The following is an 84,498-nucleotide window of genomic DNA, read 5'->3' on the forward strand; positions in this document are numbered from 1 at the left end:
CCCCTCCCAACACATGGTGTCCAGAGTAAACTATAGGATGCCCAGGCCGAAAAGGTAACGCCTCTTCCTCCACCGCGGCGGAAGAAGAGGCGTCCTACCTCACCTCACCACGGCAGCGAGTCATGCGCCGCCAGGGCTGCGGCGGTGACGATGTCGTTGACCGAGGCGCCCATGGTGACGATCTGCGCCGGCTTGTCCAGGCCGATCAGCAGCGGGCCGATCATCTGGCCGCCGGCCATCTTGTTCAGCAGCTTGGCCGAGATGTTGGCCGAATGCAGGCCGGGCATGATCAGCACGTTGGCCGGACCGGACAGCCGGCAGAACGGGTAGACCCGCTTCATCAGCTGGTAATCCAGCGCCACGTCGGCCGACATCTCGCCGTCATACTCGAAATCGACCCGGCGGCTGTCGAGGATCGACAAGGCTTCCCGCAGCGGATCGGTGTTCGGGTGCGGCGTCTGGCCGAAGTTGGAGAAGGACAGCATCGCGATCCGCGGCTCGTGCCCCATCTGCCGCGCCTTGGCCGCGGCCCCGATGGCGATGTCGGCCAGCGTCTTGCCGTCGGGACGGACATGAACGGTGGTGTCGGCGATGAAGACGGTGCGGTTGCGGGTGATCGAGAGATGCAGGCCGAACACCGGCTCGCTCGCCTTGGGATCGATGACCCGGCGGATTTCCTCGTAGGCGACGCCGAAGCTGCGGGTCAGGCCGGTCACCATGGCATGGGCGTCGCCCTGCGCCACCATGCAGGCGGCGAAGACGTTGCGGTCCTGGTTGACCATCCGCTGGCAGTCGCGCAGCAGCGCGCCCTTGCGCTGCAGGCGGCGGTAAAGGTGGTCGGCATAGCGGCGGTTGGCGTCCGACAGGCGGGCGTTGTGGATCTCGAACTGGACGTTGGGCTGCCCCATCGCCGTCAGCTGTTCCCGGATGACCTCCTCCCGGCCGATCAGCACCGGCGTGCCGTAGCCGTGGGCGCGGAAGGCCATGGCGGCGCGGATCGTCCGCTCCTCCTCGCCCTCGGCGAAGACGACGCGGCGCGGGTTGGTCCGCACCTTCTCCAGGATCAGCTCCAGGCTGTCGGCGGTCGGGTCCAGGCGGGTGCGCAGGCTGTGCTTGTAGCTGGTCAGGTCGAGGATCGGCTTGCGCGCCACCCCGCTTTCCATCGCCGCCTGGGCGACGGCGGCCGGAACCGTGACGATCAGGCGCGGGTCGAACGGCACCGGGATGATGTAGTCCGGGCCGTAGCGCAGCCGGCGACCGGAATAGGCGGCATCGACCTCGTCCGGCACATCCTCGCGCGCCAGTGCGGCCAGCGCCTTGGCGGCGGCGACCTTCATCGCCTCGTTGATGGTGGTGGCGCGGACGTCCAGCGCGCCGCGGAACAGATAGGGGAAGCCCAGGACGTTGTTGACCTGGTTCGGATAGTCGGAGCGGCCGGTCGCCACGATGGCGTCGCCGCGCACCGCCTTGACCTCCTCCGGCGTGATCTCCGGATCAGGGTTGGCCAGCGCGAAGATGATCGGCTTGGCCGCCATCGACTTGACCATCTCCGGCGTCATCGCCCCCTTGGCCGACAGGCCGACGAACACGTCGGAGCCGGCAACCGCCTCCTCCAGCGTGCGCTTGTCGGTGTCGACGGCGAAGGACGACTTCCACTGGTTCATGCCGTTGGTGCGGCCGCGGTAGACCACGCCCTTGGTGTCGCACAGGATGATGTTTTCACGTGAAACACCCATCGTGCAGAACAGCTCGGCGCAGGCGATGCCCGCCGCGCCGGCGCCGTTCACCACCATCTTCACGTCCTCGACCTTGCGGCCGGTGATGTCGCAGGCGTTGATCAGGCCCGCGGCGGCAATGATCGCGGTGCCGTGCTGGTCGTCGTGGAAGACCGGGATGTCGAGCAGCTCGCGCAGCCGCTCCTCAATGATGAAGCAGTCGGGCGCCTTGATGTCTTCCAGGTTGATGCCGCCGAAGCTGGGGCCGAGGAAGCGCACGCAGTTGACGAACTCGTCCACGTCGCGGGTGTCGACCTCCAGGTCGATGCCGTCGACGTCGGCGAAGCGCTTGAACAGCACCGCCTTGCCTTCCATCACCGGCTTGCCGGCCAAGGCACCCAGGTCGCCCAGCCCCAGCACCGCGGTGCCGTTGGAGATGATGGCGACGATGTTGCCCTTGGCCGTGTAGTCGTAGGCGAGCGACGGGTCTTCAGCGATGCGCAGGCAGGGCGCGGCGACGCCGGGGGAATAGGCCAGCGCCAGATCGCGCTGGGTGGTCAGCGGCTTGGTCGGGGTGATTTCCAGCTTGCCGGGCCGGCCGCTCGAATGCAGCAGCAGGGCCTCTTCGTCGGTGACGCGCTTGGTGTCGGACATGGATGTCGTGTTCCTCAACGGAGTGCATAGCCCGTCGGTCTTCATTGATGCCCTTCTGGGCGGTGCGCTGCCGACGGTGGGGCCGCGATGGTACACGCGGCACGCGCAACTCGCCAAGCCTCCAAAGCCCGCTTTTTGTACGAATCATGCATTTTTTTGACGATTGAAGACACATTCAGTTGGTATTGCGTCCTATCTGCTGCGCTCGCCTTGCATGACCATGGCGTTTGGGATGGCCGGGCGGTGGCTGTTACCATCGAGGGCGGTCCCGCGATCCGCGCTTTTCCGCCTCTGCCGGAGCCTCCATCTTGTCCCAGGCCACACGCCCTGCGGCGCCCACCGCTTTGACGCCCGACGAACGCCGCATCACGCTGGTCATCGCGGCGGTGCAGTTCATCAACATCCTGGATTTCATGATGGTGATGCCGCTCGGCCCCGACTTCGCGCGGGCGCTTGGCATTCCGGCGGCACACATCGGCTATATCGGCGGCAGCTACACCGCCGCCGCCGCGGTGGCCGGGCTGATCGGCTCGATGCTGCTCGACCGCTTCGACCGCCGCAGGGCGCTTGCCGTGGCGATGGCCGGGCTGATCGTTTCCACCGCACTCGGCGGCTTGGCCTGGGACTTCCCGTCGCTGCTGGCGGCCCGCGTGCTGGCCGGGCTGTTCGGCGGCCCGGCCGTCGCGGTCGCCATCGCCACGCTGACCGACCAGGTGGCGCCGCAGCGGCGCGGACAGGCGATGGGGGCCGTGATGTCGGCCTTCTCGCTGTCGGCCATCGCCGGGGTGCCGGTGGGGTTGGAGCTGGCGCTCTATGGCGGCTGGCGCCTGCCGTTCTTCGCGGTGGCCGCCGCCGGGCTGGTCGTCGCCGTCGCCGCCATCGCCATCCTGCCGCCGCAGCGCGGCCATCTGGCCGCCGGGGCAGGGGCGGGGGTGAAGACCGGCGCGTGGGTGCGGATGACGGCGCTGCTGTCCCGCCGCAAGGTCTGGCTGGCCTACGCCACCGTGGCACTGGTGCAGGTCCAGCAATTCATGATCGTCCCCAACATCGCCGCCTATGTGCAGGGCAATCTGGGCTTCCCGCGCGACCATCTGAGCCTGGTCTACATGACCGGCGGCGCGCTGAGCTTCTTCGCCTCGCGCTGGGCCGGCCGTCTGGTCGACCGCCACGGCTCCAGCGCCATCACTTTCGCGGCGACCGTGGGGTTGAGCGTCGTGATCTTCACCGCCTTCATCGGCTACCGTCCCTGGATGCCGGTGCTGGGGCTGTTCCCCTTCTTCATGACCTTCGTCGGCGTCCGCATGGTCGCCAACGGCGCCGCCTTCTCCCGCGTGCCCGACCCGCAGGAGCGCGCCGGCTTCATGGCGCTGGTGTCGGCGGTCCAGCATCTCAGCTCGGCCTTCGGCGCCTTCCTGTCGGCGGAGATCCTGACCAACGCGCCCGACGGCCGGCTGGAGCATGTCTCGACCATGGCCATGGTCTCCATCGCCATCGGGCTTGCCATTCCCATGCTGACCCTGTGGCTGGAGCGGGCGACGCGCGCCCCGGCGCCGACAGCCGCCGTCATGCCGGCACCTGTACCGGTGGCGGCGGACGCCGTACTGGACGGGGCGGGGCGGAGCCGTTAGCTTGCCGCCGATCTGCAAACGACCTTCGGAATGATGCCCATGCGCCCCTCCGGCCGCGCCTTCGACCAACTGCGCACCGTCTCCCTCGAACCCGGCTTCAGCCGTTATGCCGAGGGGTCCTGCATGGTGCGTTTCGGCAACACGCATGTGCTGTGCACCGCCAGCGTCGACGAGACGGTGCCGCGCTTCCTGAAGAACACCGGGCTGGGCTGGGTCACCGCCGAATACGGCATGCTGCCGCGCTCCACCCACAGCCGCAGCGACCGTGAGGCGGCGAAGGGCAAGCAATCCGGCCGCACCCAGGAAATCCAGCGTCTGATCGGCCGCGCGCTGCGCGCCGTCACCGACCGCTCGGCGATGGGCGAGAAGCAGATCAAGATCGACTGCGACGTGATCCAGGCCGACGGCGGCACCCGCACCGCCGCCATCACCGGCAGCTATGTCGCCCTGCATCTGGCCTTCCAGCACCTGATGCAGATCGGTGCCTTGAAGACCATGCCGCTGACCGATCAGGTCGCCGCCGTCTCCTGCGGCCTCTACCAGGGCAACGCCGTGCTCGACCTCGATTACGACGAGGATTCCAAGGCGCAGGCCGATGCCAACTTCGTCCTGACCGGCAAGGCCGGCATCGTCGAAATCCAGGGCACCGCCGAGGAAACCCCCTTCTCCGAGCCGCAGTTCATGGAACTGCTGACGCTCGCCCGCAAGGGTGTCACCGAGCTGGTGGCGTTGCAGAAGCAGGTTCTCGGCATCAAGTAAGGCCGTTTCAGCCAGAGGTTCAGACCATGTCCGCTCCCCGCCGCTTCACTGGCGACACGCTCGTCATCGCCAGCCACAACAAGGGCAAGGTGCGCGAGATCGCCGACCTGCTCGGCCCCTATGTCGCCACCTTCACCGCGGCCGGGGAGCTGGGCCTGCCCGAGCCTGAGGAAACCGGCACGACCTTCATCGCCAATGCGGAACTGAAGGCCAAGGCCGCGGCTGCCGCCGGCCATGTGGCGCTCGCCGACGACAGCGGGCTGGTGGTGCCGGCGCTGAACGGCGACCCCGGCATCTACTCCGCCCGCTGGGCCGGCCCGTCCAAGGACTTCGCCATGGCGATGCAAAAGGTCGAGGACGGTCTGGCCGGCAAGGCCGACCGCAGCGCCTATTTCGTCTGTGCCCTGTCGCTCGCCTGGCCGGACGGCCATGTCGAGAGTGTGGAGGGCCGCTGCTATGGCACGCTGGTGTGGCCGCCGCGCGGGCCGCATGGCTTCGGCTATGACCCGATGTTCCTGCCCGACGGCCATGGGCTGACCTTCGGCGAGATGGACCCGGCGAAGAAGCATGAGATGAGCCACCGCGCCGACGCCTTCCGGCAGCTGGTGGAGCGGTGCTTCCGGTGAGCGGTTCTGATCCCGGTTTTGCCGTCTACGTCCATTGGCCCTTCTGCAAGTCGAAGTGCCCCTACTGCGATTTCAACAGCCATGTCCGCGAGCGGGTCGACCATGACCGCTGGCGGGCCGGGCTGCTGCGTGAACTGGACCATTACGCCGACCTGACCGCGGGGCGCACCGTCACCTCGATCTTCTTCGGCGGCGGCACCCCGTCGCTGATGGAGCCCGCCACCGTCGCCGCCATCGTCGACCGCGTCGCCCAGCGCTGGACGGTCGCCGAGCGGCTGGAGGTGACGCTGGAGGCCAACCCGACCTCGGTCGAGGCCGACAAGTTCCGCGCCTTCCGCAGCGCCGGGATCGACCGCGTCTCGCTGGGCATCCAGGCGCTGGACGACGCCAGCCTGAAGTTCCTCGGCCGCGAGCACAACGCGGCGGAGGCGACCGGCGCCATAGACCTGGCGGCGCGGATTTTCGACCGCTTCTCCTTCGACCTGATCTATGCCCGTCCCGGCCAGACGGTGGCGGCCTGGCAGGCTGAGCTGGCGCGGGCACTGGACTACGCGGTCGGCCACCTGTCGGTCTATCAGCTGACCATCGAGCAGGGCACGGCCTTCTATCCGCTCCATGCCCGCGGCGATCTGGTGCTGCCCGACGAGGATCTGGCCGGCGATCTCTATGAGGCGACGCAGAGCCAGCTGGCGGCGGCCGGGTTGCCGGCCTACGAGATCTCCAACCACGCCCGTCCGGGCGAGGAAAGCCGCCACAATCTGACCTACTGGCGCTATGGCGACTATGTCGGCATCGGTCCCGGTGCCCATGGCCGGCTGACGCTGGACGGCGGGAAATTCGCCACCCGCGCCCACCGCGCCCCGGAGATTTGGCTGGAGCGGGTGGAGCGCGACGGCCATGGCGCTGCCGCTCCCGATCCCATCGACCGCGACGCCCGCGGGACCGAGCTGCTGATGATGGGGCTGCGCCTGACCGAAGGCGTGCGACTTGCCCGCCTGACGGAGGAGACCGGACGGACTTTGAACGATTTCGTCGATCCGGCGGCCCTGTCCCGCCTGATCGACGGCGGTTTCCTCGCCCGCGATGCCGACCGTCTGGTTGCCACACCGGAGGGGCTACAGCGTCTGAACGCGGTGCTCGGCGCAATTCTGGCGTAAAATCGCTCACCTCCACCGGGGAAAGGGCTTGGCATGCTCATCACTCTGATCGTCGCCGCCGCAACGAACGACGTGATCGGCCGCGACGGCCGGCTTCCCTGGACCCTACCCAGCGACCTGCGCCGGTTCAAGGACTTGACGATGGGCAAGCCGATCCTGATGGGCCGGAAGACCTGGGAGTCGCTGCCGCGCCGTCCGCTTCCCGGCCGGGACAATCTGGTGATCAGCCGCCAGGCCGAAGTCGGCGAAAAGGACGGCGCCCGCTGGTTCAACGGGCTGGGTGCGGCGGTGTCGTGGGCGCAGGAGTCCGGCGCCGCCGAACTCTGCGTCATTGGCGGCGCCGCCCTGTTCCGCGAGACGATGCCGATCGCCGACAGCCTGCACCTGACCCGCATCGAAAGCGCCATCGAGGGCGACACGCTGATGCCGCCGATCGGAACGGACTGGGCCGAGGTGTGGTCGAGCGCGCCCATGGAAGAGAACGGGCTGATCTACCGCTACATCGATTTCGCGAAGGAGAGGGGGTAGGGGGCGCGAACACCCCCGACAAAGCCCCGTTACTCTTCCCCGCCCAGCCGGTGCAGCACATCGTCCAACTGGTCGAGCGTCTGGTAGTGGATGGTGATCGTCCCGCGCTGTCCCTGCGGGTTGATGGCGACCTTCAAGCCGATGCGGGCGGAGATCTCCTCCTCCAGATTGATCAGGTCGACGTCCTTCATCGCAGGCGCCGATCCGGCTCCGCCGGCCGCGGCCTTGCCCTTCTTCGCCTTGGGCTGGTCGCCGCGCATCAGGTCTTCGGTCTGGCGCACGTTCAGGCCGCGGGTGACCACCTCGCGGGCGACAGCGGCCGGATCCGGGGCGGTCAGCAGGGCACGGGCATGGCCGGCGGTCAGCGCGCCGTCCTGCACCATCGACTTGACCGGCTCCGGCAGGGCCAGCAGGCGCATCATGTTGGCGACATGGCTGCGGCTCTTGCCGACGGCGCGGGCCAGATCCTCCTGCGTGTGCTCGAACTCCTCCATCAGACGGCGATAGCCTTCCGCCTCTTCCAGAGGGGTCAGATCCTGGCGCTGGATGTTCTCGATCAGCGCGATTTCCAGCGCCTCGCGGTCGCTGAGATCGCGGATGATGACCGGCACCTCGTGCAGGCCGGCGATCTGCGCCGCGCGCCAGCGGCGTTCGCCGGCGATCAGCTCATAGGAATTGGCGTCCTCGGCGTCGCGGCGGACCAGCAGCGGCTGGAGGATGCCCTTGTCGCGGATGGACTCGACGAGGCCCTGGATCGCCTCGTCGTCGAACTTCCGCCGCGGCTGGTACTTGCCGGGATGGACGAACTCGATCGGCACTTGCTTGGACTGCCGCACCTTGTCGAGCGCCGAGTAATCCTCGGTCGCTTCGCCGAACAGCGCGGACAGGCCGCGGCCCAGGCTGGCGCGGCGGGCGCCGCCTTGTTTGGTGTCGTCGATCATGCGGTCAGTCTCTTCTCACGGCGAAGCACCTCGCCCGCCAGATGGATGTAGGCCTGCGATCCGGGGCAGCGCATGTCGTAGATCAGCACCGGCTTGCCGTGGGACGGCGCCTCCGAGACCTTGACGTTGCGCGGGATCACGGTGTCGTACACCTTCTCCCCGAAGAAGCCGCGGACATCCGCCGCGACCATGTCCGACAGGTTGTTCCGCTTGTCGAACATGGTCAGCACGACGCCGTGGATGTCGAGGTTGGGGTTGAAGGCGCGCTTCACCCGCTCGATGGTGCGGACCAGATGGCTGAGACCTTCCAGCGCATAGAACTCGCACTGGAGCGGGACCATCACCGCATGCGACGCGACCAGCGCGTTCAGCGTCAGCAGGCCCAGTGCAGGCGGGCAGTCGATCAGGACGTAATCGTATTCCAGCGCGCTGTTGGCGACGGCCTCGCGCAGGCGGAACTCGCGGCGCTCGGCGCCGACCAGCTCGATCTCGGCACCCGACAGATCGACCGACGAGGTGATGATCGACAGGTTAGGCACGGAGGAGGGAGTGGCGGCCTCCTCCAGCGACACGTCGTCGAACAGCACGTCGTAGATGCCGACGCGGCGGTCGGAGCGGGGGATGCCGAGACCGGTGGACGCGTTGCCCTGCGGGTCGAGGTCGATCACCAGCACCCGCTTGCCGATGACGGCAAGCGCGGTGGCGAGGTTGATCGTCGTCGTGGTCTTGCCCACGCCGCCCTTCTGGTTGGCAATCGCAACCACGCGGGCAAGGGGACGGGTGACGGCAGACATGGCAGCCTCTCGGGAGTCCGGTTGGCGGGAAGAGGGCGGGGGAACGGTGTCAGGCACGGTCTTCACGCACGCTCAAGATGGCTCACACGCAGGATGGTCCCGCTCGGATCGGTGCGGCTGTCGAATCGCTCAGGAACCAGTGTCCAATATTGCGTTGCAGCGGTCAATTCGTCGTCCAGTGCCGCGCCCTTCAGGAACAGGCACTTGCCGCGCGATCCGATGAAGGGATGGGCCCAGCCGAACAGGTCGGCCAACGGCGCCAGGGCGCGGGCAGTGACGACATCGGCCTCGATGCCGGTGACGGTTTCGATCCGCTTGGTGTGGACGGTGACCGGAGCTTCGCAGACCCGGGCGACCTCGCGCAGGAAGGCGCATTTGCGCACGTCGCTCTCGATCAGATGCACCTGCGGCACGCCGAGAATGGCGAGCACCAGACCCGGGAAGCCGGCACCGCTGCCGAGATCGACCAGCACCCGTACACCGTCCGGCAGCAAAGGGTAGAGCTGGGCGGAGTCGAGGAAATGGCGCTTCCAGGTGTCCGGCAGGGTGGAGGGGCCGACGAGATTGATCTTCGGCTGCCACTTGCGTAGCAGACCGTCATACGCGATCAGGCGGTCGAGCGTTTCACGTGAAACACCGGTGGCCTCCTGAAATGCAACCGCATCGAACCCGCTCATTCCGCGGCCACCCCGGAGGCGTCAATTTCGGACGACCTCGCATCGCGGCGCTTCACATGGCGGAGCAGGGCGACCAGCGCCGCCGGGGTCATGCCGGGGATGCGCGCGGCAGCGCCCAGCGTCGCCGGACGCGACTGGCGCAGCTTCTGCCGGATTTCCGCCGACAGGCTGCCGATGCCATCGACATCGAGATCGTCGGGCAGGGCGAGGGACTCGTCCTTGCGGAAGGCGCGGATATCCGCCTCCTGCCGGCCGAGATAGCCGGCATATTTGCCGTCGATCTCCAGCTGCTCGGCGATCTCGGGCGCGATCCCGCCAAGCTCCGGCCACAGGCGGGCGAGAGCGGCGAGGTCGATGTCGGGATAGCGCAGCAGGTCGGCGGCGCTGCGGCGCACGCCATCCTGATTGACCGCGACGCCCTGGCGGGACAGCTCGACCGGCGTCGCCTGCAGCGACGCGACCAGGGCACGCCCGGCGGACAGGGCGGCGCTCTTGGCGGCAAAGACATCGCGGCGCTCGGAGCCGACGCAGCCGATGGCGACGCCCTTGGCGGTCAGACGCTGGTCGGCATTGTCGGCGCGCAGCAGCAGCCGGTATTCGGCACGCGAGGTGAACATGCGGTAGGGCTCGTTGGTGCCCCGGCCGATCAGGTCGTCGATCAGCACGCCGATATAGGCGTCGGCCCGGTCGAGCACGAAGCCGTCCGCATTGCCGCCCGCCGCCAGCGCCGCGTTGATGCCGGCCATCAGCCCCTGGGCCGCCGCTTCCTCATAGCCGGTGGTGCCGTTGATCTGTCCGGCTAGGAACAGGCGCGGCGCCCGGCGGGTCTCCAGAGTCGGCTTCAGCTCGCGCGGATCGACATAGTCGTATTCGATGGCGTAGCCGGGGCGGATCATCACCACCTTCTCCAGCCCCGGCATGCTGGCGAGGATGCCGAGCTGCACGTCGCGGGGCAGGGAGGTCGAAATGCCGTTCGGGTAGACGGTGGGATCGTCCAGCCCTTCCGGTTCGAGGAAGATCTGGTGCTTCTCCTTCTCGGCGAAGCGGACGACCTTGTCCTCGATGGAGGGGCAATAACGCGGACCGGTGCCGGTGATCTGGCCGGAATACATCGGGGCGCGGTGCAGGTTGGCGCGGATCAGCGCATGGGCCTCATGCGTCGTCCAGGTGATCGCGCAATCGATCTGCGGCGTGTCGATCCGCTCGGTCATGTAGGAGAAGGGCGGCGGCGGCATGTCGCCGGGCTGCTTCTCCAGCGCGTCCCAATCGATGGTGCGCCCGTCGAGCCGCGGCGGGGTGCCGGTCTTCAGACGGCCGAGCGGGAAGCCGAGACGGGCCAGCGTGTCGGACAGGCCGATGGACGGCGCCTCGTCGACACGGCCGGCGGGGGTGCGCTCCTCACCGATGTGGATCAGGCCGCGCAGGAAGGTGCCAGTGGTCAGCACCACGGCGCCGGCGCGGATGGACTCGCCGGCACCGGTGACGACGCCGACGATGCGCTTCTCCTCGTCGACGATCAGGTCCTCGGCGCCGCCGGCCTCGATGAACAGGTTTTCCTGCTCGGCCAGCAAAGCCTGCATCGCCTGCCGGTAAAGCTTGCGGTCGGCCTGGGCGCGCGGGCCGCGGACGGCGGGGCCCTTGCTACGGTTCAGGATGCGGAACTGGATGCCTCCGCGGTCGATGGCCTTCGCCATCACCCCGTCCAGCGCATCGATCTCCCGCACCAGATGGCCCTTGGCCAAGCCGCCGATGGCGGGATTGCAGGACATCTCGCCGATGGTTTCGACCTTGTGGGTCAGCAGGAGCGTGCGCGCACCCATGCGCGCTGCCGCCGCGGCAGCCTCACAGCCGGCGTGACCGCCGCCGACAACGATGACATCATAGCTTCGCATGTGCGGGACCATAGCGGAACGGCGGCACGGATCCAAGAGGAAGGCGGGGAGGCAGGCAGGGAGGCGGACAGGGACAAGTGCCGCAGGTCAGCCCTGTTTCACGTGAAACACGCGGCCGTTGGCCATCCTCATTTGCCGATGCAGAAGTCCCGGAAGATCACGTCCAGCAAATCCTCGACATCGACGCGCCCGGTGATGCGCCCCAGCGCCCGGCTGGCGAGACGCACATCCTCCGCCGCCAGTTCGGGCAGCGGCGCGTCCAACGCCCGCAGCAAAGACTCCCGGCACTCGGTCAGCGCGGCACGATGACGGGCACGGGTCAGCGACGGCGCGCTGCCGATGGCAAGCCGGTCGGCGCTGAACTCCGTCAACTTCTCTTCCAACGACTTCAGCCCGGCACCGGTCTGGGCGGAGACCAGGATCGGCGACAGATCCGGGCGCAGATCGGTGACGGCAGCAAGATCCGTCTTGTTGAAGACCACCACCGTATCGCGGTCGATCAGGTCCAGCGTCGCCGGGTCGAGATCGGGCAGGGTGGCGGCATCGAACACCGCGACCTTCACGTCAGCGCGGGCGGCGCGGTCCCGGGCACGGCGGATGCCTTCCTCCTCGACCTCGTCGGCGGCGGCCTCCCGCAGCCCGGCGGTGTCGGCCAGCACGACGGGATAACCGCCGAGGTCGAGATGCACCTCGATGATGTCGCGGGTGGTGCCGGCGCGGGCGGAGACGATGGCGGCGTCCCGGCGGGCCAGCGCGTTCAGCAGGCTCGACTTGCCGGCATTGGGCGCGCCGACGATGGCGATGTGCAGCCCTTCGCGCAGACGCTCGCCACGGCCGCCGTCATCGAGATGGCTGGCGATCTCCCCGGCCAGACCGGCGATCACCGGACGGACGGCGTCGGCGACGCCGCCGGGCAGGTCGTCCTCGGCGAAGTCGATGTCGGCCTCGATGTGGGCGAGGGCACGGGTCAACCGCTCCCGCCAGCCGTCATAGAGCTTGCCGAGCGCGCCCTCCATCTGCCGCAAGGCCTGCCGGCGCTGCGCGGTGGTCTCGGCGTCGATCAGGTCGGCGACCGCCTCGGCCTCCGTCAGGTCGAGCTTGCCGTTCTCGAAGGCGCGGCGGGTGAACTCGCCGGGCTCGGCCAGCCGCAGGCCGGGCAGGGTGGCCAGCGCCTCGGTCACGCCGGTGACGACGGCGCGGCCGCCATGCAGATGCAGTTCAACCACATCCTCGCCGGTGAAGCTGGCGGGAGCGCTGAAGCGCAGGACCAGTGCGTCGTCGAGCGCATCGCCGCTCTTCGGATCGCGCAGCTTGGTCAGCACGGCGCGGCGCGGCGCGGGCAGGGAGCGGCCGGTCAGGACGGCGAGGGCGGATCCGGCCCCGGGCCCCGAAATGCGAACCACCGCCACACCGGATCGTCCGGGGGCGGTGGCGAGCGCGTAGATGGTGTCGGTGGACATCGGCGGAGGATCAGCCCTGCTGCTCGGGCCGCAGTTCGCGCTGCTCCGGCGTCAGCATCAGCCGCTCGACCCGGCGGCCTTCGACCAGATGGGTCTGGAGGATTTCGTCGACGTCACCGGTGCTGCGGTAGGTGTACCAGACGCCGTCCGGATAGATCACCAGCGTCGGTCCCAGCTCGCAGCGGTCGAGACAGCCGGCGGAATTGATCCGCACCTTGCCGTCGAAGCCGAGTTCGCGGGCGCGGGCCTTCATATAGTCGCGCAGCTTCTCCGACCCGTGGGCGGCGCAGGATCCGCGCCGGTGGCCGTCGGGCCGGCGGTTGGTGCAGCAGAAGACATGGGCTTCGAAGTAAGGCTTCTGGGACTCAATGGGACGGTCGGTCACTTTCTTCCTTCCTGGCCCAGGGCCGAGGCCATCTGGGACCAAAACATCTTCTGCATCTGCTCCATGCCCTGGATGCCGGCGGGCAGCCAGGTCTTGAGCATGGTCTCCGGGTCCATCGCCTGGAGGTTGGCACGCATCCGTTCCTGGATCTCGTGCATCATGGCATCCTGCATCGGCTTCACGTCGGGCAGGCCGAGGAAGTGCCGGGCCTCGTCCGGGGTGCAGTCGATGTCGACGGTGATTTTCATGGGGACCCCCTCCAGAGCCGGAGCCGGCACCCGTGGAGGGAGCTGTCCGGCCAATGGCCCTTGTTGATTTTGGGGTTGAGCGCCGCGGCGGCTCATGCCCCACTATACAGATAGGATGCACTGGCGCAACGCCACCCCGGCGCCACCTATTGTCCAACGACACACCAACAGATCGGACACCGCCATGCCCGCCACTCCGTTGGGCGCGAACCTGCTAGGCCGGGAGACCAGCCCCTATCTGCTGCAGCACAAGGACAACCCGGTGCACTGGATGCCCTGGGGCCCGGAGGCCTTCGCCCGTGCCAAGGCGGAGAACAAGCCGGTGCTGCTGTCGGTCGGCTATGCCGCCTGCCACTGGTGCCACGTGATGGCGCATGAAAGCTTCGAGAATCCCGAGATCGCCGGGTTGATGAACGTGCTGTTCGTCAACATCAAGGTCGACCGCGAAGAACGTCCGGACCTCGACACCATCTACCAGTCGGCCCTGGCGCTGCTGGGACAGCAGGGCGGCTGGCCGCTGACCATGTTCCTGACGCCGGATGCCGAGCCCTTCTGGGGCGGCACCTATTTCCCGCCGGCGGCACGCTATGGCCGCGCCGGCTTCCCCGACGTGCTGCACGGCATCGCCGACACCTACGCCAACGAACAGGACAAGGTCGTCAAGAATGTCGACGCGCTGAAATCGGCGCTCGCCGGCATGGGGGAGAACCGCTCGGCCGGTGCAGTCGATGCCGCGGTGCTGGACCAGGTGGCGCAACGGCTGCTGCGCGAGGTCGACCCCATCCATGGCGGCATTGGCAGCGCGCCGAAATTCCCGCAGGTGCCGCTGTTCGAGTTGCTGTGGCGGGCTTGGCAGCGGACCGGGCGCGATCCCTTCCGCGAGGCGGTGACCCACACGCTGGCCAACATGGCGCAGGGCGGCATCTACGACCATCTCGGCGGCGGCTTCGCCCGCTATTCGGTCGACGAACGCTGGCTGGTCCCGCATTTCGAGAAGATGCTCTACGACAACGCCGAGCTGCTCGACCTGATGACCCTGGTCTGGCAGGAGACGCGCGACCCGCTGCTGGAGACCCGCATCCGCGAGACGGTCGGCTGGCTGCTGCGCGAGATGATCGCCGACGGCGGCGGCTTCGCCGCGACGCTGGACGCCGACAGCGAGGGCGAGGAGGGGCTCTTCTATATCTGGCAGGAGCATGAGGTCGACCGGCTGCTCGGTCCTGTCCTCGGCGACAACGGGCTGGCGACGTTTAAACGCGTTTACGAGGTGCTGCCCCAGGGCAATTGGGAAGGCGTCACCATCCTGAACCGGCTGGGCGGCCTGACGCTCGCCGACGACGCCACCGAGGCGATGCTCGCCAAGGGCCGGGACATCCTGCTGCGGGCGCGGGCCAAGCGGGTGCGGCCGGGCTGGGACGACAAGGTGCTGGCCGACTGGAACGGCCTGATGATCGCCGCCCTGACCCATGCCGCCCTGGCGCTCGACGAGCCGGAGTGGCTGGACGCCGCCGGGCGCGCCTTCGCCTTCGTCCGTGACCGCATGGATACGGGCGGGCGGCTCTGCCACAGCTGGCGGAACGGGCAGGGCAAGCACACCGGCATGCTGGACGACTATGCCCACATGGCACGCGCCGCCCTGGCGCTGCACGAGGCGACCGGGGATCCGGCGGCGCTCGACCAGGCCAGGGTCTGGGTGGCGACGCTCGACGCCCATTTCTGGGACGGCGCCAACGGCGGCTATTTCTTCACCGCCGACGATGCCGAAGGGCTGATCGTCCGCACCAAGAGCCCGCATGACAACGCCACCCCCAGCGGCAACGGCACCATGCTGGCGGTGCTGACAACTCTGTTCCAGCGCACCGGCGAGGATGCCTACCGCGAGCGGGCGGAAGCGCTCGCCGCCGCCTTCTCCGGCGAGCTGGCGCGCAACTTCTTCCCGCTGCCGACCTTCCTGAACGCGGTGGAGCTGATGACGGCGCCGATGCAGATCGTCATCGTCGGCCCACCCAAAACTGCGGAGACCGAGGCGCTGCGGCGGACGGTGCTGGAGCGCTCGCTGCCCAACCGCATCCTGAGCGTGCTGGCACCGGGGATGGATCTGCCCGCCAACCACCCGGCGCAGGGCAAGGGAATGCGCGACGGGATGGCAACCGCCTATGTCTGCCGCGGCATGACCTGTTCGGCCCCGGTGACGGCGCCGGCGGATCTGGCCGCACTTCTGACGACGAACAGCTGACTTACCGCGGGAGGACCCCATGGCGCGCCTTTCCATCGACAGCCCGCTCGGGCCCCTGATGCTGGCCGGGGACGGATCCGCCCTGACCTCGGTCGGATGGGGCCGTTTCGACCGGGACGAGCCGGACGCCGTGCTGGTCGAGACGGCGCGCCAGCTGGAGGCCTATTTCGCTGGACGGCTCCAGCGCTTCGATCTGCCGCTGAAGCCGGCGGGCACCGCCTTCCGCCAAAGCGTCTGGGAGGCGATGCTGGCGATCCCCTATGGCGGCACCGCCACCTATGGCGGGATGGCGAGGATGCTTGGCAGCGGGCCGCGCGCGGTCGGCGGCGCCTGCGGCGCCAACCCGATCCCCATCGTCATCCCCTGCCACCGGGTGCTGGCCAGCGGCGGCGCTCCCGGCGGCTATTCCGGCCTTGGCGGGCTCGACACCAAGGCTTGGCTGCTGGCGCTGGAGCGCCGGCATGCCGGTGTCGGCCAGGGCAACGGTGCTGCGGCGGAGCAGTTCGCGCTGCTCTGAGCCACGCGGAAATCTCAACGAGCAACGAACGACCAACGACAAGGGAAACCAACCACCATGGTTCACGCGATCCGCATCCATGAGCACGGCGGGCCGGAGGTTCTGCGCTGGGACGAGATCGAGGTGGGAGAGCCCGGTCCGGGACAGGTGCGCATCCGCCAGACCGCGGTCGGGCTGAACTACATCGACACCTATCACCGCTCCGGCGCCTACAAGCTGCCGGATCTGCCGACGGTGATCGGCATGGCGGGGACCGGCGTGGTCGAGGCGCTGGGTCCAAACGTCACCACCTTGAAGGTCGGCGACCGCGTCGGCTACGCCATGTCGATCGGCGCCTATGCCGAGAGCCGGCTGATCGCCGCCGACCGGCTGGTGCCGCTGCCGAGCTGGCTAGACGAGCAGGCGACCGCCGCCACGCTGCTGCAAGGCTTGACCGCACAGTATCTGCTGCGCAGCACCTATGCGGTCCAGCCCGGCGACACCATCCTGGTGCAGGCCGCCGCCGGCGGGGTGGGGCTGCTGCTGTGCTCCTGGGCCCGGCATCTCGGCGCCACGGTGATCGGCACCGTCGGCTCGGCGGAGAAGGCCGAGCTGGCGAAGGCCCATGGCTGCCATCACACCATCGACTACACCCGCGAGGATTTCGTCGTCCGGGTGAAGGAGCTGACGGACGGGCAGGGCGTGCCGGTCGTCTATGACGGCGTCGGCCGGACGACCTTCCTCAAGGGGCTGGATTGCTTGCGGCCACGCGGGCTGATGGTGCTGTTCGGTGCTGCGTCGGGCGCGCCGGAGCCGCTGGATCTCGGGCTGCTGGCGGCGAAGGGGTCGCTGTATGTGACGCGGCCGACGCTGGCGACCTACACCGCCAAGCGGGAGGATCTGATGGCCTCGGCCGCCGATCTGTTCGAAGCGGTGAAAAACGGTGGGGTGACCTTCACCGTCAACCAGCGCTTCGCGCTGAAGGACACCGCCGACGCCCACCGGGCACTGGAATCGCGGGCGACCACGGGCTCGACGGTGCTGGTGCCCTAAGAGCCGGAGCCGGGGGGCGGAGACCCGGATCTGCCTCCTTACTCCACCGCCCAGAGCGGGTTCTTGATCTTCTTCAACATCTCCGCATGGGCCGCGGTCTCCTCCTCGCTGATGGCGAAGACGCGGGCTTCGCGGAAGGGGCGGTCGATGCGGACCGGGCTGGCAACGCCGCCTTTCCCTGCCGGACCACCGGCGAAGGACAGGCCGGTCTGCCGGCCGCCCAGCAGCTCCAGATAGACCTCGGCCAGCAGCTGCGCGTCGAGCAGCGCGCCGTGCAGGGTGCGGTTGGAGTTGTCGACGCCGAAGCGCTTGCACAGCGCATCCAGGGTGGCGGGCGAGCCGGGGAACTTCTGCCGGGCCATCAGCAGGGTGTCGACGGCACGATCCTTCGGCATCACCGGATAGCCGGCGATCTTCAGCTCCCAGTTCAGGAAATGCATGTCGAAGGCGGCGTTGTGGATCACCAGCGGCGCGTCGCCGATGAACTTGACGAAGTCGGCGGCGACGTCGTTGAACAGCGGCTTGTCGGCCAGGAACTCCGTGCTCAGCCCATGGACGGCGAAGGCCTCCGGCGGCATGTCGCGCTCGGGGTTCAGATAGACGTGGAAGCGCTCGCCGGTGGCGAGGTGGTTGACCAGCTCGATGCAGCCGATCTCGACCAGCCGATGGCCTTCCTCCGGCTTGAAGCCCGTGGTTTCGGTGTCGAGAACGATTTCACGCATGATGGATCTGCCCTGGTTGATAACCGCGCGGCGGCCAATGCCTGCCCGGCCGCCGCACCACGTCGCGCACAATGCCCTGAAGCGCCCGCCGCGTCACCAGCCGACCGGCCCCGGTCGGCACGACATAGTCCGCGCGGCGGCGCTTTTCCACGTCCGGCATCTGGCGGGCGAGGATGCCGGCGAACTTCTCCGCCGTCATGCCCGGCCGGGCGAGCACACGGGCGCGCTGGACGGCGAAGGGGGCCGAGACGACGACGGTCGCATCGACCCGCCGCTCGCCCCGGGTCTCGAACAGCAGCGGGATGTCGAGCACGGCGATACCGGCACCGCCACGGGCGGCACGGGCGAGGAAATCGCGCTGCGCCGCCTGGACCATCGGGTGCAGGATCGCCTCCAGCCGCTTCAAAGCGTCCGGGTCGCGGAACACCGCAGCCCCCAGCGCCGGCCGGCTGACCGCCCCATCGATCACCACGCCGGGGAAGGCAGCCTCGATCACCGGCACCGCCCGGCCGCCGCGGCCGAGCAGCCCATGCACCACCGCGTCGGAATCGCAGACCGGGGCGCCCATCGCCTTCAGCATGCGGGCGGCGGTGCTCTTGCCCATGCCGATGGAACCGGTCAGGCCCAGCACGATCATGGCCGTCGCCTCAGCCTTCCAGGACGAAACGGACCAGATCCGGGGTCACCTGCGGCTCGGCGCCGAACCAGGCCTTGAAGCCGGGACGCGCCTGATGCAGCAGCATGCCGATGCCGCCGGCCACCCGGTTGCCGCGCGCCTTGGCCTCGGCCAGCAGCGGGGTTTCCAGCGGCACATAGACGATGTCGTTGACGACAGCCGAGACGGGCAGGGCGCGCAAGCTGAGGTCCAGCGCCGGATGGCCGGCCATGCCCTGGGTCGTGGTGTTGACCAGCAGCGACGCACCGTCGAGCGCGGTTTCACGTGAAACCCAATCGACCGCCGTCACGCCACCAAGCCCGACCGCGGCCAGATCCGCCGCCAGCTCTTCGGCGCGGGCGCGGGTGCGGTTGACCAGACGGACCTCCGGCGCACCGGCGTCGAGCAGGGCGACCACCACGGCGCGGGCGGCCCCGCCGGCACCGATCACCACCGCAGGACCCTGCTCCGCCGTCCAGTCCGGCTGTTCGGCGCGCAGATTCTCGATGAAGCCGAAGCCGTCGGTGTTGCCGCCTTCCAGCGCGCCGTCATCGGCCACCACGATGGTGTTGACGGCTCCCATCCGCCGCGCCGTCCCGTCCAGCCGGTCGACGGTGCGGAAGGCGATCTCCTTCAACGGGACGGTGACGTTGCAGCCGCGGAAGCCCAAAGCGGGCAGGGCGCGGATCGCCTGTTCGGCGCGCTCCGGCGCCACCGCCAGCGGCACATAGGCGCCGTCGATGCCATATTGCCGCAGCCAGAATCCATGCAGCCGGGGAGAGCGCGAATGGCCGATGGGCCAGCCCATCACGCCGGCGATCTTCGCCTTGCCGCTGATCGCTCCAGCATTGCTTGCAGAACCCGCCGTCATTCCCCGCCCACTCCATGCACGCGCAGAAAGCCGAGCAGCGGCAGAAGCGGCAGCCCGAGGATGGTGAAGAAGTCGCCCTCGACCCGGTGGAACAGCTGCGCCCCCAGCCCTTCCAGCTGATAGGCGCCGACCGAGTGCAGCACGTCGTCGCCGACGCGATCGAGATAGTCGTCGAGGAAGGCTTCGCTGAAGTTGCGCATGGTCAGGCGGGCGCTGTCGGTCTTGTGCCACATCCGCTCGCCGTCGCGCACCACCACGGCGCAGCTGACCAGCCGATGGGTCTTGCCGCGCAGGTCGAGCAGCTGGGCGCGTGCCGCGGCGCGGTCGGCCGGCTTGTCGAACCAGCGCCCCTCGCATTCCAGCATCTGGTCGGCGCCGACCACCAGCGCGCCCGGATGGCGGCGGGCGATGCGCTGGGCCTTCAATTCGGCCAGGGCCTCGGCGACGGCGTCGGCGGGAACGCCCTCGGCCCGGCCGGCGGCCTTCACCTCGTCCTCGTCGACCAGCGGCTCGTCGAGGATGGCGGGCACGCCGGCCTGTTCCAGCATCGCCGCCCGCGTGCGCGAGCCGGACGCCAGGACGAGCTTGGGAGCCGCGCTCAATTCTTCTTCCCTTCCGGGCTGAAATTGCCGCTCTGGCGGCGGGCCAGCAGCATCATGATCTCGGCCGCGGTCTCTTCGATGGAGCGGCGCGACACGTCGATCACCGGCCAGCCGCGCCGGCTGAACAGGCGGCGTGCCTCCTGCACCTCGGCACGGACCAGTTCGGGATCGGCATAGCTGGAGCCCTCGCCCTGATTCAGCAGCTTCAGCCGGTTGCGGCGAATCTGCACCAGACGGTCGGGATCCTTGGTCAGGCCGACGATCAGCGGCCGGGTCAGCAGGTCCAGCTCGGCCGGCAGCGGGCTGCCCGGCACCAGCGGGATGTTGGCCGCCTTGATTCCGCGGTTGGCCAGATAGATGCAGGTCGGCGTCTTGGAGCTGCGCGACACGCCGATCAGCACGACGTCGGCCTCGTGCAGGTCCCAGTTCGACTGGCCGTCGTCATGGGACAGGGCGAAATCGACGGCGTCGATGCGGCTGAAATATTCGGCGTCGAGGACGTGCTGGCGGCCGGGCTGGCGTTGCGATTCAACGCCCAGGAAGGCGGCGAGCGCGTTGATCAGCGGATCGAGCACGGGGATGCAGGGCACCTGCATCTCGCGGCAGAAATCCTGGAGCCGGCGGCGCAACGTCTCGTCGACCAGCGTGAACATCACCAGCCCGTGGTTGTCCCGGATTCCCTCCAGAACGAGGTCGAGCTGGCGGTCGGTCCGCACCAGATTCCAGAAATGTTCGATCGGCCGCACGTCGTCGAACTGGATGACGCAGGCGCGCGCCACGCTGTTGATCGTCTCGCCCGTCGCATCGGATACGAGATGTAGGTGGAACTCTTTCATCCGTCCCCAACATTCTGTGGAGAATCCGGCCCAGATCTGTGGACAACCGGATTCACCGTCGTTTCGTCCCGGCTGGGGGACTCCTCCTCCCCGATACGGCCAAGCGCGGAACAACTCCGCCGACCGCTTCGGAAGCTGGGAAGATCCGGCCCCGTCCGCCCGGTTATCCACGGGACTCCCGCTCGTCCAGCTATAGCATTTCCGCCGTTTCCTGCGGTAGTGCTCCGAATCGTCCACAGATCCGCACACATGCCCGCACAAGCCCCCGGATCTGTGGACAGATTCTCCGGAATCGGGGATCACCGTTATCCACAGCCATCCACCTCATCCTCTTCCTTTCTCCCTTTAAAAAATATAGTGAAGAAGAGGGGATAAACCCGTCCCGGATTCTGGCGCGGAATCGGCGCCGGAATCGCGCGGGGCTTTTCGGATTCGCATGTCAGGGGAACGCACCGTCTTGTCCGCCACCAGCTCCGACGTCCAGAATCAGGCTTCCAAGCCTGCCCTGAAGCCGATGCTCGCCGCCCTGGCGGGAGAGGTGCGGCAGCAACCGCCCTTCTGGCTGATGCGTCAGGCCGGACGCTATCTGCCGGAGTATCGCGAACTGCGGGCCAAGGCCGGCAGCTTCCTCGACCTCTGCTACAATCCCGACTTCGCGGTCGAGGTCACCTTGCAGCCGCTCCGCCGCTACGGCATGGACGCGGCGATTCTGTTCTCCGACATCCTGGTGGTGCCGCATGCCCTGGGGCAGCCGCTGGCCTATCTGGAAGGGGAGGGGCCGAAGCTGGATCCGGTCCGCAGCGTCGAGGATTTGAAGCGCCTGTCGCGCGACCGCTTCCACGAGATGCTGGCGCCGGTCTACGAGACGGTGCGCCGGCTCTCCACCGCGATCCCCGCCGGCACGACGCTGATCGGCTTTGCGGGCGCTCCCTGGACCATCGCCTGCTACATGGTCGAAGGGGCGGGCTCCAAGGAGTATGCGCACGTCAAGCGCTGGGCCTACGGCGATCCGGTCGGCTTCGGCCAGCTGATCGACCTGATCGTCGAAGTGACCGCCGACTACCTCTGCCGCCAGATCGAGGCCGGGGCCGAGACGGTGCAGCTGTTCGACAGCTGGGCCGGCGTGCTGCCGGTGGCGGAGTTCCGCCGCTGGGTGATCGAGCCGACGCGGCGGATCGTCGCACTGGTGAAGGCGAAGCACCCGGACACGCCGGTCATCGGCTTCCCACGCGGCGCCGGCCACGCCTATGAGGAGTATGTCGCCGGGTCCGGGGTGGACGCCGTGGGGCTCGACACCACCGTTCCGCCGGTGTGGGCCGCACAGACCCTCCAGCCGCGGCTGCCGGTGCAGGGAAACCTCGATCCGATCATGCTGGCGGCCGGCGGCAAGGCGCTGGAGACGGCGACCCACGACATCCTGACGGCTCTGTCCGGTGGACCCTTCGTGTTCAACCTGGGCCATGGCGTCATCCAGTCGACCCCGCCGGCCCATGTGGAGGCGCTGACGCGCATCCTGCGCGACTGGCAGGGCTGAGGGCCTTTCCGCCAGGCCGCGCCTCAAGGGACTGAAAAAGCGACGGCGGGGGTCTGGACAGAGCGGCAGCAACGCTCCAGTTTAGCGGGCACCATGAGCCAGCCATTCCCCCAGACCTCCGCCTCGAATAACACAGCTTCCAATGCCGGCCCCGGCGGTTCGCCGCGCCGCGTCGCCGTCGTGCTGTTCAACCTCGGCGGTCCGGACGCGCCGGAGTCGGTGCGGCCCTTCCTGTTCAACCTGTTCGCGGATCCGGCCATCATCCGGCTGCCGAACCCGTTCCGCTTCCTGATCGCCAGCCTGATCAGCGGGCGGCGGGCGAAGCCGGCGGCGGCGATCTATGCCCAGCTCGGCGGCAAGTCGCCGCTGCTGGAGAACACGGAGGCCCAGGCGGCGGCGCTGGAAGGGGTGCTGGGGGCGGATCCGGCCGTCGCTGGGGCGGAGACCAAGGTCTTCATCGCCATGCGCTACTGGCACCCGATGAGCGCCGAGACGGCTGCCAAGGTGAAGGCCTACGACCCGGATCTGGTCGTGCTGCTGCCGCTCTATCCGCAATTCTCCACCACCACCACGGCGTCGAGCGCCAAGGCGTGGCATGAGGCGGCGCGCACCGTCGGGCTGACGGCTCCGACGAAGCTGCTGTGCTGCTACCCGACCCAGGCCGGCTTCATCGACGGTGCCGCGGACCTGATCCGCCCGCTCTACGAGGCCGCCAAGGCCCATGGCAAGCCGCGCGTCCTGTTCTCCGCCCACGGGCTGCCGAAGAAGGTGGTGGCTGGGGGCGACCCCTATCAGTGGCAGTGCGAGCGGACGGCCGAATCCATCGCCGCGGCGCTGGGCATCGACGATCTGGACTGGATCAACTGCTACCAGAGCCGCGTCGGCCCGATGGAGTGGATCGGCCCCAGCACCGACGCCGAGATCCGCCGCGCCGGCCAGGACGGCGTGCCGATCCTGGTGGTGCCGATGGCCTTCGTGTCGGAGCATTCGGAGACGCTGGTGGAGATCGAGGTCGAATACCGCCATCTCGCCAAGGAGGCGGGGGTGCCGCACTTCACCCGCGTGCCGACGGTCGGGGTGCATCCCGGCTTCATCGACGGGCTGGCCAAACTGGTGCGGCAGACGGTCGCGGGCAGGGCGGCGATCTGCTCGCAGAAGGGCGACCGGATCTGCCCGTCCAACTTCTCCGGCTGCCCGCAGGCGCGGCGCTGAACCGAAACGAAAAAAGGGGACACGCCCGGTGCTGTACGAATGGATCAAGGCGCTGCACGTCATCAGCATCATCGCCTGGATGGCGGGGCTGCTCTACCTGCCGCGCCTGTTCGTCTACCATTGCCAGGTGCAGGCCGGATCGGAGGCGTCGGAGACCTTCAAGGTGATGGAACGCCGCCTGCTGCGCGCCATCATGAACCCGGCGATGATCGCGGCGTACGTGTTCGGCATCGCCATGATCGTGCTGACGCCGGAATGGATGAAGCAGGGCTGGCTGCATGCCAAGCTGCTGTTCGTCCTGCTGCTGACCGCCAGCCACATGATGATGGCCCGCTGGCGCCGGGACTTCGCCGAGGACCGCAACACGCGGCCGCAGCGCTTCTTCCGCATCGCCAACGAGGTGCCGACGCTGCTGATGATCGGCATCGTCATCTTCGTCATCGTGAAGCCCTTCTGACCGGCCCCTTCCGAACCAGGGGGCAGGTGAATCGCCGGCCTTCCATCCCCCGGAAAAAGCGGAATCCGCGACCTTTGCCGGTTCCGCTTTCGTTTGACTTGCGTCCACCGATCCGATAACCATGTCAGGACCACGGGGTTTTCGCCCCGCGGCCTCCCACGCCCACATCTGCCGATCCGACGCTCTGATCTTGAGCCGGGCCTGGTGGCTGGCGAGTTGCTCCCGTGCGGCCATTTTCCGGACGCCCTGGTGCGCACCCGCCAAAGCGCCACCCGCTGCCCACCCGACGCGACCGCGTTGCGGCGTCCGCCGCCCCCAGCCGCCGTCGGCCGGACCCTCCGGCACTCCCCACCTCCAAGGCCACTCCCCCGCATGACGATTTCACAGGCAATCCGATGCATCTCCAAGAGCTGAAGTGCAAAAGCCCCGCCGAACTGCTGGCGTTCGCGGAGGAGCTGCAGATCGAGAACGCGAGCACGCTGCGCAAGCAGGACATGATGTTCGCGATCCTGAAGCAGCTGGCGGAAAACGACATTCCGATCTTCGGCGACGGCGTGTTGGAGGTGCTGCAGGACGGGTTCGGTTTCCTGCGTTCGCCGGAAGCCAATTATCTGCCGGGTCCCGACGACATTTACGTCAGCCCCAGCCAGGTGCGCCGCTTCGGCCTGCGCACCGGCGACACGGTGGAAGGGCAGATCCGCTCGCCCAAGGACGGTGAGCGCTATTTCGCCCTGCTGAAGGTCAACACCATCAATTTCGACGCGCCCGACAAGGTCCGTCACCGCATCAACTTCGACAACCTGACGCCGCTCTATCCGGAAGAACGCATCCGGATGGAGGTCGAGGATCCCACCAAGAAGAACCTCACTGGCCGCATCGTCGACCTGGTGGCGCCGCTCGGCAAGGGGCAGCGCGGGCTGATCGTGGCGCCGCCGCGCACCGGCAAGACGGTGATGCTGCAGAACATCGCCCACTCGATCGCCACCAACCACCCCGAAGCTTACCTGATCGTCCTCCTGATCGACGAGCGTCCGGAAGAAGTGACGGACATGGCCCGCTCGGTCCGCGGCGAGGTCATCAGCTCCACCTTCGACGAACCGGCGACCCGCCACGTCCAGGTCGCTGAAATGGTGATCGAGAAGGCCAAGCGGCTGGTCGAGCACAAGCGCGACGTGGTCATCCTGCTGGACAGCATCACCCGCCTGGCCCGCGCCTACAACACCGTGGTGCCGTCATCGGGCAAGGTGCTGACCGGCGGTGTCGACGCCAACGCCCTGCAGCGGCCCAAGCGCTTCTTCGGTGCCGCCCGCAACGTGGAAGAGGGCGGGTCGCTGACCATCATCGCCACCGCGCTGATCGACACCGGCAGCCGCATGGACGAGGTGATCTTCGAAGAGTTCAAGGGCACCGGCAACTCGGAAATCGTGCTGGACCGCAAGCTCTCCGACAAGCGCACCTTCCCGGCCATCGACATCTCCAAGTCGGGCACCCGCAAGGAGGAGCTGCTGGTCGACAAGGGCACCATGTCGAAGATGTGGATCCTGCGCCGCATCCTGATGCCGATGGGCGTGACCGACGCGGTGGACTTCCTGGTCGACAAGCTGAAGCACACCAAGTCGAACAACGAGTTCTTCGAAAGCATGAACCAGTAAGGTCGCGCCGGATCCGCCCTCTCCTCTGCGGAGGGGGCGGCCTGCCGTCGCGGTACAGAAAAAGGGCGGGGACCTTCCGGTCACCCGCCCTTTTCCTTGTTCGGCTCAACTCGATCCCTTCGGCCGATCCCGCTTGGGATCAGAAGGGCGGCTGCTGCGGCTGTTCGGCCTGCTGGGCCGACTGGCGGTGGTACAGCTCGGCGAAGTCGATCGGGTTGATCATCAGCGGCGGGAAGCCGCCTTCGCGGGTCGCGCTGGAGACGATGGCGCGGGCGAACGGGAAGATCATCCGGGCGCCTTCGATCATCAGGACCGGGCGGTGATGCTCTTCCGGCAGGCCGGGGAACTGGAACAGCGCGCCATAGGCCAGCTCGACCAGGAAGGCGACGGACTCGCCCTGGCGGGCTTCGCAGCGCAGGTTCAGCGTCAGCTCGTAAATGTCGTCGCCGACCTTCTGGCCCTGGACGTCGACGCCGATGTTGACCTGAGGCTGCGGCTGGTTCGGCAGCAGGCTCTGCGGGGCGTTGGGGTTCTCGAAGGAGAAGTCCTTCACATACTGCGCGAGGACATGCATCGGCAGCGAAGACGTCTGCTGCTGCTCGGCGCCGTTGCTCATCTGATCGGACATAACGGACTCCTAATCGCCGGCCCGCTTTCCATCCCCGATCCCGGTAGGGACGGAGGGCAGGGGTCGCAGGCCGACCCGGATGTGAGGTGACAGGGTTTGGTTCGCGACGGTTGTGCCTTCGCCCAACGGGCTGGCTATCATGGATCGGCCGTCCTGCCAACGGAAACCGCCGACGGGAAACCGGCCGCCGGGCAGCGGCTCAGCGCCGCTCGTCCGGACGCTGCCTGCCCCATTGGGAATCGGTCAGCCGCGGCGCGTCGCGATCCTCGCCGGTCCTGTCCTCCGGGGTAACGTCGCGGAAATCCCCATCGATGACGCCGGGCACGCCGGGAGTGGGGCGGAAGGGATCGTCACCGCGGCGCGGACCGCCGGTGCCGAATTCCGCACTGCCGAAACCCTGGTCGCCGCTGGTGGGGCCGCCGGCCGCGCCTCCGAAACCGGGACCGAAGCCCCCGGCTCCGAATCCACCCCGGCCCGTGGTGGTGAAGACCGGCATGCCGGCGCCGATCCGGCTGAACAACCAGCGGCCGATGCCGCGTCGCAGCGGCCGGATCAGCAGCAGGATGCCGAGGATGTCGGTCAGGAAGCCGGGGATGATCAGCAGGACGCCGGCCAGCACCGCGCAGAAGCCGTCGAGCACGGTGCCGATGGGTGCTTCGCCGCGCGCCGCCGCCGCCTGGGCCTTGCTCAGCGAGGCCAGCCCCTGGTGACGCACCAGCAGCACGCCCACCACCGCCGACAGGGCCAGCAGCCCGATGGTCGGCCCGGCGCCGATCCAATCGCCGACCTGGATGAATCCGACGATCTCCAGGATCGGCAGAAGAAGGATCAACAACAGGGGATTCATGGTGTCCTTGCTCTTCGGGCTCGCTGCCCCTATCTAGGTTTGGATAGGTCGACCGGTCGAAAGACTGCCGGCCTCACCCAATTGGCGGTTCAATCGGCAATTACCGGCGGGCAAGCAACACGTAATGCCGAGCGGCCGCAAGGTCCAGAGGCGGGCCGGATCCGCCGGCGATTTCGCCGCAGCCAGACGTTCACGACAAATCGTATCGGAAGGAACAGATGATGGGAGACGGGTTCGTGTTCATCGAGATCGTGATCTTCGCGATGATCGCGGCCTTCCTCGTCTATCGGCTGCGCAGCGTGCTGGGCCGCCGCACGGGGGAGGAGCGGCAGCGGTCCAACCCCTTCACCCCGGCTCCGGGGGCGGCGAAGCCCGACAACGTCGTGAATTTGCCGGAGCGCAACCGGACGCGACCGGATGTCGCACCCGGCGCCGACGTGGTGGTTTCGGACGAGCCGCTGTCGCTTGCCGCCTCCATCGACCAGATCCGGGCCGCCGATCCGACCTTCGACGAGAAGCATTTCCTGGAAGGCTCCAAGGCCGCCTTCGCCATGATCGTCGATGCCTTCGCCCGCGGCGACACCGCGACGCTGCGCCCGCTGCTGGCCGACGACGTCTATGACAGCTTCGCCCAGGTCATCCGCGACCGCCAAGCCGCCGGCGAGCAGCACGAGGCCCGCATCGAGCAGGTCCGCGAGGCCGAGGTGGTGGAGGCGAAGCTGGATGCCGGCCGCACCGCCCGCGTCACCGTGCGTCTGGTCTCCGATCAGGTGAATGTGGTGCGCGACCGCAACGGCGCCATCGTCGATGGCGACCCCAAGGCGCTGGTGGAGAACACCGACGTCTGGACCTTCGCCCGCAACCTCCGCTCCCGCGATCCGAACTGGGCGCTGGTCGAGGTGCGTCCTGTCCAGTGAGGAACGACCGCCAGCAATGACGCATCGTCACCGTACCGGTTTCAGCGCCATCGCCCTCTTCGGGGCGGTGGCGTTGCTGTTTTCGGCCTGCGCGCCCAAGGAGGAGGCCAAGCCGCCGCCCGACGCCCTGACCCTGGCGCCGCTGTCCTTTGCCGATCTGGCCGGCTGGCGCAGCGACCCGGTGGCGCAGGCGGTGCCGGCGCTCGCCCGCTCCTGCGCCCGCTTCAAAAGCCTGCCGGCCGACCGGATCGTCGGGCCGAACGGGGTGGCCGGGACCATCGCCGACTGGCAGGGCCCCTGCGCCCGGCTGGCGGATCTGCCCGCCGGTGACGATGCCGCCGCCCGTGCCTTCTTCGAGCAGAACTTTACCCCCTACGCCGCCGGCAACAACGGTACCCGCGAGGGTCTGTTCACCGGCTATTACGAGGCCGAGCTGGAGGGCAGCCTGCGCCCGGATCCGGCCTATCCGGTGCCGCTCTACCGCCGGCCGCCCGATCTGGTGATGGTCGATCTCGGCGACTTCTCCGACCGTTGGAAGGGCGAGCGCACCGCCGGCCGCGTGGTCGACGGCAAGCTGAAGCCTTACGAGGATCGCGCCGCCATTGTCGCCGGATCGCTGAAGGGCAAGGGGCTGGAGCTGGTGTGGGTGAAGGACCCGATCGGCGCCTTCTTCCTGCAAATCCAGGGGTCGGGCCGGATCCGGCTGGCCGACGGCAGCGAGACGCGCATCGGCTACGCCGCCCAGAACGGCCACAAATACGTCGCCATCGGCAAGGAACTGATCGACCGCGGTGCCTTGAAACGGGAGGAGGTCTCGCTCCAGACCATCCGCGCCTGGCTGCTGGCGCATCCCGACCAGGCGGCGGCGGTGATGAACGTCAACCCGTCCTACGTCTTCTTCCAGACGCTGACCGGCGACGGCCCGAACGGCGCCCAGGGCGTGGCGCTGACGCCCGGCCGCAGTCTGGCGGTCGACTCGAAGTTCATGCCCTATGGCGTTCCGGTGTGGCTGGATGCCGAGGACCCGGTCGATGCCGGGCAGCGGCTGCAACGGCTGCTGGTCGCCCAGGACACCGGCGGAGCGATCCGTGGACCGGTGCGCGGCGATGTCTTCTGGGGCCATGGTGCAGACGCGGAGCACAGGGCCGGCCTGATGAAGAGCCGCGGGAGCTATGTGCTGCTGCTGCCGAAAAGCGTGAAGGTGGCGGCAGGAAGCTAAGGGGCGGGCAGGGCAATCGCCGGGCAATGTTTCACGTGAAGCAGAGGGGCGCCCGACCGGGCGCCCCTCTCGCATTTACAGGATGAACTTCGACAAATCCGCGTTCTTCGCCAGCCCGCCGACCCGCTCGCGCACCAGGGCGGCGTCGATGGTGACGGTCTCGCCGGCGCGGTCGCTGGCGGCGAAGCTGATCTCCTCCAGCAGCCGCTCCAGCACCGTGTGCAGGCGGCGCGCGCCGATGTTCTCCACCGAGCCGTTGATCTCCGCCGCCAGCCGGGCCAGCTCGTCGATGCTGTCGTCGGTGAAGACCAGATCGACCTCCTCCGTCTTCATCAGCGCCTTGTACTGGCGGATCAGGCTGGTTTCCGGCTCGGTCAGGATGCGCTTGAAGTCGTCCTGGCTCAGCGCCTTCAGCTCGACGCGGATCGGCAGGCGGCCCTGCAGCTCCGGCAGCAGGTCCGACGGCTTGGCGACGTGGAAGGCGCCCGACGCGATGAACAGGACATGGTCGGTCTTCACCGGCCCATGCTTGGTCGACACCGTCGTACCTTCGATCAGCGGCAGCAGGTCGCGCTGGACGCCTTCACGGCTGACATCGGCGCCGCGGGCGTCGGAGCGGGCAGAGATCTTGTCGATCTCGTCCAGGAAGACGATGCCGTTCTGCTCGACCGCGCGGATCGCCTCCGCCACCACCTTTTCCTGGTCCAGCAGCTTGTCCGACTCCTCGGCCATCAGCACGGTGTGGCTCTCGGCCACCGTCATGCGGCGGGTCTTGGTGCGGCCGCCCATCATCTTGCCGAACATGTCGTTCAGGTTCAGCATGCCCATTTGGGAGCCCGGCATGCCGGGGATGTCGAAGGTCGGCATGCCGGCCGGCGCCCCGGTGTCGGCGACCTGGATTTCGATCTCCTTGTCGTTCAGCGTGCCCTCGCGCAGCATCTTGCGGAACTTGGCGCGCGTCTCGGCACTGGCGTTGTCGCCGCACAGCGCGTCGAGCACCCGCTCCTCCGCCCGCAGTTCGGCCTTGGCGGCGACCTCCTTGCGCAGCCGCTCGCGGGTCAGGCCGATGGCGGCCTCGACCAGATCGCGGACGATCTGTTCCACGTCGCGGCCGACATAGCCGACCTCGGTGAACTTGGTGGCCTCGACCTTCAGGAACGGGGCCTGGGCCAGCCGGGCGAGGCGCCGCGCGATCTCGGTCTTGCCGACGCCAGTCGGGCCGATCATCAGGATGTTCTTCGGCAACACCTCTTCCCGCAGCCCCTCGGGCAGCTGCTGCCGGCGCCAGCGGTTGCGCAGCGCGATGGCGACGGCGCGCTTGGCCTCGTTCTGGCCGACGATGTAGCGGTCGAGTTCGGAGACGATCTCGCGCGGGCTGAAGGCGGCGGTGTCGGCGGAAACGGATGCGGTCTGGCTCATGGCGATCACAGCTTTTCCAGGGTGACGTTTTCGTTGGTGTAGACGCAGATGCCGGCGGCGATCTTCATCGCCTTGCGCGCCACGGCCTCCGCATCCATCCCGTCGATGTCGATCAGCGCACGCGCCGCCGACAGGGCGTAGGAGCCGCCGGAGCCGATGCCGATCAGCCCGTCCTCCGGCTCCAGCACGTCGCCGTTGCCGGTCAGCACCAGGCTGACGCTCTTGTCGGCCACCGCCATCATCGCCTCCAGGCGGCGCAGGTAACGGTCGGTGCGCCAGTCCTTGGCCATCTCGACGCAGGCGCGGGTCAGCTGGCCGGGATACTGCTCCAGCTTGCCTTCCAGCCGCTCGAACAGGGTCATCGCGTCGGCAGTGGCGCCGGCAAAGCCCGCCATCACCGTGCCGCCGGCCAGCCAGCGGACCTTGCGCGCATTGGCCTTCATCACCGTCGGGCCGACCGAGACCTGCCCGTCGCCGGCGATCACCACCTGACCGTTCTTGCGCACCGACAGGATCGTCGTGCCGTGCCACTGGATGGGATCATGAGGATTGGACGCTGGATAGGTCATGCGGGAACCACGCTGGAGAATGGGAAACGGTCCCGCCGCCCCGGATCCGGGGCGCCGTCGCAGGCGCGTGGACCTTGCAAGTCGTGGCGGCAGGGCATCCGGTCTATGTGGGAGGGGCGCTGTCCCCGTCAAGCATATCGCCGTTTGGCTCATCCTCCTCCCATAGGGACTCGACCGGGCCGTTCCTGCGCGTTTTGCCCGGTTTGGCCGGAGCGGCGGACGGCATGGGGCCGGCCGGATCCGCCCCCAGCCGGTCGAGCAGCGGGCCGAGTGCCAGGAACTCGACCAGACCGGCCGGAGTGGAGATGGAACGGCCGGCGGAGGGCGCGACGCCGACCAGCGCGCCGCTGCCGTCCAGCAGCGGATCGCCCGCCTCGGTCACCGCGGTCAGCAGGGCGGCCGAGCCCAGATCCGCCTGGATCCTGGAGGCACCGAACCCATCGTCGGCCGGCAGCCCGCCGACGATGCCGGCGATCTCCCGTCCCCGTCCGCCGGGGATCGCCCGCACCGGCTCGCTGACGTGCAGGGCCGCGGTGCGGACGGGCAGGGCGGGCAGCCGGGCCGGTACCCGCACCAGGGCGAAGCCGCTGGCCGGGTCGCGCCCGACCACCCAGCCGGTCAGCTCCACCCCGCGGGCGGGCCGGACGGTGACGGTGGGGTCGGATCCGGGCAGCGGGGCCAGCAGCACCGCCTGGACCTCGCCGGCCGCATCGGTCTCGCCGATCACCAGCCCATGCGACCCGCCGACCGGCAGTCTGGCCGATGCGGGCCGGCCGGATCCGGCCCCGGTCCGCAGCAGCAGGCGGCCCGGACGGTACGCCGCCGACCCGGCGGCCAGGGCAGGGGGTGCGGCGTCCGGCGTCAGCGGCGTGGGACCGGATCCGGCCGGCGCCGCCACGGGAAACACGGCCGGCGGAGCCGCCGATGGAGACGGAGACTGGAACTGAGGCTGGGACCGGGGCAGGGCGCCGCCCGACAGCAGGGCGCGGAAGCCGTTGTCGGCGGCGAGCGCCTCGACCGCCGCGGCGAAGGCCTCCTCGACCAGCAGGGTGTCGCCTTGCGGCACGCCGCTCTCCTGCGCGATGGCGCCGGTGGTGACCACACGGTGCACCATCCCGCCGCCGCGGGCGTCGTAGACCGTCCATTCCACCTTGACGCTGCCGGTGCCGGAACTGCCCTTGCTGCTGCCTGTCAGCCAGTTGGTGCGGTGGCACAGCTCCAGCTGCACGTCGCGCAGGTCGCCCTGCACGGTGAAGCGGGCGCGGCTGCGGTTGCCGTCGGGGTTGTCGGGACCGCCGGGCCGGCCGACCACGTCGAAGCCGGCGGCGGTCATCGCCTCGGCGAAGCGCTCGTCGAAGGTGGAGCCGCGCCGCATGTTGACGCCGCTGGTCCAATAGACGTCGTCATAGGGCGGGGCGCAGTCGATGCCCCAGACATAGCGGCCGATCTGCATCCCGCGCCGCATCGACCCGATGGTCAGCTCGCCGAAGCGGAACGGCGCGGTGGTCCCGGCGGCCACCGGCGGCGCCGTCCGGGCGACCGGCGGCGGCGGGGACAGGCTGGCGCATCCGGCCGGCAGCAGGCCGAGAAGCACGGTCAGAACTGCGGCGAAAAAGCGCGGATGGTCGGTCATAAGCGGATATGCACGCAGGAAGTGTAAACAACTCTATCCTGCACACGTTCGTAGGACAATCGTCGGAATGGACAGGCCGCGCATCAATCGTGCCGGATGCTGGCGTGCAGGGATGCTTCCTGCTACAAAACCGCCATGGACCAGACCCCCATCAATGGCGGCCGCCGCGCCTCGATCGAGCGGAACACCACGGAGACCCGGATCCGGGTCGCGCTGAACCTTGACGGCACCGGCGTCTACGACGTCAAGACGGGGGTCGGCTTCCTCGACCATATGCTGGAACAGCTGTCGCGCCACAGCCTGATGGACCTGACGGTCCTGGCCGATGGCGACCTGCACATCGACTACCACCACACGACCGAGGACACCGGCATCGCCATCGGCATGGCGGTGGCGAAGGCGCTGGGCGACCGCAAGGGCATCCAGCGCTACGGCCATTCCTATGTCCCGATGGACGAGACGCTGACGCGGGTGGCGCTGGACTTCTCCAACCGGCCCTACCTGATCTGGAAGGTGAACTTCACCCGCGACAAGATCGGCGATTTCGACACCGAACTGTTCCGCGAGTGGTTCCAGGCCTTCGCCATGGCCGCGGGCGTGACGCTGCACGTCGAGAACCTGTATGGCGAGAACAACCACCACATCGTGGAAAGCTGCTACAAGGCGCTTGCCCGCGCGCTGCGCGCCGGGGTGGAGATCGACCCGCGCAAGCGCGATGCGGTGCCCTCCACCAAGGGCACGCTCGGCGGATCGCTCTGACGGCGGGGACCACGGTCCAGTCCTCCCCCTCTGCCGTCCTATCGGAAGGTTTGTCACGTTCATGGAAACGGTCGCGCTGATCGATTACGGCTCCGGCAACCTGCGCTCCGCCGCCAAGGCGATCGAGCGCGCGGCCGGCGAAGCCGATGCGTCCTACACCGTCCTCGTCACCTCCGACGCCGATGCGGTCCGCCGGGCCGACCGGGTGGTCCTGCCCGGCGTCGGCGCCTTCGCCGACTGCAAGCGCGGCCTGTCGGAGGTGCCGGGCATGCTGGAGGCACTGGAGGAGGTGGTCCACCGCCGCGGCCGGCCCTTCCTCGGCATCTGCGTCGGCATGCAGCTGATGGCGGAGCGCGGCCGCGAATATGGCGTGACCGAGGGGCTGGGCTGGATCCCGGGCGAGGTGGTGAAGCTGGAGCCGTCCGATCCGGCCCTGAAGATTCCGCACATGGGCTGGAACGAGCTGAACATCCGCCACCCGCACCCGGTGCTGGCCGGCCTGCCGGAAGGCAGCCATGCCTATTTCGTCCATTCCTACCAGTTCAGGCTCGCCGATCCCGCCACGCTGGTCGCGTCGGCGGACTATGGCGGGCCCTTCGCCGCGGTGGTCGGGCGCGACAATCTGGTCGGCACCCAGTTCCATCCGGAAAAGAGCCAGGCGACCGGCCTGGCGCTGATCGCCAATTTCCTGCGCTGGAAGGTCTGACGAGATGGCCGAGATCGCCATCGACAAGGTCGATGCGCTGAAGACCGCCGACCTGCACGACCTCTGCGACGCCGCCGACGACGCCATCCGTGCCGGCGGCGGTTTCGGCTGGGTCGAGCCGCCGCCGCGCGACGTGATGGAGCGCTATTGGAAGGGCGTTCTGGTGGTGCCGGAACGGGTGATGTTCGTCGCCCGGCTGGACGGGGTGGTGGCCGGATCGGCCCAGCTGGTCAAGCCGCCGCGCAACAACGAGGCGCAGGCCCACGCCGCCCAGCTGACCACCAGCTTCGTCGCCCCCTGGGCGCGCGGCCACGGCCTTGCCCGCCGCCTGACCGTGGCGGTGCTGGAAGAGGCGCGCGCCGTCGGCTTCAAGGTGCTGAACCTCGATGTCCGCGTGACGCAGGATGCGGCCATCGCGCTCTATGAATCGCTCGGCTTCAAGCGCTGGGGCACCCATCCCTTCTACGCGCTGGTGCAGGGAAAGCCGCTCGCCGGACATTACTACTGCAAGGATCTCGAGCCTGCGCAACAGCCGCCGGCCCCATGAGCGCCAGCCCGACACCGCCAGCCTGACACCGCCTGCCCGACAACCGCCAGCCACGCCATAGGAAGACGCCCGCGATGATCATCTACCCCGCCATCGACCTCAAGGACGGTGCCTGCGTCCGCCTGCTGCGCGGCGAGATGAGCCAGGCCACGGTCTTCAACACCGATCCCGGCGAACAGGCCCGCCTGTTCCAGAGCCAGGGCTTTGAATGGCTGCATCTGGTCGACCTCAACGGTGCCTTCGAAGGCAAGCCGGTGAACGGTGCGGCGGTCGAGAGCATCCTGAAGTCGGTCACCATCCCGGTGCAGCTCGGCGGCGGCATCCGCGACCTCAACACCATCGGCATGTGGCTGGAGAAGGGCATCAGCCGCGTCATCCTGGGCACGGTGGCGCTGCGCGATCCCGAACTGGTGAAGGCGGCCTGCCGCGAGTTCCCCGGCAGGGTCGCCGTCGGCATCGATGCGCGCGAAGGCTATGTCGCGGTGGCCGGCTGGGCCGAGACCTCCGACATCAAGGCGCTGGATCTGGCGCTGAAGTTCGAGGATTGCGGCGTCGCCGCCATCATCTACACCGACATCAACCGCGACGGCGCGATGGGCGGCGTCAACGTCGAATCCACCTCCGATCTCGCCTTCCACCTCACCACCCCGGTCATCGCGTCCGGCGGCGTTTCCTCCATCGAGGATTTGAAGGCGCTGAAGGTCGAGGAGGACACCGGGATCGAGGGCGTGATCTGCGGCCGGGCGCTGTACGATGGCCGGATCGATCCCAAGGAGGCACTGGCCCTGCTGTCCGCCCCCGCCGTCGAGGACGCCGACTGATGCTGAAGATGCGTGTCATCCCCTGCCTGGACGTCAAGGACGGCCGGGTGGTGAAGGGGGTCAATTTCGTCGATCTGGTCGATGCCGGCGATCCGGTGGAGCAGGCCCGCGTCTATGACCGCGAAGGCGCCGACGAGCTGACCTTCCTCGACATCACCGCCAGTCACGAGAACCGCGACACCATCTTCGACGTGGTGCGGCGGACGGCGGAGCAGGTCTTCATGCCGCTGACCGTCGGCGGCGGCGTGCGCACGGTCGACGACATCCGCAAGCTGCTGCTGGCCGGCGCCGACAAGGTGTCGATCAACACCGCGGCGATCCACCGGCCGGAGTTCGTGCGCGAAGGCGCCGAGAAGTTCGGCGCCCAGTGCATCGTCGTCGCCATCGACGCCAAGAAGGTCGGGCCGGCCAAATGGGAGGTCTTCACCCATGGCGGCCGCAACGCCACCGGTATCGACGCGGTGGAGTGGGCCAAGCGGATGGAATCGCTGGGGGCGGGCGAAATCCTGCTGACCTCGATGGACCGCGACGGCACCAAGAGCGGCTTCGACCTGGAACTGACACGCACGGTGGCGGACTCGATCCGCGTCCCGGTGATCGCGTCGGGCGGCGTCGGCACGCTCGACCATCTGGTCGAGGGCATCCGCGAGGGGCACGCCACCGCGGTGCTCGCCGCCTCGATTTTCCATTTCGGCACCTACACCATCGGCCAGGCCAAGGCCGCGCTCGCCACCGCCGGCATCCCGGTGCGCCCGGCCAAGGCGCTGGAGACGACCAATGGGTGATAAGAAGGCCGCTGAGAAGGCTGCGGAAAAAGCCGGCGAGAAGTCTGCCGAGAAGGTTCAGGCCATCCCGTCGGCCACCCCGTCCGCCGAGGTGCTCGACCGCCTGTTCGTCACCGTGCAGGCCCGCAAGGGCGCGGATCCGGAAAGCTCCTACACCGCGAAGCTCTACAGCCGCGGCACCGCCAAGATCGCCCAGAAGGTGGGCGAGGAAGCGGTGGAGGCGATCCTGGAGGCGGTGCGCGGCGACAAGGCGGCGCTGGCCGCGGAATCCGCCGACCTGCTCTATCACCTGCTGGTTCTGTGGGCCGACACCGGGCTGGATCCGGTGGAGGTCTGGAGCAAGCTCGCCCAGCGCGAGGGCACCAGCGGCATCGACGAGAAGAAGTCCCGCAAGACCTGACCGGGACTTCCCAGCAAGAGGACGCATGCGATGGCCAAGAGCTATGACGCCAACAACGTGTTCGCCCGCATCCTGCGCGGCGAAATCCCGTGCAAGAAGGTGCACGAGACCGAACACGCGCTGGCATTCCACGACATCGAGCCGCAGACGCCGACCCATGTGCTGGTGATCCCGAAGGGCGCCTACACCGACATGGACGACTTCACCGCCAAGGCGTCGGAGGCGGAGATCGCCGGCCTGTTCCGCGCGGTGGGCGAGGTCGCCCGCATGGTCGGCGCCGACGGCCCCGGCTACCGCATCCTGTCCAATTGCGGCGAGGCCGCACACCAGGAAGTGCCCCACCTGCACATCCACCTGTTCGCCGGCCGCGACCTGGGCCGGATGATCGGCAAGGCCTGAGCCGCCCGGCGCCGGCGGCATCTGCCGCCGGTAGCGTCTACCGCCGCCGCATCCCCGCCCGGCGCCGTGTCCCCTTCTTCGGTGGCACGGCGTCCAGGATCGCCAGGATCGCCGCGATCCCGTCCTCGTCCAGATCGCCGATCCGTTCCGACAGAAGGTTGGCGAGTTCCGTCGCCCGTGCGCTCAGGCCGGAGGTGTCCACCGTCACGCGCGGGTGGGACAGATCCGCCAGCCGTTCCAGCTCCTCCGCCTCGTCCCAGATGATGCCGAAATAGGCGCAGATCTGCCGGACCAGCTGGGGGGAGGGCTGGCCGCGCTTGCCATGCTCCAGCGCCGACAGATAGGCGGACGAGATGGACAGGTCGGTCGCCATCTGCTTCAGCGTCACGCCCCTGGCGTCGCGCAGCGACCGGACCCGTTCGCCGAACGGGGTCATGTGGAGTCCCTGGTTTAAGTCGCTGACTGTTTGGGACTTAGTCCTTACGGTCGCGCCGCCGTTTGATCAAGACATACAGCGCGCCGTCGCCGCCATGCTTGGGCTGGGCCGGCTGGATCGCCAGCACCATCGGGCGCAGGGCCGGGTCCGCCAGCCAGCGGGGGGTCGCCTGCCGCAGCACGCCCAGGCTGCCGAAACTGCCCTTGCCGGTGATGACCAGAACGCAGCGCCGCCCCTCGTTCCAGGCGCGGTGGACGAAGCCGGCGAGCGCGTGGTGCGCCTGCGCCTGGGTCATGCCGTGCAGGTCGATGCGGCCGTCGATCTCCAGCTCGCCGCGGCGGAACCGGTCGCCGGTGCGGCGGTCGATGTTGGCGGTCGAACCGGGCGTCAGCGGCGGATGGGCCGCGTGCGACGGCCGGGCCGGGGAGGGGAATTGCCTGGCGGTCGGCGGCGGGGCGAGGCTGGTCGCCACCGGTTCCTCCACCAGTTCCGCCATGGTCGCCAGCGGTTCCGGCTCGGCCTCGACGGCGCGGCCGGGCATCGGTTCGGCGTCGCGCATGGCGATCCGCCACAGGCGCCGCTCGTCGGGCGTGGGCAGTCGTCTGCGGGTCATCGGCGCGGAACCTTCTGCGGCAAGGAAAAGGGCGGTGCCAACGGATAAAGCCCGTCGGCCCGCCCCTGTCAATGTGTGTTGCCGCGCTGCAAAGAAAAAGAGCGCGCGGGAAATGATGGCTCGGAAACGATGTGCCGGCTCAGGCCTGCGACCAGGCGGCGGCCGCGGCGATCTGCTCGTCGGTCGGACGGACGCCGGTGTAGAGCACGAACTGTTCGAGCGCCTGCAGGGCGATCACTTCCGCGCCGGTGATCACCGGCTTGCCGGCGTCCCGCGCGGCACGGATCAGCGGGGTTTCGGCCGGCATGGCGACGACATCGAACACCTGCGCCGCCGCCTCGATCAATGCCGGCTCGAAGGCCAGGGTGTCGGCCTCCGGTCCGCCGGCCATGCCGAGCGGCGTCACGTTGACCAGCAGCCACCCCTCGGCGATGCCGGTTGTGTCCGGCTGCCAGGGCAGGCTGTACTCGTCGGCCAGCCGGCGGCCGGTCGTCTCGTTGCGGGCGATCAGCGTGCCGTTGGTGAAGCCGGAATCGCGCAACGCGCACAGCACCGCGCGGGCCATGCCGCCGCTGCCGCGCAGCGCGAAGGGCAGGCCGGGCGAAACATCGTGGCGGTCCAGCAGCGTGCGCACCGCGAGATAGTCGGTGTTGTAGCCGCGCAGCCGGCTGCCGCCGTCCTCGGCGGTGTCGTTGACGATGGTGTTGACCGACTGCAAGCCCGCGGCCGACGGGTCCAGCTCGTCGAGGAAGGGGATGCAGGCTTCCTTGAAGGGCATCGACACGCCGCAGCCGCGGATGTTCAGCGCCCGGATGCCGGTGATGGCGCCCGGCAGATCGTTGGTGGTGAACGCCTTGTAGACGTAATTCAGCGAGAGGGCTTCATAGAGGTGATTGTGGAAGCGCGTGCCGATGTTGCTCGGGCGGCCCGAAAGCGAAATGCACAGGCGCGTGTCTCTGTCGATCTTGTGGGGCAACCAAGCCTCTCCTTGCCGCTTTCTGGTTGGACGTTGTCCGGCGGGTCAGCCGCCGGCCTTCAACGCGTCCAAACGTCCTTTCAACAGAGTGTATTCCGGATCGCTCGGCTTGAACTGGGCGATCAGCTTACCCCAATGGGCGGCGGCCTCGTCCTTGTGCCCCGACATCATGGCGTCGAGGCCGAGCAGCCACAGCGCATCCTTGTTGTCGGGCTCCGCCTTCAGCGCCAGCCGCAGGGCGGACGTGGCTTCTTCCGGCAGCGGCTTCGGCGTCTCGTTGCGCGGCTGGCTCTGCAAGACGGCGTTGGCGTAGGCGACCTGCACGTCGGCGCGGTCCGGCGCCCGCTCGCGCGCCTTGCGGGCGGCGTCCAGCGCCTTGGCGGTGTCGCCCAGCACGCCGTAGGAGCGGGCGAGCTTCAACCAGCCATCGACATCCGTTGGGTCGGCGTCCAGCCGGGCGGCGAGGTTGGCGACCATGCCGCGGATCATCTCGTCCTGGCCCGCCGCGTTGCCCTGCGCGTTGCCCTGGGCCTGCGCGTTCGGGGCCGCCTGCTGGCCGCCCTGCTGCCCTTGCGCCGTCTGCTGCTCCTTCCCCTCCGGCGGCAGCGGCTGCGGCGTGACCTTGGCGGGGTCGAGGTTCAGCGCCACCGCGGCCTCGCGGATCTGGTCGCGCACCACCGGCACCCACGGCGCATCGGCGGGGGACTCCGCCATCAGCGCGCTCCAGCGGTCCAGCGCCCCCTGCTGGTCGCCGGCCTGGAAGCGGGCGAGGGCGGCGAAGAAGCGGGCGCGCGGGTCCTTGGGTTCCTTCGCCAGCACGGCGTCGAAGGCGGCCACCGCCTCCTCCGGCACCATGCCGTCGTTGGCCGAGACCAGCGTCTCGGCGAACAGCCCCTGCACCTCGACATCGTCCCGGTTCAGGGCGACGGCATGGCGCAGCGCGTCGGCGGCATCGCCGTTGCGGCCCATCTTGGCATAGGCCTGCCCCAGGATCAGCCAGCCCTGGATGTCGCTGGGATTCTCGGCTAGCTGGGCCTTCAGCTTGTCCATCGCCGCCAGAACGCTCTTCGGCGGGCCGCCGCGCTCCTGCTCGATGTTGCGCGAGGCCAGCGGTTGCGCCGGCAGATCCGGACGGCCGACCGATCCATAGACGGCAAGCGCGCCGACCGGCAGCACCAGCGCCAGCAGCACGGCCAGGACGCGGGCGCTGCGCGGGGTGACGGCGCCGCCGCCGGTCGCCGCGCCCGTCTCGGCGGTCGCCAGCATGCGCCGGGCGATCTCCGCCCTGGCCGCTTCCGCCTGGGCGTCGTTGATCAGGCCGCGCGCGCGGTCGCGCTCCAGCTCGTCCAGCTGGTCGCGGTAGACCTCGCGGTCGAACTCCTCGCGGCCAGGGACAAGGTCATGGCCGGATCCGGCCGTGCGCAGAAGCGGCGGCACGAGCAGCAGCAGCACGGCCGCGGTCAGGACGGCGGCGAAAATCCAGAACAGCATCAGTCGCCTTTCCGCAGCAGGGCGTCCAGCCGCCGCCGCTCATCCGCGCTCAGCGGCGCGGTGTCGGCACCGGCGGCCACGCCGCGCCGCCCGCGCAGGAACAGGAAGGTGCCGGCCGCCCCCAGCAGCAGCACGGCGAAGGGACCGATCCACAGCACCAGCGTCGTCGCCTTGAAGGGCGGCCGCAGCAGCACATAGTCGCCGTAGCGGTCGGTGACGTACTCCATCACCTTGTCGTCGCTGTCGCCGGCCTTCAGCCGGTCGCGCACCAGAACGCGCAGGTCGCGGGCCAGCGGCGCGTTGCTGTCGTCGATGGACTGGTTCTGGCAGACGAGGCAGCGCAGCTCCTGGCTGATGGTGCGGGCGCGGGTCTCCAGCGCCGGATCCGGCAGCACCTCGTCCGGCTGGACGGCCAGGGCGGGGGAAGACAGCGCGGACAGCGCCAGCAGGGCGGCGAGGAGGAGGCGCGTCATCAGCCCTGCCTCAGATGCTTGACCATCGGGAGGATCTGCTCCTCCACCACCTGCGGGGTCAGCGGGCCGACATGCTTGAAGCGGATGCGGCCCTTGCGGTCGATCAGGTAGCTCTCCGGAACGCCGTAGACGCCCCAGTCGATCGACACCCGGCCATCCTGGTCGGCGCCGATGGCGGCATAGGGGTTGCCGTTGCGCGACAGCCAGGTCAGCGCATCCTCCGGCTTGTCCTTGTAGTTGATGCCGTAGACCGTCACCCCCTGCTCGCGCGACAGGCGGGTGATGACGGGATGCTCCGCCTTGCAGGGGATGCACCAGGAGGCGAAGACGTTCACCAGCGTCACGTCGCCGGCCAGCTTGGCCGAAGACAGGCCGCTGGCCGCCGGCTGGCCCTGGACCATCTGGCCCGGAATGGCGGGCAGGTCGAAGGTCGGGGCCGGCTTGTCGATCAGGGCCGACGGGATGTCGCGCGGGTCGCGCTCGAACCCCAGGTAGAAAGCGATGCCCACCCCGATGAAGAGCAGGAAGGGCAGCAGGTACAGAAGGCGGCGCATGGTGTCTTGTGTCCTCATTCGGCCGGCAGCGGAGCCGACTTGCCACCGGTCTTTCCGGCCGCGCGGCGGCGTTCCGGCGCGCCGATGCGGAAACGGCGGTCGGTCAGGCTGACCAGCCCGCCCAGCATCATGCCGACGCCGCCGATCCAGATCCACGGCACCAGCGGGTGGTGGTAGATGCGGACGATCCAGGCGGTGCCGTTCTGCGTCGGGTCGCCCAGCGCCACATACAGGTCGGAGAAGACCGTGGTGTGGATGGCCGATTCCGTGGTGGTCATGCGGGTGGTGCTGTAGCTGCGGCGTTCCGGCTCCAGCGTGGCGATGCGCTGGCCGTCCTTCGTCACCGTGAAGGTGCCGCGCTCCGCCTTGAAGTTCGGGCCGTCGACCAGCCCGACGCCGTCGAACTGGAACTCGTAGCCGGCGACGCTGGCCCGGTCGCCCGGTCTCATCGCCGTGATCGATTCCGTCTGCCAGGCCGAGGTTCCGGTCATGCCGAGGATCGACAGGCCGATGCTGGCATGGGCGATGGTCATGCCCCAGGCGCTGCGCGGCAGATGCACGGCGCGGTTCCAGCTGTTCTTGAACGAGGTGCGGAACAGGGCGATGCGGTCGGCGAACTCGACCAGCGAGCCGACGAAGGCCCAGGCGGCAAGCCCGATGCCGACCAGCGCCAGCAGCGGGCCGCTGCCCGCCTTGACATAGGCGGTGACGGCGACGGCGGCCACCACGGCGACGCCGGCCACCCACAGCCGGGTCAGTGCGGCTCCCAGATCCGCCCGCTTCCAGGACAGATAGGGGCCGACAACCATGGCGATCACCATCGGGATGGCGACCGGCACGAAGGTGGCGTTGAAGAAGGGGGCGCCGACCGACACCTTGCCCAGCTTCAGGATGTCGAGGAACAGCGGATAGAGCGTGCCGATGAACACCGTCGCCGTCGCGGTCGACAGCAGCAGGTTGTTCAACACCAGCGCGCCTTCGCGGCTGATCGGCGCGAACAGCCCGCCCGCCTTCAGCGTCGGCGCCCGCAGGCTGTAGAGCAGCAAGGAGCCGCCGGTTGCGATCGCCAGCAGAACCAGGATGAAGATGCCGCGCTTGGGATCGACGGCGAAGGCATGGACCGAGGTCAGGATGCCGGAGCGCACCAGGAAGGTGCCCATCAGCGACAGCGAGAAGGTGACGATGGCCAGCAGGATGGTCCAGCTCTTCAGCGCGTCGCGCTTCTCCACCACGATTGCCGAATGCAGCAGGGCGGTGCCGGCCAGCCAGGGCATGAAGGAGGCGTTCTCGACCGGGTCCCAGTACCACCAGCCGCCCCAGCCCAGCTCGTAATAGGCCCACCAGGAGCCCATGGCGATGCCCATGGTCAGGGTCGACCAGGCCGCCAGCGTCCAGGGCCGCACCCAGCGCGCCCAGGCGGGATCGACCCGCCCCTCGATCAATGCTGCGACGGCGAAGGAGAAGGCCATCGAGAAGCCGACATAGCCCGCATAGAGGAAGGGCGGGTGGAAGGCGAGGCCGGGGTCCTGCAACAGCGGGTTCAAATCGTTGCCGTCGATGGGCGCCGGAATCACGCGGATGAAGGGGTTCGACGTGATCAGGATGAACAGCAGGAAGCCGACCCCGATCAGCCCCTGGACCGCCAGCACGCGTGCCTTCAGCGTCGGCGGCAAATTGCGCCCGAACAGGGCGACGGCGGCGCCGAAGATCGTCAGCATGACGATCCACAGCATCATCGAGCCCTCGTGGTTGCCCCAGACGCCCGACACCTTGTAGAGCATCGGCTTGGCCGAGTGGCTGTTCTGCACCACGTTCAGCACGCTGAAATCGGACACCACATGCGCCCAGGTCAGCGCCGCGTAGGACAGCAGCACCAGCAGCATCTGGGCGATGGCCGCCGGCACCGCGACGTTCATCCAGGCGCCGTTGCGGGTGGCGGCGCCGACCAGCGGCGGCACCGACTGCACCAGCGCGACGAACAGCGCCAGCACCAGCGCGTAATGGCCGAGTTCGGGGATCACGGGTCCGCTACTCCTTCTTCGCGGTCTTCGTCGCGGACTCCGCCGGGTTCTTGTAGACGCCGGCCTGCTTCAGGGCCTCCGACACCTCGGGCGGCATGTAGTTCTCGTCATGCTTGGCCAGCACCTCGCGCGCGACGAAGACGCCGCCGGTCATCCGGCCCTCCGCCACCACGCCCTGGCCCTCGCGGAACAGGTCGGGCAGCTGGCCGCGATAGCGGACATCCACGGTGTGGGCGGTGTCGGTGACGCGGAAGGCGGTGGTGACGCCGTCCGGCTGCTTCTGGACGCTGCCTTCCTCGACCAGCCCGCCCAGGCGGAAATTGCGGTCGCCGACCTGCTGCGTCTGCAGCTGGCTCGGGCTGTAGAAGAAGACGATGTTGTCCTGGAAGGCGGTCAGCGCCAGGGCGGTCGCCGAACCCAGCCCGAGAAGGGCGAGGCCCAGCATATAAAGGCGGCGTTTCTTGCGGGTCATCCTTCGCTCGCTTCCGCCGGTCTTCCGGCGCTCTGATCGGCCATCTTGCGACCGGCATTGCGGGTGCGGCGGCGGGCGGGCCGGGCGCTTTCCAGCGCCTTCAGCGTCGCCTCGGCGTTGCGCAGCCCCTTCCAGGTGGCGACCAGCAGCCCCAGCAGGACGAGGGTGGCGATGCCGTAGGCCGGCCAGATATAGGCGGCATACCCGCCCATATGGAGGAATTCGCTCATCGTCCTTACCCCCGCATCCCGTCATGGACGGTACCATCGCCAGCAACCCCGCCGGCGACTGCCAGCCGCAGCGTCTGGATCTTGCGCTGGGCGATCTCGGTGCGCACGCGCAGCAGCACCACCGACAGGAAATAGGCGGTGAAGGCGCCGGCCATCACCAGCAGCGGTGTCAGCATGCTGGGGTCGATGCTGGGACCGCCCATCCGCACGACGCTGGCCGGCTGGTGCAGCGTGTTCCACCAGTCGACCGAGAACTTGATGATCGGCACGTTGACGATGCCGACCAGCAGCAGGACGTTGCCCGCCTTCATGCCGCGCTGCGGATCGTCGAAGGCGTTCACCAGGGCCATGTAGCCGAGATAGAGGAAGAACAGGATCAGCACGCTGGTCAGCCGGGCGTCCCACACCCACCAGGTTCCCCACATCGGCGCCCCCCACAGCGACCCGGTCACCAGGCAGACGAAGGTGAAGCCGGCGCCGATGGGGGCGGCGGCCTTGGCGAACAGGTCGGCCAGCGGGTGCTTCCACACCAGGCCGCAAGCCGCGGCGATGGCCATGTTGGTGTAGACGAACAGGCTCATCCAGGCGGCGGGGACATGGATGTACATGATCCGCACCGTCTCGCCCTGCTGATAGTCGGGCGGCGAGCTGAACAGGCTGAACCACAGACCGAGGATCGTCAGGATCACGGTCGCCCCGGCGCACCACGGCAACAGCAGGGCCGACAGGCGCAGGAAGCGGGCGGGGTTGGCGAAACGATGCATGGAACGATGGCCCCGGTACAGGTGACCTTGGTCAGGCTTGCGGACGATATAAGCGCATGTATGACGGACTGCGAGGGGTTTCGCCTTGATCTCGGTCAGGCCGATCCACCATTCGTTCGTACTCTGACACCAAGGTATCAGGCGCCCCGGACCTCCGGCGGCGCCCCTATTCCCCGGTGTGGGACGCCGGAGGCGGGGCGTTTCATCCGCCGCGCCCCGGTGATTTTTTCCCGATCAGGCCGCCATCGCCTTCTGCGCCGCCACCCCCATCGCCTCCGCGATCATGTCGAAGTCGCGCAGGCTGACCGGCAGCAGGCCGAAGCGGAAGGGATAGCCCCAGTTCCGCACCCCGGCGGTCAGCTCCAGCCGGTCCAGCAGCGGTTGGATCGGCGCCTCCTCCGCCGGCCACCAGGACACGTCGCGACGGAAGGGGATGAAGCCGCCGCCCATGTCGAAGCGGTAGGGCTCGCCCGGCAGGATGGCGCCGATGGCGGTGAAGGACTTCAGCCCGTCGGCCGCCCCGAACCGGTCGGTGGGGGAGTAGTACGCCACCCGGTCGCCCGCCCGGATCCGCCGCAGCGGGGCCGCCTTGCCGTGGCAGACCTGCATGAAGCCGCCGGCCCGTCCGCGCCGGACATGCTCGGCGCTGGCCACGGCGATCCAGGCACCGGTGTCTGTGCCGCCGCTCACGACCGCACCTGCACCGTCTGAGCTTCTTCCTGATTGGGTGCGAACACACGCAGGCGATGGCCGTCCGGGTCCTGTGCAACGAAGGTATGACCGAAATCCATCGCGGTCGGGGGTTGCAGGATGGTCAGGCCGCGGGCGCTCCAGTCGGCGTGCAGGTCGCGCACGGCGGCCTCGTCGGCGACGGTGAAGGCGATCTCCCCGCCGCCGGGCGCGGTCGCCGCCGGCTCCACCGTGTGGCGCGACCACAGGCCCAGCATCAGCCCGTTGCCCGCCTTGAACATGGCGAAGGTGGGGGAGGCTTCCACCGGCTTGCGGCCCAGCAGGTCGGCGTAGAAGGCGGCGCTGGCGGCCGGGCTGTCGACATAGAGCAGGACGAAATCGAGGGCGAGGGCGGCGGCTTTGCTGACGGTCTGGGTGGCGGGCATGGTCGGCTCCGGTCTTGAAGGATTGGGGTGGGGCGGTTTCGTTCGGCGCCCTCACCGGCAAAGCCAAGACTAGGCCGGCATGCTGACAGTTTCCGTCAGCATCCTGTCATCGTTGCGGGATACCCTCCGCCGCGCGCCATTCCTTCAGCATCGCCTGACGGCGGCGGGGATAGCGGGTCTCGCTGGCGGTCAGCGCCAGGATGCGGTCGGTGCGGAAATGGCGGAAGGACTGGCGCAGTTCGCACCACGCCACCATCACCCGCACCCGGTCGAAGAAGCCCAGCGCGAAGGGCCAGACGGTGCGCCGGCTCTCCGACCCGTCGCGGTCGCGATAGGCGATCTCCAGCTTGCGCTCCCCGCGGATCGCGCCGCGGATGGTCGCCAGCTCGGCATCTCCCGCCGAAACATTGTTATCGCCTCCGGCGATGGGCTCGCCCGGACCGACCAGCAGGGCCGAGCCGTCCAGCCCCTCGCGCTTGTCCGGCGGCAGCACCGCGGCGATCTTGGCGAGCGCGTTGCGCGCCGCCCCGCCCAGCCGGCTGTCGCCGCGCTCCACCACCCAGCGCGAGCCCAGCACCAGCGCCTCGACCTCCTCCTCGGTGAACATCAGCGGCGGCAGCAGGAAGCCGGCGCGCAGCAGATATCCGACCCCCGGCTCCCCCTCGATCATCGCGCCCTGCGCCTGCAGCGTGGCGATGTCGCGGTAGAGCGTGCGCAGACTGACCCCCAGCTCGCCGGCAAGCGACTTGCCGCTGACCGGCTGGCGATGCCGCCGCAGAAGCTGCATCAGATCGAGGAGACGTTCGGCGCGGGACATGGGGAACTGCGGAAGAGGGAAGGGTGCCCATAATGACACCTAAAATGACAAGAGGCGCTCCCCGATGGGAAGCGCCCCTGTTCATGGCAGGTCCCGCCGGGCGGTTGCCCGGCGTTCCCGAACCTTACCGGCGGATCACTCCGCCTTCTTGGTCAGGTCCTCGCCGGTGGCCTGGTCGACCTGCTTCATCGACAGCTTGACCTTGCCGCGGTCGTCGAAGCCGATGACCTTGACCTTCACCGAGTCACCCTGCGACACGACGTCCGACACTTTGCCGACGCGCTGCTGCGCCAGTTCGGAGATGTGGACGAGGCCGTCGCGCGAACCCAGGAAGTTCACGAAGGCGCCGAAATCGACGACCTTCACCACCTTGCCGGTGTAGACGACGTTCATCTCCGGCTCGGCGACGATGCCCTTGATCCACTCGATGGCGGCGTCCGACTTCTTCTGGTCGACGGCCGAGACCTTGACGGTGCCGTCGTCCTCGATGTCGATCTTGGCGCCGGTCTGCTCGACGATCTCGCGGATCACCTTGCCGCCGGAGCCGATCACGTCGCGGATCTTCTCCTTCGGGATGTTGATGACGGTGATGCGCGGGGCGTTCTCGTTGACGCCTTCGCGGGCGCCGGTCAGCGCCTTCGACATCTCGCCGAGGATGTGCAGGCGGCCGTCCTTGGCCTGGCCCAGCGCGATCTTCATGATCTCCTCGGTGATCGAGGTGATCTTGATGTCCATCTGCAGCGCGGTGACGCCGACCTCGGTGCCGGCGACCTTGAAGTCCATGTCGCCCAGGTGGTCTTCGTCACCCAGGATGTCCGACAGGACGGCGAAGCCGTGGTCTTCCTTGATCAGGCCCATGGCGATGCCGGCGACCGGACGGATCAGCGGCGCGCCGGCGTCCATCAGCGACAGCGAGGTGCCGCAGACAGTGGCCATCGAGGAGGAGCCGTTGGACTCCGTGACTTCCGACACGACGCGCAGCGTGTAGGGGAAGTCTTCCTTCTTCGGCAGCAGCGGGTGGATGGCGCGCCACGCCAGCTTGCCGTGGCCGATCTCGCGGCGGCCCGGGCTGCCCATGCGGCCGGCTTCACCCACCGAGTACGGGGGGAAGTTGTAGTGCAGCATGAAGTGCTCGCGGTACTCGCCCTCGAGCGCGTCGATGATCTGCTCGTCCTGGCTGGTGCCCAGCGTGGTGACGACCAGCGCCTGGGTCTCGCCGCGGGTGAACAGGGCCGAGCCGTGGGCGCGCGGCAGCACGCCGACTTCCGACACGATCGGGCGCACGGTCTTGGTGTCGCGGCCGTCGATGCGGCGGCCGGTCTTGAGCACGGCGCCGCGCAGGATGTCGGCTTCCAGCTCCTTGAACTCGAACCCGATGGACTGGGCGTCGAATTCCTCGGCCAGCGTCTCGAGCGCCTTCGCCTTGGCGGCGCCGACCTTCTCGTAGCGGCTCTGCTTCACCGTCTCGGTGTAGGCGGCCTCGACGGCGGCGCCGACGGTCTCGCGCAGGCGGGCCTTCAGGGCCTTGCGGTCATAGGCCGGCTCCGGCAGGTCCCACGGCTCCTTGGCGGCTTCCTCGGCCAGGTCGATGATCAGGTTGATCACCGGCTGGAAGTTGGTGTGGCCGAACATGACGGCGCCCAGCATGACCTCCTCGGTCAGCTCCTTGGCTTCCGATTCGACCATCAGCACGCCTTCGACGGTGCCGGCGACGACCAGATCCAGATCGCTGTCGCCGACCTCGTCCCGGGTCGGGTTCAGGATGTACTGGCCGTTCTTGTAGCCGACGCGGGCGGCGGCGATCGGACCCAGGAACGGGATGCCGGAGATCGTCAGCGCGGCGGACGCGCCGACCATCGCGACGATGTCCGGATCGTTCTCCAGATCGTGGCTCAGCACGGTGCAGACGACCTGGGTCTCGTTGCGGAAGCCGTCGGCGAACAGCGGACGGATCGGACGGTCGATCAGGCGGCTGACCAGCGTTTCCTTCTCGGTCGGACGGCCTTCGCGCTTGAAGAAGCCGCCGGGGATCTTACCGGCCGCGAACGCCTTTTCCTGGTAATTGACGGTCAGCGGGAAGAAATCGACGCCCGGCTTCGGCGCCTTGGCGGCGACGGCGGTGCACAGGACGGTGGTGTCACCATAGGTGACCAGAACCGCGCCGTTGGCCTGGCGGGCGATCTTGCCCGTTTCCAGGACCAGCTTGCGGCCGCCCCACTCGATTTCCTTGCGATGAACAGTGAACATGGATTCTTTCCTTCCATCCGACACCCTGCAACGGCCGGATTGCCGCCCAAGGCCGGGGCCATCGGTCGTAGGACCCCGCGAGAAAACTGAAATGACGGTGTTCGACAACAGCACCAAACGAATCGAGATAGAAGTGGCGTGAATGCAAAAAAGGCCGGTCCCCGAATGATCGGGCCGGCCTGTCCATCACGAAACGCTCAAGATCCAGTTTCTATTGCCAATAACCAATGAGGTGTTCCGGAACGGTACAGGTGAACGAGGACTTCGATGTTCGACGCCCATATCCGACGTCCGTGGTCCCGCCGGCTTCCGGGGGAAGCCCCCGGCCGGGGTGGCCGGCCGGGGGAACCCGAACCCGTCAGCGGGACGGCGCAGCCGTTAGCGGCGCAGGCCCAGACGCTCGATCAGAGCGGCGTAGCGCGAGTGATCCTTCTTCTTCAGATAGTCGAGCAGACGGCGGCGCTGACCGACCATCACCAGCAGACCACGGCGGGAGTGGAAGTCCTTCTTGTGGCCCTTCAGGTGATCCGTCAGGTTGCTGATGCGCTCCGTCAGGATCGACACCTGGACCTCGGGCGAACCGGTGTCGTTGGTGCCGCGGGAAAATTCCTTGATCAGCTCTTGCTTGCGCTCGGGCGTAATCGACATCGGGGTCTCCTAAATCACGTGAGGTTGAGCACGCGCACCGGACGGACCTCCGCCCCCTCGACACGGGCCAACGCCACCGGCGTTCCGCCGAAAAGCGCAATGACGGTGCCATCCCCACCGTCAGCACCCTGAAGCGCCATCAGGCGTTCACGATCCTGCCGGGTGAGGAGAGCGACCGTCTGGCCGTGCCTCAGTCGGTGCGCTTCCGCTTCCGTCAGGGCCAGCGCCGGGATGTCGTCCAGCGCGGTCTCGATCGGCAACAGAAGTCGTTCGACGGCCGCACCTTGCTCCATGGCGGCCAGTTCGTCCAGGGAAATCGCGCGCTCCAGCGTGAAGGAGCCGACGCGCAGGCGGCGCAGAAGCCCGACATGGCCGACCGTGCCGAGCGCTTCCGACAGGTCGCGCGCCAGCGAGCGGACATAGGTGCCCTTGCCGCAATCGACCTCAAACACCGCATGGTCGGCGTCCGGTTCCTCGACCAGCTCGAAGCGGTCGATGCGCACGGTGCGGGCGGCCAGATCGACCGCATCGCCTTCGCGCGCGATGTCGTAGGCGCGCTCGCCGTCGATCTTGATGGCGCAGAACTGCGGCGGCACCTGCTGGATCTCGCCCAGGAAGGCGGGCAGGGCGGCGCGGATCGCCTCGGTCGCCGGACGGTGGTCCGAGCGGGCGATCACCTCGCCCTCGCGGTCGTCGGTGCTGGTGCGCTCGCCCCAGCGGATGGAGAAGCGGTAGGTCTTGGCACCGTCCATGGCGTAGGACACGGTCTTGGTCGCCTCGCCCAGCGCGATCGGCAGGATGCCGGTCGCCAGCGGGTCCAGCGTGCCGCCATGCCCGGCCTTCTCGGCGTTCAGCAGGCGGCGCACCTTCGACAGCGCCTGGGTGGAGGTCATGCCTTCCGGCTTGTCCAGCACCACCCAGCCATGGATCGGCGTGCCCTTGCGCTTACGAGCCACGACGGCCGCCCCGGCTCTCGTCCTTGTCCCCGCTCTTGTCCTCGTCGTCGAGCATGGCGCGGTCGTCGTCGAGATCGTCGTCCTCGTCCGTCTCGTCGGGGCCGAGGTCGTCGCCGTCCTCATCCCCCTCTTCGTCGCCCTCCTCGTCCCAGGAGTCGTCCTCGTCCTCGTCGTGGTCGTCGTCGCCATTGACGCGGCCCAGCGGATGGCCGCTCAGGTCGCGGGCGACCTCCGGGCTGTGCAGGATGCTGTCGATGCGGTGGGCGTAGTCGAAGGAGGTGTCGCCCTCGAAGCTCAGCGTCGGGGCGTGGCGCAGGTTGACCATGCGCGCGACCTGCCCGCGCAGGAAGGCGGCGGCCCGCTTCAGGGCGACCTGCGCCTCCTCCATCCGCTCGCCGCCCAGCGTCGCATAGAAGACGGTGGCGTTGGACAGGTCGGGGCTGATCCGCACCTCGGTGACCGTGACGTTCAGCGAGGCCAGTTCCGGATCGTGGAAGTCCCCGCGGCGGAACAGGTCGGCAAGGGCGTGGCGCACCTCCTCGCCGACGCGCAGTTGCCGTTGGGACGGGGGCTTGCCGGCGATGAACGCGCCGCGCTTCTTGCTGGCCATGGTACGTGTCTTTCGTCGATGTCTGGCGCCCGCGGCGGCCTGACCGGTGTCAGGACCAGAGAACGGGCACGTCGTAAAGTCTGATGGTTCGGTCGGCGCTGACCAAAGTCAGGCCATCGGCCTGGGCCTGGGCGATCAGCATCCGGTCGAAGGGGTCGCCATGATGCCGGGGCAGATGGTCCAGCCGGTCGATGCGACGGACGTCGATTGCATGGATCGTCAGACCGTTTTCGACCAGAAGGCGATGGAACCCGGCGGGCAAGGTCAGTTTTCCGAAGCTGGACTTGATGGTGAGTTCCCAGAGCGACGCGATGCTCGCCAGCACGGTGTTGGAACCGTCGGCGATCACGGTCAGGACGGCGGAACCGAGCTTCGGGTCATCGGTCGCCAGCCACAGCAGCACATGACTGTCGAGCAGCAGCCTCACCCCGGCATCCCTTTCCACTGATCCGGCCACTCCTCGTTCGGAGCGAGACCGTAGAAGCTCTTCAGCAGGTCGTCGGGCAGCGGAGCGTCGAAATCGTCGGCGATCCGGATTTGTCCCTTGGCGAAGCCGAACCGCACCGGCCGCTTGCCGGACGGCGTCGGCGCGGACACTCCGTCTTCCGCGAGGGGGCCTTCCGCGACGGGCACCAGCCTGACCGCAGGTTTCCCATCGCGAAGAATGACGATCTCCTCGTCATTCTCCACCCGGTCGATCAGTTCGGCCATATGCCCGTCGGCTTCGGATAGCGGAATGCGATCCATAGCGTCACCTCCAGGTGGCATCACCTCTCGTCCGAAAAACGAACCGCCCGGCCCCGTCCGGTAAAACACCGGGAGGGGCCGGGCGGACCGTCGGTCTCAAAGCTCGCGAGCGATTTCGTCGATCTCGAAGGCTTCGATCTGATCGCCGGCCTGGATGTTGTCGTAATTCTCGAAGGCCATGCCGCACTCGTAACCCTCGCGGACGTCCTTGACCTCGTCCTTGAAGCGCTTGAGCGTCTTGAGCGTGCCTTCGTGAATGACGACGTTGTCGCGCAGCAGGCGGACGCCGGCGCCGCGCTTGACGGTGCCCTGCGTGACCATACAACCGGCGACCTTGCCGACCTTCGTGATGTTGAACACCTCGCGGATGGTCGCGTAGCCGATGAAGCGTTCCCGCAGCGTCGGAGACAACAGACCGGTCAGCGCCGCCTTCACGTCGTCGATCACGTTGTAGATGATCGAGTAGTAGCGGATTTCGACGCCGTCGCGCTTGGCGAGGTCGCGGGCCTGCGGGTTGGCGCGGACGTTGAAGCCGATGATCATCGCGTTGGACGCATTGGCCAGCGTGATGTCGGACTCGTTGATCGCACCGACCGAGTTGTGCAGGACGCGGACCTTGACCTCGGTGTTCTCGGCCGTGAGCTTCTCCAGCGAGCTGGCGATGGCTTCGATCGAGCCCTGCACGTCGCCCTTGATGACGACCGGCAGTTCCTTGGCCTCGCCGGCCTGGATGCGGCTGAACATGTCCTGCAGCGAACCGCGGGCCGAGGCCGCCACCGCCGCTTCGCGCTTCTTGCGCTGGCGGAACTCGGCGATCTCACGGGCACGGGCCTCGGACTCGACGACGGAGAAGTCGTCGCCGGCCATCGGCGTGCCGTTGAGGCCCAGGACCTCGACGGGCACGGCCGGGGCCGCCTCGTTGACGTTCTGGCCGCGGTCGTTGATCAGGGCGCGGACGCGGCCCCACTCGGCACCGGTGACGAACACGTCGCCGACCTTCAGCGTGCCGCGCTGGACCAGCACGGTGGCGACCGAACCGCGGCCACGCTCCAGCTTCGCCTCGATGACGACGCCTTCGGCGGCCCGCTCGGGGTTGGCCCGCAGCTCCAGGATTTCGGCCTGGAGCAGGATGGCCTCTTCCAGCTTGGACAGGTTGCGCTTGGCCTTGGCCGACACCTCGACGTCGAGCACGTCGCCGCCCATCTCCTCGACCACCAGCTCGTGCTGGAGCAGTTCCTGGCGGACGCGCTCCGGCTTGGCATCGGGCAGGTCGCACTTGTTGATGGCGACGATGATCGGAACCTTGGCCGCCTTGGCGTGGCGGATGGCCTCGATCGTCTGCGGCATGACGCCGTCGTTGGCGGCGACCACCAGCACGACCACGTCGGTGACGTTGGCGCCGCGGGCACGCATCTCGGTGAAGGCGGCGTGGCCCGGCGTGTCGATGAAGGTGATCTTCGCACCCGACTCCAGCTGCACCTGATAGGCGCCGATGTGCTGGGTGATGCCGCCGGCCTCGCCCGACACCACGTCGGTCTGGCGCAGCGCGTCGAGCAGCGAGGTCTTGCCGTGGTCGACGTGGCCCATGATGGTGACGACCGGGGGACGGGACACCAGGATGGCGCCCTCTTCCTCGGTGGCACGCAGGCCGATCTCGACGTCGGACTCCGACACGCGGCGGACGCGGTGGCCGAACTCGGTGATCAGCAGCTCGGCGGTGTCGGCGTCGATGGTCTGGTTGATGGTCGCCATCACGCCCATGCGCATCAGCGCCTTGATGACGTCGGCGCCACGCTCGGCCATGCGGTTGGCCAGCTCCTGGACCGTGATGACCTCCGGCAGGACGACGTCGCGGGTGACCTTGGCGGTCTCCTGGCGGCTCATCTGGCGCAGGCGTTCACGTTCGCGGGCACGGCGCACCGCGGCCAGCGACCGGGTGCGGTCGCTGCCGTCGTCGCTGAGCGCCTGCGAGACGGTCAGCTTGGTGCCCTTGCGGCGGTCGGCGCCGGCGGGAGCCTTGGCGGCCGGACGGGCCGGCGCGGCCTTGGCGGGAGCGCCGCCGCGGCCACCCTTGCGGCGGTTGTCGTCCTCTTCCTCGGCGCGGGCCGGCGGGGCGCCGACGCCCGGCAGGGTGCGGCCGGGAGCGGCGTCGGCGGCGGGACGGGCGGCGGCACCGCCGGGGCGCTGGTCGGCACCCGGGCGGGCACCGGCCGGACGCGCACCGTCGCGGGGTGCTGCACCGTCACGGCCGCCATCGCGGGCACCGTCACGGCGGGGCGCCGGTTCGGCGTCGCGGCGCTTGGCGTCCTCGGCTTCCTTGCGCTTGGCCTCTTCCTCCTTGCGGCGGCGTTCGGCCTCGGCGGCGATCTTGCGATCCTCCTCCTGGATGGCGCGCATCTCGTCCAGCTCGCGCTGGCGCAGGGTGTCGGCATCCAGAATGATCGGCGGCATGTCCGGCGTGGCCGATGCCGGAGCATCGGACGCGGCGGGAGCGGCAGCCGGGGCGGCGGCTTCGGCGGTGTCGGCTGGGGCGGATGCCGCCTCTTCGGCGGCACGGGCGGCGGCTTCGGCGGCGCGGGCTTCAGCGCGGGCCGCGTCTTCCTCGGCGTCGATCCGGCGCTGTTCCTCGAACGCCGCGGCGCCACGAAGCGCACGCAGGCGGGATTCCAGCTCCTCGCGGGTCAGCTGGCGCCCGGCAGGGGCACCGCCGCCACGGGGGCGCTGGCCCTGCGCACCGCGCATCGGCAGGCCCTGGGCAGCTTGACGCGCGGCGGCGCCGCCGTCGGCAACGCCGGGCACGGCGCCCTTTTCAACATGACGCTTGCGCTTGACCTCTACGGTCACCGCTTTTGACCGGCCATGGGAGAAGCTCTGCCGGACCTGGGTCTCGACCGGCTTCTTCGACTCCAGCTTTCCTTTGCTGGCGCCGGTTAGGTGCAAGACTTTCTTCTGGTCCTGGTCGTTGCTGTCGGTCATCGGTTCCCGAATGGTCAGACGTTACATCGCAGGCCGGCCGGCCGTATTGCCGACTCCCAAGCCCTTATCAGAATCCTGGTGCGCATCCTGGTCCCCTTGGGAACCTTTCAGCCCTCTCAGGCGTGCCGCATCGCGGGCCAGCCCTGCGGCCAGCCTGCCCCGCGCCACCACGGCGTGCACCGCGTGATCGCGTCCCAGCGCCGCGGCCAAGGCCGGGGACTGGAAGAGGTCGATCACCGGCAGCGACGGCGCGAGCGCCGTCACCTTGCCGCGCTGGTCCAGCGAGCCGTCCGCGGCTTCCACCAGCAGGGCCGGCGGGGGACCCGCACGGCCGACCTGGTTGGCCCTCAACGCCTCGCGCACCTTCTCGTATCCCGCCAGGACGTGGCCGGCACGGCGGGCAAGGCCCAACGCGTGCAGACACCGACGTTCCAGCAGCCGTTCCAGCCTCAGGGCCAGATCGGGCGGTACTTTCACCGCCCGGCGGGCCGCTTTGGCGAAAACGGATTTACCCATGGCCTTCGCCAGGGCATCCCGGTCGGCCGTGACCCAAAGGCCGCGGCCGGGCAGACGTTCCTCCAGGTCCGGAACCACCTCGCCGTCGGGGCCGATCACGAAGCGGATCATGCTCTCCTTCGGCCCCACCGTGCCCGACGCGATGCAGCGGCGCAGAGGCCCCTTCTCGTCGTCGGCCGGCAGGCGGTCCGTACCGGCACCGTCGTCCTGTGCCAAATCCTGTTCCGGCACCGCATCCGCGGCGGCGGTCGGTGTCCGTTCGTCGTTCCGTTCGGTCATCCGATCGTCATCCGCTCGCGCGGTCCCGAATAATCGTTCCTCTCGGGCGCAGTTCCAACCGGCATTGCTGCCGGTCAGGCCTGCGCGCCCTGGCCATCGGCCGAGCCCCCGGCGGCGGGAGCCGCGGCGGCGTCCTCGCCCTCACCCTCGAACCAGTGGGCGCGCGCGGCCATGATGATCGCGTTCGCCTCCTCTTCCGAGGGGGCGTCCTTGGCGCCGTCCTTGCCCAGGATCTCGACCAGCTCGTCGCCGGCCAGGTCGGCCAGGTCGTCCAGCGTCTTGACGCCGTTCTCGCCCAGCTTCACCAGCTGCGTGGCGCTGAAGCCGGTCAGCTCGGCGATGATGTCCTCGACGCCCAGCTCCAGCCGGCGCTCGTTGGCCTGCTCGTCCCGGACTTCCAGGAAGGCGAGCGCGCGCTGCTTCAGCTCGTCGGCGACCGACTCGTCGAACCCTTCGATCTCGGCCAGCTCCTCGGTCTCGACATAGGCGATCTCCTCGACCGAGGTGAAGCCTTCGGCGACCAGCAGGTGGGCGATCACGTCGTCGACGTCCAGCGCCTGCATGAACAGGGCGGAACGGTTGTGGATTTCCTCCGACCGGCGCTCCGACTCTTCCTGTTCGGTCAGGATGTCGATGTCCCAGCCGGTCAGCATCGAGGCGAGGCGCACGTTCTGGCCGCGGCGGCCGATGGCCAGCGACAGCTGGTCGTCGGGCACCACCACCTCGATGCGGTGGTTGTCGTCGTCGAGCACGACCTTGGCGACCTCGGCCGGGGCGAGCGCGTTGACGACGAAGGTCGGCGCCTCGCCGTTCCACGGGATGATGTCGATCTTCTCGCCCTGCAGCTCGCCGACGACCGCCTGAACGCGGCTGCCGCGCATGCCGACGCAGGCGCCGACCGGGTCGATGGAGCTGTCGTGGCTCAGCACCGCGATCTTGGCGCGCGACCCCGGGTCACGGGCGACCGCCTTGATCTCGATGATGCCGTCGTAGATTTCCGGCACTTCCTGGGCGAACAGCTTCGCCATGAACATGGGATGCGTGCGCGACAGGAAGATCTGCGGCCCGCGCGGTTCCTCGCGGACGTCGAAGATGTAGGCGCGCACGCGGTCGCCGTTCTTGAAATGCTCGCGCGGCAGCAGCTCGTCGCGGCGCAGGATCGCTTCGGCGCGGCCCAGGTCGACGGTGACGTTGCCGTATTCGACGCGCTTGACCAGACCGTTGACGATCTCGCCGTTGCGGTCCTTGTACTCGTTGAACTGGCGCTTGCGCTCGGCATCGCGCACCTTCTGCACGATCACCTGCTTGGCGGTCTGGGCGGCGATGCGGCCGAAATCGATCGGCGGCAGCGGGTCGACCAGGAAATCGCCGAGCTTGGCGCCGGCCTTGCGCTTCTGGGCGTAGGGCAGGGTGACCTGCGTCGCCTCGTTCTCCACCGTCTCGACCACCTCCAGGTGGCGGGTCAGATGGATGTCGCCGGTCTTGCGGTCGATGCGGGCGCGGATGTCGTGCTCATGGCCGTACTTGGAGCGGCCGGCCTTCTGAATCGCCTGCTCCATCGCCTCCAGGACTTCGTCCCGGTCGATGTTCTTTTCGCGGGCGACCGCGTCAGCGACTTGCAGCAGTTCCATCCGTTACACTTCCTGAATCGGTCTTGTGTGGTGCCGGTCTTGCGTGATGTCCGGTCGGGTCGGCGGGGTCGGGGCGGGGGTTCTGGCGGCTATCGTCCTGTCGGACCGTGCCGTCAGTGCTCCAGGCCCTCCTGCTGCTCCTGGCTGGCACGGATCAGCTCGTCCGTCAGCACCAGCTTGGCGCGCAGGATGGTGTCGAACTCCAGCCGGGCGGGTCCCTGTTCGGTGTCGATGCACACCAGGCCGTCCTCGACGCCCTTCAGCATGCCCTTGAAACGCTTGCGGCCGTCGATGGCCATGCGGCTTTCCAGCCGGGCTTCGAAGCCGGCGAAGCGCTCGAAATCCTTGAGCCGGGTCAGCGGCCGGTCGATGCCGGGCGAGCTGACTTCCAGCGTGTAGGCCTCGCGGATCGGGTCTTCCACATCCAGCAGGGCCGAAACGGAGCGGCTGATGTCGGCGCAATCCTCGACAGTCATGGGCGCGCCGTCGGCGCGCTCCGCCATGATCTGGAGAATTGCCCGCTGGCCGCCGGAGATCTGAACGCGCACGACCTCATAGCCCATGGCTTCGACCGACGGCGTGATGATCTGTTCGATGCGGCCTGTAGCGTCCATTCCACCTAACCCAAAGCCTGCGGCCGGGATCGAACCGGACGAGGTTTCCACAACAGAAGGTTCAACAAGCGCGTGTCTCCACACGCTCATAAAAAAATAAGTGGGCAAAAGCCCACCCGCAAAGCGTCTCGCCGGCCCGGTTGCCCGGGCCGCCAATCCGTATGGGTTCTCAGAGGGTGAATATAGTCATTCCGGCCGATGCCGCAAGCCTTTTCGGGATCGCCCCGTTCCTTTACAAGCGGAACTGGTGGGGGCGGCATCAGGGAAGGACCGGAATGATCCTCGAAGCGGCGATTTTAAACGTGCGTCCGGGTGAGCAGGGCGCCTTCGAACAGGCCATGGCCGAAGCCCGTCCGCTCATCGCGGCATCGGCCGGTTTCCGTGGGATGGAGGTCCGGCCCTGCCTGGAGGACGGCTGTCGTTACCTGCTGCTGGTCTGGTGGGAGCGTCTGGACGACCATACCGTGGGATTCCGTGGTTCGGACCGGTATGTCGAGTGGAAGAGACGTCTCCATCGCTTCTACGATCCGTTCCCGGTGGTGGAGCATTTCGCCGCTCCACTCATCGCCGAACCGGATCCGCTCCGGCCGGCCGCAAGCGTCTGACGCCGGCGGCTCACCCCCGCGGGCGGCGGACGAACCGCAGGAAGACCGGCTTGCGCCCGGCGGCGATGGCCTTCTCCTCATAGCGCGTCGCCGGCCAGTCGTCGGGGCGGATGCGCCAGTCGGACGGACGGCGCGCCGTCCATTCGAAATCGGGATGCTTGACCGTGTGTTCAAGCATCCAGCGCACCAGGCCCATGTCGTCGCTGGCCAGACGCAGCTCGGCGCCGTCCTTCAGCACTCGGGCCAGCCGCGGCAGGTTCTCCGGCCCGATGAAGCGGCGGTCGGCATGGCGCTTCTTCGGCCAGGGGTCGGCGAACAGCACGAAGGCGCGGCCGATGGAGGCGTCAGGCAGGGCGTCCAGCAGCGGCCGGGCGTCGTCGGGATGGATGCGCACGTTGCCGAGATCGTCGTCGTCGATCATCCCCAAGAGGCCGGCGATGCCGTTGAGGAAGGGTTCGGCGCCGACGATGCCGACATCCGGGTTGTGCTTGGCCTGCCAGGCGAGGTGATGGCCCATGCCGAAGCCGACTTCCAGCCAGACCTCGCGCTTCGGCGTGTCGAACAGGCCGGCGGGGTCCCAAAATGCCGGCGCCTGGCCGGCGTCGGATTTCGGCTCCCCGGATTTCGGCCCCCCGGATTTCGGCACCGTGATCTGGAGCTGCGGCAGCAGGTCCTCGATCAGGCTTGTCCGGCGCTTGCGCAGGGGACGGCCCTTGCGCCGGCCGAACAGCCGGTTTCCGGTTTCGCTCTGCGGAGCGTCGTCAGTCGGTCGGTCGGTTTTGCTGTCGGTCATGGCGGCTGATGCGGTTCAAAGAGCGGTGTGGCAGGAAAAGAGCTTACAAAAAAGGGCGGCGGAGGCCGTTTCCAGCCTCCGCCGCCTTTTTCATCTCCGGTAATCCGCCGGTCGGGACGGTCAGAAGGCGCCGCGCAGGGCCTCGACCAGATCGGTCTTCTCCCACGAGAAGCCGCCGTCCACCTCGGGCTCGCGGCCGAAATGGCCGTAGGCGGCGGTGCGGGCGTAGATCGGCTTGTTCAGGCCCAGATGCGTGCGGATGCCGCGCGGGCTGAGGTCGACCAGCTGCTGGAGGATGTCGGACAGCCGGTCCTCGTCGACGTTGCCGGTGCCGTGGGTGTCGACATAGACCGACAGCGGCTTCGACACGCCGATGGCGTAGGAGACCTGGATCGTGCACTTGTCCGCCAGTTCCGCCGCGACGACGTTCTTGGCGAGGTAGCGGGCGGCGTAGGCGGCCGAGCGGTCGACCTTGGTCGGGTCCTTGCCGGAGAAGGCGCCGCCGCCGTGCGGGGCGGCACCGCCGTAGGTGTCGACGATGATCTTGCGGCCGGTCAGGCCGGCGTCACCGTCCGGGCCGCCGATGACGAAGCGGCCGGTCGGGTTGACGTACAGGTTCTTGTCGTCGCACATCCAGCCTTCCGGCAGGCAGTTGACGATGTGCGGCAGGACGATCTCGCGCACGGCGTCCTGGTCCAGCCCCTCGGCATGCTGGGTCGACAGCACGATGGCGGTGGCGCGGGTCGGGCGGCCGTCGATGTACTGCAGGGTGACCTGGCTCTTGGCGTCCGGGCCCAGCTGCGGGGCGGCACCGGAATGGCGCGCCTCGGCCAGCGACTTCAGGATGGCGTGGCTGTAGTAGATCGGCGCCGGCATCAGGGCCGGGGTTTCGCGGCAGGCATAGCCGAACATGATGCCCTGGTCGCCGGCACCCTCGTCCTTGTTGCCCGCGGCGTCGACGCCGACCGCGATGTCGGCGGACTGGGAATGGACGAAGCACTTGACGTCCATTTTCTCCCAGTGGAAGCCGTCCTGCTCGTAGCCGATGTCCTTCACCGCGGCACGGGCGGCTGCGACCAGCTGGTCGGCCTTGATGCTGTCGGGGCCGCGAACCTCGCCGGCCAGCACCACTTGGTTGGTGGTCGCCAGCGTCTCCACGGCCACGCGGGCCTGCGGGTCGTGCGAGAGGTAGAGATCGACGATGGCGTCGGAAATGCGGTCGCAGACCTTGTCGGGATGACCTTCCGACACGGACTCGCTGGTGAAGACGTAGTTCAACTTTGCCACGGGAAACCTCGGCATTCGGCGGCACGCTATTTCATGAGCCGAAACGGCAGACCGGTACAGCGGCCGCAGACACCGATCCAAATCCGGTTTTGACAAGGTTTCAGGCCGGGGTCAAGAAGCCTACCGGCGGTAAGGCCTTGGTCCTATCATCGCAGGCACCACACGAAGGGGGTGGATACGGTCGCGCCGCATCTTCCCCGTTCGGTGGGTATCTCAGGCCGCGGACAACCGGCGGGAGGCACCGCCGGGTGCTCAAGGCTGCAAAGCGCCGCCGTGAGTCACCGCCGCAAGCCCTTGCCGCAAGCCCTTGCAGCAAATCGCCGCCGCAACTTACTCCGCGGCTTCCGCCACGGCGGCGCTGGCCACGGCCTTGGTCAGCTCGAACAGGCGCTTGCGCACCGACGGATCGCTGATCTTGTAATAGGCGCGGACCAGTTCCAGCGTCTCGCGCTTGGCCATCGGATCGGGCTCGTAGGTGCTGGCCGACCGCTCTTCCGAGCCACCCGCCTCGTCGTCGTCCTCGACGCGGGCCGAGGCCGCGTCGGCCGGCATGTCGTCGAAGAAGAAGGAAACCGGCACGTCCAGCACGCGGCTGAGATCGAACAGACGCGATGCGCCGATGCGGTTGGCGCCGCGCTCGTACTTCTGCACCTGCTGGAAGGTCAGACCGATGGCCTCGCCCAACTTTTCCTGGCTCATGCCGAGAAGGGTGCGGCGGAGACGGACGCGGGATCCGACGTGGACATCGATGGGATTCGGCTTTCCGGTCTTCGGACGGCCCGCACCCGCACGGCGCCCGCGCGGCGCTCCAGTTTCAGTCTGCATCTCGTTTATCCCTGTAACGGTTGTGCAACCTAGTTACGACATATCCACGTATGCAGTCAAGCCCGCTCCGGTCATGCCGGTTACACGAATTTGTTCTGCCTGTGGCGGGCAGAATGCCCGTATTGCAGCATCAGCGGTGATATCGCGTGGTCAGGGCCGCCATGAAACAGCCCAGAAGCACTATGCCGAAAATCCAGTCTCCCATACGGGCATAGGCTGTAACGCCAGACGGAGCTTTCGGTAACGTGGTATCGATGAAGCCACGCTCACCCAGACCGAGCAATTGTCGCACACGACCGTAGGAATCCACCACCCCGGATATTCCCGTATTCGCCACCCGGACCAGCGGCAGCCCTTCCTCGACGGCCCGCACTTGGTTGATGGCGAAATGCTGGTGCGGACCGGCGGTGCGGCCGTACCAGGCGTCGTTGGTCAGGTTCAGCAGCCATTGCGGCCGGTCGGCGCTGTCGACCACCGCGCCGGGGAAGATGCTCTCGTAGCAGATCAGCGGGCTGAAGGGCGGCAGGCCCGCCACGCGGTCGCCCAGGTGCAGGGTGCGCGGGCCGGGACCGGCGGAGAACTCCGCCCCGTTGCCGGCGATGGCGCCGACCGGCAGCCATTGCCGCAGCGGCATGTATTCGCCGAAGGGGACGAGATGGAACTTGTCGTAGTCGGCGACCGCGGCACCGCTGCCGTCCACCGCCACCATGCCGTTGAAATAGCGGCGCTCGCCATCGGCATCGACCGTCGTGCGCGGGGCTCCGGTGATCAGCAGCCCGCCGGAAGGCGTGACCGAGGCCAGGGCCTGCCGCACCCGCGCATCGTCCTCGATGAAGAAGGGCACGGCGGTTTCCGGCCAGATGATGACGTTGGGCGGCGGGGCGGCGGGATCGGCCGGGGCGGCGGCGGACAAGGCGAGATGGCTCTGGAAATTCTGCACCCGCTCGCCGGGCGCCCATTTCAGCCGCTGGTCGATCGCCGCCTGGACCAGCCGCAGCCGCACCCCCGGCACCGGCTCGTCGACAGCACCGGCGAGCCGCCAGGCTCCCCAGCCGCCGAGGACCGCCAGCAGCGCCAGACCGGCGGCGACGGCGGCACCGGCCCGGCCGGGCGTGGTGTCGCGGTCGGGCAGGGCGGCCGGCAGCGACGCCACCAGCACCGTCACCAGCGTCAGGCCATAGATGCCGACCAGCGAGGCGGTCTGCAGAACCGGCAGCACCCCGACCCAGCCATAGCCGATCAGGTTCCAGGGAAAGCCGGTGAAGAGATGGCCGCGCAGCCATTCCCACAGGCACCAGCAGGCGGCGAACAGCAGCGGGCGGCCGAGCCCGGCGCCGAAGCCGCGCCGGCGCAGCAGCTGGAAGGTCAGGGTGGCGCCGCCGCTGAACATCGCCAGCACGACCGGCAGCCCGACCGCCGACAGCGGCAGCGCCCACCAGAAGCGGTCGATGTCGGTGAACAGCGCGGCGCTGATCCAGTAGAGCCCCAGCAAATGATGGCCGAAGCCGAAGAACCAGCCGACGGCGAAGGCGGCCTTTTTGGTCTCCGCCCCCTCAAGCAGCCAGATCATGCCGGGGAAGGCGACCAGCACGACCGGCATCAGGTCGGCCGGCGGCAGCGCCAGCGTGGCGAACCCGCCCAGCAGCATCGCGGCGGCCAGCCGGCGCCAGCCGGTCAGCGCGGCCAGCCGCGCGGAAACGCGGCCCAGCTTGGCCGGGACGGGCAGGGTGTCGGTGGCGGTCAAGGCAAAACTCCGGCAGCGGCAGGGGGCGGCGCCACAGGCAAAGGGCGGGCGGCGCCATAGGTAATGCGGCCGTGCAGGGGTGCCAAGGTCCTTGTGGGCGGGGCTGTGTTGTGGGGGTGGGGAGACCGTCCCCACCCCGTTCCTCAGGCCGTCTCCGCCAGCTCCACGCTGTTCGCCGGGACATTGTGGACGCGCAGGCGCTTCAGGCGGCGGGAGTCCGCATCGACGATCTCGAACTCCAGGCCCGACGGATGGACCAGCCGTTCGCCCAGCCCCGGCACCCGGCCGGCGATGGAGACGACCAGACCGCCGAGCGTGTCGATGTCCTCGCGCTCCTCCTCGGTCAGCACCGGACCGACCCGGACCTCGAAATCCTCGATGGGCAGGCGGGCGTCGGCGATCAGGCTGCCGTCGGGACGTTCGACCAGCCGCGGCGCCGCGGCCTCGTCATGCTCGTCCTCGATCTCGCCGACGATCTCCTCCACCAGATCCTCGATGGTGACGAGGCCGTCGATGCCGCCGAACTCGTCCACCACCAGCGCCATGTGCTGGCGGGTCTGGCGCATCTGCACCAGCAGGTCGAGCACATGCATGGAGGGGGCGACGATCTTCGCCTCGCGGATGATGCCGCTCAGGTCCGGCTTCTGGCGCAGGCCTTCGGCGGAGATGGCCTGCTTGGCCATCAGGGTCATCACATCCTTGATGTGGATGATGCCGACCACGTCGTCCAGCGTCTCGCGGAACACCGGCAGGCGGGAATGGCCTTCCTCGGCGACGCGCTGGACCAGTGAAGGGAAGGGCGTGTCGATGTCGACGGCGATGATGTCGGCGCGCGGCACCATGACGTCGGCGACGGTGCGGTCGCGCAGCTTCAGGATGTTGGTCAGCAGCGCCCGCTCGCCGGTGCCCAGCGAATCCTCGCCGTCCTCGCTGGCTGCATCGTCCAGGCCGGAGATCAGCTCTTCGATGGTGCCGCGCAGGGAATTGTCCTCGCGGCCGCCCCAGACGGTGCGGAGCCACCCCTTGAACAGGTGGCCCAGGGAATGGTCTTCGGCCCCGTTGTCATCACGGGGCGTGCGACTGTCGGATATATCGCTCATCGGTCCGGCGGTTGGTGGTTGGCGGCGTAAGGATCGGCGATTCCGAGCGTGGCGAGCAACCGGGTTTCCAGCGCCTCCATCTCCTCGGCCTCGTCGTCCGTCTCGTGATCATACCCCAGCAGATGCAGAACACCATGCATCACAAGGTGAGTCATGTGGTCCTGGAAGCTTTTCCGCTGTTCGGCGGCTTCGCGTGCAACCGTTTCATAGGCGAGGATGACGTCGCCCAGCATCACCGGCATGCCGTCCTGCGCGTCGGGCTCCTCCGCCTCGGTCAGGGCGAAGGACAGCACGTTGGTCGGCTTGTCCTTGCCGCGATACTCGCGGTTCAGCCGGTGGACCAGCTCGTTGTCGGCCAGCACGACCGACAGCTCGGCCGGGCCTTCCTCGTCGTCATAGGCGGCGCCGAGCGCAGCGAGGGCGGCGCGCTCCGCCAGCCACTCGGCATCCTCGGCCCAGTCGCCGGCTTCACGTGAAACAGCGATGTCGACCGCGGTGGTCATTCCGGCTCTCCAACGGTCCCAGGTCCATTGCTGGTCGTTTCGGGTGCGGAACCAGCCGGCACGGTGTTGGTGCGGCGGGCCTGCTTGCGCTCCGCCTCGCGGGCATCGGCCTGGTCATAGGCGCGGATGATGCGGGCCACCATCGGGTGGCGGACCACATCGGCGTCGGTGAAGCGGACGAAGCGCACGCCCTCCACCCCGCGCAGGATGTCGAGCGCGTCGCGCAGGCCCGACCGGGTGCCGGTCGGCAGGTCGATCTGCGAGATGTCGCCGGTGACGACCATCCGCCCGCCCTCGCCGAGACGGGTGAGGAACATCTTCATCTGCATCGGCGTGGTGTTCTGCGCCTCGTCGAGGATGACGAAGGCGTTGCCCAGCGTCCGGCCGCGCATGAAGGCCAGCGGTGCGATCTCGATCTCGCCGGACTCCAGCCGCTTCTTGACCTGTTCCGCCGGCAGCATGTCGTGCAGCGCGTCGTAGAGCGGGCGCAGGTAAGGATCGACCTTTTCCTTCAGGTCGCCGGGCAGGAAGCCCAGCCGCTCGCCGGCCTCGACCGCCGGGCGCGACAGCACGATGCGGTCGACCTGTCCGGTTGTCAGCAGCGCCACCGCCTGGGCCACCGCCAGATAGGTCTTGCCGGTGCCGGCCGGGCCGAGCCCGAAGACCAGCTCGCTCTCCGCCAGGGCCTGGAGATAGGCGGCCTGGGTCGGGGTGCGCGGGGTGATCGGGCCACGGCGGCGGGTGCGCAGCGCGATCTCGGCGCGGGTGATGGTGGCCTGCGGGCCGGGCGCGCGCGGCTCCTCGCCAGCAGCGACGCCGGCAAAGCCGGCCTCGGCGGTCGCCATGCGGACGGCGCCGTCGACTTCGCCGCCGTCGATGGTCTGGCCGCGGCTCAGCCGGCCATACAGGCCGTTCAGCGCCGTCCGCGCCGTTTCGGCGGCGTCCGATGGGCCGGAGATGGTCAGGGTGTTGCCGCGGGAGATCAGCGACACGCCGAGAAGCGATTCGATGCGGGCGAGGTGGCGGTCATGCTCGCCATACAGCATCGGCAGAAGACGGTTGTCATCGAATTGAACGTCGATGCGCCGTTCGGGCAGACCGTTCAAGCGCTGGCCTCCAAGGTTACGGCAGGCTGGAAGGGAGAGGCGGTGACGTATTCACCGGTCACCACGGTGCCGGCGAGGCTGTTGGCCCGCGCCGCGTCGACCCGCACCTCGACGATGCGGCCGAGCAGCCGTGCGTCCGCCTCGGCATGGACCGACTGCATCCACGGGCTGCGGCCCAGCAGCTGGCCGTCGCGGCGGCCGACGCGGTCGAACAGGACCGGCACGCTGCGGCCGACGAAGCCATGGTTGAAGGCGATCTGCTGGGCGTCCAGCAGCTGGCGCAGCGCCTCCAGCCGTGCCTCCTTCACTGCGTCCGGCAGCTGGGCGCCCTCGACCGCGGCCGGGGTGCCGGGACGCGAGCTGTATTTGAAGGAATAGGCCTGCGCATAGCCGATCTCGGTGACCAGCTTCAGCGTCTGGGCGAAATCGGCGTCCGTCTCGCCGGGGAAGCCGACGATGAAGTCGCCGGACATCGCCAGGTCGGGCTTGGCGTCGCGCAGCCGGCCGACCAGCCGGCGGTAATCGTCGGCGCTGTGCTTGCGGTTCATCGCCGCCAGGACGCGGTCGGAGCCGGCCTGCACCGGCAGATGCAGATAGGGCATCAGCTGCGGCACCTCGGCATGGGCGCGGATCAGGTCGTCGGCCATGTCGCGCGGGTGCGAGGTGGTGTAGCGGATGCGCGCCAGCCCGTCGATCTCCGCCAGCTCGCGGATCAGCCGGCCGAGGCCCCAGGTGGCGCCGTCCGGCCCGTCGCCGTGCCAGGCGTTGACGTTCTGACCCAGCAGGGTGATCTCGCGCGTGCCGCCGGCGACCAGCCGCTTCGCCTCGGCCAGGATCTGGCCGGCGGGGCGGGAGAACTCGGCACCGCGGGTGTAGGGCACCACGCAGAAGGTGCAGAACTTGTCGCAACCCTCCTGCACCGCCAGGAAGGCGGCGACGCCTTGGGCGCCGGCTTCCTCCGGCAACAGGTCGAACTTGGACTCGGCCGGGAAGTCGGTGTTCAGCACGCTGCCGGCGGCGCGGCTGGCCTTCGCCACCATCTCCGGCAGGGTGTGGTAGGTCTGCGGGCCGAAGACCATGTCGACGAAGGGGGCGCGGGCGACGATCTCCTCGCCCTCGGCCTGGGCGACGCAGCCGGCGACCGCCAGGATCATCCGGCCGTCCTCGGCCTCCGCCTTGCGGTCCTTCATCTGGCGCAGCCGGCCCAGCTCGGAGAAGACCTTCTCGGCCGCCTTCTCGCGGATGTGGCAGGTGTTCAGGATCACCATGTCGGCGCCGTCCGGCTCATCGACCGGTTGGTAGCCCAGCGGTGCCAGGACGTCCACCATGCGGGCGGAGTCGTACACGTTCATCTGGCAGCCCCAGGTCTTGATGAACAGCTTCTTGGTCAACCCGCACCCTTCCGCTTGGAACAAAAACGAATAGCGCGCTCACGGTTTTGCGTGGCGCGCGGCACGCCGTCGGTCCGGCGTCGCTCCTGAAAAGATGGTATCGCGTGCGGGGCGAATCGAGTCAATCCCGCTTCGCCCCGCCCACATTTCGCAAACAGGCCCAATTCGCAAAACAAGCCGTTTCCGGGCTGCGGAACCGTCACGCCGCCCCGGCCTGGAGGCCGTCGCGCCAGAACCAGTCGGTCCGGCGCACCCGGTCAGTCCAAAGTCGCTCCGCCGCCGTCCGGCTGAACAGGGCGCTGAAAGGGACGGGGGTGTCTCCCGCCGGCAGGTCGATGGAGGTCGCCAGCACCGGGCCGAGAACAGGGGTGGCGCCGATGGCGATATCCTGCGTATCCGCCAGTTCCGGCTTGCCGATCATGCCGGCGGCGCCGGCCAGCGAGCCTTCGACCAGCTCCAGCCCCAACAGCCGGCTCATGTCGACCGGACCCGGCATCTCCATGCCCAGCGTCAGGGCGCGGGAGAAGCCGAACCGCTCGTAATAGGGGGCGTCGCCGACCAGGATCACCGACTTGTGGCCCAGCGCCACCGCCTTGTTCAGGCTCATCCGGATCATCTTGCTGCCCAGCCCGCTGCCCTGGAGATGGGCGGCGACGGCGATTGGGCCGAGCAGGATGGACGGGGTAGTGCCGCCGACCAGGATCGGCCAGTAGCGGATGGTGCCCACCACCACCTCGCGGCCATGCTCGTCATGCTCGATGGCGACGAGGTTCAGGGCGGGGATGGAGTCGACGCCGTCGCGCAGCCGGTAGGCGGTCTTGTTGAAGCGGTCCGGACCGAAGGAGGCGTCCAGCAGGGCTTCGATGGCGGCGGCGTGCTTCGGCTCTTCGACGGTGATGATCATCAGGTGGGGCTCCCGGCGGGAAGAAGGTCTTCTCAGAAGGCTTCTGAAGGGCGGATCGCGCCGCCGCCGGAAGGCCGGGGGTGTCAGGTCCCCGATGTGCCTTTGGCGTTCGCACGCGACCCAAGGACGGCCGCAACCGCAAAGCGCGGTGCGAGGCTCCGTCGTCGGATGCGAAGGGCGTGCGAACGAGACATGGACAAGGCTCTTCGGCCGTTGCTGGGACTTGCGCATATATCATCGTCGCCCCCCCGTCGCAAGACCGCGGAGACCCCGATGGAGTGCATAACTGTATCCATCTGGATGCGGGCCCCATACGGCCATGTCCCACGATTGTCCGGGGCGCTTCTGGACAGTGCGGAGGGGGGACCTTATTCTGTGGCCGACAGCCGCCCGGCCAGCCGGATTCCCCGGCCGCCGGCACGTTTTTCGGCCGGCGCCGTTCACTTGGCTGTCCGCCCGGATTGCCTGCCAGGATCCTCGACCATGTACACCGCCGTCACCCACGACATCCGCGTCACCGTCCAGCCCGTGTTCCTGGAGGACCAGTCGTCCCCGGCGGAGGGGCGCTTCGTCTGGGCCTATCATGTCCGCATCGAGAATGAGGGCGAGGAGACGGTGCAGCTGCGCACCCGCCACTGGCGCATCACCGACGCCATGGGCCGCGTGCAGGAGGTGCGTGGCCCCGGCGTCGTCGGCGAACAGCCGGTGCTGGAGCCGGGCGACCATTTCGAATACACCAGCGGCACCCCGCTCGGCACGCCGTCCGGCATCATGGCCGGAACCTACGGCATGGAGGGCGAGGACGGCCGCGCCTTCGACGTGACGATCCCGGCCTTCTCGCTGGACAGCCCGCACCAGCCGATGCAGCTGAACTGACCGGAAAACCCGGACCCGGAAATCCGGCTGCAGGCAAATAATACAATAGAATGTGTGTGGTTATTGGAAGAATTCAACACGCGGCTTTGACAAGCCGCATGGCTGCCCGTAGTTTGTCCACCGCTTGACGGTCATAGGCCTGACCCTATCTAGGGTCTTCCGACTGGCGTCCGGCGACAGAAACCGGGCGGAAACGGGAAGGCAGGCGCCGCCACTCCGGTCTAGATATCTCCTTTTCGTCTTGCGGGCCGTTCGGTTGATCCGCCGAGGCATCGGCTCCGTACTGACGGCAAACCCGAGCGACGCCAGCCCGAGTAACGCCAGACAGGATGGCCAGACAGGATGGGCGTGTTGCGCGACAGCCGTCGGCTCACGGCCGGCGGTCCATGCAAGGCGTGTTATCAGTTATGGAAAGGATGTTCCCGTGACGGCTACCAAGACCCCGCACGCCAAGCCTCCGGCGGTCGACAACGTGCTCCGCGGCCCCGGCCTGTCCCGGCCGGACGCCCTCGACCGTCCGTCCCGCGCCGAGGCGGAGGAGGCGGTGCGCACCCTGATCCGCTGGGCCGGCGACGATCCGGCGCGCGAGGGGCTGGTCGGCACGCCGGACCGCGTCGTCCGCTCCTACGAGGAATTCTTCGCCGGCTACGGCATCGACCCGGTCGAGATCCTGTCGCGCACCTTCGAGGAGACCGACGGCTACGACGAGATGGTCGTGCTGCGCGACATCCGGGTCGAGTCCTATTGCGAGCACCACATGGTGCCGATCATCGGCAAGGCCCATGTCGCCTATCTGCCGCGCCGCCGCGTCGTCGGCATCTCCAAGCTGGCGCGGCTGGTCGAGGCCTACGGCAAGCGCCTGCAAATCCAGGAGAAGATGACGGCGCAGATCGCGAACACCATCGACGAGGTCCTCCAGCCCGAGGGTGTCGCCGTGGTGGTCGAGGCGCAGCACCAGTGCATGACGACCCGCGGCATCCACAAGACCGGCGTGACCATGGTGACCAGCCGCATGCTGGGCGCCTTCCGCACCGACCCGTCGACCCGCCGCGAATTCCTGACGATGATCGGCAACCCGTCGTCGCGCGGGATGGAGTGAGGATCCTGCCCCTTCCCTCCGGGGGAGAGGGCTTTACACCCAAACCGCTGCCTGCCAAGCTCCCGCCGCTATTTCCCAGTAAGCGGTGTGGAGCATGGCGGCGAAGGTGACCCCGGCGGTCAATGCGGCGAAGGCGGCGGGCGTCGCCTTCCGGCTGATGGAATACGAGTACGACCCGTCGGCCGACGCCATCGGCCTGCATGCGGCCGAATCGCTCGGCCTCGACCCCGCCATCGTCTACAAGACCCTGATCGTCCAGCTGGAGCCCAAGGCGCTGGCCTGCGCCGTCATCCCGGTCGCGGCCAAGCTGGATTTGAAGGCCATCGCCGCTGCGGCCAAGGCGAAGAAGGCCGATCTGGCCGACCCGGCGCTGGCGGAAAAGACCACCGGCTTCCTGGTCGGCGGCATCAGCCCGCTCGGCCAGAAGAAGGCGTTGCCGACCTTCATCGACGCGAGCGCCGAGGCGCTGTCGGAAATGGTGGTGAATGGCGGCCGGCGCGGTCTGCAGATCGTGCTGGCGCCCGCCGATCTGGCGAAGGCGACGAAGGCGGCGGTCTGCGCCATCGTCGCGCACTGAACCGCGATTTTTTAAGGTGGTGGTGACCCCGGCAGGACTCGAACCTGCTGCCTCAAGTTTAGGAAACTCGCGCTCTATCCTGATGAGCTACGGGGCCACTTGCGCCGCACCTTAACGGTTTCGCCGGGAAGGGGAAAGTGGCTTTTGGTGATTGTGCCGCTTCGTCGGAGCGCTTGCCTGACGGCGGGCGTCACGCCGTTGGAAGCACCATAGAACACGGATTACACGGATTTCGACACGGATTGCACGGATCAGGCCATATCCGGGACGTCAATCCATAGGAATGGCGACCGGGATGGACCGTGCTGAACCGGGCGGTTCCGTGAAATCCGTGTCAAAATCCGTGAAATCCGTGTCGATTATTGCCTGCGTCTCCAGCACCTCGTGTTCAGGCGAGTGACTTGGCGCCGCCGCCCCCCTCAGTCCGAATAGCGCTCCTCCAGCCACGGGTCGGCGTGGTTGTTGTAGCCGCGAACCTCCCAATAGCCCTTGCGGTCGCCGGCCAGCAGCTCGATCCGCTTCACCCACTTGGCGCTCTTCCACAGATACAGCTTGGGCAGGATGATCCGCACCGGGCCGCCATGCTCGCGGCTGATCGGCTGGCCTTCCCAATTGGTGGCGAGCAGCACGCCGTCGTCGTCGAAGTCCGACAGGGCGACGTTGGTGGTGTAGCCGTCGAAGGAATGGAAGACGACGAAGCGGGCCTCCGGCTTCGGCCGGGCCAGCTCCAGCAGGCGGCGGGCGCTGACCCCCTCCCACCGGTTGTCGTAGCGCGACCAGGTGGTGACGCAATGGATGTCGGAGACGAAGCTCTCCTGCGGCTGGGACTGGAAATCGTCCCAGCTCCAGGACAGCCGGTTCTCCACCAGCCCGTCCACCGCGAGCGACCAGTTCGCCGTCGTCACCTTCGGCGTGATGCCGAGGTCCAGCACCGGCCAGTCGGTCACCAGCCGCTGGCCGGGCGGCAGCCGGTCGCGCGCCGGGTCGGCGGCATGTCCCGTCAGGGCACGGCCATCGCGCGCCCATTGCTCCTTGGTGGCGACCAGCTTGTCGCGGACGGCGCCTTCGCGCTCGACCTCCCGGCCCACCTCCTGCCCGGGCTCCGGCCGGTCGGTCCTGTCCGCTCCGCTGGGTGTGTCGTTCATCGCTCGTCCTCCGTTTCCGCCGTTTCCGGCAGGGGTCCCGCTAAAAAAAGGAACAGACAGTCGGGTTGGCAAGCGCAAGCGGGAGAACTAACTTCCCGAAGCCCGGCATAATGGAGCCCCGGCATATTGGAGCCACAGTTCCACGCCAGGGTGCCGGCCGGCTGTTTTTTGCCGCCCACCCGCATCGCCGCCCCGTCAAAGACCACCCGAGTGAATTGCCGATGATCCGGTCCGCAACGCCCGCCGCAAACCCTCTGCCAAGCGCTTGGCGTCGGCTCCTGTCCGGCGGCCTCGCCGTCCTGCTTCTCGCGGGCCTGCTCGCCGGGGCGGGGACGCCGGTGCTCGCCGCCTCGGCAGCGCCCGCCGCCGCCGTTGCGGCTCCCGCCGCCGGTGGCGCCGCTCCCGCCGCTGCCCCGGTGGTGGTGGACGAGGCGACCGTGCAGCAGCTGGAGGCGCTGGTCGGCACGCTGGAGAACCAGGATGCGCGCACCCAGCTGGTCACCCAGCTGCGCAACCTGATCACCGCCCAGCGCGGCCTTGCCCAGGCCAAGGAGGCGGAAGGCGAGTCGGCGCTGCCGCAGACCCTGGGCGCCCGCGCGCTGGCCTTCCTGGCGGCGCGGATGGACGTGGTCAGTCGCCAGCTGGTGCAGGTCGCCAACGTCTTCTCCGACCTGCCGGGGGCGCTGTCCTGGGTGCAGCGGCAGGCGCAGGACGACACCGCCCGCGACCGCTGGGTCCAGATCGCCATCCAGCTGGCGATGATCCTCGGCATCGGCGCGGTGGCTGCGCGCGGCATCGCCTGGCTGCTCAGCCGGCCGCGCCATGCCATGGCCGCCCGCCGTGTCGACTCCACCCTGCTGCGCATCCCGATGCTGCTCGGCCGGGCGGTGCTGGAGCTGGCGCCGATCCTGGGCTTCATCGTCGTCGCCTACACCATCCTGTCGGTGACCGAACCGGCGCCGCGGGTGCGGCTGGTGGCGCTGGCGGTGGTCAACGCCACCGTCATCACCCAGGCGCTGCTGATCCTGGTGCGGATGATGTTCGCGCCCGACGCGCCCAACCTGCGCATGGTCCACACCAGCGAGGCCGGGGCGAAGCGCTGCTACATCTGGTCGCGCCGGCTGATCGCCGTGGCGGTCTACGGCTATTTCCTGGCGGAGGGGGCCTATGTGCTGGGCCTGCCGCTGGGCGCCTACGGCGCGCTGCTGAAGCTGCTGGGCGTGGTGATCGCCGCCATGCTGATCGCGCTGATCCTGCAGAATCGGGTCGGCGTCGCCGACTGGATGCGCGGCAACCCGCTGTCGGGCGACGGCGACCCGCTGGCGACCGCCCGGCGCGAGGCGGAAGGGCAGGGGGCGGTGCTGCGCACCGCGCGCCGCCGCTTCGCCGAGATCTGGCATGTGCTGGCGATCCTCTATGTCGTGGTGACGCTGGGCGTCTGGGTGCTCAACGTCTATGGCGGCTTTGAATTCCTGGCCCGCGGCACCGCCGTGACCGTGGTGGCGGTGGTGGTGGCCCGGCTGCTGGTGGGCGGGCTGAACCGGACGCTGCGCCGCGGCCTGACCATGAACCGCGAGCTGGCCGGCAACCTGCCGCAGCTCCACACCCGCGCCTTCCACTATCTCCCCATCGTCCAGCGCATCGGCAAGATCATCATCTGGCTGGTGGCGCTCGGCGCCGCGCTGAACGGCTGGGGCATCGACACGCTGGGGATGGTCGAAACGAACGCCGGCCGCCGCATCGTCGGCAGCGCCATCTCCATCGGCCTGCTGCTGGCCGGCGCCATCGTCGCCTGGGAGGTGGTCAGCGCGCTGATCGAGCATTTCCTGCGCGCCACCGACCGCAACGGCACCCGCATCGAACGCAGCGCCCGCATGCGCACGCTGCTGCCGCTGCTGCGCAACGCCTTCCTGATCCTGCTGGTGACGATGGTGTCGCTGATCACCCTGTCGGAGCTGGGCGTCAACATCGCGCCGCTGCTGGCCGGTGCCGGTGTCGTCGGTCTGGCCATCGGTTTCGGATCGCAGACTCTGGTCAAGGACATCATCACCGGCCTGTTCATCCTGTTCGAGGACACGGTGTCGGTCGGCGACGCGGTGGACGTCGGCGGCGGCCATTCCGGCACGGTGGAGGCGATCTCCATCCGCTCGATCCGCCTGCGCGACGGGTCGGGCGCCGTGCATTCCGTGCCGTTCAGCGCCGTCACCACCGTGAAGAACATGAGCAAGGACTTCTCGGTCACCCTGTTCAACATCACGGTGTCCAACCGCGAGGATCCCGACCGCATCATCGCCGCGCTGAAGGAGACCGGCGCCGAGGTGCAGGCCCAGCCGCAGTTCGCCGCCGACATCCTGAACCCGCTGGAGGTGCTGGGCGTCGACAAGCTGTCCGACACCGGCATCAACATCCTGGCCCAGTTCAAGACCCGCCCGACCCGCCAGTGGGGCGTGACGCGCGAGTTCAACCGCCTGCTCAAGAAGAAGTTCGACGAGCTGGGCATCTCCATGCCGACCCAGTCGATGCAGCTGGTCGTCGGCCAGAACCCGCATGACCGCGCGCTGGCAGAAGCGCTCAGCCAGGGCTCCTGACCGCCGGGGGTATCGCCCGCCAGGGGTACTGCCCGTAAGCACAGGCTCAGACCTTACGCACAGGGAACGCCCGGCTCTGCCGGGCGTTTTCCTTATGTACGTCCTGTACGTCCGATCGGCGGGAGCCAGCCGCAACCATGCTCAGCGATGCCTTTTCCCGGTTCGCCCGCTGGATGGAGCGCCAGTCCGGCCGTCCGGCTGCCTTCGTCACCGCCTTCGCCGTCGTGCTGGTCTGGGGGCTGACCGGGCCGCTGTTCCATTTTTCCGACACCTGGCAGCTGGTGATCAACACCGGCACCACCATCGTCACCTTCCTGATGGTGTTCATCATCCAGAACGCCCAGAACCGCGACACCCAGGCCATCCACCTGAAGCTGGACGAGCTGATCCGCGCCACCCACTCCGCCCGCAACGGCATGATCGATGTGGAGGAGATGCCGGAAAACGAACTGGCAAAGGTGAAGCGCAGCTTTGAAAAGCTCGCCAGGACCGCCGAATGCCTGGACCACCGCATCGACGAGAAGGTCGAGCGCGCGGTAGAACGCGAAGTGGAGCGCGAGGTCGACGAGGAGCTGGAGGAGCGCGGCCTGCCCGACCCGGCGGAGAAGCGGTGAGTGTGCCGTTTAGGCTGCCCTATCCGGCCGGCGCCGGCGGGCAGGGGGGGCGGCGCCAGGCGCGCAGCGCGTCGCCCAGCGCGCGGGCGAAGCTGGACCGCTCGTCCGGCGACAGGAAGGACCCGACCCCCACCGACTGGCCATGGGAACTCAGCGTGACCTGCCCGGCGGCGCCGTGGCGCTCATGGTCGGCCGGCTCGCTGTGGGTGATCCGCAGCCAGTAGGGATGGAAGGACCAGCGCCGCTCCGGCGCCTTCCAATGCACCCGCTGCACCGTCAGCGCGGTTTCGGTCAGACGCACCCGCTCATACTGCCGGGCGGAGCGGTAGCTGACCCGGAAGGCCAGCCACAGCGCCAGCACGTCCAGCCCGCAGAAGGGCACGACCGGCCAGGCGCCATGGGCGACGAAGATGCCGGCGACGATCAAATTCATCGCCACGACCACCGCCATCAGGATTCGGAAGCCGCTGCGGCCCAGGCTGCGGTGCGGGTGGAGGATGGCGTCGAACAGCACGCGCACCGAGCCGCTGCCACCGCTGTCCGCGGGGGAGGGACCGTCGCCGGGCTGCCGGCCACCGGGTTGCGGGCCGCTGATGTCGATTGGCATGGCGGCCATCCTACCCCAGCGCCGCCCGTCGGAAAACCGCGAGGAAATCGGGGTTATGCCGCCCTCGTCATGCTGCCCCCTTATGCTGCCTGCGACACCATCGGCACCGCGCCGCCGTTCAGCACCCAGGCCATGGCGCTGTCCATGCCGGGATAGTCTGCGGCCGGCCGGCCCTCGATCTCCCCGGCCAGGCTGCCGTCGAGGTTCAGGCCTTGGGCCAGGACGAAGATCCGCGCCTGATCGTCGATGCCGGCGACGATCATCACCTCCGCCATCACCGCGGCCCAGTCCCAGTCGGTCATCACCACGCCGCACCGCACCTGTCCGCAGCGCCGGGCCAGCTTCATCAGGGCGACGACGATCTCCGGCCGGAAGTCCTCGGCCTCGAAGCGGTCGAACTCGACAAGGCTGCTCCAGGGCGTACCGCGCGCGCCCAGGGCGGCGCAGTGCATCTCCACCTGCCGGGCGATGCTGTCGCGCTGCTCCAGCGACAGGGTGCCCTGCAACCGGACATGCAGTCCCCAATCCTTCAGTTCCACAAGATAAGACGCGGTCATTTCCAAATACCCTTATCCGATCCGAACGCCACAACCAGGATAATCCATGGTTCGTCTTCAAGCGTTCTAACGGTGCCCCCGCAGCCAGCAAATCATACGCCACCGCAAAAGCGACCGGAAAGCCGTAATCCTGCGTCCAATTCTGTTGAACTGGCGTCAATTGCTCCGATCTTTGTCGCAAATTGCGACGCAGCGCTGCAGTTTGGCCTGCGGTCTGCGCCGGAGTGTTTCGCGGCTGTCATCGTTCGCCGTCAAACGGCCATTCTCCCTGGCCCGTTCCGCCTCTGGCGCAGGCTCGGGCGTTGCGGCTATGGTGGCGGTCATGAAGCCAGCCGCCGTCCAGGAATTCTTCCGCCGCCTGTCCGCCGCCAACCCGGAACCCCGGAGCGAGCTGGACTACGTCAATCCTTACACGCTGCTGGTCGCCGTGGTGCTGTCGGCCCAGGCCACCGACATCGGGGTGAACCGGGCGACCGGACCGCTGTTCCAAATCGTCACCACGCCGCAGCAGATGGTGGCGCTGGGCGAGGAGGGGCTGCGCCAGTACATCAAGACCATCGGCCTGTTCAACACCAAGGCCAAGAACGTCATCCGCCTGTCGGAGCTGCTGATCGAGCGCCATGGCGGCGAGGTGCCGCGCGACCGCGACGCGCTGGAGCAGCTTCCCGGCGTCGGCCGCAAGACCGCCAACGTCGTGCTGAACGTCGCCTTCGGCGAGGAGACCATCGCGGTCGACACCCACATCTTCCGCGTCGGCAACCGCACCGGGCTCGCCCCCGGCAAGACGCCGGACGCGGTGGAGGCGAAGCTGCTGAAGGCGGTGCCGAAGCTCTACCGCCGCCATGCCCACCACTGGCTGATCCTGCACGGCCGCTACGTCTGCAAGGCGCGCAAGCCCGAGTGCCCGGTCTGCCCGGTCGCCGACCTCTGCGCCTTCAAGGACAAGATCATCGCCTGATTGGGGGGCCTGATCTCGCTTGGCCCAAACGCAAGACGCCCGGCATGGCGGAGAGCCAGCCGGGCGTCTTGCGGTTTCTGCCGGTCGCAGGGGCCGGTCAGACGGTCTCGGCCGCCGGGATCTGCTCGATCACGGGCTGGGCCACGGGCTGGGCCACCGGCTGGACCGCGGCGGCGGGCCTGGAGCCGGTGCCGTAGATCTGGATGTCGCCGACCAGCTGGCCGCCGGCATCGACCGCCAGCTCGCCGAAGCGGATCGACCCGGTGATCTTGCCGGTGGAGCGCACGGTCAGGCGGCCGCGGACCGCGATGTCGCCTTCGAAGCGGCCGGCGATGTCGGCCTCCTCGATGTCGACCGAGCCCTTGAACAGGCCGGTCTCGGCGATCTCGACCAGCCGGCCTTCGCGCAGCTTGGCCTCGACCGTGCCTTCGACAACCAGCACGTCGCAGGAGCCGATCTCGCCGGTCAGCGAGATGTCGCGGCCGACGGTCAGGCGGCGCTGCTCGGGCATGGCCGGGGCGACGGGGGCCGGCGCGACCGGAGCCTGGGCGACGGGGGCGGCGGCCGGGTTGGCGATCGGGATCGACGGCTGGCGCGGGGCGGAGCCGGGCATGTCGACGACCCGGCGCGGCACGTCGGTCTTGAAGCCGGCACCCGGCACGGACGGCGCGGAGGGGGGCTTGGGAATGCTGTTCATGTCGGGTCCCTTCGAGGCGGAAGGCATGTCGGGATAGGCCGGGGCGGCGTGCTGCGTGCCGGCCAGGGCGTGGGCCATGCTGGGGGCGGCCGCTCCGGCCGCGACAGCGGAGGCCGGGGCATGGGCCGGGGTGTTGAGCCCCGTATTGTTGAGGGAGGCGAGCGGCGACGAGACGGCGCCGGGCTCGCCCGGGGTGTGCGGACGGACAGCCGGCTGCGGCGGGACGGGGCTGTCGGCCTTGGGAGCGGCGGGCGGTGTCTTTCGTCCGAACAGCATGAGCGGTTCCCCCAGTCTGGACATTCGGGTGGCGGGATGGCCTGGAAATCGTGTGGCCCGGTGCCGGAGGCGCCCCGCCGGGAAGGCGGTCGCCGCAATCGGTGTCCGGGCGGCCGGTTTCCGGGCAGGCGACGGTGTGCGGCCGTGCCGCCTAGCGGCGTATCACGGTCGTCCGGCCCGCCGCAAGGGGCGCCGACATGGACTGTAGGACATGAACCATGAAGGCGCTCGCCACGACGGGGACCAGCAAATTGGCGAAGGGGATTGTCGAAAGGAAGGCAATGACGACCCCGGCCAAAAAAGGTTTCAGCGGTCTGGCACGGCGCATCGCCCGGGCGGCGGCGCGGTCCATCCGCCGGTGCGCCACCATCTCGAAATACTCCCGGCCCAGCAGATAGCCGTTGATGGTGTAGAAGACGATCAGGTTCAGGCCGGGCGCGAAGATGTAGACCGGCAGCGCCAGCAGATTGACCGCCAGCACCAGCAGCAGGAAGCGCAGCGCCGTCGCCAGCTCCTCCAGCCAGCCGGCCTGGCGCGGGGCGGGCAGGCCGGGGTAGTGCCGCGCCTCGACCCGCTCCACCACCTCGTCGAGGAAGAAGCTCGACACCGTGCCGACCGTGGCCGGGAACAGCAGCCACGCCAGCACCAGCACCCCCAGCCCGCCCATGACGTCGATGGTGGCGTCGATCCAGCCATAGCCGGTCAGCGGCGTCGCCGACAGCGCCAATGAGGCGCCGGCGGCCAGCAGGGCATAGGCGAGCAGCGAGACGAACACCCCGATCCACACCACCCGGCGCACGCGCGGGTCGGACAGCTGGGCGAAGGCAAGCACGAGGGCGCGGATCATCGGCGGTCCGTAAGGCGGCGGGGAATGGCGGCGGGGCAGGGCGTCGGAGCAGGGCTTCGGAGCAGGGCCGCCGCCCGCATATCTACGGTGGCCGGCGGCCGGGTTCCAGTCCCCCCGTGCCGCCTGTGCCGCTCTCCCGTTACGGTGCGGGGCTGAACACCAGCGCGGCGTTGGTCCCGCCGAAGCCGAAGCTGTTCGACAGGACATGGCGGATGCGCCGCTCCTTCGGCCGCAGCGGCACGAGGTCGAGGTCGCAGCCCTCCGACGGCGCCTCCAGGTTCAGGGTGGGCGGGGCGACCTGGTCGCGCAGGGCCAGGATGGCGAAGATCGCCTCCACCGCGCCCGCCGCGCCCAGCAGATGGCCGGTCGCCGATTTGGTCGAGGACATCGACAGGTCCGCCGCCGCCGGGCCGAACAGGCGCTTGACCGCTGCGATCTCCACCGGGTCGCCGGCCGGGGTGGAGGTGGCGTGGGCGTTGACGTAGTCGATGGCGTCCGGCGCCAGCCCGGCCCGCTTCAGCGCGGCGCGCATGGCGCGGAAGGCGCCGTTGCCGTCCTCCGCCGGCGAGGTGATGTGGTAGGCGTCGCCCGACAGGCCATAGCCGGTGACCTCGGCATAGATGGTGGCGCCGCGCCGCTTGGCGTGCTCCAGCTCCTCCAGCACCAGCACCCCGGCCCCTTCGCCCATGACGAAGCCGTCGCGCTCGCGGTCCCACGGGCGCGACGCGCGGGCCGGGTCGTCGTTGAAGCCGCTGGACATGGCGCGGGCGGCGCAGAAGCCGGCGATGGCGAGACGGCAGATCGTCGCCTCGCTGCCGCCGGCCAGCATGACGTCGGCATCGTCCATGGCGATCAGCCGGGCGGCGTCGCCGATGGCATGCGCCCCGGTCGCGCAGGCGGTCACCGCGGCATGGTTCGGCCCGCGGAAGCCGTAGCGGATCGAGACATGGCCCGAGGCGAGGTTGATGAGGGTCGACGGCACGAAGAAGGGCGAGATGCGGCGCGGCCCCTTCGCATGCAGGGTCAGCGCCGCGTCGGCCAGGGCCGGCAGGCCGCCGATGCCAGAGCCGATCATCACGCCGGTGCGCTCCTGCGCCTCCGCGTCTGCCGGGCGCCAGCCGGCATCGGCCACCGCCTCCTCCGCGGCGGCCAGCGCCAGCAGGATGAAGCGGTCCATCTTGCGCTGGTCCTTGGGCGGCACCACCGCATCGGCATCGAAGGGGGCGTCGAAGGCGGCATCCCCGCTGTCCGGCACCTGTCCGGCGATGCGGCAGGGCAGGTCGGCGACATCGATCCCGCCGGCATCGACTCCCCTTACCGCGCGGATGCCGCTGCGGCCGTCCAGCACGGCGCGCCAGCTCGCCGACACCCCGGCCCCGAGCGGCGTGACCGCGCCCAATCCGGTGACCACGACTCGTCTCATTCGGTTTCGTCCTTTGACCATGTCGTCTTTGCAGGGATCGTGAAGTCCGGGCGCAGCCGCTCCGGCCGGATCGCTTCGCCTGTCGTCCTGTCGATCAGCACCGGCTCGACCGTCCGTCCGGTGTCCCTGTCGACGATCCGGAACGCCCCGCCGGACGCCAGCCAGCGGCTGCCCCAGCCGGCCATGGCGATCAGCACCGGCAGGAAATCCCGTCCCTTGCCGGTCAGGTGATAGCCATGGCGCAGCGGGCGGTCCTGGTAGGGCCGCTTCTCCAGCAGCCCGGCCTCCACCAGAGCCTGGAGGCGGCGGGTCAGCATGTTGGTGGCGAGCCCGATGCTGCGCTGGAACTCGTCGAAGCGGGTCAGGCCGAACATCGCGTCGCGCAGGATCAGCAGCGACCACCATTCCCCGACCTCGTCGAGGCCGCGGGCGATGGGGCAGGGAACGTCGCTCAGGCGGGTGCGTCGCATGGCGGCGACTGTCGCACGGTCACTTTCATCATGCAAGCGATGGGGACGGCGGCACAGCCGCGGAGCATCGGGAGTGCCTGCCCGAGCCGCGCTTGTGATGCGGGCGGCGGCGGCTATACTCGCGCCGCAACTTCGCACCGACCGCAAGATCTCCCAGGAGAGCCTATGACCACGTCCGTCCAGGATGCCGCCTACGACGTCACCGGCATCGGCAACGCCATCGTGGACGTGATCGCCCACGCCGACGACGCCTTCCTCGCCGCCAACACCATCGAAAAGGGGGCGATGACGCTGATCGACGCCGCCCGGGCGGAGGAGCTGTATGGCCGCATGGGTCCGGGCGTCGAGGTTTCCGGCGGTTCCGCCGGCAACACCATGGCGGGCATCGCCATGCTGGGCGGGCGCGGCGCCTATATCGGCAAGGTGGCCAAGGACCAGCTGGGCGACGTGTTCCGCCACGACATCCGCGCCTCGGGCGTCGCCTTCGACAGCGCGCCGCTGCTGGGCGGGGCGCCGACCGCCCGCTGCCTGATCCTGGTCACGCCGGACGCCCAGCGCTCGATGAACACCTATCTCGGCGCCTGCGTCGAGCTGGGGCCGGAGGACATCGACGAGACGCTGATCGCCGCCTCGCAGGTGACCTATCTGGAAGGCTATCTGTGGGATCCGCCCCGCGCCAAGGAAGCCTTCCGCAAGGCGGCGGAGATCGCGCACGCCGCCGGCCGCAAGGTGTCGCTGTCGCTGTCCGACAGCTTCTGCGTCCACCGCCACCATGCCGAGTTCGTCGATCTGGTGGAACGCCATGTCGACATCCTGTTCGCCAACGAGCATGAGATCGGCGCCCTCTACGGCACCGACAGCTTCGAGGACGCGCTGGCGGCGGTGAAGCGGCTGGGCAAGACGGCGGCGCTGACCCGCAGCGAGAAGGGCGCCGTCATCGTCTCGGCCGGCGAGGTGGTCGAGGTGGCGGCCGAGCCGGTGGAGCGGGTGGTCGACACCACCGGGGCCGGCGACCTCTATGCCGCCGGCTTCCTGTTCGGCCACACCCGCGGCCTGTCCCCGGCGGTCTGCGGCCGTCTGGGCGCCGTCGCCGCGGCGGAGATCATCGGCCATGTCGGCGCCCGGCCGGAGGTGAACCTGCGCGAACTGGTCGCCGCCAAGGGCATCCTCTGACCTGCGATTTGCCTGTCAGATCGCGACAACGTTGCCGGCCGCACTGCATTTTGCAACTGCGGCCGGTTCTCATTCCGGTCCGGTTTTCGTCAGTTCAGCCGGCTCAGTTCAATTGGTCGTCCACCACCGGCCGCTCCGGCACGGTGACCCGGGCGCACAGCAGCGCCAGCGCCGTTCCGCTGTCGGGGGCGGCCACCGCCCAGCGCTCCGGCCGGTCGGGCCGCGGGACGGTCAGCAGCCACAGCCGGTCCTTCTCGCCGAAACGCTCGGTCATCAGCGTGTATTCCCGCGGACCCTGGCGGCGCAAATCGTTCAACTGGCTCTGCAAGTCCGCCGCCTGGGCGTTGCGCACGGCGATCGCGTCCTCCAGCTGGCGCAGTTCGGTTTCCTGTCGGCGCAGGTCGCGCCGCAGGGAGTCGGTGGTGTGGGCCAGCTCCGTCCGTCCATGATGCAGCTGCGACCGGCGGCGCTGCACCGACGCGATCCGGTAGCCGATCCGCAGGATCGACACGGTGCCCCAGCTGAGGCAGGCCATCATGATGACCATTTCCAGCACCAGCAGCAGCGGCGTCTGCATGCTCCTCCTCCTCCGCTCACGTCGGCACGCTCCTTGCTGCATGCCCGGCTGCCTGGACGTCAGCAACCGGCGTGCCAGGGCAGGCGCCGGCGGCGATGCCGCTTTAAGGGGCGGGGTTCGATTGGGGCGGGGGTGGCGATGGATGTGGTGCGGACGATCCTCGACTCGGCGGTGCCGCTGGTGGCGGCGCTCGCCATGCTGTGCCATCTGTGCTGGGTCGGCATCCGGCGCAGCTGGGAACGGGTGGCCGGGCTCGACCGGCTGCGCCAGTCGGTGCGGCCGCTGAAGGAGCGCGAGCGCGCCGAGACGGAGGCGCTGGCCGACATGGCCTACCGGCTGGAGGAGGCGAGGGGGCGTCTGACCGCCGCCGAACTGCGGGTCAGCCATCTCCAGCGCCAGATCGACACACTGGACAAGGAACCGCCGGTCTTCCTGCACGTCCTCGGCACCCCCGGCGGCAACCGGCGCAGCTTCAAGGCGGAGGCGCAGTTCGACACCGTCGTCGCCGCCGCCGCCCGCGCTGCCGGCAAGCCGGTGAACCCGGCCTGGCGCTACGGCAACCGGGTCGTGGTGCATGCGCTGGACATGTCGTCCGCCCGGCGCGAGGCGGAGCATATCTTCCCGCAGAAGGGCGGCTATCAGGTCTTCTTCCACGCGGCGGTGCCCTGACCCCCCGTCCGGTTTCCGGTTTTTGCAAAAGCCCACCGAATAAAGAAATAATTCCTATAATCTCTCCGCACTGCCCCCTCATTCGCGGAGCCACGCCATGCCCCTCGACAGCCGTACCCTCGCAAACGACCGTTTTCCGGTGTGGGCGGAAGAGCCGCCGGTGCCGTCGGACGGCTCGCTGGTCCCCGGTTCGCAGTTCCATGAGGAGCAATGGATCATGGCCGCCGGCATGCTGGCCCGCGGCAGCAGCTTCCTCTATGTCGCCCGCGCCATGGGATGCAGCCGGACGACCCTCTGGCGGGCCTATTACGGCTCCAAGGATTTCCGTCACAGGGTATGGTGGGAGCGGCAGGCGCTGAGACGCGAGGCCGACCTGCGGCTGTTGTCGCTGCGCAGTCTGGTCGTCGAGCAGATCGAACGGCTGGTCTCCTCCGGCGATCCGTCCACGGTGCGCTGGCTGGC

88 protein-coding genes, 1 tRNA gene and 1 pseudogene are annotated in these 84,498 nt (G+C 68.7%); 31 read left to right on the forward strand and 59 right to left on the reverse strand.

The window, feature by feature from the left end; genetic code table 11:
* Positions 1-104: 104 nt before the first annotated feature.
* Positions 105-2,369 carry an NADP-dependent malic enzyme gene (locus tag TSH64_RS06335; RefSeq protein WP_109096020.1) on the reverse strand — a complete coding sequence of 755 codons (2,265 nt, stop codon included), beginning with the start codon at positions 2,367-2,369 and terminating at the stop codon, positions 105-107.
* Positions 2,370-2,677: 308 nt separating this feature from the next.
* Between TSH64_RS06335 and TSH64_RS06340 the strand changes: the two genes are divergently transcribed.
* The 5 genes from TSH64_RS06340 to TSH64_RS06360 are packed head-to-tail and all read left to right on the forward strand — an operon-like array spanning position 2,678 to position 7,067.
* Positions 2,678-3,997, forward strand: a complete 1,320-nt coding sequence (locus TSH64_RS06340) for an MFS transporter (RefSeq protein ID WP_199237484.1) — start codon at positions 2,678-2,680, stop codon at positions 3,995-3,997.
* Between the two features lie 39 nt (positions 3,998-4,036).
* Positions 4,037-4,756 (forward strand): ribonuclease PH, encoded by a 720-nt coding sequence (gene rph / locus TSH64_RS06345; RefSeq protein WP_109096021.1) that lies wholly within the window; start codon positions 4,037-4,039, stop codon positions 4,754-4,756.
* Positions 4,757-4,782: 26 nt separating this feature from the next.
* Positions 4,783-5,382 (forward strand): RdgB/HAM1 family non-canonical purine NTP pyrophosphatase, encoded by a 600-nt coding sequence (rdgB, locus tag TSH64_RS06350; protein WP_109096022.1) that lies wholly within the window; start codon positions 4,783-4,785, stop codon positions 5,380-5,382.
* Positions 5,370-6,539: a radical SAM family heme chaperone HemW gene (hemW, locus tag TSH64_RS06355; RefSeq protein WP_109096023.1), complete on the forward strand. Its 1,170-nt coding sequence runs from the start codon at positions 5,370-5,372 to the stop codon at positions 6,537-6,539. The genes rdgB and hemW overlap by 13 nt, the downstream gene beginning before the upstream one ends.
* A gap of 33 nt (positions 6,540-6,572) precedes the next feature.
* Positions 6,573-7,067, forward strand: coding sequence for a dihydrofolate reductase (locus TSH64_RS06360; RefSeq protein ID WP_109096024.1), 495 nt, complete (start codon positions 6,573-6,575; stop codon positions 7,065-7,067).
* Between the two features lie 29 nt (positions 7,068-7,096).
* On the opposite strand, the gene TSH64_RS06365 is transcribed toward TSH64_RS06360, so the two are convergent.
* The 7 genes from TSH64_RS06365 to TSH64_RS06395 all read right to left on the reverse strand — a co-directional run bounded on the left by TSH64_RS06365 (position 7,097) and on the right by TSH64_RS06395 (position 13,464).
* Complete coding sequence (locus tag TSH64_RS06365; RefSeq protein ID WP_098740884.1) at positions 7,097-8,008, reverse strand: ParB/RepB/Spo0J family partition protein; 912 nt, start codon at positions 8,006-8,008, stop codon at positions 7,097-7,099.
* Positions 8,005-8,802 (reverse strand): AAA family ATPase, encoded by a 798-nt coding sequence (locus tag TSH64_RS06370; protein ID WP_063635622.1) that lies wholly within the window; start codon positions 8,800-8,802, stop codon positions 8,005-8,007. The genes TSH64_RS06365 and TSH64_RS06370 overlap by 4 nt, the downstream gene beginning before the upstream one ends.
* 62 nt (positions 8,803-8,864) lie before the next feature.
* Complete coding sequence (rsmG, locus tag TSH64_RS06375; RefSeq protein WP_109096025.1) at positions 8,865-9,479, reverse strand: 16S rRNA (guanine(527)-N(7))-methyltransferase RsmG; 615 nt, start codon at positions 9,477-9,479, stop codon at positions 8,865-8,867.
* Positions 9,476-11,371: a tRNA uridine-5-carboxymethylaminomethyl(34) synthesis enzyme MnmG gene (gene mnmG / locus TSH64_RS06380; protein ID WP_199237485.1), complete on the reverse strand. Its 1,896-nt coding sequence runs from the start codon at positions 11,369-11,371 to the stop codon at positions 9,476-9,478. The genes rsmG and mnmG overlap by 4 nt, the downstream gene beginning before the upstream one ends.
* 128 nt (positions 11,372-11,499) lie before the next feature.
* The gene (mnmE, locus tag TSH64_RS06385) at positions 11,500-12,831 is read right to left on the reverse strand and encodes a tRNA uridine-5-carboxymethylaminomethyl(34) synthesis GTPase MnmE (RefSeq protein ID WP_109096027.1); all 1,332 of its coding nucleotides are present in this window, start codon (positions 12,829-12,831) and stop codon (positions 11,500-11,502) included.
* A 10-nt stretch (positions 12,832-12,841) separates the two neighbouring features.
* Positions 12,842-13,216, reverse strand: a complete 375-nt coding sequence (locus tag TSH64_RS06390; RefSeq protein ID WP_247872788.1) for a (2Fe-2S) ferredoxin domain-containing protein — start codon at positions 13,214-13,216, stop codon at positions 12,842-12,844.
* Positions 13,213-13,464, reverse strand: coding sequence for a DUF6489 family protein (locus tag TSH64_RS06395; protein WP_014249167.1), 252 nt, complete (start codon positions 13,462-13,464; stop codon positions 13,213-13,215). Before TSH64_RS06395 ends, TSH64_RS06390 begins: the two co-directional genes overlap by 4 nt.
* A gap of 184 nt (positions 13,465-13,648) precedes the next feature.
* Between TSH64_RS06395 and TSH64_RS06400 the strand changes: the two genes are divergently transcribed.
* From TSH64_RS06400 to TSH64_RS06410, 3 genes are read left to right on the forward strand one after another with little or no spacing between them, the layout of a single operon-like run.
* On the forward strand, positions 13,649-15,700 hold the full coding sequence (locus TSH64_RS06400; RefSeq protein ID WP_109096028.1) for a thioredoxin domain-containing protein: 2,052 nt from the start codon (positions 13,649-13,651) through the stop codon (positions 15,698-15,700).
* A gap of 19 nt (positions 15,701-15,719) precedes the next feature.
* Positions 15,720-16,217, forward strand: coding sequence for a methylated-DNA--[protein]-cysteine S-methyltransferase (locus TSH64_RS06405; RefSeq protein WP_109096029.1), 498 nt, complete (start codon positions 15,720-15,722; stop codon positions 16,215-16,217).
* A gap of 57 nt (positions 16,218-16,274) precedes the next feature.
* Positions 16,275-17,249: a quinone oxidoreductase gene (locus tag TSH64_RS06410; RefSeq protein WP_109096030.1), complete on the forward strand. Its 975-nt coding sequence runs from the start codon at positions 16,275-16,277 to the stop codon at positions 17,247-17,249.
* Positions 17,250-17,287: 38 nt separating this feature from the next.
* Here the strand turns inward: TSH64_RS06410 and dnaQ are convergent, their stop codons facing one another.
* The 5 genes from dnaQ to TSH64_RS06435 are packed head-to-tail and all read right to left on the reverse strand — an operon-like array spanning position 17,288 to position 20,935.
* The gene (gene dnaQ, locus TSH64_RS06415; RefSeq protein ID WP_109096031.1) at positions 17,288-17,971 is read right to left on the reverse strand and encodes a DNA polymerase III subunit epsilon; all 684 of its coding nucleotides are present in this window, start codon (positions 17,969-17,971) and stop codon (positions 17,288-17,290) included.
* On the reverse strand, positions 17,964-18,608 hold the full coding sequence (gene coaE / locus TSH64_RS06420; protein WP_109096032.1) for a dephospho-CoA kinase: 645 nt from the start codon (positions 18,606-18,608) through the stop codon (positions 17,964-17,966). Before coaE ends, dnaQ begins: the two co-directional genes overlap by 8 nt.
* A gap of 10 nt (positions 18,609-18,618) precedes the next feature.
* On the reverse strand, positions 18,619-19,497 hold the full coding sequence (locus TSH64_RS06425; protein ID WP_109096033.1) for a shikimate dehydrogenase: 879 nt from the start codon (positions 19,495-19,497) through the stop codon (positions 18,619-18,621).
* Entirely contained in the window at positions 19,494-20,099 is a 606-nt protein-coding gene (locus TSH64_RS06430; RefSeq protein WP_109096034.1) for a nucleoside triphosphate pyrophosphatase, read from the reverse strand. Before TSH64_RS06430 ends, TSH64_RS06425 begins: the two co-directional genes overlap by 4 nt.
* Positions 20,096-20,935: a pyruvate, water dikinase regulatory protein gene (locus TSH64_RS06435; RefSeq protein WP_109096035.1), complete on the reverse strand. Its 840-nt coding sequence runs from the start codon at positions 20,933-20,935 to the stop codon at positions 20,096-20,098. Before TSH64_RS06435 ends, TSH64_RS06430 begins: the two co-directional genes overlap by 4 nt.
* A 514-nt stretch (positions 20,936-21,449) precedes the next feature.
* On the opposite strand from TSH64_RS06435, the gene hemE reads away from it, so the two are divergent.
* The 4 genes from hemE (at position 21,450) to rho (ending at position 25,790) form a co-directional block, all read left to right on the forward strand.
* Positions 21,450-22,469, forward strand: a complete 1,020-nt coding sequence (gene hemE / locus TSH64_RS06440; RefSeq protein ID WP_109452354.1) for a uroporphyrinogen decarboxylase — start codon at positions 21,450-21,452, stop codon at positions 22,467-22,469.
* Positions 22,470-22,562: 93 nt separating this feature from the next.
* Positions 22,563-23,681 carry a ferrochelatase gene (hemH, locus tag TSH64_RS06445; protein ID WP_109096036.1) on the forward strand — a complete coding sequence of 373 codons (1,119 nt, stop codon included), beginning with the start codon at positions 22,563-22,565 and terminating at the stop codon, positions 23,679-23,681.
* Positions 23,682-23,709: 28 nt separating this feature from the next.
* Complete coding sequence (gene hemJ / locus TSH64_RS06450; protein ID WP_098740896.1) at positions 23,710-24,138, forward strand: protoporphyrinogen oxidase HemJ; 429 nt, start codon at positions 23,710-23,712, stop codon at positions 24,136-24,138.
* Between the two features lie 395 nt (positions 24,139-24,533).
* Positions 24,534-25,790: a transcription termination factor Rho gene (rho, locus tag TSH64_RS06455; protein ID WP_109052252.1), complete on the forward strand. Its 1,257-nt coding sequence runs from the start codon at positions 24,534-24,536 to the stop codon at positions 25,788-25,790.
* 139 nt (positions 25,791-25,929) lie between these two features.
* On the opposite strand, the gene secB is transcribed toward rho, so the two are convergent.
* Positions 25,930-26,418, reverse strand: coding sequence for a protein-export chaperone SecB (gene secB / locus TSH64_RS06460; RefSeq protein ID WP_085086914.1), 489 nt, complete (start codon positions 26,416-26,418; stop codon positions 25,930-25,932).
* A gap of 199 nt (positions 26,419-26,617) precedes the next feature.
* Positions 26,618-27,265: an FxsA family protein gene (locus TSH64_RS06465; RefSeq protein ID WP_109096037.1), complete on the reverse strand. Its 648-nt coding sequence runs from the start codon at positions 27,263-27,265 to the stop codon at positions 26,618-26,620.
* A gap of 221 nt (positions 27,266-27,486) precedes the next feature.
* On the opposite strand from TSH64_RS06465, the gene TSH64_RS06470 reads away from it, so the two are divergent.
* Positions 27,487-28,182 carry a Tim44/TimA family putative adaptor protein gene (locus tag TSH64_RS06470; RefSeq protein ID WP_109452356.1) on the forward strand — a complete coding sequence of 232 codons (696 nt, stop codon included), beginning with the start codon at positions 27,487-27,489 and terminating at the stop codon, positions 28,180-28,182.
* A gap of 16 nt (positions 28,183-28,198) precedes the next feature.
* A complete protein-coding gene (locus TSH64_RS06475) occupies positions 28,199-29,401 on the forward strand; it encodes a murein transglycosylase A (RefSeq protein WP_109096038.1) in 1,203 nt (400 codons plus the stop codon).
* Positions 29,402-29,476: 75 nt separating this feature from the next.
* On the opposite strand, the gene hslU is transcribed toward TSH64_RS06475, so the two are convergent.
* The 3 genes from hslU to TSH64_RS06490 form a co-directional block, all read right to left on the reverse strand.
* Positions 29,477-30,820, reverse strand: coding sequence for an ATP-dependent protease ATPase subunit HslU (gene hslU, locus TSH64_RS06480; RefSeq protein ID WP_109452358.1), 1,344 nt, complete (start codon positions 30,818-30,820; stop codon positions 29,477-29,479).
* A gap of 5 nt (positions 30,821-30,825) precedes the next feature.
* A complete protein-coding gene (gene hslV / locus TSH64_RS06485) occupies positions 30,826-31,389 on the reverse strand; it encodes an ATP-dependent protease subunit HslV (RefSeq protein WP_098740902.1) in 564 nt (187 codons plus the stop codon).
* A 103-nt stretch (positions 31,390-31,492) separates the two neighbouring features.
* Positions 31,493-33,022, reverse strand: coding sequence for a serine protease (locus tag TSH64_RS06490; protein WP_109096039.1), 1,530 nt, complete (start codon positions 33,020-33,022; stop codon positions 31,493-31,495).
* A 135-nt stretch (positions 33,023-33,157) separates the two neighbouring features.
* Between TSH64_RS06490 and hisB the strand changes: the two genes are divergently transcribed.
* The 7 genes from hisB to TSH64_RS06525 all read left to right on the forward strand — a co-directional run bounded on the left by hisB (position 33,158) and on the right by TSH64_RS06525 (position 37,439).
* Positions 33,158-33,781 (forward strand): imidazoleglycerol-phosphate dehydratase HisB, encoded by a 624-nt coding sequence (gene hisB / locus TSH64_RS06495; RefSeq protein ID WP_044550958.1) that lies wholly within the window; start codon positions 33,158-33,160, stop codon positions 33,779-33,781.
* Positions 33,782-33,842: 61 nt separating this feature from the next.
* Positions 33,843-34,487, forward strand: a complete 645-nt coding sequence (hisH, locus tag TSH64_RS06500) for an imidazole glycerol phosphate synthase subunit HisH (RefSeq protein WP_109096040.1) — start codon at positions 33,843-33,845, stop codon at positions 34,485-34,487.
* Between the two features lie 4 nt (positions 34,488-34,491).
* Complete coding sequence (locus TSH64_RS06505; RefSeq protein WP_109096041.1) at positions 34,492-35,034, forward strand: GNAT family N-acetyltransferase; 543 nt, start codon at positions 34,492-34,494, stop codon at positions 35,032-35,034.
* A 74-nt stretch (positions 35,035-35,108) separates the two neighbouring features.
* Positions 35,109-35,855, forward strand: coding sequence for a 1-(5-phosphoribosyl)-5-[(5-phosphoribosylamino)methylideneamino]imidazole-4-carboxamide isomerase (gene hisA / locus TSH64_RS06510; RefSeq protein ID WP_109096042.1), 747 nt, complete (start codon positions 35,109-35,111; stop codon positions 35,853-35,855).
* Positions 35,855-36,640, forward strand: a complete 786-nt coding sequence (gene hisF / locus TSH64_RS06515) for an imidazole glycerol phosphate synthase subunit HisF (RefSeq protein ID WP_109096043.1) — start codon at positions 35,855-35,857, stop codon at positions 36,638-36,640. Before hisA ends, hisF begins: the two co-directional genes overlap by 1 nt.
* Positions 36,633-37,040: a phosphoribosyl-ATP diphosphatase gene (locus tag TSH64_RS06520; protein WP_247872789.1), complete on the forward strand. Its 408-nt coding sequence runs from the start codon at positions 36,633-36,635 to the stop codon at positions 37,038-37,040. The genes hisF and TSH64_RS06520 overlap by 8 nt, the downstream gene beginning before the upstream one ends.
* Positions 37,041-37,070: 30 nt before the next feature.
* Positions 37,071-37,439 carry a histidine triad nucleotide-binding protein gene (locus TSH64_RS06525; RefSeq protein WP_109096044.1) on the forward strand — a complete coding sequence of 123 codons (369 nt, stop codon included), beginning with the start codon at positions 37,071-37,073 and terminating at the stop codon, positions 37,437-37,439.
* 37 nt (positions 37,440-37,476) lie between these two features.
* Here TSH64_RS06525 and TSH64_RS06530 read toward each other — a convergent pair whose 3' ends face one another.
* The 23 genes from TSH64_RS06530 to rimP form a co-directional block, all read right to left on the reverse strand.
* The gene (locus tag TSH64_RS06530) at positions 37,477-37,875 is read right to left on the reverse strand and encodes a helix-turn-helix transcriptional regulator (RefSeq protein ID WP_109096045.1); all 399 of its coding nucleotides are present in this window, start codon (positions 37,873-37,875) and stop codon (positions 37,477-37,479) included.
* Between the two features lie 37 nt (positions 37,876-37,912).
* A complete protein-coding gene (locus TSH64_RS06535) occupies positions 37,913-38,488 on the reverse strand; it encodes a Smr/MutS family protein (protein WP_109096046.1) in 576 nt (191 codons plus the stop codon).
* A 139-nt stretch (positions 38,489-38,627) separates the two neighbouring features.
* Positions 38,628-39,464, reverse strand: coding sequence for a shikimate 5-dehydrogenase (locus tag TSH64_RS06540; RefSeq protein WP_109096047.1), 837 nt, complete (start codon positions 39,462-39,464; stop codon positions 38,628-38,630).
* Positions 39,465-39,509: 45 nt separating this feature from the next.
* Complete coding sequence (gene ccmI / locus TSH64_RS06545) at positions 39,510-40,955, reverse strand: c-type cytochrome biogenesis protein CcmI (protein WP_109096048.1); 1,446 nt, start codon at positions 40,953-40,955, stop codon at positions 39,510-39,512.
* A complete protein-coding gene (locus TSH64_RS06550) occupies positions 40,955-41,428 on the reverse strand; it encodes a cytochrome c-type biogenesis protein (protein WP_109096049.1) in 474 nt (157 codons plus the stop codon). Before TSH64_RS06550 ends, ccmI begins: the two co-directional genes overlap by 1 nt.
* On the reverse strand, positions 41,428-41,982 hold the full coding sequence (locus tag TSH64_RS06555) for a DsbE family thiol:disulfide interchange protein (RefSeq protein WP_109096050.1): 555 nt from the start codon (positions 41,980-41,982) through the stop codon (positions 41,428-41,430). Before TSH64_RS06555 ends, TSH64_RS06550 begins: the two co-directional genes overlap by 1 nt.
* A 14-nt stretch (positions 41,983-41,996) precedes the next feature.
* On the reverse strand, positions 41,997-44,003 hold the full coding sequence (locus tag TSH64_RS06560) for a heme lyase CcmF/NrfE family subunit (RefSeq protein ID WP_109096051.1): 2,007 nt from the start codon (positions 44,001-44,003) through the stop codon (positions 41,997-41,999).
* 7 nt (positions 44,004-44,010) lie between these two features.
* Entirely contained in the window at positions 44,011-44,475 is a 465-nt protein-coding gene (ccmE, locus tag TSH64_RS06565) for a cytochrome c maturation protein CcmE (RefSeq protein ID WP_098740916.1), read from the reverse strand.
* A complete protein-coding gene (gene ccmD, locus TSH64_RS06570) occupies positions 44,472-44,705 on the reverse strand; it encodes a heme exporter protein CcmD (protein ID WP_109096052.1) in 234 nt (77 codons plus the stop codon). The genes ccmE and ccmD overlap by 4 nt, the downstream gene beginning before the upstream one ends.
* Before the next feature lie 5 nt (positions 44,706-44,710).
* The gene (locus TSH64_RS06575; protein ID WP_109096053.1) at positions 44,711-45,469 is read right to left on the reverse strand and encodes a heme ABC transporter permease; all 759 of its coding nucleotides are present in this window, start codon (positions 45,467-45,469) and stop codon (positions 44,711-44,713) included.
* A 234-nt stretch (positions 45,470-45,703) separates the two neighbouring features.
* The gene (locus TSH64_RS06580; protein ID WP_109096054.1) at positions 45,704-46,159 is read right to left on the reverse strand and encodes an EVE domain-containing protein; all 456 of its coding nucleotides are present in this window, start codon (positions 46,157-46,159) and stop codon (positions 45,704-45,706) included.
* Positions 46,156-46,584, reverse strand: coding sequence for a VOC family protein (locus TSH64_RS06585; RefSeq protein ID WP_109096055.1), 429 nt, complete (start codon positions 46,582-46,584; stop codon positions 46,156-46,158). Before TSH64_RS06585 ends, TSH64_RS06580 begins: the two co-directional genes overlap by 4 nt.
* A 106-nt stretch (positions 46,585-46,690) precedes the next feature.
* A complete protein-coding gene (locus tag TSH64_RS06590; RefSeq protein ID WP_109096056.1) occupies positions 46,691-47,401 on the reverse strand; it encodes a YafY family protein in 711 nt (236 codons plus the stop codon).
* Positions 47,402-47,536: 135 nt separating this feature from the next.
* Entirely contained in the window at positions 47,537-49,648 is a 2,112-nt protein-coding gene (gene pnp, locus TSH64_RS06595; RefSeq protein ID WP_109096057.1) for a polyribonucleotide nucleotidyltransferase, read from the reverse strand.
* 378 nt (positions 49,649-50,026) lie between these two features.
* Positions 50,027-50,296, reverse strand: coding sequence for a 30S ribosomal protein S15 (gene rpsO, locus TSH64_RS06600; RefSeq protein WP_109096058.1), 270 nt, complete (start codon positions 50,294-50,296; stop codon positions 50,027-50,029).
* A gap of 14 nt (positions 50,297-50,310) precedes the next feature.
* The gene (truB, locus tag TSH64_RS06605) at positions 50,311-51,252 is read right to left on the reverse strand and encodes a tRNA pseudouridine(55) synthase TruB (RefSeq protein WP_109096059.1); all 942 of its coding nucleotides are present in this window, start codon (positions 51,250-51,252) and stop codon (positions 50,311-50,313) included.
* Positions 51,242-51,862, reverse strand: coding sequence for a 30S ribosome-binding factor RbfA (gene rbfA / locus TSH64_RS06610; protein ID WP_109096060.1), 621 nt, complete (start codon positions 51,860-51,862; stop codon positions 51,242-51,244). The genes truB and rbfA overlap by 11 nt, the downstream gene beginning before the upstream one ends.
* 49 nt (positions 51,863-51,911) lie before the next feature.
* A complete protein-coding gene (locus TSH64_RS06615; RefSeq protein WP_109096061.1) occupies positions 51,912-52,289 on the reverse strand; it encodes a type II toxin-antitoxin system VapC family toxin in 378 nt (125 codons plus the stop codon).
* Positions 52,286-52,630, reverse strand: a complete 345-nt coding sequence (locus TSH64_RS06620; RefSeq protein ID WP_348770336.1) for a type II toxin-antitoxin system prevent-host-death family antitoxin — start codon at positions 52,628-52,630, stop codon at positions 52,286-52,288. Before TSH64_RS06620 ends, TSH64_RS06615 begins: the two co-directional genes overlap by 4 nt.
* 75 nt (positions 52,631-52,705) lie before the next feature.
* Complete coding sequence (gene infB, locus TSH64_RS06625; protein WP_109096063.1) at positions 52,706-55,585, reverse strand: translation initiation factor IF-2; 2,880 nt, start codon at positions 55,583-55,585, stop codon at positions 52,706-52,708.
* Positions 55,586-55,606: 21 nt separating this feature from the next.
* On the reverse strand, positions 55,607-56,380 hold the full coding sequence (locus tag TSH64_RS06630; RefSeq protein WP_109096064.1) for an RNA-binding protein: 774 nt from the start codon (positions 56,378-56,380) through the stop codon (positions 55,607-55,609).
* Positions 56,381-56,454: 74 nt separating this feature from the next.
* Positions 56,455-58,011, reverse strand: coding sequence for a transcription termination factor NusA (nusA, locus tag TSH64_RS06635; RefSeq protein WP_109096065.1), 1,557 nt, complete (start codon positions 58,009-58,011; stop codon positions 56,455-56,457).
* A gap of 113 nt (positions 58,012-58,124) precedes the next feature.
* Positions 58,125-58,625 carry a ribosome maturation factor RimP gene (gene rimP / locus TSH64_RS06640; protein ID WP_109096066.1) on the reverse strand — a complete coding sequence of 167 codons (501 nt, stop codon included), beginning with the start codon at positions 58,623-58,625 and terminating at the stop codon, positions 58,125-58,127.
* 275 nt (positions 58,626-58,900) lie between these two features.
* On the opposite strand from rimP, the gene TSH64_RS06645 reads away from it, so the two are divergent.
* Entirely contained in the window at positions 58,901-59,230 is a 330-nt protein-coding gene (locus TSH64_RS06645; RefSeq protein ID WP_109096067.1) for an antibiotic biosynthesis monooxygenase, read from the forward strand.
* Between the two features lie 10 nt (positions 59,231-59,240).
* Here the strand turns inward: TSH64_RS06645 and TSH64_RS06650 are convergent, their stop codons facing one another.
* From TSH64_RS06650 to TSH64_RS06690, 9 genes are all read right to left on the reverse strand, one after another.
* The gene (locus tag TSH64_RS06650; protein ID WP_109096068.1) at positions 59,241-60,023 is read right to left on the reverse strand and encodes a tRNA (guanine(46)-N(7))-methyltransferase TrmB; all 783 of its coding nucleotides are present in this window, start codon (positions 60,021-60,023) and stop codon (positions 59,241-59,243) included.
* 120 nt (positions 60,024-60,143) lie between these two features.
* On the reverse strand, positions 60,144-61,310 hold the full coding sequence (gene metK / locus TSH64_RS06655; RefSeq protein ID WP_109096069.1) for a methionine adenosyltransferase: 1,167 nt from the start codon (positions 61,308-61,310) through the stop codon (positions 60,144-60,146).
* 330 nt (positions 61,311-61,640) lie between these two features.
* Positions 61,641-62,135: a helix-turn-helix transcriptional regulator gene (locus TSH64_RS06660; protein ID WP_109096070.1), complete on the reverse strand. Its 495-nt coding sequence runs from the start codon at positions 62,133-62,135 to the stop codon at positions 61,641-61,643.
* Positions 62,136-62,265: 130 nt separating this feature from the next.
* Positions 62,266-63,879 (reverse strand): apolipoprotein N-acyltransferase, encoded by a 1,614-nt coding sequence (lnt, locus tag TSH64_RS06665; protein WP_109096071.1) that lies wholly within the window; start codon positions 63,877-63,879, stop codon positions 62,266-62,268.
* 143 nt (positions 63,880-64,022) lie between these two features.
* Positions 64,023-64,979, reverse strand: a complete 957-nt coding sequence (locus TSH64_RS06670; protein ID WP_109096072.1) for a hemolysin family protein — start codon at positions 64,977-64,979, stop codon at positions 64,023-64,025.
* Positions 64,976-65,482 (reverse strand): rRNA maturation RNase YbeY, encoded by a 507-nt coding sequence (gene ybeY, locus TSH64_RS06675; RefSeq protein ID WP_109096073.1) that lies wholly within the window; start codon positions 65,480-65,482, stop codon positions 64,976-64,978. The genes TSH64_RS06670 and ybeY overlap by 4 nt, the downstream gene beginning before the upstream one ends.
* The gene (locus TSH64_RS06680) at positions 65,479-66,588 is read right to left on the reverse strand and encodes a PhoH family protein (RefSeq protein WP_109096074.1); all 1,110 of its coding nucleotides are present in this window, start codon (positions 66,586-66,588) and stop codon (positions 65,479-65,481) included. Before TSH64_RS06680 ends, ybeY begins: the two co-directional genes overlap by 4 nt.
* Positions 66,585-67,979, reverse strand: a complete 1,395-nt coding sequence (miaB, locus tag TSH64_RS06685; RefSeq protein ID WP_109096075.1) for a tRNA (N6-isopentenyl adenosine(37)-C2)-methylthiotransferase MiaB — start codon at positions 67,977-67,979, stop codon at positions 66,585-66,587. The genes TSH64_RS06680 and miaB overlap by 4 nt, the downstream gene beginning before the upstream one ends.
* A gap of 199 nt (positions 67,980-68,178) precedes the next feature.
* Complete coding sequence (locus tag TSH64_RS06690; protein WP_109096076.1) at positions 68,179-68,883, reverse strand: N-acetyltransferase; 705 nt, start codon at positions 68,881-68,883, stop codon at positions 68,179-68,181.
* A 483-nt stretch (positions 68,884-69,366) separates the two neighbouring features.
* Between TSH64_RS06690 and apaG the strand changes: the two genes are divergently transcribed.
* The 3 genes from apaG to ybaK all read left to right on the forward strand — a co-directional run bounded on the left by apaG (position 69,367) and on the right by ybaK (position 71,435).
* On the forward strand, positions 69,367-69,759 hold the full coding sequence (gene apaG, locus TSH64_RS06695) for a Co2+/Mg2+ efflux protein ApaG (RefSeq protein ID WP_098740939.1): 393 nt from the start codon (positions 69,367-69,369) through the stop codon (positions 69,757-69,759).
* Between the two features lie 472 nt (positions 69,760-70,231).
* Positions 70,232-70,858: a GTP cyclohydrolase I FolE gene (gene folE, locus TSH64_RS06700; RefSeq protein ID WP_174471515.1), complete on the forward strand. Its 627-nt coding sequence runs from the start codon at positions 70,232-70,234 to the stop codon at positions 70,856-70,858.
* 94 nt (positions 70,859-70,952) lie between these two features.
* Entirely contained in the window at positions 70,953-71,435 is a 483-nt protein-coding gene (gene ybaK / locus TSH64_RS06705; RefSeq protein ID WP_199237490.1) for a Cys-tRNA(Pro) deacylase, read from the forward strand.
* A gap of 20 nt (positions 71,436-71,455) precedes the next feature.
* Here ybaK and TSH64_RS06710 read toward each other — a convergent pair.
* Both TSH64_RS06710 and TSH64_RS06715 read right to left on the reverse strand, forming a co-directional pair.
* Positions 71,456-71,532, reverse strand: a tRNA-Arg gene (locus tag TSH64_RS06710).
* A 322-nt stretch (positions 71,533-71,854) separates the two neighbouring features.
* Entirely contained in the window at positions 71,855-72,580 is a 726-nt protein-coding gene (locus TSH64_RS06715; RefSeq protein WP_247872790.1) for a sulfite oxidase-like oxidoreductase, read from the reverse strand.
* A gap of 221 nt (positions 72,581-72,801) precedes the next feature.
* Between TSH64_RS06715 and TSH64_RS06720 the strand changes: the two genes are divergently transcribed.
* Positions 72,802-75,168, forward strand: a complete 2,367-nt coding sequence (locus TSH64_RS06720; protein WP_109096077.1) for a mechanosensitive ion channel domain-containing protein — start codon at positions 72,802-72,804, stop codon at positions 75,166-75,168.
* 137 nt (positions 75,169-75,305) lie between these two features.
* Positions 75,306-75,782 carry a low affinity iron permease family protein gene (locus tag TSH64_RS06725; RefSeq protein WP_109096078.1) on the forward strand — a complete coding sequence of 159 codons (477 nt, stop codon included), beginning with the start codon at positions 75,306-75,308 and terminating at the stop codon, positions 75,780-75,782.
* Positions 75,783-75,801: 19 nt separating this feature from the next.
* Here TSH64_RS06725 and TSH64_RS06730 read toward each other — a convergent pair whose 3' ends face one another.
* Both TSH64_RS06730 and TSH64_RS06735 read right to left on the reverse strand, forming a co-directional pair.
* On the reverse strand, positions 75,802-76,389 hold the full coding sequence (locus tag TSH64_RS06730; RefSeq protein WP_109096079.1) for a DUF2244 domain-containing protein: 588 nt from the start codon (positions 76,387-76,389) through the stop codon (positions 75,802-75,804).
* 80 nt (positions 76,390-76,469) lie between these two features.
* Positions 76,470-76,946, reverse strand: coding sequence for a hypothetical protein (locus TSH64_RS06735; protein ID WP_109096080.1), 477 nt, complete (start codon positions 76,944-76,946; stop codon positions 76,470-76,472).
* Between the two features lie 322 nt (positions 76,947-77,268).
* On the opposite strand from TSH64_RS06735, the gene nth reads away from it, so the two are divergent.
* Positions 77,269-77,904, forward strand: a complete 636-nt coding sequence (gene nth / locus TSH64_RS06740) for an endonuclease III (RefSeq protein WP_109452369.1) — start codon at positions 77,269-77,271, stop codon at positions 77,902-77,904.
* A gap of 97 nt (positions 77,905-78,001) precedes the next feature.
* Here the strand turns inward: nth and TSH64_RS06745 are convergent, their stop codons facing one another.
* From TSH64_RS06745 to TSH64_RS06760, 4 genes are all read right to left on the reverse strand, one after another.
* Positions 78,002-78,877, reverse strand: coding sequence for a polymer-forming cytoskeletal protein (locus tag TSH64_RS06745; RefSeq protein WP_109096081.1), 876 nt, complete (start codon positions 78,875-78,877; stop codon positions 78,002-78,004).
* Between the two features lie 151 nt (positions 78,878-79,028).
* Positions 79,029-79,724, reverse strand: a complete 696-nt coding sequence (locus tag TSH64_RS06750) for an EI24 domain-containing protein (protein WP_109096082.1) — start codon at positions 79,722-79,724, stop codon at positions 79,029-79,031.
* A 139-nt stretch (positions 79,725-79,863) separates the two neighbouring features.
* The gene (gene fabF, locus TSH64_RS06755) at positions 79,864-81,147 is read right to left on the reverse strand and encodes a beta-ketoacyl-ACP synthase II (RefSeq protein ID WP_109096083.1); all 1,284 of its coding nucleotides are present in this window, start codon (positions 81,145-81,147) and stop codon (positions 79,864-79,866) included.
* The gene (locus TSH64_RS06760; RefSeq protein ID WP_109096084.1) at positions 81,144-81,617 is read right to left on the reverse strand and encodes a helix-turn-helix domain-containing protein; all 474 of its coding nucleotides are present in this window, start codon (positions 81,615-81,617) and stop codon (positions 81,144-81,146) included. The genes fabF and TSH64_RS06760 overlap by 4 nt, the downstream gene beginning before the upstream one ends.
* A 165-nt stretch (positions 81,618-81,782) precedes the next feature.
* Between TSH64_RS06760 and TSH64_RS06765 the strand changes: the two genes are divergently transcribed.
* On the forward strand, positions 81,783-82,790 hold the full coding sequence (locus TSH64_RS06765; RefSeq protein ID WP_109096085.1) for an adenosine kinase: 1,008 nt from the start codon (positions 81,783-81,785) through the stop codon (positions 82,788-82,790).
* Between the two features lie 103 nt (positions 82,791-82,893).
* Here TSH64_RS06765 and TSH64_RS06770 read toward each other — a convergent pair whose 3' ends face one another.
* The gene (locus TSH64_RS06770; protein ID WP_109096086.1) at positions 82,894-83,367 is read right to left on the reverse strand and encodes a hypothetical protein; all 474 of its coding nucleotides are present in this window, start codon (positions 83,365-83,367) and stop codon (positions 82,894-82,896) included.
* A 138-nt stretch (positions 83,368-83,505) separates the two neighbouring features.
* On the opposite strand from TSH64_RS06770, the gene TSH64_RS06775 reads away from it, so the two are divergent.
* Together TSH64_RS06775 and TSH64_RS35790 are read left to right on the forward strand one after the other, a co-directional pair.
* Positions 83,506-84,036 (forward strand): hypothetical protein, encoded by a 531-nt coding sequence (locus TSH64_RS06775; RefSeq protein ID WP_109096087.1) that lies wholly within the window; start codon positions 83,506-83,508, stop codon positions 84,034-84,036.
* A 97-nt stretch (positions 84,037-84,133) separates the two neighbouring features.
* Positions 84,134-84,498, forward strand: a pseudogene (locus TSH64_RS35790) (hypothetical protein); the annotation flags it as partial.

Origin of the sequence: Azospirillum sp. TSH64 (assembly GCF_003116035.1) — a bacterium.
In the GTDB taxonomy this organism is placed as follows: domain Bacteria; phylum Pseudomonadota; class Alphaproteobacteria; order Azospirillales; family Azospirillaceae; genus Azospirillum.

Coding starts and splice junctions, on each gene's coding strand:
- TSH64_RS06555 (WP_109096050.1), bottom strand. CDS start 41,982: ATGCGCCGCCTTCTGTACCTGCTGCCCTTCCTGCTCTTCATCGGGGTG.
- fabF (WP_109096083.1), bottom strand. CDS start 81,147: ATGAGACGAGTCGTGGTCACCGGATTGGGCGCGGTCACGCCGCTCGGG.
- rpsO (WP_109096058.1), bottom strand. CDS start 50,296: ATGTCGATTACGCCCGAGCGCAAGCAAGAGCTGATCAAGGAATTTTCC.
- TSH64_RS06750 (WP_109096082.1), bottom strand. CDS start 79,724: ATGATCCGCGCCCTCGTGCTTGCCTTCGCCCAGCTGTCCGACCCGCGC.
- ccmD (WP_109096052.1), bottom strand. CDS start 44,705: ATGAGCGAATTCCTCCATATGGGCGGGTATGCCGCCTATATCTGGCCG.
- TSH64_RS06425 (WP_109096033.1), bottom strand. CDS start 19,497: ATGACGGCGGGTTCTGCAAGCAATGCTGGAGCGATCAGCGGCAAGGCG.
- secB (WP_085086914.1), bottom strand. CDS start 26,418: ATGTCCGATCAGATGAGCAACGGCGCCGAGCAGCAGCAGACGTCTTCG.
- TSH64_RS06770 (WP_109096086.1), bottom strand. CDS start 83,367: ATGCAGACGCCGCTGCTGCTGGTGCTGGAAATGGTCATCATGATGGCC.
- TSH64_RS06490 (WP_109096039.1), bottom strand. CDS start 33,022: ATGACCGACCATCCGCGCTTTTTCGCCGCAGTTCTGACCGTGCTTCTC.
- TSH64_RS06630 (WP_109096064.1), bottom strand. CDS start 56,380: ATGACCGAACGGAACGACGAACGGACACCGACCGCCGCCGCGGATGCG.
- TSH64_RS06670 (WP_109096072.1), bottom strand. CDS start 64,979: ATGAGCGATATATCCGACAGTCGCACGCCCCGTGATGACAACGGGGCC.
- mnmE (WP_109096027.1), bottom strand. CDS start 12,831: ATGTCCACCGACACCATCTACGCGCTCGCCACCGCCCCCGGACGATCC.
- rph (WP_109096021.1), top strand. CDS start 4,037: ATGCGCCCCTCCGGCCGCGCCTTCGACCAACTGCGCACCGTCTCCCTC.
- ccmI (WP_109096048.1), bottom strand. CDS start 40,955: ATGCTGTTCTGGATTTTCGCCGCCGTCCTGACCGCGGCCGTGCTGCTG.
- rsmG (WP_109096025.1), bottom strand. CDS start 9,479: ATGAGCGGGTTCGATGCGGTTGCATTTCAGGAGGCCACCGGTGTTTCA.
- TSH64_RS06760 (WP_109096084.1), bottom strand. CDS start 81,617: ATGCGACGCACCCGCCTGAGCGACGTTCCCTGCCCCATCGCCCGCGGC.
- TSH64_RS06360 (WP_109096024.1), top strand. CDS start 6,573: ATGCTCATCACTCTGATCGTCGCCGCCGCAACGAACGACGTGATCGGC.
- TSH64_RS06410 (WP_109096030.1), top strand. CDS start 16,275: ATGGTTCACGCGATCCGCATCCATGAGCACGGCGGGCCGGAGGTTCTG.
- hisB (WP_044550958.1), top strand. CDS start 33,158: ATGGACCAGACCCCCATCAATGGCGGCCGCCGCGCCTCGATCGAGCGG.
- hemH (WP_109096036.1), top strand. CDS start 22,563: ATGAGCCAGCCATTCCCCCAGACCTCCGCCTCGAATAACACAGCTTCC.
- TSH64_RS06535 (WP_109096046.1), bottom strand. CDS start 38,488: ATGACCCGCAGACGACTGCCCACGCCCGACGAGCGGCGCCTGTGGCGG.
- TSH64_RS06530 (WP_109096045.1), bottom strand. CDS start 37,875: ATGACCCCGTTCGGCGAACGGGTCCGGTCGCTGCGCGACGCCAGGGGC.
- rdgB (WP_109096022.1), top strand. CDS start 4,783: ATGTCCGCTCCCCGCCGCTTCACTGGCGACACGCTCGTCATCGCCAGC.
- hisA (WP_109096042.1), top strand. CDS start 35,109: ATGATCATCTACCCCGCCATCGACCTCAAGGACGGTGCCTGCGTCCGC.
- TSH64_RS06520 (WP_247872789.1), top strand. CDS start 36,633: ATGGGTGATAAGAAGGCCGCTGAGAAGGCTGCGGAAAAAGCCGGCGAG.
- TSH64_RS06405 (WP_109096029.1), top strand. CDS start 15,720: ATGGCGCGCCTTTCCATCGACAGCCCGCTCGGGCCCCTGATGCTGGCC.
- TSH64_RS06365 (WP_098740884.1), bottom strand. CDS start 8,008: ATGATCGACGACACCAAACAAGGCGGCGCCCGCCGCGCCAGCCTGGGC.
- TSH64_RS06465 (WP_109096037.1), bottom strand. CDS start 27,265: ATGAATCCCCTGTTGTTGATCCTTCTTCTGCCGATCCTGGAGATCGTC.
- TSH64_RS06400 (WP_109096028.1), top strand. CDS start 13,649: ATGCCCGCCACTCCGTTGGGCGCGAACCTGCTAGGCCGGGAGACCAGC.
- TSH64_RS06745 (WP_109096081.1), bottom strand. CDS start 78,877: ATGCTGTTCGGACGAAAGACACCGCCCGCCGCTCCCAAGGCCGACAGC.
- TSH64_RS06775 (WP_109096087.1), top strand. CDS start 83,506: ATGGATGTGGTGCGGACGATCCTCGACTCGGCGGTGCCGCTGGTGGCG.
- rimP (WP_109096066.1), bottom strand. CDS start 58,625: ATGGACGCTACAGGCCGCATCGAACAGATCATCACGCCGTCGGTCGAA.
- nth (WP_109452369.1), top strand. CDS start 77,269: ATGAAGCCAGCCGCCGTCCAGGAATTCTTCCGCCGCCTGTCCGCCGCC.
- TSH64_RS06435 (WP_109096035.1), bottom strand. CDS start 20,935: ATGAAAGAGTTCCACCTACATCTCGTATCCGATGCGACGGGCGAGACG.
- TSH64_RS06730 (WP_109096079.1), bottom strand. CDS start 76,389: ATGCCAATCGACATCAGCGGCCCGCAACCCGGTGGCCGGCAGCCCGGC.
- TSH64_RS06370 (WP_063635622.1), bottom strand. CDS start 8,802: ATGTCTGCCGTCACCCGTCCCCTTGCCCGCGTGGTTGCGATTGCCAAC.
- TSH64_RS06550 (WP_109096049.1), bottom strand. CDS start 41,428: ATGACGCGCCTCCTCCTCGCCGCCCTGCTGGCGCTGTCCGCGCTGTCT.
- TSH64_RS06735 (WP_109096080.1), bottom strand. CDS start 76,946: ATGACCGCGTCTTATCTTGTGGAACTGAAGGATTGGGGACTGCATGTC.
- TSH64_RS06590 (WP_109096056.1), bottom strand. CDS start 47,401: ATGTCCCGCGCCGAACGTCTCCTCGATCTGATGCAGCTTCTGCGGCGG.
- TSH64_RS06335 (WP_109096020.1), bottom strand. CDS start 2,369: ATGTCCGACACCAAGCGCGTCACCGACGAAGAGGCCCTGCTGCTGCAT.
- dnaQ (WP_109096031.1), bottom strand. CDS start 17,971: ATGCGTGAAATCGTTCTCGACACCGAAACCACGGGCTTCAAGCCGGAG.
- mnmG (WP_199237485.1), bottom strand. CDS start 11,371: ATGCGAAGCTATGATGTCATCGTTGTCGGCGGCGGTCACGCCGGCTGT.
- TSH64_RS06690 (WP_109096076.1), bottom strand. CDS start 68,883: ATGATCATCACCGTCGAAGAGCCGAAGCACGCCGCCGCCATCGAAGCC.
- hslV (WP_098740902.1), bottom strand. CDS start 31,389: ATGACCTATCCAGCGTCCAATCCTCATGATCCCATCCAGTGGCACGGC.
- nusA (WP_109096065.1), bottom strand. CDS start 58,011: ATGGAACTGCTGCAAGTCGCTGACGCGGTCGCCCGCGAAAAGAACATC.
- infB (WP_109096063.1), bottom strand. CDS start 55,585: ATGACCGACAGCAACGACCAGGACCAGAAGAAAGTCTTGCACCTAACC.
- hisF (WP_109096043.1), top strand. CDS start 35,855: ATGCTGAAGATGCGTGTCATCCCCTGCCTGGACGTCAAGGACGGCCGG.
- coaE (WP_109096032.1), bottom strand. CDS start 18,608: ATGATCGTGCTGGGCCTGACCGGTTCCATCGGCATGGGCAAGAGCACC.
- TSH64_RS06660 (WP_109096070.1), bottom strand. CDS start 62,135: ATGCAGACTGAAACTGGAGCGCCGCGCGGGCGCCGTGCGGGTGCGGGC.
- TSH64_RS06525 (WP_109096044.1), top strand. CDS start 37,071: ATGGCCAAGAGCTATGACGCCAACAACGTGTTCGCCCGCATCCTGCGC.
- TSH64_RS06395 (WP_014249167.1), bottom strand. CDS start 13,464: ATGAAAATCACCGTCGACATCGACTGCACCCCGGACGAGGCCCGGCAC.
- hslU (WP_109452358.1), bottom strand. CDS start 30,820: ATGAGCCAGACCGCATCCGTTTCCGCCGACACCGCCGCCTTCAGCCCG.
- TSH64_RS06720 (WP_109096077.1), top strand. CDS start 72,802: ATGATCCGGTCCGCAACGCCCGCCGCAAACCCTCTGCCAAGCGCTTGG.
- ybeY (WP_109096073.1), bottom strand. CDS start 65,482: ATGACCACCGCGGTCGACATCGCTGTTTCACGTGAAGCCGGCGACTGG.
- rbfA (WP_109096060.1), bottom strand. CDS start 51,862: ATGGCCAGCAAGAAGCGCGGCGCGTTCATCGCCGGCAAGCCCCCGTCC.
- rho (WP_109052252.1), top strand. CDS start 24,534: ATGCATCTCCAAGAGCTGAAGTGCAAAAGCCCCGCCGAACTGCTGGCG.
- TSH64_RS06575 (WP_109096053.1), bottom strand. CDS start 45,469: ATGCATCGTTTCGCCAACCCCGCCCGCTTCCTGCGCCTGTCGGCCCTG.
- TSH64_RS06470 (WP_109452356.1), top strand. CDS start 27,487: ATGGGAGACGGGTTCGTGTTCATCGAGATCGTGATCTTCGCGATGATC.
- hemE (WP_109452354.1), top strand. CDS start 21,450: ATGCTCGCCGCCCTGGCGGGAGAGGTGCGGCAGCAACCGCCCTTCTGG.
- apaG (WP_098740939.1), top strand. CDS start 69,367: ATGTACACCGCCGTCACCCACGACATCCGCGTCACCGTCCAGCCCGTG.
- TSH64_RS06475 (WP_109096038.1), top strand. CDS start 28,199: ATGACGCATCGTCACCGTACCGGTTTCAGCGCCATCGCCCTCTTCGGG.
- ybaK (WP_199237490.1), top strand. CDS start 70,953: ATGGCGGCGAAGGTGACCCCGGCGGTCAATGCGGCGAAGGCGGCGGGC.
- TSH64_RS06715 (WP_247872790.1), bottom strand. CDS start 72,580: ATGAACGACACACCCAGCGGAGCGGACAGGACCGACCGGCCGGAGCCC.
- hisH (WP_109096040.1), top strand. CDS start 33,843: ATGGAAACGGTCGCGCTGATCGATTACGGCTCCGGCAACCTGCGCTCC.
- TSH64_RS06765 (WP_109096085.1), top strand. CDS start 81,783: ATGACCACGTCCGTCCAGGATGCCGCCTACGACGTCACCGGCATCGGC.
- TSH64_RS06620 (WP_348770336.1), bottom strand. CDS start 52,630: ATGCCACCTGGAGGTGACGCTATGGATCGCATTCCGCTATCCGAAGCC.
- TSH64_RS06725 (WP_109096078.1), top strand. CDS start 75,306: ATGCTCAGCGATGCCTTTTCCCGGTTCGCCCGCTGGATGGAGCGCCAG.
- pnp (WP_109096057.1), bottom strand. CDS start 49,648: ATGTTCACTGTTCATCGCAAGGAAATCGAGTGGGGCGGCCGCAAGCTG.
- ccmE (WP_098740916.1), bottom strand. CDS start 44,475: ATGACCCGCAAGAAACGCCGCCTTTATATGCTGGGCCTCGCCCTTCTC.
- TSH64_RS06505 (WP_109096041.1), top strand. CDS start 34,492: ATGGCCGAGATCGCCATCGACAAGGTCGATGCGCTGAAGACCGCCGAC.
- TSH64_RS06585 (WP_109096055.1), bottom strand. CDS start 46,584: ATGCCCGCCACCCAGACCGTCAGCAAAGCCGCCGCCCTCGCCCTCGAT.
- TSH64_RS06650 (WP_109096068.1), bottom strand. CDS start 60,023: ATGACCGACAGCAAAACCGACCGACCGACTGACGACGCTCCGCAGAGC.
- TSH64_RS06645 (WP_109096067.1), top strand. CDS start 58,901: ATGATCCTCGAAGCGGCGATTTTAAACGTGCGTCCGGGTGAGCAGGGC.